Origin of the sequence: Fibrobacter sp. UWS1, from assembly GCF_002300445.1 — a bacterium.
Lineage (GTDB): Bacteria > Fibrobacterota > Fibrobacteria > Fibrobacterales > Fibrobacteraceae > Hallerella > Hallerella intestinalis.
Window position 1 is genome coordinate 286,778 of the sequence record NZ_NSGW01000002.1, and the last position, 115,343, is coordinate 402,120.

Below are 115,343 nucleotides of genomic sequence, written 5' to 3' on the forward strand. Positions count from 1 at the left end.
CTTTCTCCTTTCAGAGGCGCTCCTTTGGGGCGCCTTTGTTGTTGTATAAACCGAAAACCACCAGCTAGGCTGGTTGTTCCCAAGAAGCCTTTTGGCGGTGATGGAAAATATAAGAACAATGGCTCATACGAGCTGGAACTGCAAATACCACATAGTGTTCGCGCCAAAATTCAGGCGGAAGGTGTTTTACGGAGAGAGACGGCTGGAAATCCCGTCCAAGTATGCCGTGTCCAGCGGGGCGGGCTTCTTGAAGGGAAAAAGCAGCCTGCAGTTGTACGAACGCTTTTCCGAGTTGAAGTTCAAATACAGGAACAGGGAATTTTGGTGTCGCTGCTACTATGTTGACACGGCAGGCAAAAATGTGATCAAGATAGCGAACTATATCAAGCATCAGCTGGATGAAGATTATTTGGGGAACAGTTGACCGTGATGGGTAAACTATAGCCCGTTTACGGGCAGCCAGTAGGGATCGAACGCCAGTGTCAGAACCGTCAACGCGTGCTACGCGTTGCTAGTATCCTAGGGCTATGCCGTCGGGAATCTTTTTTGGAACTATGAATGACAGGCGGCTTGATTTTGCGAAATGAATGCGGTTTGGAAATTTCTATTTTTTGGAAAAAATGCCTTTAGGATGAATGCGAGGAGGTCGGAAAATGCTGGTTTCTGTGATTTTGGTTGCTATAGCGATGATGGCGATGGTTGTCGTCTATTTTCGGACGCAGCTTCGCCTTGCGGAAGAGCGTTTTTATGCGCAAAAACAGCTTTCGGAAAATGCGTTGTCGGAACAGCAGAAGCGTTTTGACGAAACAATGGAAAAAGTGATGGCGCAAATGAAAATCGCCACGGATGAAATGCTCAAAACCAAGCAATCGGAATTTTCTAAAACCAATGCGGAATGCATGGGGAGCATTGTGAATCCGCTAAAAGAAACGATGGAAAAAATGAAACAGGCCATGGATGCTTCGTGTATGCAACAAAGCAATTTAAGCGGTGCTTTGAAAACGCAGATTGAAAATGCGATGAAAATGAGCGAAGCGGCGAAATTAAGCGCGGAAGAACTTTCAAAGGTTTTTAAGCACCAAAGCAAAGTGCAGGGCGATTGGGGAGAGACGATATTGAATGAGCTTTTGCAATCGCAGGGACTGACGGAAGGCGTACATTATGATGTGCAGGCGACTCTTCGCGATGCAAATGGAAACGCGGTGCGAACGGATGGCGGTTCCACACTTCGGCCCGATGTGATTCTGCATTTGGATAAGCAGCGGGAAGTGGTGATTGATTCCAAAGTTTCTCTGTCGGCGTATATGGAATATGTGAACGCCGAAAATGAAGTGGACAGGCAAAGATTTTTGAATGCCCACATTGACAGCCTGTTGAACCACGTGAAAGAACTTTCCAAAAAGAACTATGCCGAGTACATCAAACCGCCACGGGTAAAAATGGATTATGTTATCATGTTTGTCCCGCATACGGCAGCACTTTGGACGGCAATTAACGTTAGACCGAACTTATGGCGCGAAGCGATGGACAGGAACGTCTATATCGCCGACGAACAGACACTTTATGCGGCATTGCGAATCATCAATCTCACGTGGACGCAGATTGTGCAAAAGGAAAATCATGAAAAGGTCTATGAATTGGCGAATGAACTGATGGAACGCGTTGGGATTTTTATGGAGCGTTACCGTAGAATCGGCTCGGAACTCGATTCCGCACAAACCGCTTATGAAGAAGGGAAAAAATATCTTTTGCCGAATGGGAAGAGTATTTTGCAGACTTGCTCGAAACTTCAAAAACTCGGTGCCCGGCAAAACGCCCGCCATCCGATTCCGGAACTTGAAAGTTAGCGCTTTTTGCTTTCGTGCTTGCGGAAATAGGCGCGATTACGCCTGTCCATTTTGATTTGTTCCCGTTCTTTCGCCCGTTCCTTGCTGGGTTCGTAGGTGCGGCCTTCTTTGTAAGAAGTTCGGGAAAGGAGCAGTCTGGAAACCTTTCCCATTTTTAATCGCTCTAACGTTTTTTGAATCCAAATGCGATTTTCGGGAATATACCAAAAGAAGAAACGCTTTTGATTGTTTTTTTGTTCGGCGGTTTTGGCGACGTAGAGCGGTTTTCCATCGGGATAGGTTTCTGCGTAATACATTTCGGTCGCGATGGTCATGGGTGTGGGCGTAAAGTCTTGGACCTGTTCGAGCCGAAATCCCAACTGCTTGGTTTCGAGGGCAAGTTCTGCCATGTCCTTTTCGGTGCAGCCCGGATGACTGGAAATAAAGTAGGGGATGATTTGCTGTCTCTTTTCGACCGCCGCGCTTTCTTTGTCGAAAAATTCCTTGAATTTGTAAAAGAGGGCGAAAGAAGGTTTGCGGATTAGGCTGAGAACGCTGTCCGAGGTGTGCTCCGGTGCGACTTTTAATCTGCCGCTGACATGGTTCCGGATGAGTTCTTTTGCATAGTCGAGGTGATCGGCCAGAAGGGTTTTGTCCGTCGTTTCTTGTAAAATAAGATCGTATCGGACGCCGCTGCCAATAAACAGGTGCTTGATTTTTGGATGTTTGGAAATTTCCCGATAAAGTTCGGTCAGTTCCTGGTGGCGGGTGTTCATATTGTCGCAAATACGGGGAAATACGCAACTGGGTCGTGCGCATTTTTCGCAACGGCTGCGATCTTTTCCTCGCATTTTGTACATATTGGCGCTGGGGCCTCCGAGGTCGCTGATCGTTCCGGCGAATCCCGGCATTTGCGTGAGCAATTCCACTTCTCGCAAGATGCTTTCCTTGGAACGGCTGGCGACGAATTTTCCCTGGTGCGCATTGATCGCGCAAAAACTGCAACCGCCAAAACAGCCGCGATGCGAGGTGATGGAAAATTTGATCATTTCGAAAGCGGGAACGGGCCCGCGTTTTTTGTAGCGGGGATGCGGTGCTCGCATATACGGGTATTCAAAACTTTCGTCCAACTCGCCGTATTCGAGTGGAGGATAGGGCGGATTGATGACGACTGTGGTTTCTCCGACGTCTTGCAAAATGCGTTTGGCGTGGATTTTATTGGATTCGATTTCTGTTTTTCGAAAAGCTTCAAATTGCGTCTTTTTGCTTTGCAGACAATCTTCGTAGCTGGGGAGTTTTAAATCTTCAAACTCTTTGTTTTTGGGAACGCGTCCTTTGGGGACAAGATATGCCGTCTGCGGGATGGAATTGAGGTTTGAAAAGGGAACGCCTTTTTTGAGCAGGTGCAGCAATTCTTTCATCGGCTTTTCGCCCATACCGTAAATCAGCAGGTCGGCATTCGTTGTGGCGAGAATCGGTGGAAAAATCTTGTCGTCCCAGTAGTCGTAGTGGCTAATGCGACGAAGGCTGGATTCCAAACCGCCGATAACGATGGGAACGTCGGGGTAGAGCTGTTTTAAAATTTTTGCATAGACGGTCGTCGCGCGGTCGGGCCGAAAACCCGCTTTTCCTCCGGCGGTAAAAGCGTCGTCGCTGCGCAGGCGTTTCCCGGCGGTATAGTGATTTACCATGCTGTCCATGCCGCTGGAGATGGCGAAAAATAAGCGGGGCTTTCCCAATTTTTTGAAATCGCGAAGGTCGTCGCGCCAGTTGGGTTGCGGAAGAACGGCGACTCGGTACCCTTCGTGTTCAATCAAGCGCGCAATGACAGCGTGCCCAAAGGAAGGATGGTCCACATAAGCGTCCGCAGAAATGACGACGACATCAACAAAATCCCAGCCCCGTTTTTCCAAGTCTTCTTTGGAAATCGGTAAAAAATCGAGAGTTTCCATAAGCGTAAAAATAAAAATTATCTTTAACGAAAATGATGGCGGTTCAATGTCTTACAAAATTTTGGTAGGAGCGATTGTTTCTTTTTTGAGGCATCATCAATATGTGTGGTAGCATTTAGGCAGCCTTGCTAGATGATTCTCTCGATACCGATTCCCATTCGTAGGCTATCTTTACATCTACATAGGAACAGCTCAACATTATCAGCGACAGCATGTTGTTCATGTTCCTGAAGCCATAGGCAGTCCGTATCAGTAGCTTTATCTTGTTGTTCGTCGCCTCGATCCTTGCGTTTGACACGCCCAGCCTGATTGTGTTGAGGATTCCGTCGTAGTTGCGCTTGATCTTTGCGTACAGATCCTTTACTGAGCCGATGCGTGAGTGGCTTGCACGCCACAGCCACCTGTCCAGATTTTCCCTGGCATCGTCATAGCCCATCTTCAGGATGATGCGCAGTTCCTCCTTGAGCTGGTATGCCCTGTAGAGACGCGGATAGCGGCTTGCTATGAGTTCTATTTTTCTCTGCTGGCTTTCGTTAAGGTTCTCTGGAGCCTTGCCCAGAGCGTACCTGGAGTTCTTTATCCCCTCCGCGGTGCGGTCCTTCGGGACGCTATCCTTCGTGGGCCTGCCTCGGCCCCGTTTCTGATTGCGGTTTTCCTTGCGGGCCTCCTTCCAGGCTTCCACACGGACCTTGTCCAGGGCTTCTGTCGCCCACTGTACGACATGGAAGCTGTCCACGCACCGTTCGGCATTGGGCAGGAACTCCTCGATGCTTGACCTTATCCACTTGGCTCCGTCACAAGTCACAAGCTCCACGCCCTTGCGCTGCTCTTCGCTGAGTTCCCTCATGAAGAGGTCCAGCACCTCCTTCCCGTAGCCCTCGTGGACCCAGATCACGCAGCGCCTGTCGTGATCCACTACCACCGTTATGTACTTGTGCCCTTTCTTGTAGCTGGTCTCGTCGATGCCTATGCGCCTGAAGATGCAGCCTGCCTTGATCGGCCTTGTGTCCAGGCGATCCCATACGCGGTCGGCAATTTCCCCCACGGTATTCCAGGCGATGCGTAGCTGCTTTGCGACAGCCTTTTTCGACATGCTGCATACGGCCCATGCGACCTGCTGCTCGAAGGCGTCGGTGAAGCCTGACCTGTGGCTTGCCCACGGCACCTTCACCGTTTTTACGCCGCATTTCTTGCACTTCACCCTGTAGGTGTCCATCCTGATGAAGCCCATCTTCGTGCCGAGATCGAGCGTCCGCCATACCCTCTGTTCCCGGCCGTTGTCGTAGAGCTTCCCTTTTCGCCCACAACAGCCGCACCTGCTGGCGTTGCCCTTGGTGAGTCTTACCGTGATGGTGACCGTGGTGTCGGTTTGCTCCTGCTTGACGACTGAACAGCCGTTGACATTGAAGATGGATTTGTATAATTTTGACATGGGCTTTTTCTTCTGTTTTTTTTGGCGATTAAATTTTAGAAAATAGCCCATTTTTTTTGTTTGATTTAGGCGAAAGTCAACAAAAAAAGGGGGGCGAAGCCACCCACACATGTTGATGAAGAGCCTCTTTTTTTGTGGTTTGATGCTTGCCTGTGGAAACGACGACTCTTCTTCTGCGCAAGAAGAACTTTTGTTCAGTGATTCTTTGAATGAATCCTCATCGAGTACTGAAGCTAGCAGTTCTTCCCGTATTTATGCTGGCTGCGAAGTGCCGCCTCTTTTGGAAAGCGGTTGGCCAAATTTTAGCGATGAGATTTCAGCGCTTTCGGAGTTCTTTTCGTATGGAAGCGATGTTGGGTGCGATTCCTATCGAAATGGAACCGACGGAATATGCGGGGAATTTCCTATACAAGGCGAATTTGGAAAGTTTGGACAATCCTCAGTTGCTCGATGGCATGTACAAAGCGGTTTGATATGATAGATTCTCAATTTGTAGCGGGAATGCTGACGGAGGATTTTGCATACATCCCGTCTGTCAAATACGATTGCAAGTTATACAAGTGCGTTACGACGGCATATTTGAATCCCGACGTGGAATATGGGGAACTTTTGGATGAAAGGGACAATCAGGTTTATAGAACGGTCAAAATTGGCGAACAGGAATGGATGGCGCAAAATTTGAATTTCCTTACGATACCATCTGCCGATTTAGCAGTCAAGATACCATTCAGTCGATAGGGAGAATCCGAGGAGGATGCCCTGAAGGTTGGCACGTTGAAGATTTCTGGATTGCGGAAAATGGCAGGACCGATAACCCGAATTTCAAAATTTACTCGTCTTCCTATTCAACGAGCGTGAATTTGGAGTTTTATGGCACAAGGGACGACTTTGGAAGATTTGGTCTGAATGATAAAGGTGAAGGGCTTTCTGTCCGCAGCCTAAAGGATTGATGTTGAAAATTTTCTAAATTGGGGCTTGATATATATCCCGCACTTGCGGAAAGGATTACTCTATGTCGAAACTGACGGAATCTCATGAATGGAAAGCTCTCGCTGCGAAAGCGACGGAAGCGAAGACCTGGAATATGCGCAAGATGTTTGCAGAAGACCCGAAGCGTGCCGAAAAGTTCAGCGCCGAGGCCTGCGGAATTTTCTTGGACTATTCCAAGAACCTGATCGACGAAGACGTGATGGCGAAGCTTCGCGCTCTTTTGCCTGCTGCCGGATTTGATGCGATGCGCCAGAAATTTTTCTCTGGAGAAAAGATCAATACCACGGAAAAGCGCGCAGTGCTCCACACCGCTCTCCGTTACAAGGGCAATGAGCCGATTTGCGTTGACGGTAAAGATGTGATGCCGGAAGTTCGCGCTGTTCTCGAACACATGAAATCTTTCACGCATTTGGTTCGTTCGGGCAAGTGGCTTGGATTTACGGGCAAGAAAATCCGTTATGTGGTGAACATCGGCATCGGCGGTTCCGATCTTGGTCCGGTGATGGTCACCGAAGCGTTGAAGCCTTATGCAGACAAACCCGCTGACGGCGAATATTCTCCCGAAGTCTATTTTGTTTCCAATATCGACGGCACTCACATGGCCGAAACCCTCAAGAAAGTGAACATTGAAGAAACGCTCTTTATCGTGGCTTCTAAAACGTTTACGACTTTGGAAACGATGACGAATGCGGAAACGGCAAAGGCCGCTGTTCTCAAAGCGTTTAACGGTGATGAAAAGTCCATTGCAAAACATTTTGTGGCTCTTTCCACCAATACCGAAGCGGTTGCCGCATTTGGCATTGACACCGCCAACATGTTTGAATTCTGGAATTGGGTCGGCGGTCGCTACTCTCTTTGGTCGGCTATCGGTCTTTCGATCGCGCTCCGTATTGGCTTTGACAATTACATGAAATTGCACCAGGGCGCTTATGAAATGGACGAACATTTCAAGAATGCTCCTGTGGAAAAGAATCTCCCGGTGATTCTCGCCCTTATCGGCGTGTGGTACAACAATTTCTTTGACGCTTCGAGCTACGCCATGCTCCCGTACGACCAGTACCTGCATCGCCTCGCCGCCTACTTCCAGCAGGCGGACATGGAAAGCAACGGCAAGACCGTCGATCGCAATTCCAAACGTGTGGATTACCAGACGGGTCCCATTCTTTGGGGCGAACCGGGAACGAATGGTCAGCACGCCTTCTATCAGCTGATTCACCAGGGAACGAAAATGATTCCTTGCGACTTTATCGCTCCGGCGAATAGCCACAATAAGGTCGGCGACCACCACCAGAAACTGCTTTCCAATTTCTTTGCGCAGCCGGAAGCGCTGATGAACGGAAAGACTTTGGATGAAGCTGCGGAAGAACTTCGTGCGGCGGGAAAAACGGAAGAGGAAATCGCATTCCTCGCTCCGCATAAGGTTTTTGAAGGCAATAAGCCGACGAATTCCATTATGATGGATTATGTTTCCCCGGAAACTCTCGGTGCTCTTATCGCCATGTATGAACATAAGATTTTTGTACAAGGCGTGATTTGGAACATCAACAGTTACGACCAGTGGGGCGTTGAACTCGGCAAGCAGCTCGCCAAGAAGATCCTTCCGGAACTTGCAAAGGCTGACGCTGAACTGAACCACGACAGCTCCACCAACGGGCTCATCAAGTGGTTCAAGAAGCACCAGAAGTAAGCCGGTGCCGCAGGGTAAACCACCCCGCACCTAAAAATTAAAAAGGCCGCGACAATCAAGTCGCGGTCTTTTAGCATTAGCACAAAAAAATATATATATATTATCTGTTATACAAAGGATTTATAAGTCTATATGGAACTTTATCACGGTAGTAACATAGTGGTTTCCGTTCCCGAAATCAGAACTCCGTCTCACCGACTTGATTTCGGCACAGGATTTTACACAACCACGAGTTTTGACCAAGCCAAGCGCTGGTCGATTAGTAAAGCGAAGTTAGAAAAGAAAGGCTCTGCAACGGTTTCTGTTTTCACTGTTCCTGACGATTTTCTTCAAAACAAAAATCTAGATATTCTTGATTTCAAAAAAGCTGATGAGCAATGGCTTGACTTTGTTATCGCGAACAGGACGGACAAAGACTTCATTTATGAGCACGACATCGTGAAAGGAGCCGTTGCAAACGATAGGGTTTTTGCCAGTCTTAACGCTTTTGAATCCGGCTTCATGGACAAGCCCACCTTACTAAAAGAACTTTGCACCTGGGTCTATGTGGACCAAATCCTGTTTCATACAGAAAAGGCTCTTCAAATTCTTAAATTCTCGAGGGCAGAACAGGTATGATTCCCGAAATTACACAAAAAAATGTCCGACTTTTTATTCCGTATAAAGTCGCAAAAATCTGCGACGAATTATGTCGGCAAGACCACTTGACTGCTTCAGAGGCTATTCTTAAATTCTACAAAAGCAACTTAAGTCGCCTACTCGGTCAAGAAGATACAAAACTTTGGCAGCTAGGTTGGGTTGCTTTATTTGACATGTATAAGGAAGAAGCGCATGAACACTGAGGACTTGGCATTTTGGCTCTCTTGGTGCATTGAAGAATACGCATCTAACAAAGGCAAACAAGCCTCTGACATCGCCCAGTTTTTTGAAAAAACTGGTACACTTCAATACCTTTCCGAAAATGCAGAAATTCTGCACACACAAGGAAAGTCTTTTATATTTGACTGCATAGAAAAATTTTTGCAGAACAATCATTAAATTCTAAAATTTATACCCCAACGCAGCATATCCCTTCTTGCGCTTGGCGAGCATACGCATGAGTACAGGAACATCAACATCTGCGTAGTCATATACCCGAACTTCGGTTTTGCTCGCGGCCATGCGGTGTAATCGACCTACATATTGAGCCAATGTACCCTTCCATGAAATTGGAAATGGCAAGAACAGCGTGTCTAGTTCCGGCAAGTCGAAGCCTTCGCCGATATAACGCCCTGTGGCAAGAATCACAATGTTCCCGTTTTCCTTAGCCTTATTGATGTCTTCGAAAATTTGTTTCAATTGTTTTTTACCGAAGCCGCCTTTTAGAACAAATAAAGCCGGAATATCATCTTTCATTTTCTCGTAGAACAATTGGATATGCTCCGTACGTTCCGTCAACAGCAAAATTTGCCGACCATTGCGGTAAGTGTTGATTACTTCGTCTATAACCATAGCATTGCGGGCTTCATTGTTCCATAATTCTCGGAAAACATCCTGTATCGGTAATTTCGGGTCATCGCTTTGCGGTTTGAATGTTTGCATTGACCGCATAGCGCACCGGGCCAAGATTCATCAGGACAATCGGATGTTGCCCATCTTTACGGGCGAGCGTTGCTGACAGGCCCACCTTGAATTTTGCCCGGCTTTCTCGTACAGCCTTCTCGAAAGAGAATGCAGATATGTGATGGCATTCATCTACGATGATTTGACCATAATCGTTCACCCATTCTTCTACGCCCCCTTGCCTGCTCACGCTCGTAATAAGGGCTACATCAATTTTCCCAAAGCGCTTTTTCTTTGTGCCACTAATCTGTCCGATTTCTTTTTTCGGAATGCCTAAAAATTCCGTAATGCGTTCAACCCATTGTTCCATCAACTGCGCACGATGAACCAAAATTAGAGTATTGATCTTTCTTTGAGCAATCAGCCAAAGTGCGACAACCGTTTTTCCGAAAGCCGTTGTTGCAGAAAGAACGCCAAAATCATCCTTAAGCAAGGCTTCCGCGGCAAGCATCTGTTCTGGATAAAGAGTCCCAAGGAATTCTGCTTCTATGGATGCACCGACATTTCGCTCATCTTTGATAATCGGCGTTATTTTGTAATGCGCCAGCAACTCTGCGAGTTTGTCCAGACATCCTATTGGAAGCCCGATATATTTCGCCTGAATATCATAGCAATATAAAATTCGGGGTTTACCCCAAACTGGCAAACGCAACGCCTGTGCTTGATAGAATTCCGGATTCTGGAACGATGCCAGTCGCAAAATGCGGTTTCTCAAAATTGCAGGCAAACCTGTATAGTCGATGAATATTTGGTTGGATAGAACTATATCTATCTTGCTTGGAAGAGGAACTTCTATTTTGGGGAAATCTGCTCGCCTAGATTGCCAAGGAACATCTTCATCGCTGGTCTCGTTTTCATAGGCCGGCAGAATCTCGTGATGTAATCCAGCCAAGGAAACCTTTTGCTCTACAAACGCATTGGCGTTTTTCTTCATAGAGGCAAGAAACGCCCACTGGTCTTCGTATGCGTTTGACGTCGTTGGATCGATGAAAACGGAATGATTCTTTTCGCGAGCCTTCTTTTGTAATGGGAGTGCAATTAGATTGCCCAAGCCACCTTTCGGCATATAATCCTGATTCGGGAAGAACCTGTCAAAAGAAGCCAACTTGATTTCAGGGCGGGCATCCAGTGTTTTTGTCAGCAGGAGTGTTCCCAAATCACGAGCCACTTTCGCTTTTATCTTATCTTCAAAGAAAATCCAGACATGGCCTCCATCCCCTGAGCGGGACCGTTCCAGATACGCAAAAATATTTTCCTTTTCACAAGTTGCTATAAACGCTCTCGCATCGTCAAGCCAAGTCTGCTCGTCAAAATCAACAGCAAGGAAGTTACAACAGTCATCATTCAATAGTGGGTAAATCCCGGCGACAAACGGTCGTGAAAAACTGCTAGATTGCTCAACCCCACGCAAATGTTTTTCAATGACGGAATCTCCATATGGCACAAATTTGCGATGCGAGCAAAATGCGCATTTTACCTTCGGCTTTTCACAGACTCCAGCCTTCCATTCGTTTTCGCAAACAGGCTGATAGCCCGATTTACCGGTTTTTGCACTTTCGAACTGCCTTGCGAAAACATCCTGTCGCCCCTGAAACAGGTTTTTGAACAACTTGATTTTTTCTTCGACAGGAGAATACTTATTCACCCCTTTCAATTCGGGAATCTCCGCATTCTGCCGAACAGGCGATTTACGTTCTGCCCGCATCCCTTCAAGAATATGTTCTATCTCTTTCAGGCGGTCTAACAATTGCAAACGCTCTTGCTCCAAAGCCTCTTCAGATATCGGTTTTAAATCCAGTTCCTTCCCTATTCTCTAATTCATCCCTTGGAATATACAATCATTCCTGATAGGGCATGCCTAAATTTACCATAAAAAGGTGATTTATCCCCTGTTCCCGGTCGAAAATCCCATTCTTGTCGGATGGCCTAGCCCCGTCGACACCTTTTGACAACGGAATAATCTATATTTATCCCTGAAAATAGAGTTTTTGCTCTTGTTCTCCATCTGGAAACTAGACACTTTCATGAATACGGAGAATGAGGCGAACGCTCACGTCTGCGACCGGCTTAGGCCTGCCGCATCGTTTTGGTACATGCATATTTGATAAATCTGCCTGTAGGCAAGCGGCCATTATGGGGCGTGAGTTGTTTGCGCTTGTTGTATTCGGGCAGTCTAGGCCTCCAGATGATAGGTGCATTCAACTCCACGCCTTTTTTGTTTCCAGAAAATGCTTGGAAGAGTCTGCAAGAACGAGGGTGAACGCTCGTTGAGTATCGCTCTTGTTCTTCATCTGGAAACTAGACACTTTCACGAATACGAGAATAAGACAATGACTCGCCGTCGCCCGTGGGTTGCATGGGCGTAGTGTACCTTGGGCGTACTGTATCCGCTCGGGATTGTTTTGCAACGTCATTGCGAACCCTGAAAGGGTGAAGCAATCCATTGCAAGATTGTGCGGGTGTATTGTTTTCTTTTGAAAATGTCGCGCTTTTAGGCGAGGAGTGAGTCGGCTCCCCGCCGTTTCTTTTTGCCCGTACCCCGGTCAAGCGAATCGGCCAGAACCGCTCCCGCGAGAGTGAACTCGTTCACCTCGGAACGGAGCAGAAATGGCAACAGGAAAAAACAAGGCAAAATACTTCAAATCAATTGAACTGTTTGCCGGAGCCGGTGGTTTAGCGATTGGTCTTGAAAAAGCCGGATTTGATCATATCGGCCTAGTTGAATTCAACAAGGCTGCTGCAGAAACTCTAAAAATCAATCGGCCCGATTGGAACGTATTGTGTGAGGATGTTGCCAAAGTTGCTCAACGTGATTTGACAAGGGAATTTAAAATCAAGCGAAACGAACTTGATTTGCTATCCGGTGGTGCACCTTGTCAAAGTTTCAGTTATGCAGGAAAAAGGCTCGGACTTGAGGATGTTCGTGGAACAATGTTCTATCACTATGCAACGTTCTTGCATAAACTGCAACCCAAGATGTTCCTCTTTGAAAACGTAAAGGGACTTTTATCCCATGACAAAGGGAAAACATACCAAACAATTTTGGGCATTTTTGAGGATGAGGGATATGAGACATTTCACCAAGTGTTGAACGCTTGGGATTATAACAATCCTCAGAAAAGAGAACGCCTGATTACAATCGGAATTCGCAAGGATTTAGCCTCAAGGGTAAAATTTGAATTTCCAAAACCCCATAAATACAAGCCCGTTTTAAAAGATGTCAAACTCGATGTCAATCCCGATAAAGACCATTGCGCCAGATACTCCGAAGCTAAAGAAAAAGTTTTCGCATTAGTTCCTCCCGGCGGATACTGGCGGGACATAGATCCTGACATTGCAAAAGAATACATGAAAACCTGCTGGGAAATGGAAGGCGGAAGAACCGGTATTCTACGTAGAATAAGTCTTGAAGAACCTTCGCTGGCTGTGCTTACCAATCCCGGAATGAAGCAAACCGACAGATGTCATCCTTTAGAAGTGCGCCCGTTTAGCGTTCGTGAAAACGCCCGTTTCCAATCATTCCCCGAAAACTGGAAATTTGCAGGAAAATTGATGGAACAATACAAACAAGTCGGCAATGCCGTTCCTGTCAATTTGGCAAAAGACATCGGTGTTCAAATCGCAAAAGTTCTGAAAGAGGTTTAATTATGTGGGATTTAGACTTTATTTCAGAAAGTGATTTTGAAAATCATGTGCGTAAGACCATTGAGAATTATAGGGAATCGTTAAAAACGATGACCTTGAAGGACTTTAACAAGAACATCATTGACCCTGTAAAATTCGCATTCGACAAGGCTTTATATGGCATTTCCTGGCAGGAATTAATCAACAATGAAATAACTCGACAAAGGGACAAGACAAACAACAATTACATTGGCTATTTTCATCAGCATATATTCAAATACATAGACAAATGCTCTGTTCCACCAAATGGGAAAGACGGTGGCTGGGACGTCATTTTCAGGAATCCTGACGGCTTATATTTCGCTCCCAATGACGAAAGCAATGAACTAGTGCATACGATTTATGTGGAAATGAAAAATAAGCACAATACAATGAATAGTTCAAGTGCTGAACGAACGTATAAAAAGATGCAACAGCAGTTGTGCGATGACGATGATTGTGCTTGTTATCTTGTGGAGGCAATTGCCAACGAATCGCAGAACGTTATTTGGGAAACATCCGTAGAAAAGAAAAAAGTACACCACAAAAGAATCCGCCGAGTAAGCATAGATCAATTCTACAACATTGTCACAGGGCAATCTGACGCATTCTACAAAGTCTGTATGAAATTGCCCGAAGTTATTGCGAAAGTTGCCCCGTCAATGCACACCAATGAAAACTTTGATGACACAGTGTATTCCGAATTAAAGAACGAAGCGAAACAATACAAGGCTGGAGACGAAGATGTTAATTTGACTTTAGCAATGTATATGCTTGGATTCAGTTCGTATCTTGGATTTAACGGTATGAACTAGCCCACATTAGCGTTAGGGATAGTGACCCCTTGGGGCGGCACTGTGGTGCCGTTGCAAGAGCGGTGCGGGTGTGCCGCAGGTACGCACGGAACGCCTTGCAATATAGCCCGACCCGGCCCACCCTTCGACAAACTCAGGGAACTTGGGCCGGGGAACGTCCAAAGATGTCTCTCCATCGCTCTTCGCATCGGCTTCGAGAACTACATGAAGCTCCACCAGGGCACCAAGATGATTCCGTGCGACTTCATCGCCCCGGCTAACAGCCACAACAAGGTCGGTGATCATCACCAGAAGCTCCTCTCGAACTTCTTTGCTCAGCCGGAAGCTTTGATGAACGGTAAGACTCTCGCCGAAGCAACGGAAGAACTCCGCAAGGACGGCAAGTCCGAAGAAGAAATCGCATTCCTCGCTCCGCATAAGGTGTTCGAAGGCAACATCACCCGCCAAGGCGAGTGTCGCGGACAAGCTTGTTTGTCCATGACCGAGCCTCAAGGGGGAGGGCGAAGCCCAACCCGACGAATTCCATTATGATGGATTATGTTTCCCCGGAAACTCTCGGTGCTCTTATCGCCATGTATGAACATAAGATTTTTGTACAAGGCGTGATTTGGAACATCAACAGTTACGACCAGTGGGGCGTTGAACTCGGCAAGCAGCTGGCAAAGAAAATCCTCCCGGAACTTGCCAAGGACGATGTGGAATTGCATCATGACTCTTCTACGAATGCTTTGATTCGCTGGTACAAAAAGCATCGCGCTTAATAATTAAAAGCGAAAATTTCAAAAGGCTGTAATTGGATTGCGGCCTTTTTGTTTTTAACGGCGGATTTTTGTTGTGGAAAAGTCGATGAGATTTTCAAAAATTTTTGAAGGAAAAAGTGAAAAGGAAACTCGGATAATCCTAAAATGAAAAAGTCCCGAAGGCGATGGGAGCTTTCGGAACTTTTGAAAAAGTGAATTTTGGAATTAGTAATTTTCGGCGTTCACTTCAAAGAAGGACTGCGGATGGTTGCAGGTGGGGCAGACTTCGGGAGCCTTGGTGCCGATAACAATGTGCCCGCAGTTGCGGCATTCCCAAACCTTGACTTCGCTCTTTTCAAAAACAGCCGCGGTTTCCACGTTTTTAAGAAGTGCACGGTAGCGTTCCTCGTGGCGCTTTTCAATGGCTGCGACCAACCGGAATTTTTTGGCGAGGTCCTTGAATCCCTCCGCTTCGGCGGTTTTGGCAAATTCGGCGTACATATCTGTCCACTCGTAATTTTCGCCTTCGGCAGCCGCTTTCAAGTTTTCTGCCGTGTCGCCAATGCCGTTCAATTCCTTGAACCACAACTTGGCGTGTTCCTTTTCGTTTTCGGCGGTCTTCAAAAAGAGAGCCGCGATTTGTTCAAAGCCGTCCTTTTTGGCGCGGCTGGCAAAGTAGGTGTACTTGTTGCGGGCTTGGGATTCGCCGGCGAATGCCGCCTGCAAATTCTTTTCGGTTTGTGTACCTGCGTATTTGTTGGCCATTTTGAATCTCCTTAAAAGAGGTTGAGATAGCTTTAATATAAAAAGATGAAGGCTTTGGGGATTCTTTTCGCGGATAAATTTTGATGCAAAAATCGATTTGTGCAAGGAAGTCGTATTCAAAGAATTTCTTGGGAGGAGAGTTTTTTATATTGCTGGAAATGGAAAAAGTTGTAGCGATTATTCGGGATTGTGCACCGGCTCTTGTGGATAATTTGCCGGTCTTTCAGGAATTGATGACGTTTTTTGGAAAAGAGGCTTTAATCGCGCCTGGCTTGCGGGACCTGCGGGATTTTTTGGAATCGGGACGGCGGTTTCAGGTGGTCAAAATTTCGGAAACATCGCTAATGAAATGCGCCTATGCGCTGGTGGACAATTTTCCGGAATGCTTGGCGGCTCGGGGAATGCTCCGCTATTATCGAGTGCCTGGAGCGATGTTCTGGCAAGATGTGGAAAAAGCGGAAAATATCATAGCGAATTCACTGACGATGGATGTCTATGGTTGGAATCCCGACGCTTTTACCGGTTTTGAAAAAAGTGGCAGCGATAAATTTGAACTGACGGCGATTCTTTCGGTGTAGGCTTATAGAAATTCAAACAAAATGATTCCCGGACATTTTCCGGTTCCCAACCAGGAGTTTAAATATTCCAGAAGTTCGTGGTCGAGAACTTTTTTGAACTTGTAGGACGCATCCCGCAGGACAGGTTTTTTCCCTTTGTCCAGAATCAGAAATCCCGTGTGAAAGGTGTCAAGGGTGTTCCGGCTGCTAATGAAACCGATGCCGCGGACGGTACTTTCTCCCTGCCAAGGAGAATCGGCAAATTCAATCGCCTTGTCCAGAGGAAGATAACGCAAATAGAGCTTGGGATCCAATTCCTGATAGTCGATTTTTTTGGATTTGAAAAAATCTTTTTTGGGAATGGTTCGGATGACCGAAGTGTCGTTCGGCAAAAAAATCTGTTTGGCAAATTTGCCTTCTCCCAGCCAGTCGGCCACAAAATAATGCTTGCGAAATGAGTAAGCGGTTTGGCCGTTGATATAGCGGATTTTTTGCAGGGTGCTGAACAGGCTGTCTTCGCTGCTGCTTTTTGCCAGCGCAAGAACGTGCTCTAGATAAGTGACGCAATCCAAGGAGTCCGTGTTGATCATGCGTTTGGGTTCTGTCGGATCCAAATAGCCTTCGCCGGTGGGACCTCCCATACCATAAGGTTTGCCGAGGAACTTTTCGGAAAAGAACCGGATGCGATTGGAAAGTCCGGTGATGTGTCCGCCTTGCTGAAATAAGTCTTTCATGGTCAAGAGGGAGGAGTAGCCGTTATTGGCTGCCCTGTAAATGCAGGACCAGACGGAATCCAGAGCGTTGCGGCTGATGTTGTCGGGATTTTTTCCGGTATTGTTTAAAAAGGAGGCGATCAAGAGCGTATCGCCATCGATTGTCGGCATAAAACCGACAAGTCCATGCGTCTCGTTGATGAATCCGGTTTTAAAGCGGATGCGCCATGCAAATTCCAGATTTTGCATACGCTTGCTGCCGCTTCCGACTCCAGGACCGGCAAAGCTGTTTATATAGTATTTGCCTTTGGGATGCCTAGCCATTGTAGCGAGCAGCTTTGTTTCGGACGAAGGCTTGATCTTGTTTTTGGGAGAAAGCCCGCAGCCATCAAACAGCACAAAGTCTTCGGGATTTAATTTCCATTTCCTTAAAAATTCCTGAACGCCTTTGATGCCGTTTTCCACATTGCCGACTTGGTATTTGGCGGCGGCGAAATTCCGGAACAGGGCTTCGGCGTGTAAGTTCTGACTGCGCTGATTGATTTCATCCAAAAAACTGAGAAGCGGAGTTCCCTCGATGGAAATCGAATGCAGTTCCAGTCCGCTGCGGGCAAGAGTATCTAGGACTAAGACTAGCCCGCGATCTTGAAGGGCTTGCAAAAAGGCTCTTTCAAAGTAAAAGTTCGGATTGCGCACAGGAATGACGATGGCTGCGTTTTGCACATTTTTTCCGATGCTTCCCGAAATTGTGATAACGGGATCATCTGGGTCTAACGCATACCGCCATTTGCGACGATTGCCTTTGTCTGTAATCAGGGAATTGTTTACTCGAACGTAACCGACATCGGGTTCCACAACGACCTTTGCCGTATCGCCTTCTTTTTCGCTGGGATAGAGATGGATGAGTGCGCAATTATCGTTGAATATCAAAGGGGTGACTTCGGCGCCATACCAAGAGAGAAAATAATTGGAACGCCAGTGCTTCGGCTTTCTAGGGCCCGAAAAATACGAAGAATCCAATTCGGTCCGGACAATCAGAGTGTCGATGTTTTTGGAACGGATGGAATCCGCAAGGCTGTGCAAAATGAAAAAAGGTTCTGCGTAAAATCGCGCAGAGATATTAGGGTCGCCTTCTCCGCGCAATCGGATGACTCCGCGGAAAGTCTTTCCCGAAATGCTTCCGGCAAGCTGAATCGACGTTTTGGCTTGATAGTGGAGCGGTAAAAAATCAAGTGCCGCTGCGGTAGTGACGGTTTTCAGAGTGCTGGCGGGCGTAAAAAAGGAATCGGCTCGGATGGCGGCGATTTGCTTTCCGCTGCGCAAGGAACGGATGGAAAGTCCGAATTGGGAGCCGGGAAGCATGGAGTCGATAATAGTCTGGTAGTCGGCGGGAAAAAGATACGGCTTGGGAATAAACGGTGCGGAATCGGCTGTCGATTTGTCGGCAAAAACAAAGGCGGCAAATAGCAAAAAGAATAAAAGAATGCGGCTCATTATTTTATTAGAACTGAATGTTTGCACCCGAAAGGGCTTGCAAATCCTTCCAGTATTCGGGATAGGTTTTTTGGACGCACTGCGGATTTAAAATGCGAATTTTCTGGTCGGCAGAGATGCCGAATGCGGTAAGGCTCATGCACATCGCCATACGGTGATCGTTGTAGGTTTCAAAGGTTGCTTCTGAAAATGCCTCTGGCGGTGAGATGGTCATTGAATTTTCTGTCGTGGAAACGGATGCGCCGACTTTCCGGAGTTCGTTTGCCATAGCGGTCAGACGATCGGTTTCTTTGACTTTCCAACTGCCAATCCCGCGAATGGTGCTTTGGCCTTTGGCGAAAAGGCAAAGGACGGCTACCGTCATGGCCGCATCGGGAATTGCCGAAAGATCCTTGTCGAGAGCCCGAAGTGGAAATTCTCCGCGACGGCATTCGATAAATCCATTTCCGTAATGTATTTCGGCTCCCATTTCTTTCAGGACTTCGGCAAAGTAAATGTCACCTTGAATGCTGTTTTTGTCGATGCCGAATAGACGGACGGGACCATTGGAAATCGCTGCCGCGGCAAGGGGGTAGCTCGCACTGGAGGCGTCGCCTTCAATGGTATAATCGCCCGGGGACACGTATCCCGAATTGGGGATGAAAAATTTTTGGAAGCCTTCATTTTTTACGTGGGCACCGAATTGCTTCATCATGCGCAGTGTCATTTCGACATAAGGCTTGGAAATGAGTTCGCCATCGACGCAAATGGTCAGCGGCGACTTCATGCAGGGGGCGGCTAAAAGAACCGCCGTCAGATACTGGCTGGAAATGTTGCCCTTGATATGCAGAGTCCCGCCATTCAATCCGTTGGCGTGCAAAATAATCGGCGGAAAACCGTTCTTTTCGGCGTAATCGATGGAGGCTCCGATTTGCGACAAGGCATCGACAAGGTCTCGAATGGGGCGTTCTTTCATCCGTTCTATGCCGGTAAATAAAAATTTTCCTTTGCCGAGCGACGCCGCTGCGGTCAAAAAACGGATGGACGTTCCAGAATTGCCCACGAAAATTTCGGCATGGTTCTGGGGGAAATGCCCGTTTTGCCCGACGACGGTCACTTCCCTAAAATCCGAAGAAAATTCCATTTTTTGCACGCCGAGCTTTTGCAATGCCTCGGCCATATATCGGGTGTCGTCGCTCCACAGAAGGTTGTGCAGGCGGGTTTCGCCTTGGGCCATTGCCGCCAGCAGGAGGGCCCTGTTCGTAATGCTTTTGGAACCGGGCAGCCGGAGTTCCCCTTGGAAAGTTTTCAAACTGGGAATTCCTAAAAAATCCGAATTTAATTGATGTGGAACCATATTTGCAAATTTAGATTATTTTAAAATGGCTAAAAGAGGTGATGAATGAAACAGACAAAGGGTAGTTTGGAAATCCTTCAAAAGTTGTTAGAGTTTGATATGTTTCATCCGCTTCGGTTAGAACAGCTGGCCGATATGGAAAAAATGGTTTCCCGCATCGAATTGAATGCGGGCGAAATTCTAATGGAAGAAGGCATGGTCAGCGGTTGCTTCTATCTGGTGGAAAAGGGAAATGTCGAAGTCTATTTTTCGGTTCCCGGCCAAAAAGATTATTTGGAAGCGTGCCGTTTAAAAATCGGTTCTCCGGTCGGTGAAATGGCTTTGCTTGAAGATGACGTTCACTCTGCTCGGGTGGTGGCGAAAAAATCTTCGAGTCTGATTAAAATTGAAAATGAGGCGTTTTTGAATTTTTGCCGCTTGCATCCCGATGTGGGGTTTGAAGTCATGCGCTATCTGGCAAAGCTGCTCAGTAATCGGCTGCGCTATACCGATCAATTTGTGCGGCACGTTGTCTCCAAAGACTAGTTTTAATTCAGAATGAAAAAGGGTAAAGATGGAAAAAGAAATTGACGATTATATTTTCCCGATTCGATTTTCGGATTGCGATTCTCGGAGCCGCTTGCGGGTTTCTGCGTTTTTTGATTTTATGGAAGAAACGGCGATTCTGGATGCCGAAAAAAACGGCTGCGGAATATGGAAGCTTTTGCAGAGCGGTTATACTTCGGTCATTTCACGGATGAAATTGCGGATCAATCATTTTCCGCACTGGGGTGAAAAACTGCACGTTTCTACGTGGTCTAAATCGGTTGTGGGAAACAAGGTCCTTCTGCGGGATTACTCCATTCTTGATGAGCGGGAAAATGTGATAGCCGAAGCGACATCGTCTTGGTTGATTGTCAATATCCGGACGGGACTTTCCGAAGATTTGGAACGCTTGCCTTTTTTGCCGCAGTTTTATCCGGAAAAAAATGCGCTTTCCGAAAATCTGGAACTTTTGGAACCTCGTGAAAATCCTCGGGTGGTTTTGCAGAAAACGGCGTATGATTCGGATATCGATATGAATCGCCACGTGAATAATTGTCGGTATGCGGACTGGGTTTTTGATGCGATCGCTTTGGACCCGCTGCTGAAACATCGGGAAGTGCGCTCTGTCCAGTTTAATTATCTGGCGGGGATTTTGCCTGGGGAAACGATTGATTTGGTGCGTTTTGAAAATTCAAATCATCATGTCTATATTTTTGGCGTGAATGCGCAGGATGCGCAGAAGGTGCATTTTCAGGCTCGCATAGGAATTAGCGGATGACGGCAAAAATTTTTGGCACGAGATTGTTATTTTTGACGTATCCATTTTTTTGTCGCATCTATGAACTACTGTTTTTTGCACTGCGGCAGGGAGGAACAAAGTGAAAGGAATCGTACTTGCTGGTGGTTCTGGAACGAGGCTTTATCCACTGACGATGGTAACGAGCAAGCAGCTTTTACCCGTTTATGACAAGCCGATGATTTTTTATCCGCTATCCATGTTAATGCTTGCAGGCATTCGCGATGTCCTCATCATTTCTACACCGATGGACTTGCCGAATTTTGAACGTCTTTTGGGCGATGGTTCCTCGATGGGGCTTCGCCTTTCTTACAAGGTGCAGCCGAGTCCCGATGGGCTTGCGCAGGCATTTATTTTGGGCGAGGATTTTATTGGCGACGACTGTTGCGCGATGGTTTTAGGCGACAATATCTTTTATGGCAACGGCTTTGGCCCTCTGTTGAAATCCGCTGCGAAAAACGCCGAAGAAAATGGGCGTGCGAGCGTTTTCGGTTATTATGTGGAAGATCCGGAGCGTTTTGGCGTCGTGGAATTTAACGAAAATGGCAGGGTGATTTCGGTGGAGGAAAAACCGAAAAATCCGAAGAGCAATTATGCGATTACGGGACTCTATTTTTATGACAACCGCGTTGTGCAATTTGCAAAAAAGCAAAAGCCGAGTGCTCGCGGGGAACTCGAAATTACCGATTTGAACCAGATGTATTTGGATAGGGGAGAATTGGATGTAAAGCTGCTCGGGCGCGGATTCGCTTGGCTCGATACGGGGACAATGGATAGCCTGATTGATGCGGGCAATTTTGTAAAAATGATCGAAAACCGTCAGGGCATCCAGATTAGTGCCGTCGAGGAAATCGCTTTTATCAACGGTTGGATTTCTCGGGAAAAACTCTTGGAAAATGCGACAAAATATGGCAAGTCGCCGTATGGAATGCATTTGAAAAAAGTCGCTGAAGGAAAAATTCGGTATTGAAAAAACGGGAATTGTACAATTTTCTATTAAATAGTCTTAGTTAAAATTTGGGAATTATATACAATTCTCCACTAAAACTCGCCATTAAAGGATTCCTCTAAAGTGGGGACTTCCTTTCGCAAGGTGAATTTTTCTCGCAGACAGCGAGATGCTCGCTTGCGCAGCGGGCGGAAGGGATAAGGGGGCTTCCAAGTTGCAAAGGCCAACCCCCTTTTCCCTTCACCCTATCCCCCGCCACGCTCCTAGGAAGCCTTGGGAGAGGCGAAATTCCAAGACTTGCGAGTCTTGCGGTTCGGCGTCATGATTCCTTGCGTTTTAGGCAGGGAATTCTTTTGCTTGCCGCCAAACGTCGGCTGGCGAAGCGATTACGAGAAAATTGGGTGGAGTATTGTATATAATTCCCCCAAAAAAGGCAAAATGTGGATGGTTAAAAGAAAGTTCCCTCAAATTCGGCTTCTTTGACCGTCCTGATATTTCTGGTGTCTTGCCGCGCCGCTATGCGGATCGCCATAACGAAATATCTCACTTTCCCTTTCCAAATTTTAACTTCACACTAACCACTATTCGCATTTCCCTCCCATGGTTGGTGAGCTTCGACAGGTTTGGTAATTATCTGTCGAAGAGCCGGTCATTTCGACAGGCTCAATGACCGGTTGGTCCCCTTCGATAAATTCATTCAGGAACCGCTTATCAAATTAGCCGAACCATTTTTTTCATTGTGAACGTTGCCCCCTTTCCTTTTGTCTTCACCACGCTCTTTGGGAAAAGCGAAGAACTCTGGCATTTGTGGATAAATCGGGAGAATCAGGCACTGGCAGGAACGTCGAAGAGCCGCCGGAAAGCTCGTTTTGAATCGCATCAGAACGAAGCTTTGAATTGTAAGAAACAAATAAAGTATTTTCTGGAAAAATCGATGGGTAAAAGCTGATATAAGGTATGGAAAGGCGAAAAAAATGTCGCCAGTCCAGCAATCTGCTATGCAAGGGATGAATTTGCCTTGCGCGGCGACAGACTGCCCGGATTCAAGACGTTTTGCAAATGAAGCGGTGTTTGCTATATTTGCAAGGACATTTTGGATTTGAGTAGAATCTTGTTCCTGTATTGAAAAGTCTGGTAAACTTGAAGTTAGCAGGGAACAGGACATCGCTCGCACCCCTACGGGTGCGGGTCGTCTGTCGCTTATTGTTAACGGGTTTACCAGAGCCTTCAATACATAAGCTTCGCGACTCGCACTTTTTGTTTTTAAATCGTGCCGGTCTGCAGGGGCAAAGTTCAGGAATCTCTCGTTGTGGAGAAAGGCACGTTATATGAAAAACGAAAATAAGGATGTCGCTTTGCAGGCGACCAGAGATGCGGTGGATGGGGCTATATTGCAGCTTACGACTCATGTTTTCGGCGTCTGGTTCGTTGGAAAGTTGAGTTGTTTATATCGCGGGCAATAAAAGGAGTGTCGGATGAAAAAGGAAATATCTGCTGTTGTCGTGGCTTTGCTGGCTTTTGCTTTGGTCGGCTGCGGGAATCGCTATTTAAAAAATTTTAGGGGAGAAGCATTTGCAAAAACCGACCGCTGTGAGGTTGTCAATGTTGAATGGCTGTCGGTGAAAAATAACGAAACCCTGACGATGATGGATTTGAAAAAATCATACGAGGACAAGGGCTATGCATTGATAGGATTAAGCAATAAAAACAAGGTTCCTTTGAATGGGAGACACCAGGACGCTCTCAATAAAGCTTGTCGGAAAATGGGCGGACATATTGCTTTATATGGGGATTATAGTTCAGATATATTTTTCTTTAGGAAGGACATAGATGTTTTTTCCGAAGAAGGACTTGGGGATGATTAAATCGGGGATATTCATTTTAAGCGTATTGATGCTGCTCGCTTCGAACGCATTCGCTGCGCGTTTGCATTTTACGTTAAATTTCCAAGAGCATTTAGTGTGTGCATACGATCAAAAAGCGCAGGATTATTGCAAAAGCGATGAACCTGCGGATAGCAGCGGAGGCGTACTTTCGGCAGTTGTTACTGAAGATTCCGTTGCCACATTTATTTGGGGACCTTACGAGTATCAATTCATTGTCGATAGCATCGAAAATGCAATCGGTAGAGATGGAAAAGCTTTTCTTGTCATTAGCGGTTTCACCCAGAACAGTGTATTTAAATTTATCATGAGTTCTAAATATGCTACCCTAATAAATGAGGGAAAATGGCTGACGATTTTTAGTGCAGGAAATAAGCAGGGCGGCAACTCTTATTTTTTGGACTATCGCGTGAATTCTTGCGCAAAATGTATGTATGACAGTGTTCTTCAAAAATATGAAAAATGTGATTTTGATGACTACTCTCAAACATATATGAGTTCCATAAAATTCCAGTTTCGGCGAGATAGCCTATACGTTAAATACTGGCCAAATTTACCGGAAGTAAAGGTGTCGAATGTCTATGACAATAATCCCGAAATAATTGTCGGGAAAAACTTGAGGGGAGAACGGGTGAGTATCGTCATTGGAGGCGATTATTTTAATGTTATTTTGCCGGAAAAGATAAAGTATAGCTATGGCGAGCCATACGGCGATGAAAATGCTGGATTTTCAGTTGTCGGAAGTGCTGTAGCGGTTTCTAAAAACATCTTGATTACCAATGCCCACGTTGTGAATCTCGTATCTCGATTGAGACTGTATTTGGATGGAAAACGTCTGGAAACAAGTTCGGTTGATGTTGTTGCAGTATTTCCAACGAGCCTTCTGGATTTGGCGATTATCCGCGTTGAGGGCGTCCATTTAAATGCCTGTCCAATTGCGACAAATGAACCGAATCTGGGCTCGGATGTTCTTGTTTATGGATACCCGATGATAGATGTTCAAGGGGAAGATTTAAAGGTGACGAAGGGCATTGTTTCTGGAAAGAACGGCTATCGCGGAGATAGGGCTACCTTCCAAATTGACGCTGCTGTTCAAGAAGGCAACTCCGGAGGCCCCATTGTCTCTAATGGCAAGATTATAGGCCTTGCAACAAGCACTCTGAATTTTGACGGAGTACAGAATGTGAACTTTGGCATTAAAGCGAATAAAATTATTCACTTGCTGAAGTTTGAAGACGTGACGCCGAAATCGACGACAAATGACTTTAGCAAGTGCACCTATATGCTTGTCGGTCAATAGGGATTCAAGGAGAAAAAGGATCGCGAATTTTCACCGTCAATGCGACTGATATAGGTTGAATCGGGAAGAAAAAAAGTTCCCTAGGGCTAGCCCCTGGGGAACCTGGCCGAAACTTTTCTACCTTGCCGATTCTACCAAAAAAGGACATGGCGGTGAGTCTCAACCAAGCACAAAGATACGAAATACGAGCGCTCAATGCGGCAAAGATCCCCCGAAAAACATAGCCTTGCAGCTGAAGGTCCACAAATCCACAATCTACAGGGAACTAAACAGGGGCGGCGGCCGCCAGCATTACGACCCGGTCAAGTCGCAGGAACGGGCAGACCTCCTTGCCGCGACAAGTCACCTGCATTACGACTACGACGAGGACGACTGGAAAATCGTGGACGGGAAAATCAAGGAAGACTACTCTCCCGAACAGGTGAACGGACGCGCGAAACTCGATGGGATGGGTGTCCCTAGCGTCGCCACGATATACAGGCATGTGAACAAGGACGAGGACCTGAAGAAGCACTTGCGGCACGGCAAGAAACCATACCGTAAGCGCGGGGAGAAGAAGGACAAGAGAGGCCAGATTGTAGGCCGCGTGCCCATCGAGGAACGTCCGGCAATCGTGGACGAGAAATCACGCGTAGGCGACATCGAGATAGACCTGATAAACAGCGCGGACCATGACGCGAACCTGCTCACGATCAACGACAGGATGACGAATTACAGCCTGATAAGGTATCTTCCGACGAAGAACGCGAAAGACCTGAAGAGAACGCTTGTGAGGGCGCTGAAGGACTTTGAGAAAACGTTCGAAGTCAAGATTCTCACAATCACTTCGGACAACGGGAAGGAGTTCGCCTGTCACGCAGAAATAGCGAAAGCTATGAAGGCGGATTACTACTTTGCGAACCCGTACCACTCCTGGGAGCGCGGTGCCAACGAGAACATGAACGGTCTAATACGCCAATATCTTCCCAAGAAGGAGTCGTTCAAGGGAATCTCTCCCCGGAAAGTTCGCTGGATACAGGATAAACTGAACAACAGGCCTCGAAAAAGGCTTGACTTTATGACCCCTTTAGAGTATATTTATACGCAAGTTAAACTACAAACCTAAGTCGCGTTAGCGACGAAAATCCGCCGATGAAAACGCTTGTTTTGATGGTTTTATTGCTCTCCGTCGCAGTATCTCGGCAGCCACATTCGTGCTATTCGAAGGCAACGTGGAATTTGAAAGCAAAAGATTCTGAAGGAAATGAATAAAATGGTCAAAAAATTAAAACTTATCGCTCTAATAAGCCTTGTCCATTTGGCTTTCGTTTTTGCAGACAATTCAATATGTTCCAATACCGACGAATCTTTAATTGGCAGCGCGAAGTGTCTTTCTTTTGAAGAGGAGTTTGTTCAGACAAGTGAAGAATGGCCTAAATATGGCAATGGGGAAAAATTCCCAGAAGAGGGAACGGCTTGTTTTGGCGATAACAATAACATATACGATTTTGAAAAAGGGAATAAATTTTTTTCTAGAAGCGGAATTCGTTATGTGATTGTATCGCCACAGAGATACTGCTGTAATTTCGAAGTTTTTCCAACAACAGAAACGCGGTGGGGTATCGATTTTTCTTCTGGTGGGAATTATGGCACCTTCTATTTCGGTTGCGACTTTCAAGAAGACCTAACAAAGGATACTATTTTTGACGCAACTTCCAAATGTTCCAATACAGATGAAGCCTTAATCGGTAGTGAGAAGTGTCTTTCTTCTGGAGACAAGTTCGTTCAGACAAGCGAAGGATGGCCGAAATATGGCGATGGGAAAAAAAAGCCAAAAGAGGGGACGACTTGTTTTGGCGACATATACTATCCTGAAAAAGAATTCACTAGAAATGGGATTCGCTATGCGATAGTATCGTTAAAGCAATTTTGTTGCAAACATCAAGTTTTTCAAACAGAGAAAACTATGTATGGAATTGATTTTTCTCCCGGTGGAAAATACGGTACACTCTATTTCGGTTGCGACTTTCAAGATGCCGAGACAATGGACACCGTTTTTGCTATAACACCTGTGTGTTCCAACACAGACGAATCTTTAATTGGCAGCGAGATGTGTTATTCTTTTGGAAATGAATTCGTTCTGACAAAAGAAAAATGGCCAAAATACAGCGATGGAGAAGAAATGCAAGAAGAGGGAGGTGCTTGTTGGGATGATGACTATATATACAATCTAAAAAAAGGAAAGAAATTTTCTAGAAATGGAATTCGCTATGCGATTGTATCGCCAAAGCGATATTGTTGCCAATATAAAGTTTTTCAAACTGCGGAAACTACGTATGGGGATGTTGATTTTTCTCCCGGCGGGAATTATGGCATATTTTATTCTGATTGCTACTTTCAAGATGCTGAAAAAAAGGACACTGTTTTTGATATAAACTCACTACAGCAACCTTTAGATGAATTGGATGTTATTAACATGCTTGGAAACTTTAGTGAATCATTCGGCAATGAAGCTAGTGCCTTAGTGAAATTAGCGGGGGCGCAAGCGATGATGAGTAGCATGGGGGGTGAAACTCCTTTTAAAATCTATCGGAAAAATAAAACGCTTAAATATATAGGTGGAGTTAATATGGGTATCTGTTTTAGCAAAAACGGCAAGAAGATTTTGGATTTTGTACGAGGACCACAATATTGCAAGTAGGTGTAAATATGAAAAAAAGCATTTTCCTTCTGTTTTTGATAATCTTATGCGCATTTGACAATGCGAATGCATACAACTTTAAATGCCGTTCGCGCAATGGCTGGGCACCAGGAAATGGGCGGTATAGCTATGAAGGCGAATGGATTGACTACTTTGGCGTCTATGCGAGAGCGGGGGAATTTGTACTTTTCTATTACCCCAGAGGCGGTCATGGTTATTGGTTTTACAGCAGCGACTGCTATAAAATTTGATAAATTGAAATTAAAATTCACAAACAAGCGAGGAACGTTATGGAATACAAGTTTGAAATTGGTAATCAAGTTATGGATATTTATGAGGGAGATCGAGGATTTATTTCTGACCGAAAAGAGAATGGCGGTAGTCGGAGCTATAAGGTGTTTTTTTCTCAAACAAAACAGCCGTGGATTAAAGAAGATGAATTAAAACTTGTAGAAGACAAAGGGCTTTTGAATCGTTTTGCGGATGGGGAGTTTTGTGGTGTTGAAGAATTAAAAAGAATTCTTTCCTTTGTAAAAATCAAAGGGGAACTTACAAATATCTACTATAGTATGAACAATGGAAGTACCGAGTTTTTCCCTCATCAGTTCAAGCCTGTTTTAAAGTTTATAGAATCCACTTCAGGGCGTTTGCTTATTGCGGACGAGGTTGGACTTGGTAAAACTATTGAAGCCATGTATATCTGGCAAGAATTGGTGGCTCGTGAAAATAGTCATCGTTTGCTTGTTATTTGCCCATCAACGCTGCGAGAAAAGTGGAAAAATGATATGTACAAATTCTTTTCTATAGATGCAAAAATTGTTAGTGCGCAAGAATTATTAAACGAGTTGAAAGATGCTGATGATAAACCTGGGCAGAAGCATTTTAATTTGATAGTCAGTTTAGAAGGTATTCGCTATAAGGATAAAAAAGAGGATGGAGGAAAGAAATCTCCACAAGAAAAATTGAATGATTTTTTAGAAAAACGTTCAGGAAAAGACTTGTCTCCGATTTTAGATATGGTTGTTGTAGATGAAGCGCATAATTTAAGGAATTCGGCTACGGCAAATCACAAAACGGTTTCTTTGATTCGAGATAATGCTAAAAATGTTGTTCTCTTGTCGGCGACACCAATTCAAACCGAAGAAACTAATCTGTATAGTATTCTGAATATTTTGAACCCAGAAGTTTTTTTTAACAAGAAAACTTTTGAATGTCAGCTACAGGAAGGACAAAATTACATCAAGATCTCTAATTTGTTAAGATCAAAGGCATCTGCATCGGATATTTCCGCTGTTTTACCTGCAATAAAATCTGGTTCAATGTATCAGTATGATTCTTCTTTTATCGATAATTTTGAAAAAAATTTGGACATGATTCTTTCTGATGACCACAAGCGACTTGATTATTTTGAACGGTTTGCGCAAAAAGTCTTTTACGCCAACTATTTTACGCGGACACGAAAGTGTGACGCCTTTATGGAACAGCCTAAACGCAACCCCTGTCAATATTCTTTCAAATTAAACGAATATGAGAAGAAACTCTATGAAAAAGTTTCTAAAACTCTGAAATTTCGTTCTGATTATGTAGATCGATTTGGGGCATTTCAACTAATTACCCGTCAACGCCAAATGGCTAGCAGTTTGTTCGCTGCTTTTGAAAGCTGGCTGGGCAAATCAAATTCTGATGATGAATCTGAATTTGATTTTGACGAAAATGACATTGATGAAAAATTCAATATTCTTACCAAGGAAAAGCTGAATATTTCTGAATTGATGCCGCTTTTTGATGTGAAGTTGGACGAGCTGGAAAAAAATGACTCCAAGTATAATAAGGTTTTGGAGTGCATTCAAAATCAGTTCAAGGAATATCCCAATTCCAAGATAGTACTGTTCTCATTTTATCGAAATACTATTAAATATTTGACTCGCCGCTTAAATGACGATGGGATTAAATGTATTAGCATGATGGGCGGTGTGGATTCGGATAAAAATCAGATTATGAAGGATTTTCGTGAGGATGCTACTATTCGCATACTCCTTTCCACTGAAGTTGGTTCCGAAGGTCTTGATTTGCAGTTCTGCGATACGGAAATCAATTATGATTTGCCCTGGAATCCTATGCGGTTAGAGCAGCGTATTGGCCGTATTGACCGAATCGGTCAAAAAGCTGAAAAATTGAACATTATTAATTTGGCTTGTGATGACAGCATTGAAGACAGGGTTCTTCTCAAACTTTATGATCGAATTGAAATTTTTAAATGTTCTATTGGGGATATTGATGAAATCCTTGGTAAGACAGTCAATGGCATTGCTTACGTACTTCTCGATAAGGAGCTTTCTGATGAAGAACGTGAAAAAAGAGCGGATGAATTAATTGATACCGCATATATAAAGCAAAATCGTCAAAAAGAATTGGAAAGTAAGGCTGCGAATTTCCAGGCTTTTCAAGATTACATTATTCAAAATGTTGATGAGGTCAAGAAGACGCAACGTTTTGTTCGATCGGTAGATTTGATGTTTTATGTTAAGGATTATCTAACGAAGGAATGGCAAGGTTGTAAAATTGAAGAATATCAACAACTGCGAGATGCTTTGCTTATTCGTTTGTCTCATGATGCGGCACGAAGTTTTTCAAATTTTTTGCAAAAACAGGGTACAACAAGCCAGCTTCGATTAGATACTCAAGATGTATTATGTCTCTTTGATTCCTCCCAACGAGAAATCATTCGGAAAAAATTTTTTGAAATTATCACTTACTCCCATCCTTTGGTAAAATGGATTACAGAGGAACGATTAAAGAAGCCTACATCGAGTTATGGATGTTCTTCTATCTTATTTAAGTGCGATAAAAGTACATTACCTACTAGTGGAAAAGGAATGTACGCTTATTTTATTCAACAATGGGAGGCGAAAGGGTTTAAGAAAAAGAAGGAACTAAAATACTATCTCTGTCATATAGAAACTCAAGAAGTTGTTTGTCCTTTGTTGGCGGAAGAGATTCTTTCGAAAACCTTTGTATCCGGAAAATCGAATTTACGGTGGCAGAATGCTCTAGAAAATGAAAATGTGAATATTGATGATGCGTATGACGCCCTTGATTTATTAAAGAATGTAGCGCTTAACCGCAACTTGGAAAAAATTGAGGAAGCTAATAAGGTGTATATTTCCAACCAAGGAGCCACCTTATGGCAGAAGAAAATAAACCTGAAAAACAGAAACGTCGCCGCCTGAGTGCGGAGGACAAAGTCAAAATCCTGAGCGAAATTCTCCTCAAGGGCAGGGGCTTATCTGAACTTGCGGACGAGTACAAGATACATCCGAACAAAATTCTCGAATGGAGGAAGGTACTTTTCGAATCCGCTACGGGGATTTTCGAGCAGAAACGCCCCGACATAACCGAAAAGGCGCAACAGCGTAAAATAGACGCTCTCGAGAAAACCCTGGCCGACAAGGATGCCGTCATCGCCGACATCGCTCAGGAGAACCTGGCCCTCAAAAAAAAATTAACTGGCCGTCCCTAGGAAAGAAGAAAATGAGCCTCTCCGAACGGACCGCCATCATTGCGGAAATCGACGCCATTTACGCAAGGACGGGAATCGCCCCGTCCAGGCTGGTATCCTTTTTGGGAATCCCGCAAAGTACATGGAACAACTGGGTTTCGCGGAGGAAGGCGGAAACGCGGCATAACCACGATACGCCGAAGTCCAACTGGATGACCCCGGAAGAGACTCGCGCCATCGTCGACTTCTGCAAACAGTACAAGGACCATCTGCATGGATACCGCTACCTGGCCTGGCTTATGGTAGACAGGGATATCGCATACGCCCGTCCATCGACGGTTTACAACATACTGAAGAGGAACAACCTTTTCGGCAAATGGGCTTTTCCTGCGGAAGCGCGGAAAAAGGGGTTCGACCAGCCGACACGTCCGAATGAACAGTGGCATACGGATTATTCCTACGTCAGAGTTTGCGGAGTGTTCTTCTACTTCGCCTGCGTCCTGGACGGGTTCAGCCGCAAGGTTCTCGTCTGGGACCTTTTCTCCACGATGGAAGGCTTGAACGTTGAAATTCTCGTGACCAGGGCGAAGGAACTCCATCCCGATGCGCATGCCCGCATAATCCACGATAACGGGAAGCAGTTCGCCTCGAAGGATTTCCTCGATCTGGTTTCGAAACTTGAACTCAGGGAGACCTCTACATCTCCCTTCCATCCGCAAAGCAACGGGAAAGTGGAACGTTTTCACAAGACCCTCAAGGCGGAGGAAGTCCGTCGTGACGCTTACCAGGACTATTCCGATGCAAAGAGGAAAATGTCGGACTGGATCAATTACTACAACTCGGAACGGCTACATTCCGCAATCGGATTCCTGACTCCTGACGAGGTTTTCGCAGGAAAGATGGAGGAACGACTTGCAGAACGAAGAACAAAATTGTATAATGCGACAAGAGAACGTGAGGACTATTGGGCTAACCAACCGACCTGACGGAATCCCTTATTAGCTTTGTTAAAATTTTCCAAGTTCAACTTGGGCGGGACAGATGTTGAAATACCATCTTTTGGTAAAGGCAATCCGCTTCAAGAAAGAGAGCATATACTAGGACAGAAATTTAGAGAAGTTTTTTTCCGTGGAGTGACTGCTGTTAAGGAGAAAGATCCTAACTTGATGCAATCGATATGGGATAAAGATTGTAAAGAATTGCCCTATTATTCGTATGGAGGTGGTGCCGACTTCAATTGGTATCACTCAATTATATCGCACAATAATCCTTCTATGTCAGGTATGCACATTCCTTCTTTGGCAAAGAAAACCGCTAATGTCGGGAATCTCCCTAGTCATCGACTGGTTATTGCGCAACAGTTGGCTAGACCTTATTTTCCTGAAATAGATGGTTTTCCATGGAATTTTAAAGAACAAAAATCGCAAAGTTTTAAAGATGACTGGGGTGCAATGCCTGACTATTTGATAATTGATACGTAGAGGATGTTTCTAGCCATAGATTTTTCTGTAGCGACTGCTATGAAATTTGACAAAGGATAAAATGAAGAACTTCACGAGGATTGCAATTTTTATTTTTGTGCAAATGTATGTGTTTGCAAAATGTCCAGTGAGTAGTGATGAAAGTCGATTAAGGTATGATTATGGACCATCTGTTTGGCTGATTTGCGACTATCAAAATGGTCGTTTGATTTCAAGGTTTTTGCATCAATTTTATGAAGTAACCACTGTAGATTATTACTCCAATGGTTTGCCCAAAGAATATAATTTACGTTCCATTAATGGTAGGGGGAGCTGTATTTTGAAAATAAAAAATATAATCCTCGGGGAATGTTGATAAGTAGTGAATGGTATAGTGGGGAACCGAAGTGGATATGCTCTTATTTTAAAGGTTATAGATTAAAATGTTATGATTATAGCTATGACCTAGTATATGAAGATCCTGTTGAATATGTCACTGAATATGAGTTTAACGATTAAAAGTTAAAACTAGATATTTGTTGTCTTGGTTTTTGAAAAAGCCGAAAATTGGTAGTTCTTTAAACTAAAACAAAAATCTCGTATCGTTTTTCATATATGATTCGAACGGCATTTTAAATTTATTTATCTTTCTTCCCATGAAGAAAACCATTGTCATTACCGGTGGCGCCGGTTTTATTGGAAGCCATGTTGTCCGTCTTTTTGTGAACAAATATCCCGAATACAGGATTATCAACTTGGACAAGCTGACCTATGCGGGGAACCTTGCAAATTTGAAGGATGTCGAGGACAAGCCGAATTACCGGTTTGTGAAAATGGACATCTGCGATTTCGACGCTTTTTACAAATTGATGCAAGAAGAAAAAGTGGATGGGATTATCCATTTGGCGGCGGAAAGCCACGTGGACCGCTCCATCAAGGATCCGTTCACCTTTGCCCGCACCAACGTGATGGGGACGCTATCCCTTTTGCAGGCGGCTAAATTGTATTGGGAATCGCTGCCGGAAAAGTTCGAAGGCAAACGCTTTTACCATATTTCGACGGACGAAGTTTACGGTGCCCTTTCGATGACGCATCCGGAAGGCGTGAATCCTCCTTTCACGACAACGGCTTCGAGTTCGGAACATCATAAGGCTTATGGCGAGGATTTCTTTTACGAGACGACCAAATACAATCCGCATTCTCCTTATTCCGCTTCCAAGGCGGGTTCCGATCATTTTGTGCGGGCTTTCCACGATACCTACGGGCTTCCGACGATTGTCACGAATTGCAGCAATAACTACGGCCCTTACCAGTTTCCGGAAAAATTGATTCCGCTATTTATCAACAATATCCGTCATAAGAAGCCGCTCCCGGTTTACGGCAAAGGCGAGAATGTGCGCGACTGGCTTTTTGTCGAAGACCATGCCCGCGCCATCGATTTGATTTTCCACAAGGGAAAGGTGGCGGAAACGTACAACATCGGTGGCTTCAACGAGTGGAAAAATATCGATATCGTGAAAGTCGTCATTAAAACGGTCGATAGGCTTCTCGGGCGTGCGGACGGCGAGGATTTGAATCTGATTACCTATGTGACGGATCGTTTGGGTCATGACGCCCGCTACGCGATTGACAGTACCAAGCTGCAAAGGGAACTGGGCTGGGAACCGTCGCTCCAGTTTGAAGAGGGAATCGAAAAAACGGTGCAGTGGTATTTGAATCATCAGGAATGGCTCGACAGCATTACGAGCGGCGATTACGAAAAGTATTACGAGAATATGTATTCGGGTCGTTGAAATTTTTTGTATGAAGCAGATTGCGTTTATAGACTTGTTCGCCGGAATAGGAGGTATTCGTCTTCCGTTCGATGAGTTGGGCTATAAATGCGTTTTCAGTTCGGAATGGGATGCCGCAGCGGCGAAAACCTATGAAGAAAATTTTGGTGAAAAACCTTACGGAGACATCACTAAAATTTCTTCCAAGTCGATACCTCGCCATGATTTGCTTTTAGCCGGTTTCCCCTGTCAGGCTTTTTCCATTATGGGAAAAATGGAAGGATTTGCTGATACTCGAGGAACAATGTTTTTTGAAATTCAGCGGATTTTGGAATACCACAGGCCGCAAGCAATTCTTCTGGAAAATGTCAAACAGCTGGTTTCTCACAACGGTGGAAAAACGTTTTCGACAATTTTATCCATATTGGAGCATCTTGGTTATCACGTCAAGTATAAAGTATTGAACGCTCTGGATTTTGGCGTTCCGCAAAAAAGGGAGCGCATTATTATCGTTGGATTTAGAAACCTTAGCAAGGCAAAAAAATTCAGTTTTGATTTTACTCCGATTCCTTATAGTTTGTCGCAAATCCTGGAACGGGATGAGGATGTGGATAAAAGTTTGTTCGCTTCAGAAATCATCCGAAAAAAACGATTGGCTCGTGTGCAGGATAAAGAAATTTTCTATCCATCAATATGGCACGAAAACAAATCCAAGAATATCTCGGTTTTGCCCTACAGTTGCGCTTTGCGTACAGGTGCTTCCTATAATTATCTTCTAGTGAATGGTGTTCGTCGTTTATCCAGTCGCGAACTGTTGAGACTACAGGGTTTTCCCGACAGTTTTAAAATTGTGGTTTCCCATAGCGAAGTCAGGCGACAGACGGGAAATTCGGTTTGTGTGCCTATGATAAGAGTCATTGCCCAAAAAATCAAGGAATTGCTATGAATAATTTGCCCGAACCAAAATTACGAGATGGAAATAAACTGCACAAAAACGAAGTCTTTCGTGAAGGGGAATTCGGCGATGATGTCGTTAAAAAAATTGGAGCACGCATTGTTTATTTGATATACACAGGGCGAAATGATCTTAGTGGGGATGATTGGGCGGATATTTTTGCTGCCAGTGTCGGGGGGCAGTCGTTTAATTCTCCGATAGGAATCGCGGATGTTGCTTTAAATAAATGCGCATGGTCTATGAAAACGGTCAAAAATTCCAGTCCGTTTAGTGCTACTGCGGTAAGGCTTATTTCTGGTCGTTGTTCTCCGGACTATAGTTATGGAATTGAAAATCCCCATGATGATGTTCAAAAAACGGGAAATGCGGTTCTTGCCATTTATAATAGTCGAGTCCAGATTTCCTATGTGGATTACAATCCTGTTCGAACTTGTGTGCTGGTTCGGAACCCTTTGCTTTCAGAATTTGTGTTGTTTGAGCATCGGTTGGAAAGTTATGCGATAGCAGATTACCGATGGACAGAAAACGCCAAAGGAAATTTTGAAGGAATTCGAAAAGCGGATGACCAGCATTGTTTTACATGGCAGCCCCATGGAAGTCAGTTCACTATTGTGGAGCGAGTGCCTGATACAGCGGTTAAATTTCGCTTGCGAATTCCGGAACGATTGCCGCTAGAAGTCGCTTTGCAGAATATGAATTTTGATGATTCCTGGGTAAGCATAATAAAATAATTCTAATTTTTTACCATTAATAGAGAGTGGTTATGTCTAAATTCAATTTTATTTCTACAGATATTGAAGATGTGAAGATTATTGAACCGACCGTTTTCGGCGACGCCCGTGGCTATTTTATGGAAACTTACAGCGAAAAAGAGTTTTCGGAAAACGGCATCGCGGTTCAGTTTGTGCAGGATAATGAATCCCGCTCCCGAAAGGGCGTCCTTCGCGGTTTGCATTTTCAAAAGCGGAATCCGCAGGGGAAACTTGTCCGCGTCATCGAGGGCGAAGTTTTTGATGTGGCTGTCGATTTGCGCAAAAGCAGCGCAACCTTTGGCAAGTGGGTCGGCGTCACGTTGTCGGCGGAAAACAAAAAGCAGTTCTACATTCCGGAAGGATTTGCTCACGGTTTTGTGGTGTTGAGCGAAACGGCGGCTTTTGTGTATAAATGCACTCGGCTGTATGCCCCCGGGGACGAAGGCGGTCTGATGTGGAATGATCCTCAAATTGGAATCGAATGGCCGGTTGGAAAAGATTTTGTTCCGATTTTGAGTGAAAAAGACATGAAGAATCCGTCGCTGGAACAGCTGGACTGGACTTTTTGATTTTCAAAATTTTATTTTTCCGCGTAATGAAGAATATCTTAGTCCTTTGTACCGGTAACGTCTGTCGCAGTCCGACTGCTGCTTTTTTGCTTCGGAGGGAACTCGCTGGCGTTGACTGCTCGATTCGCAGCGCGGGCATCGCGGCTGTTTTGAACTCTTCTGCGGAAGAGTTGGCGCAAAAAGTCGCTCTGGAACATGGACTCGATATATCTTCCCATCGCTCTTGCCAAGTAACGATGAATATGCTCCAGTGGGCGGATCTTGTTCTGGTCATGGAAAAAATGCAGAAGATGAGTCTGCTTTCCCGTTATCCGTGGCTTCAGGGAAAAATTTTCCGTTACGGGGAACCGCAGCAGGTCGATGTTCCGGATCCCCACGGGCATTCCGAACATTCATTTCGCATGTCCTGGAATTTCATCGAAAAAATGACTCCGTATTGGGTGGAAAAAATTGCCCATCCCGAAGGAAATAATTTATGCCGGTAGAAAAGAAACGCGCCAATCAGACTAATCCTTGGGATGATCTTTTTCGCGACATTTTAAACAATAAGCTGACGGTGATTCTGTTTGTCGTCGCTTCGGCGATTGCGGGTGTGCTTGTTGCGCAATATACGCGTCCGGTTTATGAAGCCAACGCGTTGATTCAAGTGAAAACCAGGTCGAATTCCGTTGCGGCAATGCTCGGGGATATCGGTTCGTTTTTGGGAATGGGCGGGGGGTCTGCGGAAACGGAAATCCAGTTGATGCAGAGTCGCCGTATTTTAGAAGAAGTGGTGGATTCGTTGGGACTTCAGAATAACGCGGAACCTTTGGGAATCGTGGACCGTTTTTTGCACCGGGAAGGCCGTGTGGATATTCGCTATCTGTATTTTCCGGATACGTCGGTGATGCCCAGCGATCGTCGCGGAGAGCCATGGACTTTGGTGGTGGACGATTCTGCGAAATTTTCTTTTTATGACGACTTGGATCAGAAGGTGCTGACTTGCGAATTGGGAAGGCTTTGTGCTGTTCCTTATCAGGGGGATTCCGTTAAAATTCAAGTGTCATTGATGAACGTTCGCCCTGGACAGAAATTTGAAGTGACGCAGACTTTGCTGATTCGGGCGATAAATGCGGTTATTGGGAATTTGACAATTTCCGAGCAGGGCAAAAAAACGGGAATTCTTTCTGTCGCTTATCAAGATTATCACTTGGAGAGGGCGAAATGGGTGGTGGACACTCTGACGGCGATTTATTTGCGGGTGAACGAGGAATTTGCTTCGACGGATATGAAAAATTCGTTGCAGCTGTTGGAAGACCAGCTGCCGGAAGCTCGGCGCGTTTTGGACAGTCTTATGGACGCTTTGAGTGCTTACCGGGAGTCGAAAGGTTCCGCGGACATTGAAACGGAAACGAAAATCGCTTTGGAGTCCCGTTTGCGTTTGCAGCAGAAGGTCATAGAATTGGAACAGCTGCGGGAAGAAAAAGCACGTCTTTTTGATCGCTCGCATCCTTTTATTGTGACGACGGATAAGCAGATCTCGGCACTGAAAAAGGAGATTGCACGCAGCGATGATGAAACGAAAAAATTGCCGGAAGCCCAGCGGAAAATTTTAACGATGACTGCTGAAGCGCAGTTTGCCCAGAATATTTATGCCGACTTGCTGAAGCGTATCGAACAGATGCGGCTTTTGGTCGCTGGCGTTTCGGAATCCGCTCAAATCATTGACGCTCCCGATGGAAATCCGAAACCGGTAAAGCCGAAAAAGAAGATGATTGTTGCCGTATTCCTATTTATGGGATTGTGCGGTGCTCTTGCTTTTATTTCCGTGCGAAAAAAGTGGCGAGGGGTTACAGATCCAGTGGCCCTTTCCAAGGAGACGGGAGCTCGGGTATATGCTTGGATTTTGAATGGGGAACAAAAAGCGCAGGACGGGTTGGACATGCTGCGGCTGTCTTTGGATTTGGACGCTGCTGGAACAAGCCGAGTCATCTGTTTTACCGGCTTGTTGCCTGGTGTCGGGAACTCGTTTGTGGCACGGCGCACGGCGGAACTCTTTGCCAAGGAAGGCAAAAAGGTTCTTTTGATCGACGCCGATTTGCAGCAGGGCGGACTCAGCAAATTTTTCAAAACGGAACAGAATTCCGGGCTGGTCGATGTTTTGGCGGGGACCTCTTCGCTTCAGGCGGCTGTTTGCCATACGGCGATTTCGGGACTGGATTTGCTTCCGTCGGGGCGTTTGCTGCTGTGTGCCGAAAGCGTGTTTGATACCGAAAAGTTCAAAAATTTCCTGTTGCTGGCTAGGGATGGCTACGATGTGGTGATAGTCGATTCGCAGTCTTTGCAAAATTCGATGGATGCTTCCGTTCTCGGCCAGAATGCCGACGAGATAGTTTTGGTCTTGGAATACGGTCGTCATAAAATCAACGACGTACAAGAGAGTTTGTCTTTACTTTCCAAGGCGACGCGCCCGCTTAAAGTGATGGCGTTTAACAAGTGTGAAAAACCAATCTATATAAATAAAACTGGGAGTAACAAATGATAAATTTGATTCTTTGCGGCGGCTGCGGAACGCGCCTTTGGCCTGTAAGTCGCTCCCTGATGCCGAAACAGTTTGCCAAGTTGTTTGATGGATTCTCCCTTTTTCAGGGAACGGTGGTCTCCAATTCAATCGCATGCGAATCTCAGTATGTTATTAGCAATGCGGATCAGTATTTTTTGGCGAAGGATCAGCTTTCCGAACTTTCGGAGAGCGGGCACCATCCGCGTTTTATGCTGGAACCTGTCGGGCGGAATACGGCACCGGCGATAGCCCTTGCTTGCCTTTCTTTGGATCCGAATGCGATCGTTCTCGTTTCCCCGTCCGATCATGTCATTCGCAAAAAAGAGGAATACTTAAAAGTTCTGGCAAAGGCGGAAAAATTGGCGGAAGCGGGGCATCTTGTCACTTTCGGCATTTCGCCGACGGGTCCCGAAACCGGTTATGGCTACATTGAAGCCGACGGTGAAAATGTCAAACGTTTTGTCGAAAAACCGAATCTGGAAAAAGCGAAGGAATATCTGGCCAACGGAAACTTCTTCTGGAACAGCGGCATTTTTTGCTTCAAGGTTTCGACATTCCTCGGCGAATTGGAAAAGTACGCTCCCGATATGTTTGTCGCCTGCAAGTCGGCATTCGTCAAAGCGAAAAGGGAAAATGAACTTCTCCGGGTGCAATACGAAGACATGGTGGAAATTCCGGCGAATTCCATCGACTACGCGGTGATGGAAAAATCGAATAAGGTCAAAGTTGTTCCGTCGGATATCGGCTGGTCGGATCTCGGTTCCTTTGATGCGCTTTACGGTGAATTCCCGCATGATGAAGCGGGCAATAACGTGAACCCGAAACACTTGCCTTTGGGCACGACCAATTCTATGGTGATAGGGCAGCAGCGTCTTGTTGCGACCATTGATTTGGATCAAATGCTGGTGGTGGATACGCCGGACGCTCTTCTGGTGGCTCCTCTTTCTTCCAGCCAGAAGGTGAAAGCGGTTGTCGAAAAACTGAAGCAGCGGCGTTCTCCTTTGACGGATGTTCCGCAAACGGTTTCGCGTCCGTGGGGAACGTATTCTGTTTTGGATGACAACGAGCGTTATAAAATCAAACGTATCGTTGTTAAACCGGGCAAGCGCCTTTCTCTGCAAAAACATTTGCACCGCTCGGAACATTGGGTCGTCGTGAGCGGCACGGCAACGTGTACGGTGGGCGATAAGACTTTCTATGTGCGCTCCAACGAATCGACTTACATTCCGATGGGCGAATTGCACCGTTTGCAAAACGAAGGAAAATTGCCGCTGGTCATTGTCGAAGTCCAAGTCGGAGAATATACGGGAGAAGACGATATCATCCGTTTGCAGGACGATTTCAAGCGCTCTTAGTTTTTGAAAATGGGCGGCGTGTAGCTTGTACGCCGCTCATGCTTTTTATGCAAGAGCGATTCTTTTTCCGAAGCTTCTATTAAAAAGAAAAATGTTCATTTAGGAGAAACGGCATCTTGCCGTTTTTTTTTGTGTGAATTTTAACAACCTCATTTCCGAAAAGGGATTTTTGGGGAAAATGAATTTTAGTCGCCTCCTTAAAAACAAAAGGAATGCAACCGCATCCCTTGTTCGCACTTTGGATTAAGCAGGAGATCAGTTTTCTTCCGGTCCCATGTATTCGACGACGAAAATCAGCGTGGCATTACCGGGAATGGGTCCGCCTCCGCGGTTTCCGTAGCCCAACGCTGGCGGAATGACGAGAACGCGCTTTTCTCCGGGGAGCATTCCTTCGACACCGAGATCCCATCCGCGGATGACGCTGCCCTTGCCGAGCGGAAAATTGAAAATCTGTCCGCGCTCGCGGGAACTGTCGAACTTTTTGCCGTCCGAAAGGAATCCCGTGTAGTGAACACGAACGTTTTCTCCGGTTTTTGCCCCTTCTCCGAGGCCTTCACGGACAATCGCGTATCGCAATCCTTCGGGGCCGTCCTGCAAATTCAACTGGGTCGTGTCCGGGAAAAAGTCCATCGTCTCGGCCAAGAGTTCGTCCTTTTCGACTTGGAGCATTTCCACGCGGAAAATCAGGGTGGAGTTCGGGGGAATCGCGCTGTAGGTTTTGGCACCGTATCCCATGGAAGGACTGATTTTCAGCCAGCGAATGGTTCCGGGAGAAACGCCGTCCAATCCGACTTCCCAGCCGTTGATCAGGCGTCCGCCCCCAAGAACGGTCGTCAGCGGTTTCCCGTAGTCTTTGGAACTCGAAAACTTGCGTCCCGAAGAAATCCAGCCGGTGTAATGGGTTTGAATTCGGGTCCCTTGAGCCGCAGCAACTCCTGAACCGACTTTTTCGTCCCAGAATTGTACGCCGTTGCCCAATTTTTGCCATTTCGCTTTTTTGCTGTCGGCGAAATTGTCCGGTTTCAGGGGCGGATCCGCAGAAACCAGCTCCACTTCAAAATACAAGTCGGAACGGGCGGGGATCGGACCGATTTCCCGGTCGCCATAGGCAAGCTGGTATGGAATGGACAGCTTTCGGATTTCGCCGATTTTCATCCCCAAGAGTCCGCGTTCCCATCCGGGAATGACTTGGCCTGTGCCCAGCGCAAATTCCAAGGGTTCTCCGCGGTCGTAGGAATTGTCGAACATGGTCATTGCGGAATCGGCCAGATAGCTTTTGTAATGGACCCGAATAAGTTGTCCGTTTTGAATGGGCTCGCCTTCGCCCTCTTTCACCGTGACGACTTCGTAGGGAATGGCCCAAAGATAAGCGGAAAAAAGAAGCAGGAGGCAAAAAAATCTGTTTATACGCATGTGATCACCTGCGCTCCAAAATAGAAAATGCTAGTTTTTTTGGACACAGGCAGGTTGAATAACATGGATTTGACAATCATTTTCATTCTGATAGCCATCGTGCTGCTCTCTTTGGTGCTTGCCGGTTTGGGAGCTTATGTGGTCATTCACAATTCGGATGAAAAGGAAAAGGAATCGGCCTCTCCGGTCATCGATGTCTCTGGCCAGTATGCGGTGATTGTTCGCCCGGCTCGTGAATCGATCGAAAAGGTAAAACCTTCTTTGGAAGACCTGGCGAAATGGCTTTCTACCACGGGCACTAGTCCAGAGGAGCAGGCTCGCTTGATCGAGTCCTGGAAAAAAAGTATCGACGATGTGGTCAAGGTGGTCGATGAGGGCGATAGGAATGGAACGGTGACTTACCGCATTGTGATTGGTCCAAGGAGCCGTCCGTTTTGTAATTTCTTGAGCGACGACAACTATGTGACCCGGGAACAGATTCGGAACCACGCAGAAATTTTGCCTCCGTATGTTCTGGGCTGCGATTGCCGTCTTGTACCCAAGCTCCCTTGGGAAAATCCGGGAAAGGCTGGCTGGAAAGCCCTTGTTCCGGAAAATGGAGCTTACAGCGTTCCCGATTGGAGACACATTGCGTAAAATTCTTCTTTTGTCTTTCCTCTGTTCGGCGGCATCTTTTGCGGCGAACTCGGCGATTATTACTTTGGAAATGCCCGTTGGTACGCGTCAGCTGGGTATGGGCGAAACCGGAGTCGCTATTGCGGACGACGCTTCGGCTTTGTATTACAACCCCGCAGGTCTCGCTTTTGGACCTTTGGCGAACGAGTGGGAAGTTTCTCTGGAGCAGAAATCGGATAAAGTCCCGGCGATAACCAAATTGGCTGCAAAAGGTCGCGCCGGCTTTTTTGAAAAAAGCGAAATTTGGGCGGGAACGAACAACGGCATTCGCCATTATGACGGCGAGCACTGGTCCGATTATTTTGTGGTCACGCTGGAAGGGCAAGAGAAAATTCGCGATGCGGTTCGTGTCTTTGCGGGAACGGAATCGGGTTTGGACGAATACACCCGGAAAGTGAAAAAATTTAACGACGTGCAGAATGACGTGGACGAATCCTATGTGCGAGATGTGAAAATCCCTTGGAATCTGGTGGTCGGCGATACCGTGACGGCTCTTTTATATGACGCGCGAACCGAAAAATTGTGGGTGGGCACGCCGAAAGGACTTTTCCGTTTTGACGGCAAGACCTGGAAAAATTATGAATCCGAATTGGGAACTCCGCGTGTGACCGCTCTCGCAAGTCAGGGGGCGACGCTTTGGATTGGAACGGACAACGGACTTTTTTCTTATAGAAATGGCGTTGTGGAACAAAAGGGAAAAGTGCTTCCCAGTCAAAAAATCAACGCGATTGCCTGGTCCGAATTCAAAGGGGAACTTTATGTGGCTGCGGATGGAGCGGGCATCGCTCGCCTTGTTCCCAAAAAAGGTTCCAATACCAAAGACCGCTGGAGCCTGTTCAACGAAGAAGATGGCTTGATGGATTTGCATTCGACGGCTCTCGTGGTGGATTCTTCGGGGCACGTCTGGTCGGCGCACAACGGTGGACTTTCGCATTTTAATTTGCGCAAGTGGGAGCAGGTCCGTTTTGAAAGCAACGTGGTCAATGATCTGGCTGTTGCCAAAGACGGCGCGGTTTGGATTGCGACGAATAAGGGCGTGTGGCGTCATTTACCGGATTATGCGACCTCTTCTGGAAAAAAAGCCGAATTGGAACGCAAACCGGAGGAACGGGGAAATCAGCAGTCCGAAGACGAGTGGGAGCATTTCCATTCGGGCAACGGGCTTTCTTCGAATCATGTCTGGGCGGTTCTTCCGCAGGCGAATGACGTCTGGTTCAGCACGAGCACGGGCATAGAACGTTACAAAGACGCGGATTATCAGCTCACCTTTTTCTACGAAAAATTGTTGCCGGTTTTGAATATCCCGGATTTGTATCATCTGTTTGCGGGTTTGACCATTCCCCTTGCCGAATGGGGAACTCTGGGCGTCTCCGTGAATTTTGTGTCGTTTGGCGAAACGGTCGTTTCGACGGATGACGAAAGCTCCACGAATTCCAATAGCTCGGAAGTTGTCGGGGCCATCAGCTACGGAACGAAGCTTTCGCAAAAATCTTCTATCGGCTTGTCGATTAAATTTTTCTATTCGGACTTGAGTTCCGGGGCATCGTCTAGCGGCGATGAAGCGACGACTTTCAGCTACGCCTTTGACGTGGGCTTTTTGCGCCGGGACTTTTTGATTCGGGATTTGAGCGCGGCGATTGTGCTTGCCAATATCGGCCCGAGCGTTTATTACACCGACAAGTCGGATCAGGACCCGATTCCTTTGACTTGGCGTCTGGGGCTTTCCTACGAAATTTTGAATACTCTCGACCATCGTTTGCTGATAGCCGCCGATTATAACCGCACTGTCGTTTATGACGATGATAAAGGCGACCCGGAACCGTTCTATACGGCGATGTGGAAAAGCCTGATTCATCCGGAACTCGGCGGGCATGGCGCGACGCGTTTCAAAAATTCCTTGCTTCAGGGCATTTTCAATGTCGGCGCGGAATACACCTATTCCAATACGGTCGCTGTGCGAATCGGTTATCTTTACGACAAGACCGGCAAGCGCAACGAAGTGGATTTGGGCTTGGGCGTGATGCTCTCGGACGTGCTGGAATTTGATATTGCGACCATCAAGGATGTGGGCGACAACGACGGCGTTCGCGATGGGCAAATGCGCTTTGGAATGATTTTCAAATTCTAATGCAACCTCCTATCAACTATCAGAAACTGCTCGACAATTTGCTGTGCCGCTTGGAGAAAAGCGGGGAAGTGCCGACCCTGCTGTTGCATTGTTGCTGCGCTCCGTGTTCAAGCTACGTTCTGGAATATCTTTCGAATTATTTTCGGATTACGACGTTTTATTACAACCCGAATATTTACCCTGCCGAAGAGTATGCGCATCGCGTGTCGGAACTCAAGCGTTTCGTTTCGGAATTTCGGACGAAATTCCCTGTCCGGTTTTTGGAAGGAAATTATGATCCAGAACGTTATTATGCGGCGGTCAAGGGTTTGGAAAAGGAGCGCGAAGGCGGGGCGCGTTGCGTCAAGTGCTTTGAACTGCGCTTGGGCGAAGCGGCGCAACTGGCTAAAGAATTGGGCATGGATTATTTCACGACGACGCTTTCGATAAGCCCGATGAAGGATGCGACCCTGCTGAATGAAATCGGCGAAGCGATGGCGCAAAAATTTGGAGTGAAACATCTGCCGTCCAATTTTAAACGCAAAGGCGGCTATAAGCGTTCCATTGAACTCTCCCGCGAATATAACCTGTATCGCCAGAATTTTTGCGGCTGCGTGTATTCCAAACTCGAAAGGGAAAAGGCGGAAGCAGAGAAAAATTTGTGATGAATTAGAAAATTCTCTGGCCTGGAATTTTTGATCAGTTCTTTCCCTCGTTTTCTTTGGAGCTGCCTTTTGTTGGCAACATATTCTACTTCATTAAAATTGATTTTGTACAAATGACGAATGCTTGTGAAATTTATTCTTCGTTTTTTTCGCTAGATTCTTTGTTAGAAAAATTTGACAGACACTTCTAAAAATATTTTGATAAAGAAAAAGAGTAAGATTGAGCAATGCCGGGAACGAGAAAAATCTCCGCGTTGTCGCCACCCCGAAATGCGAAATGAGGGAGCAATCTTCGACAAACCTGACGCCCTGTTTAAAGATTGCTTCACTACGTTCGCAAAAACGTGGAGCGCAATGCGTCGCAATCCATTTTTGAAGATGAACTTTTAGAGGATGCCTAAGATGAATTATTCCGCATTGAGGTGACCGTTTTTATTCTCCATACAAACTTTTTGATTTGAACGGGAAATTGCTTCGTTCTGGAGTTCTCCGCGGTAGAACTCTCTCCACGCCGCCTTCGCCTGCAGTTCTCGAAATTGGCGGGAAAAGGAAATTCTGAAATAAAAACAGAAAATATTTTTTTTTGACTATATTTGTTCTGTATAGATGCGGGAGAATATAAATGTTCTATCGTTTTCTCATCTTGTTGCTGTTTTTTATCTGTTCTGCATCGGCCATCACGGTGGAAAGCCGTGACGAACAGCTTTCGAACGTCTCTCAAACATCCCTCCGTATTCGTCTTTTTAACGATTCTGGCGATTCGCTCAAAAACGTGGAATTGCGCTATTTTCTCTCGAAGAAGAAATTGCCGGTTCATGTAGAAAAGTATTATCCGGCAAATTTGCTTGCAGAAATGGTGTCCCCGGATTCTGGCTCGCCATTTTTGAAAATATCAATCCCCACAATTGCTCCCGGCGTTTTCCCGGACAGTGGGGCATTTCGCTGGGGTTGCATTTTGCCGATTGGAGCGACTTCGAAAAGGAGAAAGATTTCAGTTATCCTTCGTCGGAAAATTTCATTGCCACGGGGAAAATTGCGGTTTACATGAATGGGGAATTTGTACAAGGCGTTCTTCCGGGAAGCCTTTCGGAGGCGAATCCGTTTTCGCTACAGTCGGGTTCTGGAGTTTCTCTTTCTCCCGGAGAAAAGGTGCATTTCGCTTGGCGAGAAGTCGATGGGGCGAACAGCTACCGTTTGAACATTTTATCTGCGACGGATTCCGCGGTTGTTTTGCGACAGGAAACGGAAGCGACCAAGGTTGACGTGGCTTTGGATTCCGGGGAGTATTTGTGGAATGTGGAGGCTTCCGAATATGGTCTGGGGAGTGCCGCATGGAATTGGGACGTGAAGCCCTTGGACGACCTGTTTTGGCAACGGATTTCGGTTTTTACCGATACTGCCTGGATTCTTGAAAATAAGCTGGATGTGACACCGCTTGCCGCTCGCAAGGACACTCGGCTTTTGGATGTCAAATGGGGCGAAATGGCAGTGGCGCGGGAATGGGACAAGCCGCATTTGGGACACGGGCATTACGACGAGGAGGAAAGTTACCGCTGTTGGGCTGTCGGGGCGCAGGTTTTGAATCATTATTACGGTGGAAATATCACTCAGGACGAGATAAAGTTGAAGTTTAAAGGTTATCCGGGTCTAGCCGTTTTTTCGGATTCCGTTAAGGCAAAAATTCTTGGGGCGTTTTTGCATTATTATCAAGGAGGACTTGATACTATATATTTTTCTTCTTTGTTGCTTTGGGTATTGAATGATTATGCTTCTCTAATTCGCAAAGATTCTCTTCCATCGGAAAATGATGTAAAAACTTGGATTGATGCTGGCGTTCCTCTTTATGTTTGGACTGAACGCCATGTGATGATTCTGGATGCGTATCGGGTTTCGCTTTCGGGGCGCATGGATGTGCGCCTGTTGAATACGGACAACGACGGGACGGTGGAATGGCGGGTTTTGAAATCCTCCGCGCTGGAAGGCTTTATTGCGGCGACCGTGAACGGTCCCGTCCGGATGACCGACGCACGAATCCACACAGATGGCGACGATGACGGTATGATGGATTACGATGAAATCGAACGCTTTGGAACGAATCCGGGAAATTCGGATTCCGACGGCGATGGCATTGACGACAAAACGGAAGTGCTTTCTTATACGATACGAGATACTCTTCCTAATGATACAATGGGTCTAAGACGCGGTTTAAATCAATTGACTTTTGCGGATATAGATGAAGACGGACTTCGTGCAGAATTGGACTTTGATTCGGACGGTGGCGGTAAAGCTGACGGGGAGGAAGATAAAAATAAAAATGGATTGAAAGACGGTGACGAATCCGATGTATATGATGCCGGCGATGATTTGAAATTGGTAGAAATTGATTTGGATGTTCCTGATTCGATAACTCTTTATGCGTTAGGACGTTTGTCTGTGAACGATGGAGTGAAATGTCGTCAGAACTCAAAAAATTGTGACATTGCTTCGGAATCAAAAGATTCGGCTTATGCGGTAAATATAGGACGCAGTGCTTATGTTCGTCGGATTGATGCAAAAGGAGGCGTTTTGTTGAGAGATTATGCAACGGTTACTGGAAATATCCGAATTCATTCTTTGCCATTGCGCAATCTTTCTCTAACCTTGCAAAATAATGCGAATTTTAGTAGGACCTCTTTTTCTCAACTAGAAGCTCTTTGGCCCTATCGTGTTGCCGAACTGCCTGAAATGCAAAATGTGGGGCTGGCGACAAAAGAAATTTTCTATAACGAAAGTTATACTTTAAAAGACGGAGATAGGTTTAAAACGTTGAAGGTGCATCCCGGCGGAACGCTTTTGATTGAATCCGGCGAAATGTACGTCGGCAATATTCAATTGGAATCTGGCAGTAAGGTGCTTTTTGTGAATCCGGGAAAGCGAACCATTTTGCATCTGGACGGCAGCGTGATTTGGCGTTCTAGAGCTTTAAACGATGATTTGGAAAAAGTCGGTAAGGGTTTCAAAGTCATTCAGTATGGCACAGAAACAATGATCGTCGAAGGAATGTGGGCGGGGACGATTTTTGCGCCGAATGCAGATTTGATTTTAGGTCAATCCAATAAAAAACTTTACGGACGTTTTTTAGGCAAGAACGTAACCGTTCACCAATACGCGCAAGTTTATAGTGTTCGTTTTAATCCAGAAACAAACTCTGTTATCGCCAGGAGGAAATGATGAAAAGACTTGGGATGATTTTTTTAGTGCTTTACATGTTTGATTTCTCTCATGGATTCTCTCCTTTTTTCGGAGATTTTTGGTTGGACTTTATACAGATTGATACATCAAAAGTTCAGGAAAATATTTGTGAAGTTTATGCGGATGCTTTTGTTGATAGTACTAAAAAAGAAGATTTCCTTGGACGTGAAAATTGTTTTTATGGGGGAGGCACTTTGGGTATTTTATCTCAGTTAGATACTACTGTTGCATTCTATATTAACGATATTAAGCTCGGACCTTATTTTTATATAACAAGGCGGATTTTCGTCGCTAACGCGACTTAGGTTTGTAGTTTAACTTGCGTATAAATATACTCTAAAGGGGTCATAAAGTCAAGCCTTTTTCGAGGCCTGTTGTTCAGTTTATCCTGTATCCAGCGAACTTTCCGGGGAGAGATTCCCTTGAACGACTCCTTCTTGGGAAGATATTGGCGTATTAGACCGTTCATGTTCTCGTTGGCACCGCGCTCCCAGGAGTGGTACGGGTTCGCAAAGTAGTAATCCGCCTTCATAGCTTTCGCTATTTCTGCGTGACAGGCGAACTCCTTCCCGTTGTCCGAAGTGATTGTGAGAATCTTGACTTCGAACGTTTTCTCAAAGTCCTTCAGCGCCCTCACAAGCGTTCTCTTCAGGTCTTTCGCGTTCTTCGTCGGAAGATACCTTATCAGGCTGTAATTCGTCATCCTGTCGTTGATCGTGAGCAGGTTCGCGTCATGGTCCGCGCTGTTTATCAGGTCTATCTCGATGTCGCCTACGCGTGATTTCTCGTCCACGATTGCCGGACGTTCCTCGATGGGCACGCGGCCTACAATCTGGCCTCTCTTGTCCTTCTTCTCCCCGCGCTTACGGTATGGTTTCTTGCCGTGCCGCAAGTGCTTCTTCAGGTCCTCGTCCTTGTTCACATGCCTGTATATCGTGGCGACGCTAGGGACACCCATCCCATCGAGTTTCGCGCGTCCGTTCACCTGTTCGGGAGAGTAGTCTTCCTTGATTTTCCCGTCCACGATTTTCCAGTCGTCCTCGTCGTAGTCGTAATGCAGGTGACTTGTCGCGGCAAGGAGGTCTGCCCGTTCCTGCGACTTGACCGGGTCGTAATGCTGGCGGCCGCCGCCCCTGTTTAGTTCCCTGTAGATTGTGGATTTGTGGACCTTCAGCTGCAAGGCTATGTTTTTCGGGGGATCTTTGCCGCATTGAGCGCTCGTATTTCGTATCTTTGTGCTTGGTTGAGACTCACCGCCATGTCCTTTTTTGGTAGAATCGGCAAGGTAGAAAAGTTTCGGCCAGGTTCCCCAGGGGCTAGCCCTAGGGAACTTTTTTTCTTCCCGATTCAACCTATATCAGTCGCATTGACGGTGAAAATTCGCGCAAGAAATCAACAAGCCTGTGAGGGCGAATCTTTGGCGTGGTTAGAAACAGTAGGAACTCCGGGGACTCATCAATTTAGTGAAGTTTTGATTTTTGAACTTTTGCGTTTTCAAGAACTGGGCGTAATCACAAATGAACGAGATAGTTTTGAAATTCAATTAAAAGATACTTTGGCCTCAATGATTGCAAGAAAAGATTACTGCCCAGATTTGGAATCCACAGATGGCATGATCGGACCGAACTGCTGCTCTCTCGTGGAAAGCCCTTCGGCAATTCCTATGCGTTTTTTTGTGCAAAATACTTTTCGGGTGTCAAAAATTTCTCAAGGCAAATTCCATATCGACGGCGTAGCTCTCGGTTCTCCGTACAAACTTTTTGACCTGAATGGGAAACTGCTCCGTTCTGGAGTTCTCCGCGGTAGAACTATCGCCGCGCCACTCTCGCCTGCAGTTCTCGAAATTGGCGGGAAAAAGTTCTTATTGCGCTAAAGGGGTTTTGCTCCCGAAAAATGTTATTCGTCAAAAGTCCCTTCAAAGACGAATTCCGCAGGTCCTGTCATCATCACGTGCGAATTGTCTTCGCGCCACTCGATGTGGAGGGTTCCGCCCAAAAGTTCCAGATTGATTTCCCTTTCTGTTTTGCCGTTGAGAACGCAAGCGACGAGAGTTGCGCACGAACCCGTGCCACAGGCGAGGGTTTCTCCAGTTCCGCGTTCCCAGACCCGCATTTTGGCGTGAGTCGGGGAGAGCACTTCTACAAATTCGATATTCGCTTTTCTCGGAAACGCTTTGTCCATTTCGTAGGCGGGACCTTTGGTGAGGACGGGAGCTGTTTGGACGCTATCGACAAAAGTTACCGCGTGCGGGTTGCCCATTGATACGCAAGTGAATTCCCGCCCGTCAATTCGGATGCGGTTTGTCGGCGCGGCAACAGGAATTTGTTCGGGTTCCAAAATGGGAGCACCCATGTCAATCGTTGCGGATTGAAAATTTTTGCCGTTATGGTGAATGACGATGTGCTTAATCCCCGCTCCGGTTTCCAAATCGAATTCGTCCTTTTCTTTTTGAAAAAAACGTTCCCATGCAAAACGCGCCACGCAGCGGCTCGCATTCCCGCACATCTCCGATTCGCTGCCGTCTGGATTGAACATTCTCATGCGGATGTCCGCTTTGTCGGATGAGCAAATGAGGACAAGCCCATCGGAGCCGACGCCAAAGTGCCTGTCGGAAATTTTTGGGGAAAGTTCTGCGGGATTTTTGACGACTTCGTTTCGGTTGTCGATGTAGATGTAGTCGTTTCCCGCACCTTGCATTTTGGTAAAAGCAATCATTGGAAATCCTCGGTAAAAGATTGGTCGATAATCGCGCTGGCAAGAACGGCGTCATTCCGATAAAGGGCGACGATTTGTCCTGGCGTTACGGCCATTTGCGGCTCGTCAAAGGTGACGTATAAATTGTCGTCTTGAATGTGGAATTTGGCCGGAACCAGATTTTTTCCGTGTCGGATTTTGGCGAGGGCAATGCCTTCGTTTTCCGTATCGCCTAAAAGAAGTCGGTTGATGCTGTGCGCCTTCAAGGATTTGGCGAAAAGCTCGTTTTTGGTGCCGAGCACGACTTGATTTTTATGCGGATCCAAGCGAATGACGAAGAGCGGTTCTTTCAATCCGCCGATTCCAAGACCTTTGCGCTGGCCAATCGTGTAATAGATAATGCCGTTGTGCTTGCCTAGAACGTTGCCGTTTATATCGACGAAATCCCCAGGCCGAATGTCTTTTTTGTCGAAGAGGACGGAATAATCGTCGCTTTCGATAAAGTCTTGGCTTTCGGGCTTTTGGGCGAGATCTTCAAAGCCGGATTCTGACGCCAGTTTTTTCACTTCCTGTTTGGTGAGTTCGCCAAGGGGAAAAGTGACGCGAGAAAGCTGAGCGGGAGAAAGCCGGGACAGAAAATAGGTCTGGTCTTTGGTCGGATCTAAAGCCCGTCGCAAAAGTCTGCCGCTTTCGGAAATTCGCGCGTAATGCCCGGTCGCAAACATATCGAAGTCGAACAGTTCGTTGGCTGCGTCAATCAAAAATCCGAATTTCATTTTTCGGTTGCATTCTACACAGGGATTCGGCGTGCGGCCCGCTTTGTATTCAGCGCGGAAATAGTCCAGGACGTTTTTTTTGTATTGCTCGGCGAGAGGGATTACTTCGTATGGAATTCCCAGGCGCTTTGCAATTTCTTCGGTTTCCTGTAATTCGTGAGTTTCTCCGGGACCAAAACATCCGCCTTGCCCGCGGTCGGGAATGGGGATGGAGCCGTCCCAAAGGCTCATGGTGACGCCGATAACTTCGTGTCCTTGTTTTTTGAGAAGATAGGCGGCCATCGTGGAATCGACACCGCCGGAAAGTCCGACTGCGATTTTCATGCTGAAAAATATAGAAATCAGATGGCTTCCTTATGCGGGAAATCGCGCTTTATCGTTTCGAGGGAAATGGGAACAGCGGATATAAACGTTCGTTTGGATGCAGAGCGGTTTCTTTTGGACTTTATTTTCTACTTTTTCCCTATGGACATTGAGAACTGGCGAAAAAAAATTGATGAATTGGAAAATACGCTTATCGGGCTTTTGAATAGGCGCGCGGAATACGCGGTGGAAATCGGGAAAATCAAAAAGTGTCAAGGGCTTCCCGTATTGGATGCTTCGCGGGAACAGGAAATTCTTTCCCGGGTAGCGCAGAAAGCGGAAGTGCAGAAGGGTCCGCTTTCGCCGGAATCCATGCGGCGTATTTTTCAGGTAATTATGGCGGAAACCCGTCAGGTGGAAAAATAGATGTTTTCTTTTCAACGGATTACATTTGTCGGTTTTGGCCTTTTGGCGAGTTCCCTTGCCGCCGCGATAAAGCAGGCAAAGTCCAAGGTCATTATTCGAGCGGTCAGTTCGCCCAAAACGCTTGAGCGCGCAAAGGAATTGCAAATCGCCGACGAGACTTTTGGCTACGATGAAATGGAAAGTTGGGTGGAAGGCTCCGATGTGATTCTGCTTTGCACGCCCATTTCGGTCATCCTTTCGTTCTTGAAAAAGCTTTCGCAGATGAAGCCTTCTAGTCCGATTCTCGTTTCGGATATCGGCAGCACTAAGGCCGAAATTTGCCGGGCCGGGGAATCTCTTCCCGCGCCTTTTCGTTTTGTGGGCAGCCATCCGATGGCCGGTTCAGAAAAACATTCGCTGGAATTTAACGACCCGTCGCTTTTTGAAAATGCTTACTGGTTTATTTGCCCGCCTTCGGGAATGGACGCGTCGGAGTATCGTTATCTTTCGGAAATCATCGCCTTTGTGGGTTCCACTCCAGTGGTGTTTCCGCCGGAACATCACGATCAGACGGTCGCTTGGGTCAGTCACATGCCCCAGATGGCCAGCACAAGTCTGGCGGCGAATATCCCTGCTCGGCTTTTGGACAATGGTTATCAGCATTTTGCGGGGCGCGCTTTTCGGGACATGACCCGTATTGCGGCGTCCAGTTGGGCGATGTGGAAAGATATCGCCGAAACCAACAAGCCGGAAATTCTGCATGCGTTGGACGAGTATATCGCGGGATTGAAAGCGACCCGGGATGCGATTTCGAATATCCCCGCCGAAGAAGAAACTTTGCATCGAATCTTTTTGCAAGGCAACGAGGGGCGGGCTTCGCTTTTTGCGCCCGGAAAAAATTCCAGCAACAGCTTTTTCCAGTTGACGGTGCAGCTCAAAGACGAACCGGGATCGATTCTTTCCGTGCTGAAGCCATTGGCGGAAGCCAAGCTGAACATTCGGGATGTGGAATTGATGAAAGTCCGGGAAAATATCGCGGGCACGTTGCTCCTCGCTTTTAAGAAAGAAGAGCAGGCGAATGCCGCCCGGGTTATTTTGCAGTCTTTGGGTTTTGTGGTTACGGAACGTTAGCGCATGGAAGAGATTGTTGTAAATCCGGATCGGGAACTTTCGGAATACGCTTTGGTGCTCGGACTTCTGGTTTCGGGCCGCACCACTTTGGACGATTTTGTGTTCACCGAACGCAGCCGGGCTTTTGCGAAAATCCTTCAGGAATTCGGACTGGTCATCGAAGAAAAAGGGAATAGTACGATTTTGACGGGAACCGGATTTGCTTATAAAGTCCCCGTACTTTTGCGCTTGCCGGAAAGCGAAAACGCTATGGTTCTCCTTTTGGCGTTGGCGTCCAAAGATTGCGAAACGCTGTTTACGGCGACGGGATCGGAAGCGACGCTTGCTTATGCGAAACGATTTTTGCAAAGCGTTTTTGGCGCTGTTTTAGAAAGCGAATCGGAAGAGAATTTTGTTTTTCGTTTTGTCCAGGATTTGCCGCTTCTTAAAGAAACCCGCGAAGGTTGCATTCCGTATTTATCCAAAAATGCCGTCCTTTTAAATGCGCTGGTCTGCGGGAAAAATTTGGAATTTGAAGAACGCAGTCAGGTGCGCTCCGGCTTTGTGGATATGCTTGGGTATTTCGGGGCGAACATTCAAGTGCAAACGACGGGCGGGCAAGAGATGACCGAAATGGAACGCCGGATTGCCAAGGCCCGCGGCATAAAAACGGAACGACGGATTAAAACTTCCATCCAGGAAACGAAGATCTTGACTAGCCGGGATTATTTTGTTCCGGGCGATCCGACGGAAGCTTGCGCATTTGTCTCGCTGGCGGTTCTTTCTCCGGTTTTCAAAGGGAAAAAAGTCACTGTCAAAAATGTTTTGATTTCTTTGGATCGGGCCGGTGTTTTTTCGGCTTTAAAACGGATGGGTGCAAAAATCGATATGGGCTCTCGGCACGAGCGTTATGGTTCAGCCTATGCCGATATTGTTGCCGTATATGAAAAAAGGCTTTCTTCACGGCGTCTAGGCGAAGACATCCTCTGCACTTGTCTGGAAGAGTATCCGTTCATCGCGCTTTCAGCGAGCACTGCCGATGGAGAAAGCATCTTGCGGATTCCCGACAGCCTTTCTAAGGAACTCCGCCCGCTGTGCGAAAATCTTTCCCGGAATTTAAAACAGACGGGAGCTTCTATCGGTGTTTATGAAGAGGGGCTGGTTATTCGCGGTCGTGAAGAACTGGATGCGGGACGTTTTGATGCCGAAGGCAATCCGGTTTTGGGACTGATGTTCCACGTTTTAAAACTGTTTTCACAGGGCGAAACGCATATTGAAAACGCCGAAAGCCTTGAGTCCGTGTTTCCCGGAATCGTAAACAAATTAACCCAACTCGCTCAATCATGAAGTTCTCTAAAATTGGAATTGTCGGATATAAAGAACAATCTCCGGAGCTGCTCAAGGCGATGGAAAAAATTTCCGCCTTTGCGGTGCTGCATCCAGCGATTTCTTTTTATGCGGTTGAATCTTTAAAAGGAATGGCGCTTTCAAAAATCCGGATGGTTTCGGAACGTTTTCTGCGGCAATGCGATTTGTTGATTGCCATTGGCGGCGATGGGACTTTTTTGAGTACGGCGCGTATTGCGCTTGGCGTTCGCATTCCCATTTTAGGGGTGAATGCGGGGCGGATTGGATTTTTGACGGAAACGCCTGTGGAAAACTTGTCCGAGGTTTTAGAATCCGTTTTGGCTGGCGATTTTACAACTCGCAACCGCATTATGATCGATTCTAAAATTTATCAGGGGAAAAAAATGGTCGCCTCGGAAACCGTATTGAATGAAGTCCATATCCGGGCGCACGCTCCAGAGCGCATGGTGAACATCAAGGTGGAATACAAAAATCGTCCGCTGACGGAATATTGGGCGGATTCGCTATTGGTATCGACGCCGACGGGAAGCACGGCATACAATCTTTCGGCTGGCGGTCCCATTATCTATCCTTCGACGGATGCTTTTGTGCTGACTCCGGTGGCTCCGAGCAGCCTTTCTGTGCGTCCGTTGATTATTCCAACGGATGCGACTTGTCGCGTGACTTCTGTATTGAACGCCCCTTTAGATCTTGTTTTTGATGGACGCATTACTCGGGTTTTGGAACCGGGAAATTCGCTGGTTTTAACCAAGAGCAAAGACGTGACGACTTTTATCCGCATGAAGAATACGGGCTTTGTCAATGCGCTTCAAGGCAAATTGGGCTGGACGGGAAAACCGAAATTGGCCCAGAAATAATCGGCTCGGTTAAAATATTTTTGTGAAGAGTATCACGGGGAATATGATTTTTCTCACATAGAGAACAAGGTGGGAACAAAAAGAACCATTTGTAAATGCCATTTTACGGTGCTTGCTGTGGGGAAAGATATTTTAAAGGGGATTTTTCTTTGTGAGGTCTTATGAAATTTTGCGTTCTTTTGGCAGGAATTGCTGTCGCGGCAACTTTTAGCTTTGGACGAGTCGGTCCTGTGAGCCAATATGGGCAACTTCAGGCGGGTAAAAATACGAATGGCGCGGGAAGAATTTACGGTTCCTGTCCCGCTTATTCCACTTCGGGAAATGAAGTTCAAGTTCAGGGCATGAGCCTTTTTTGGAGCATAGCTGCCGATGTGGGCACTCCGTTTTGGACGTCGGATATTGTATCTGGGCTTGTCGAAAAACAGAACATCCAGTTAATTCGCGCGCCGATGGGTGTCGATGAAGACTGGGGGGGCTCCGGAAATTACTTTACAGATTCATCTTATTATCAGGGGCTAATGAATACGGTGGTGCAGGCGGCCATCAGTAACGATATTTATGTGATTATCGACTACCATTCTCACAAGGCGAATGAAAATGTGGAAAATGCCAAGACGTTTTTCAAATACATGGCGGAAAAATGGGGAAAATACGACAATGTGATTTTTGAAGTTTTTAATGAACCCAAAGAACAAAGCTGGGGAACGATCAAGAGTTATGCCGACCAGGTGATTTCCGTTATCCGTCAGTATTCCGACAACTTGATTATCGTGGGAAGCCGTAATTGGGACCAGTATCCCAATGAAGCGATTTCTAATCCGATTTCGGATAAAAACGTCGCCTATACGTTCCACTATTATGCGGGAAGTCATTATACAAATAAGGAAGGTGCGAATGCGGTTACGGCGATGAACGCAGGCCTTTCCGTTTTTGTCTCGGAGTGGGGAACGGTTGACGCTTCGGGCAATGACGGTTTTAATAGCGGCAATAGCGCCACTTGGCTGAACTGGATGAACAATAATAAACTCTCTGGCGCAAACTGGTCCGTTTCCAATAAAGATGAAAGTGCTTCGTATTTTAATGGTTCGGCGTGGAATTATTCGGAAAGTGGTAATTGGGTGAATACGAATGTTTTCAGCAAATTGCCGACTTCCTACAAAGCGTGTTCGGGCGTTTCGGTGAGCTCTAGTTCAACGGCTTCCAGTTCTTCGTCGATCCCGGCGGGCTATACGGATTATATTGACGATTTTGAAGATGGGGACTCTTTGGCGTTTACCGGAGGTGTCTGGTATGCTTATACAGATAAGGGCGATGCAGGGCAGTCTTCGATTTCGAACACCCCGAATGTGGACAAAGATGGCGTTGCTGGCTATGATGTTGTTTTTTCTGCTGACAACGGCACTCAAAATATGGCGGGGCTAAAAAAAATCGTTCTTTCGCAAGGCGGGAATAAATACGAACCTTATGTCGCGTTGGGAGTCAAGCTGAATCCGGATGAATCGGCTTATGATTTGTCCAAGTGCACGACCATTAGCTACAAGTATAAAGGTGCAGCACACAATTTTAAAACGGAAGATTTGAATGTCGCTGATTACGGATACCATCAAATTTCAAAATTGGCTTCAAATTCTTGGACTACAGCCAATATTAGTTGGTCGCAATTAAATCAGCCTGCGTGGGCCGATGAGGTAACTCTTTCGCAAAAGCGCATCAATAAGTTCACTTGGGAAGTGAAGGGCGATTTGAAAGGAACGCAGCCGACCTACAATTACTTGTACATCGATGATGTGCGCTGCAATGGAATGGCCATTAAGCCGGTCGTTCCGGCTTCCAGCAGTTCGGGGAAATCTAGTTCTTCAGCGGCATCTTCATCGAGTGTCAAGCCTTCTAGTTCTTCAGCGGCATCTTCATCGAGTGTCAAGCCTTCTAGTTCTTCAGCGGCATCTTCATCGAGTGTCAAGCCTTCTAGTTCTTCAGCGGCATCTTCATCGAGTGTCAAGCCTTCTAGTTCTTCAGCGGCATCTTCATCGAGTGTCAAGCCTTCTAGCTCTTCAGCGATTTCCTCGTCGAGCGTCAAACCATCCAGTTCTTCAGCGATTTCTTCTTCTAGCGCAATCCAGTCGAGTTCTTCGGCAGTTTCTTCTTCAAGTGCGCAATCCTCTTCCAGTTCCAGCATTCCTTCCTCCTTTGTTGTTGCGGGGAATCTGTCGCAAACCGTTGCCAAGGGAAGTTTGATGGAAACGGTCACCATTTCGAATGTGAACTCTTTCTCCCGTCTTTCTTGGAATTTGAGCAGTTATGGAAGCTTGAATGTGGAGAATTCCGGAACAACGGTGACAATTTCCGGAAAAGTTGAAACTTGGGCTTCCGTCGGCAAAGTCACTGAAACTTTGGTGATTAATGGAGACACGGTGTATTTCAACATGAGCATTGTGGAAGAAGGAACGGAAATTTCGAGTTCCTCGGCGGAAAACAGCTCCAGCAGCTCGGACGGTTCAACGGAGATAGTCATGCTTCCTTCCATGTCCTCTCTTTCTGTTGCGCTTGTCGGGCGCTCTTTGGAAATAGCGAGTGCGAATCCCGTAAACGTGGAAATCTTCGATATGCAGGGACGTCTTTTGAAGAGAATCCCGCAGGTGAACGGCTTGGTTTCGTTGGCATCCTTGCGGCAGGGTTCCTATATCGTTCGGGTACGTTCGCTTTCGTCGAATTGGACAAGACGAATTTCGATTCGTTGATTTTTCCCACAAAGAGAGAAAGGTCTCCGCTTCGGCGGAGGCTTTTTGAATTTATAGGAATGCGGCATCTAGCTGCTTTTTGTAAAACAATTCTGGCTTTGGGAATTTATTTTGTGGCTTGCATCTCGGGAACGAGCTTTTGCACGAATTCCATTCCCCGGTGCAAATTCTCTTCGGCGGTTTTCAGCCAGCTTTCGCGGGCTTCGGAGTTGCTTTTGGATTTTTCCGATTGAATCCATTTTTGGTATAGGGAAATTTCCTGGTCAAATAAATTCGGCCTTTGGGAAGAAATCAAATCGTATTTTCGTCCGTAAATAAAATCGACCATTTCGGATAAAGTATAAAGTCGGTTAAAGTAGGCGATGTTGGGCCCGGGGCAAATGGCCTGCGGAGCGATTTCCTCTCGTTCGATTCCCAAAGAAATCAGGGCGGAGTTGCCGAGTTCGTGGCAAATGCAGCTTTTTTCTTGGACTCTGCGGATCTGTTCGCGCTTTTGCAAATCCGGAATGTCCTTCGACAAAATTTCGGCGATTTTTTTCTTTTGATATTCCTTGCTGGCGGTGCAAATCAACCGTTCAGAAAATTCGGAGTTGTTTTGCAGAAATCCTTTGGGACAATTGGAACCGAAAATGCCCATGTCGATTTTTCGAATGCGGTTTTGTTCGGAACCGCTGGATTTGAGATTGCTAAAGGGAACGTCCAATGGGGACGCGTTGCTCATCCAGATGTCGTTTTCATTCGCTTCGGCGAGTTTTTTTCGAGTGCTGGCATCGACAAGGGTCGCTTCGGGAACCAGTAAAAACGGAGTGCCCCAGCCGCAACGGTCAAAGCCAAAACGGCGCATGAGAAATTCCGCTTCTTGGGCGTTGCCAATGCCTCCTTGGACAGAAAACAGCGGAGTGCATGGCTTGTCAAGACGGCTAGAATCCAGATGGTGCGCTGCATAGTATTTTTGCAAAGCGGGCTTTAATGATGAACAAAGCAATTCTTTTTTTCCTTGCATTTCTTGCAAGATGACGGGCAGCAATTCGCCTTGGGAAGGAAACAGATGCCCTCCGCAATTCAACCCGGATTCTACGCGGTATTCGCTGACTTCAAGGCCTTTTCGAGCGAGGGTTTTCCCTTGGATGAGCGCTGAACGAAAATCCGAAACCTTAAGCGAAATTTTTTTGTCGAATTGCCCACTGGCGTTTCGGTAGAAACAGGGAAATTTTTCCATTTCCGAAAACAACGCTTGATTGATTCCCGCACTTAAAATCAAACGGGTATTTCCGTTCAGGGTGGATTCCGCATAGCCCCGAAGCGCTTCCCGAGCATCTTCGAAATCGGGTCTGTCCAATTTGACCATGATATTGACATCAATGGATCCGGGCTGCATCTTTTGAGTCAGTTCTTTTTCCGTTTTTATGCGCTCGTCGCCTGCGGGCATTTCGCGCATTTGCAGATATTGAATGCGCAAAGGGTCTTGAGTCGGCAGCAGCAAAAAGTAGCGGTCCTTGTTGGAATTGCCGGTGAAAGGTTCGGCAACTGTTCTTTCAAATTTTTTTTGAGCAAGGATGTGAATTAAATTCAAGTAGCGACGAATCCGCTCGGCTCGGGAGTGCTTTTCCGAGCTGGCGACCTTTTCGTAGGGAATGGCGAATTTTTGGGCGTAATATAAACCGATGCGTTCTAAAAGTTTATCATCGACCAACGATATGGCGGAATCGATTCCTAAATGGGAAACTCGAATGGGAGTGTCGGCGGTAAATCCGGTCCCCATTACGGGAATATAAAAATGATGCGGCATAGGGCTAAACTAGTATTTTTCAATCCACAGGGCCTTATTGATTTTCCATTTAATGGAGAAGGAGCCCAGAAGGTCTGTACGCAAAATGTGGGAAGAATCCGGGATGAATAAGGATAATTTTTGAAGGGTGCTTGCTGCGGGGTGTCCATAAGGATTTTGTTTTCCCGCGGAAATGGCTGCAATCGCAGGGGATACCTGTTCCAAAAAAGCAATGGAAGAACTGGTTTTGGAACCGTGATGGCCGACTTGCAACAGGTCTGCGTGCAGATCCCTGGAAATATCCAGCAGATATTGTTCAAATTCGCTTTCTAAATCGCCGGTGAACAGGGTGCGCCTTTTTCCATCTGCCATTTGCAGCACGACACTGGCGTTGTTGCCTTCTAAACGCAAAAAATCTGGAGGCCATAAAATTTTGCAATCCCATCCGGCGCAAGGCAATTTGCTTCCTCGGATTACAGGAACGACTGGGGTCCCGAATTTTTTCGCCAGTTTAAAAACGCTATCTCGAAGCCAGCTTCCGCCCGTATCGCTTCCGTAGAACAGCGTATCGATTTTCCAGTCGGCAGTCCATTCCAAAAGCCCGCCGGCATGGTCTCTGTGCCAGTGGCTGACGAGCACCCAGTTCAAGTGTTCGATGTGTCGGTTTTTGAGGGTGTCCCCGAAACCGTTTGAGTCGTTTCCGGTGTCATAAAGCGCATTCCAGTTTTCATTTTCCGCCGAAAAAAGTATGGCAAGTCCTTGCCCCACATCTAAAAAATCAATCGAACCCATTCCGCAATCGGCGGTTTCTGCCGAAATATCCGCTTGGCTACAGCCGGTGAAGACGGCTAAGATGGCGATGAACGTCCAAAAATATTTTCCTGTTTTTTGCATAAAGCCTCTCCAAGATGAAATTCTACGAAATAAGACGTTCCACATGCCGGAAAAAGGAAAAAAATTGAAAAACAAACAGATTTTTAGTAAATTTACAGCGCTATGCAGTTACCGAAGTACAAGAAAAAGAAACGCGTTAAGCTCAAGATTTGTCAAGAGCCTGGTTGCGGAGCGGAATTTTGGGGACATCCCATTGCCAAGTATTGCGAAAAGCATCGGGATATCAAAAATCGTCAAAAGCAGAAAAAAGACGTGGAAAATATCGATGCGAAGAACATTGTTTTTCGTCATAATTATACCGATATTTTGGATCTCAAGTTCCGCTGCTGTCTGGAAGGCTGTGGCAATTTATTTGAAATCAAGGTGTTTCCGAAGCAATTTATCTATCCGAGGTTCTGCAACGAACACCGCAATGATTTTAAACGGGCTAATTTTATCCGTTTGATGCGTCGCAAGAATCAAAGTGAAGAATAATTCGGGGAAAACCCTTTGAATTTTCGGAAGCTTTGCTATATTTGAGGCGCTCACTAATGGTGGGTGTAGCTCAGATTGGTTAGAGTCCCAGATTGTGATTCTGGTTGTCGTCGGTTCGAGTCCGATTACCCACCCTTGTAAACCCCTGCACATTGTGCAGGGGTTTCGTGTTTTTTTTCGGAATAGAAATTTTAAAATGGGGAAATGCCCTTGACAAAAAATGGAGATTTTTTAAATATGAAAATATGAATAAGTGTTCATACATAGAGAAAAGCTCGGAAATTTCGATGGATGTCCTTTTTGAACTCTCGGAATTTTTCAAATTTTTTGGCGATACGACTCGAATCCGCATCATCCAGATTCTTTTGGGCAAAGAAGAATCGGTCTGTGAAATTGCGGAACAATTGAATTTGGAACAGTCCGTGGTAAGCCATCAGCTTCGAATTTTGCGTACGGCAAATTTGGTGAAACCTCGTCGGGAAGGGCGAAAAATATTCTATTCCCTTGACGATGAACATATCGGATTGATTTTCAATACGGGATTGGCTCATATTTTGCACAAGAAAGGAGAGTAAAATGTTTGTGCAGGAAGCGATTTTTGAAAAGTTTTTGCCGCAACTAGGCGTGTTGTTTGCAGAGATGGCTCCCTTTTTGTTGTTGGGCTTTTTGCTAGCGGGAATCATTCACGTTTGGATTCCTAATCGGCTCTACATTCCTAAAATAGCGAAGCCGAATTTAAAATCGGTCGTGTGGGCGGCTTTATTTGGCGTGCCTCTTCCGATTTGCAGCTGCGGTGTCATTCCTACGGCGATAGCGCTTCGGCGCGAGGGCGCAAGCAAGGGGGCGAGTGTCAGCTTTTTGATTTCAACGCCGGCTACGGGACTGGATTCCATTTTGGCGACATATTCTTTGCTGGGCGGGCCTTTTGCCTTGTTGCGCCCGATAGCGGCATTTGCTACAGCGATTTTCGGCGGCGTATTGACGAATTTTGCCACTCGAAAAGAAAAAGAAATCCCTATTGCTCTGGCCCAAGCGCAGGAATGTAAAACGGAAAAAACAAAAACTTTTGCGCAAAAAATGGCAGAAACCGCGAAATACGGTTTTGTGGAAATGGTCGGAAATGTGAGCAAGTGGCTGTGTATCGGCCTTGTTCTGGGTGCGCTGATTGCCGCCTTTGTCCCGAATGATTTTTTCCTTGTCTTGCGAGAGCATTCTTTGCTTTGCATGCTTGCCGTGCTTCTGCTGGCCATGCCGATGTACACTTGCGCAACGGGTTCTATTCCTTTGGCTTTGGCGCTTGTGGCTAAGGGAATCACGCCGGGAGCGGCTCTTGTGCTTTTAATGGCTGGGCCGGCCACAAGTATTGCGAGTATGCTTGTCGTGGGAAAAAATTTTGGGAGACGGGCATTGGTTGCCTATTTGGTTTCGATTGCTTTTGGCGCTATGGCGTTTGGCTTTATTGTCGATACGTTCTTTATGGATTTGTTTTTGGGAAATATGATTCCGCAGGGATCTGCAGAATTTTCGGGGCATCATTTGGGACTCGTCAATTATATCGGAGCCGTTTTGCTGTTGGCGTTGATGATTTTTTCAAAATGGCGAGGAAAATTTATGAAACACGGCGATTGTTGCCATCGCTCGCAGAAAGGTTGCGACTGCGAAATGCAAATGGTCAAATTTTATCGAGTGGAGGGAATGCGTTGCAATCATTGTAAAATGAGTGTGGAAAACGCTTTGAAAAATTTGAATGGAGTAGAAAGTGTTGCAGTCGATCTTTCGAAAAAAAGCGTGGCAGTAAAAGGAAAAATCGACGAGGCGGTTTTAAAATCGGCGATTGAAAAAGCGGGCTTTGAATTTGCCGGAGAAATGAAATAAGCGAAGGCTCCCTTGTCGGAGCCTTTAGTTAGATAAAGAAAACGTGTTTCAAGTCGCTGGCTTCGTTTTTTGCCCCTTTTTTATCGCTGCGCGTTGACGCTTCTGTAGTTCTGTAATTTTCGTTTCGACTAAACTGTATTTGGTAATGATTGTTTTGGGCCTGTTTCCGTTCTAGCTGAAAAAACTGCAAAGCGTCCTTTGTGTTTTTCCAATCGTCTTTGTTGGCGGCTGTCAAAATGGAATCGCGGTGCTTTTCGTATTTTTGAATTTCTGACGTGTATTTTTGGGTTAGGGTTTTTAGAACATCTATCGGACGGGATTTTTTGCAGGCTGATTTTTCGCCCTCATGATTTTTGATGTATTCTTTTGCCGCCATAAGCAAGTTCAATAAAGTTTCATTTTCAAAGTATTCTTCTAAAAGAATTGGGATAGAAATTGTCTTTGTGCTGTTTTTATGTGTTTCTTGCTTGGAATTTAATTGGTGTTTGAGAACTGAAATTTTAGTTTCAAGGTCTTTGTTTGTTGTAGATAGAGAATGTAGTTCTTTTTCCAAATGCTTGATTTTTACGAACTGATCTTTCAAGGACTTTTTCATCGAGTGAATTTTGTGCAGAATGTTATCGATTCGATTTTTTAATTTGTTGTCGGTCATTATTCATATCCTCGATTAAATAAGACGAAGAGATGTCTTAAAAAATATTTAAAATTCTGAAATGTCATTGTTTATGGAAAAATGTTCCCGCCTTTGGCGGGACACAAGGTCTTGTTGGATAATTGGCTCTTGTTTTTTATAAAGTATTCCGATTTTTTCTTATCTGAAGATTTTCCCTCAATTCCTTTTAGTAGCTCATTCAGAGTTGACTCACAGACTTTTCCATGAAATCCTTTAGTATCGGCAAAAATATTGCCGTCTTCATCAATTTCAACTTCAATGTTAAATTCTTTCATTTTGTATGTCCTTTATCATTTTTATAAAATCACTGTTAGGAAAACCACTTAAACTGGCATTGCCATTGATGTCAAGGTCAATTTCGATATCTGAATTATTAAATTGCCAGTTGTCATTTCCATTGGGATTGTACCAAATCTTTTGATTGTTTTGTGGCTTAGTTGAGTCAAAACGACCGTAAATTAAAGTGTCTATGTATTGTAACAATTCCTTTTGAGAACTTTCGATGATTTCGTCAAGTTCAAAACCAGTGAAAGACTGTATTGTGAGATTCGTATGTGTTTTTATTTCTTTAGCTAATTCTGCGAGTTCTTTTGCTTGAAGGAACGGCTCTCCTCCGCTGAATGTGATCCCCTCAAGCAACGGTTCGTTTATAATCATATTGAACAAATCTTGGACTGAATACAGATTCTTTTCTGTAAAAGACCATGTGTCAGGATTTCCGCAATTTTTGCAGTGAAAATGGCAGCCCTGAAACCAGATGACAAGACGTTTGCCTGTTCCGTTTACATAGTTGCCGGTTTCAATGTGATTTATGTTTAGCATTAAAAATCTCTTCGCTGGAGAATCAGTTTGACCTTGTTGTTTTCTGTGATACGCTTCTTCACGATGAACCCCTTCTTTTGGGCGTTGGCGATAATTTGGGCTTCGCGTTCGTTGCGATACTTTTCCTTATCCTGCAAGACCTTTTTTTCTTCTTGTTCGCGTTGATAGATTTCCGATTCGTTATAGATGCTATTTTGTTTATTTTGACGAAGTCTTTCTTCCAGCTCTATAAGTTGATTTAGAAATTCCTTTTGATTTTCAATGATGCGTTTTTCCTCTTCAAGTTTTTTGCGTTCTTCTTCTAGTCTTTTTCTTTCTTCCTCTTGCTTATGTTGCTTTTCTAAAAGCATTTCCCGATATGTCGCTTCAACCTTGTACAGCTCTTCGATATTAGAAGAGTATTCGTCTATGGTTACTAAAGAGAATAGGTTGTTTGTGATTTTTATGGAGGGAAAATTTTTTATTGCCTCGTTGGCAACTTGAAAATCTGTGATGAATATTTTTCCTTGAATTGTTCTTGTTATGCTCATATTAAACCTTTGCCACAACTTTGTACTCTTTGCTCGTATAACGTTTTTTTAGTTCATTTGCTTGAGCTAGATCTTCTGTGTCTGTAATTTCAAGGAAGAAAGTGTGCTTGGTTTCAAAAAGTTCGCCAACTTCAGGAAGAATAAAGTCTGGCTCCTTAATGACGGGTGAAAAATCTCTTTTGATGTCTTTCATCTGGTCGTCAATCGTCGGCACGTTGAATTTTTTGTTCTCTTCATTTTCCAAATCTTTCTTTCTACCGCTTAAAATGTTGTTTTTCTTTTGGATGGAATTTTGCTTACTGGAAATATCACTGTCTATAGATTTCAATAATTTTGAGTCATTTGAAATTTCTTTTTTTATCGTTTCTATATCCATTTCTTTGTTTTCTAAAGTTTTTTCTCCTTGTTCATTAGGGGGCGCTATTTTTGCGTTGTTATCTTTTATTCTTGTTTCAATCGCTGTTTTTTCTTTTGCGAGCTTGTCTATTTTGGACTGAATCTCGTCAATCTCCGTTTCTAAATTTCTGATTTCCCTACGGAAAGATTCAATTCGATTTTGCTTTTCAATATTATATTTTTCCTCTTTGGCTTTTTTTCTCAATTCAATCAAGTCTTTTACATAAAATCCATTTTCATCAAGATTCCATTTTTGGATAAAATCTTGGAGATCGCTGTAGCGCATTGTTCTGATATCCTGCGGTTCATCTTGGGCGATTTTATTTTGAATTTCTTTTATAAAATGAGAAAGCCCTGCATCTTTCTTGACTTCGTCTTTACCGCTTAAGTCGTCTAAGGCCCTTTTCAGTCTCTTAAATTTTTCTGCGATATTTTTTGAAGCATCTTCAAATTGTTTATAGATGTCTGCTAGCTTTGCATCTTTGGGCTTGGATGGAGGTAATACTTCGTATTTGAATATTGTTTTTTCTGCATAGGGATCTGGAGAACTTTCTAGGGGCTCTGTGTTGTCCATATCTTCTATGGACAGGGCGGTGATGGGTTGGGAAATGATTTTTTCTTTAGTTTCTTGTTTTTCTATGATGTTCCAATCATTGCTGTCGTAATCAATGAATTGTTCGGGCAGATTGCGCAATGAGTTTCTATCATCTTTCCAAATGTCTTGAGGGCCTTTAAAGTTGTTGGTGTCAAGAAAAAATTCCCCAACTTTCCAAAGCGTTTCGTTTTTGGAAATGGCAATGGTTAAATCTCTGGAAATAAAATTTTCTCCATTTGAATTATTTTCCATTTCTTTCTTGAAATTGGTGTTGCAAGGATAGAAGAAAACTTTAGCAACAAATGGTTCATTAAGGGTGGACTCTAAATTAATATGCTCCCTACGATCAGCTGAGACGGAGTATGGTGCTGGTTTGCAACTGTCAACCTTTTTGAAAAGACGTTCTTTTTCGTTATTTTCGGTATTCCAGAAATAATAGCAAAACCAGTAAAAAAGATCATTGCATTTTTCATCCTTTAACAAGATGCAAGGGTTGTCCTGCAATTTATTCAATGGATTAATAAACAAGAAGGCTGTTTTATTGTCAATGATGATGAAGTTGTTTTTTAGGCTTTTATTACTTCTGCAAAGGGCTGGAAAATGTTCATCAAACCAGGGAATCGTTGATGCACCTTTTTTGAAATCGTCAAATAAGACATAGACACGGATTCGATTTTTTATGGCATTCAAAATGCTCTCTTTTATTTTTTGGTCCAGATTTGATGTGGACGCTATGCAAATGGTTTTCGTTGCCCCTCGATTTCCTCGATCAGTTCATTCGTTTGGTCTATAACTTTTTTGTCTTGTATTTGTTTGATAAAGTGAATTTCCTTTTGGGAATTATCAACAGTTTTTGTTCTTGCAATTTTTTCAATTTGAGACATTTTTAGACCTCAATTCATTAATGATTTTTGTAACGATTTTGGGGAGCTTTTCGTCATTTATGCTGAAGATGTTTATTTGATCCTTGATATGAATATTGTCTTTACGAACCCAGATGGTGTTGGGGCTTATTCCGACAGTAAATGCTTCCTCATCAAGAATCCAATAGCGGTCATGGGGCAATTGGGGTTTTTCCTTTAGAATGAATTCAACATTGTGCTTTGATTGGAATGATGAAATAAATTCCTGCCGATTCCTATTAACATCTTCTTCATCATGATTAGCGGATGCGACAATAGTGATTTTTTCTGCAGGGATAGATTTTTTATTGAACAGCTCGTCTAGCGTTTGGATGGAATGGTATGTATTGGCATATTGATCTATAATGAGGATTCTTCTGGCTGAATTTAGAGATCGCCATTCATTTAGAATATCATTTATTTGCGCATTTTCTTTGGCGGGAATGCAAATATGATTTGTTAAATCCTTTGATGTTTGGTCTTTAGACGTTTGTTTATAAGGGTACAAATCGGTTGCGGCTTGTAAAAGCCAGTATTCTTCTTTGTTTGTAGGATATCGCTCAATTAGCTTTTCGTAGTCAAATGGCTCGATTTGATTTTTGTATTCATCCCGTTGTAAAGTAGGACTGTCTCGCAGGATTTCTTCCCAATCGAATCTTAAGTCGGCTTGTGATTTGTATCCATTGATTTTTAATGTGCGATCAAAAATTTCCTTGTACCAAGATTGAACTTCGTCCTTGCGAGGAATAATTTTAACATTTTTATAATCGGCTTTGAATTCACCCCATTCGTTTTTAATTAATTCGCTAAAGGAACAGTTGAACGATTTAAGAGCTTCGAGTCCTTGTCCTTTAGCTTTTTCTAGAGGACATCGTAGGAAATAGGAATTGTTTTCTTTGATAAGTTCATCTTTGAAAAGATTCTTGAAAGATATTTGTTTTTCTTTTGGAATACGGAATTGGTTGTCCTTAGTTCGTAATATCCATTCCGCTTTTTCGGAGTCAATATCGATATTGATTCGTTCTTTGTCCCAAATAAATTTTGTTTTGGGGGAGTCTATTTTATGGATGATTCCTACGGCTTTACTTGCGACAAGTTTTTGAGAAGCTCTGAATAGATTGCGCAAATCTTCGGGTTCTTGATGCTCGTCATTAGAATTTGCTTCCTGAAGATTTCGCTCCAGTTTTATAGGGAGTCCTCTGTAAGGAGTGTCTTTTTCTGAATATAGAAAATCAATCTTGTAGTTCCCATATTCTCCAATAAGGGGTTGCTCTGGAATATTGCCATGTTCATCTATAACGTGTAATTTTTTTAATGTTTTACAGAATTCGTTGATGGGGGCTGCTTCTAAATTTTGCCGTTCTAGATGTCTTCTTAAGTCGAACTCCGTCTTGGCATTTTTAAAAATGTCTTGATAGATTTTAAATTTTTCCTCATCTCGATAAGAAACCTCTCCAATAAATGCGAATGAGCATTTGTCAACGTCTTGAGTTAATTCTATCTGCATAAATTATCTGCCTCTGTTAAATATCTGGCTTTCCCTGGCTAACATTTTAAGTTCTTCTGAAAAGTGTTGTTTGGAAAAATGATCGTAATCTCCGACAATCACTCGCTGGTATTTGGCGCGAGTAAGAGCCACATTCATTCGGTTGGTGTTGTCCATAAATCCAACGCCTTTATTGCGGCACATACTGATGAAAACGATATCGGCTTCACGGCCTTGAAACTTATCAACGGTGTGGAGTTGAATTTCAACTTCATCTTTTTGGAAAAGAGAAAAGTGGTTTGCCTGTCCGGTATATTTTTGAAGCATATCCCGAAGCACAGTTTCTTGTGGGCGGTAGTAAGTTAATACGGCTGCTGTCCATTTTTCATTTTGACGGGGATGATTTTTGGCCCAGAGAATGAATTTTTCAAGTTCATGCTGAATAGCCATTTTTTCAGAAATGTTTTTGTTCTGTTTGTTATTTTTGTCATATTTGTCGTCCCTTTTTACATTTATCCAAATGGCGTGTGATGGGTATCGGTCATATTCCCATTCGCGTTTAATTTCTTTACCGTCTTGTAGTGCGGGGATGCCCCGTTCTTCTCCATAAAAATGTTCTCTGGAAAATTTTGAAATTTCTGGGTGCATTCGGTGTTGATAGTCAAGTCGTTCAAACCGATTGACAAAAGCTGTAGAATCAATTTGATTGAAGCCTTTAGTCAATGTGGTTTCGAATTTTTGCTTCTCTTTGTTTCCCTTTTGTAATAATTCTAAGATCGATGGAAAAAAGATGTGCTCAATATCTTCGATGGTATCTTTTATTTTTTCGTCGTTTTCGGGTATTAGGTTTGTTAGTTGCTTTTCGTAGTAGGACTCTTTAAGATTTCGTCTTTCAAATTTGCGAATGAGTCTCCAGGAAACTTCACTAGCCCATTCTTTGTTGAGGAATTTTTTTAGGTCTTCCTGAGTAACTAAACGATTTTCATATTTGCTCTTTTTATCATAAAGGGATTGGCGTCGTTTGAAAGATTCCTTAATTTCGGTTCCAATCATGGAGATAATGTTGTATGTTTCAGGTATAAAATTAATGGCGCGTTTTAGAGAGTGTGCTTCGAGTAATAATAATGGTTTAGTATACAATTGCAGGCATGAAATTTCTTTCATGGAAGTGATGTCGAAGAATCGATCTCCCTTGGCATAGGCGATATTGGAGGGAATAGACTCAAAACAGTTTCTTTTTGAATATTTTTTAAAATCTTCTTCGGTACATCCGTCGGGAAGTTCGATAGCTAGCGGGTATGGCTTATCATCGGGATATTTGAAATCGCGTTTTCGCATTCTTGGATTAAATAAATCGTTTAATAGATATGCCAGTACACTCATTTGCTGGGTTTTAGTCCCGGTACATTGCGTTAAGTGGGCTTTCAGGTATTCTGTTTCTGAATAGGGCGCCAATTGCTGAATGTCTCCTACAATAATCCATTTCTTGGCATAGAGTGCAGGAACGATGAACTCCTGAAAGGTGGTTTTACTTGCTTCGTCAATAATCATGACATCATAAATGGGAACAACGATTTTGCCGTTTTTTTTCCAACGGAAATCGGGATGGTTTTGTATTCCCATGGTGGTTCCACAGACAAGATTAGAAGAATCAAGTAGGAATCGTTCCGCAGCCTCCTCATTCCATCCGTTTTGAGTCAATGTTTTAACTTTATTGTCAATTAGATATTCTTTTACGGATTCTCCAATGGAACCTTCGCGGCCTAGCCGTAAAGGTACAACTTCCGGATGTTTTTTTATTTTATCAAGGATGTTGTCAATGGCTACATGGGTAGATGCGGAAAGTAGGATTCTCTTATCTTTGGCAATAAGTTGCAGAATTAATTCTAGAATGGCTGTTGTTTTACCGCTTCCTGGCGGGCCTTCCAAAAGCATAAAGTCATTGGAACCCATGCTTTTGCGGACAAACTCTCGCTGGGAATCCACTCCATTGTACTTGTCGTCATTCAAGATGTTCCAATTTTGAATGGATGCATTGCTATTTTGGGGCCACCGGACAGATTCCTTTCTTTCGAAAAGTTGAATGAGCTTACGATGTTCTTTTACGGGAGAATTCAGAAGTGTGCGTATGGCGTATGTTTGTCTTTTTAGGTTATTTGTGTCAATAACCATTTTGATGGGCAGAGAGGGATCGAGTTCATTATTGTCGTTTGATTTATCTACGATAAGTTGGCGTTCATCAGTCTTGATTTTTTGAACCTTGAAGGTGTTCTTTTTATCTCCCTGATAGATTTCTTGAAGCATTTCGTTTTCAACAAAATGGTCACTGGCTGTTTTTTCGCCTTCGTTGATGTCGTCGGGATCTAAAAGCTGGAGAATTGCTCGATTCTTGCCGCGTTTACTATTTTCATATGGCCTAAGTCTATAAAGATATCCTGCGCCATCTTTGAGCTTCATGGATTGAGGTTTTTCTTCAGAAGTATATTCGTCATCTTCTTTCTGGAATTCCCATTCCTTGTTTGTTTCGTTGAAATACAGTTTTTCCGGTTTAGGAATGATTGGCTTGATGTTTAGCGAATTACTGTTGAGCAGAATAGGGTCTTTGGTTTTGACAAAGCCTTTTTTAGGCTGTTCGATTTCAAAAATGATGTCGTCATCATTGTTCAGGATTTCTTTTATGGTGTAGTTGACATCGTTTTGAGAGAAAGTAGTTCCCTTTTCTAAATCTATCTTTGTGAGCGAAAAGTCAATTTCTTTTCCATTCAAGGTTACTTTATCGCCATTATCAATTCTGGAAATTTGATCGTTCCAATCGGAATCGTTGGCTATAGATAAAAGCTTTTTGTAGTCTTTAGACAAAATGGCCTGGTTTTGTGAGAAGGTTATCATTTTGTCGGTATCTTCAAAGATGAACCTGTTTTTTTCTTCCTTGAGTTCTATGTTTTCAATATTAAATGCGATTTTGGGAATCAGCTGATTCTTGCTAATGGAATAGCGGGGGAATTCCCATTCCAGCTTGTAGGAATCATGGCTTTTTAGAATTTTAAAATTACATTCATAGTCCGTTTTCTTTTCTTCGCTTTTTATGGCGTTTGACAAGAAATCAAGGTAGGGCTTAAGAGAACTGTATGTTGCTTTAAACAGGGCGTTTTTTCTTCCTTCAAGTCTATTGGGATCGTTGCTTTCGGAGTGAACTAGGGCCTCATAGAAAAAATCTCGATTCCGACTCAAGTTATTTGATTGGTGATTATTTTGAGGATTCATCGCCATAGAAATCAGTCTCCGAAAATATTGCGCCTTTCTTGGGACAGCTTGGGTATGTTCTCATCTTCTTTAATGGATTCCGTATTCGGGTCGGATGCTAGTTTCGTGCGCGCTTGAGCCCATTTGCGAAGTTTTGTGATGCTTTCTTGCATTGTTCTAGATAGGGGCCAGGTTTCCGAGAGCGCTTTCTTTATGTCTGCTTGGCTTAATTCACGATTGTCGTTGTAAGCGATAAATAGGGCTTCGTTGACGGCTTCTGCGATTTCTGCGCCAGAAAATCCAACGCTTGCCTCTGCTAGGTCGTGAAGATTGAAAGATTTGATATCACGATGCTTTTTATGGATGTGAATCTTGAAAATGTCTTTTCGTTCCTCCATGTTTGGTAGGTCTACGAAAAATATTTCGTCAAAGCGCCCTTTGCGCAAAAGTTCAACGGGAATTTGTTCAATGTTGTTTGCTGTAGCGATGACAAAGACCTCGCTCTTTTTTTCTTGCATCCAGGTAAGGAGGGTTCCAAAAACGCGGGAACTGGTTCCGCTGTCTCCGTAGCTTCCGATGCCACTTAATCCTTTTTCTATCTCATCAATCCATAGGATAGAAGGAGCTATAGCCTCGGCCAACGACAATGCTTTTCGAATATTAGATTCGCTTTCTCCAACGACTCCGGCGAAAACTTTGCCGAGGTCAAATTTCAAAAGAGGCAGGTTCCATTCGTTTGCGATGGTTTTGGCGGTCAAGCTTTTGCCGCAACCCGGAATACCAAGAAGTAAGACTCCTTTTGGAGTGGGAAGCCCATATTTTTTTGCATCCGAAGAGAATGCCTTGCCTCGATTTTGTAGCCAGTTTTTAAGATGATTCAAGCCCCCGATATTTTCCAAATCGGAGTCTGGATGGAAATATTCCAAAATCCCACTTTTTTTGATGATGGATTCCTTGGCTTCGACAATTTTTTTAATTTCGGTATTGAGAAGGCGTCCTTTTTCTGCTATGATTTTTCGGTAAGTCCATTCTGCTTCCGTACAACTTAATCCAATGCTTGCATTGATGATTTCGTCTCTTTCCTTCGAATCGACTCTTGGCCTGTTATCATAGTCAAGGCCTTCAACAACTACGTCGAGAATTTTTCCAAGGTCATCTGCGTTGGGAAGAGGGAGTTCGAGAATGGGAACTTCTTTTTCTAAATCTTTAGGCGAATAAAAGGAGAGTGTTTGGATAACCAGTGTTTTTTTTAAATCGGAGTTAATTCGTGTACATTCGCGGATGCGGCGAAGAATGGTGGCGTTTCCCGATTCTTCATTTAGATATGGATGAAAATCTTCAAGAAGAAGAATCAATTCAGATTGGTCTTCACTTTTAAACCAATCCAAAATATCGGCTGGATCGCAGTTTCCATCGAGACTTTCGAATTTTTTGTCTTCAAAGTTCCACTTTTTTGCCCCTCCAATAGAGGTCCAGACTATAAAGCTTTTTTTCTCCGCCTTGGCTGTGCTTATGCATATATGGTGAAGACGTTCCCATTCATAGGTACAAATTTGGAAAACGGGAATGTTTGCCTTGATGTTGATTTTGAATTCTTCTTCGAATGACATTTCGCTTATCCTTCCGGTAAAAAGTGGATGGTGGTTAAACATTCTTGCAAAAGATTGGGCAAGTTGTAACAAAAAGAAGGTGACGAACTACAGTCGTTTTTGACATTGACGGAAATGGGATATTCAGAATTTTTGTACATCAGCGGATACTGGTTGGCGAAAGCGGTATAGATATCTTCTTTGATTATATAGACGGATGCGGACAGGGAATGGATGGTGCTCTGGGTATAAATGTCGTTGTAAATGCTGTCATAAAGTTCCGGGTAAATGGAGTCGTAAGCGGCTGTTTTCAGACTGTCCAAAAAAGCCTGCTTGGAAGAATCCAAATCGCTGTAAACTTCTGGATAGATGGAGTCGTAGGCGGCAATTTTCAAACTGTCCAAAAGAGAATTCAACTGCTCTTCGCTCAAGTTTTGATTGGTGATGTTGTCGCTGCAACCCCAAATAAGAAGAGGCATGACTAAAAAAGCCAGTTTTTTCATAGAGCTCCTTGGTGCAACACATAGGTTTTGGAGAACTTTGAACCGGCCTTTTAAAAACAGAAAAGGCGTGGTGTTCGTTCTTCGCTTGCTTGCAAACCGAGGTTCGGCAAAACCTTTACGCACAAACAAGCAACAACGACCCACGCCCCGAAAGGGACGTGAGCGTTCGCCATCCTATTCTCTGCGTGGAAATTTTGCCGATTTCGGTTTTGAGAATAAGAAGCAAAAGCTCAAAAACTAATGTCGCGATTTCTCGCTATGTAAGTTAAATTTAACCGCATTAAATAAAAATGTCAATCTTTGGGCAAAAAAAATGTGAAAAAGCGCAACCTGAGCGATTCATGCGTAAGGGAAATTGCCGATTTCGGTTTTGAATGGACTGGCTGCGCCATTTGGGGCGTGGGACGAATGCGTTAGCGACCGCAGCCCGGATGGGTTCGGACTCGCTTATGATTGCATAGGCGAGGCTGAACGGACGCCGCACTTTTGGTGCGGTGATAACGCCAGGGAGCGGCCTGCCGTAGGCAGGAAACGCCCAAGTTATTTCTTGCCTCCTTGGTAGAGTGAGTTGTTGGGATTGAGTTGATTTGTGCGGTTGTCGCGGGCGGCTTTATGCTGCGCATTTTCGCCAGAGGTGCCTTTGTTGGCGTTCAGCTGGTTGGCGTGATTGTCGATGGGTTTCATAAAGAATCTCCTATGAGTTGGTTGAAGAACATTCCTCAACGTTTATAAGGTAGATTCTGTGGTGGGGACATTTGGGGACAAGGGTGAATCAAAAATTTTCGCCGTCCGAATCTTGGATTTCTTGATAGATTTTCTTGGATGCTTTTTTCATGGCTTCGCAGATGGGGTCGTTTTCGACCAGATTCAGCAAGGGCTGGGGATGGACGATGTCTTGACCTAAAAGATATTCGTATAATTTTTTAAGCCACTGGTAGGCGAGATTTTCTTTTTTGGTATGTATTCGGGTGCGAAATTTCTTGAATTTTTCCACCCATTTTTCTTCGTCGGAGTATTTCCTTTGCTCGTTGATTTTTCGGTTTAAAGTTTTTGGTTCGTCGATGGCATCGTAGAGATTGTGATCTACGCAGTAGCCGTGGTATTTCTTGACGGCATTGTTGAAAGTTATTCCCTGCTTTTTTAGAAGAACGTCGATTTTTTGCACAAGAGGATGTTTTGGCTGTTTTTTTGAAATGGATTTCGTCGGTTTGGTGTCGCTTTTTTTAGTCATTGCAAGAGATTCGGATGTTTGTCAAATCGTTGTTGGGATATTGCTTTTGCAGTTTTTTGAGGTGCTTGATGCAGCACTTGACCTGCCCGTTGAATTTGTAGGAGTACATGGTTTCGCCGTGAGCGTTGACGCAGTTGTGGATTGCCTGAAATTCGTTTTCGATGGGGGCGCGATTTTTGTATTCGTCGTTCAGGTCTTGGATTGCTTTGACATAATTTTTATTTAGAGTTTCTAGGCTGTCGATTTGATTGTCCCGGATGCGAACTTCGTTTTCTTCATTTTGATAGTCGGTTAAAATTTGGTTGTATTTTTGGACAAAATCCTGCAGCTCCTCGTCTATTTTTTGAACTTCTTGTTTTTGCTCTTCATAGGCTTTGACATAAGGTTCAAGTCGATAGATGTAACGTTCCAGGGAATCGATTTGAAGATTTTTCTGATGGAGGGTTGTTTGGTAGTTCTTTTTGATTTCCAACCATTCTTCTTGTTTTTGAGCGGCCTCTTGCAACAACTGCTCTGCCATTTCGTAGGGTCTTTCCGTTAGATTCAGCTTGTCGTTTTCATCGATTTTGTCGCCGCAAATGTATCCACCCATGGCGCAAATCACGCCGGTTGTCGCCAAAAGTTTAGCTTTCCCGCTGAATTTGAACTCTTCCGGTTCGGGCTTGTTGGGTTCGGGATTTTCTTCTGCCATTGTTACCTCGATAATTTCCAAAAATTTAATAATAATCGTTTGTCCACGATAAAATTCGGCGCTGGCTGGTTGTGAAAAAACAGAGGCCTTTCAAATCGCCGTAGGGGAGATGTCTATTTTCTTGCGAACTACGTCTTTGTGCTTTATTCGATTTTGTAGAGAGCTAGTTGTCAGTTGTTAGTCTGCTTCGAATGGTTCAGCAGCCGTCTGGCGTTTATCAATAAACTCAGGGAGCGTGGGTTGGTGCCCTTCGACAGGCTCTGGGACCGTAGGTTGGTGGACTCGTCGAACCACGCTTGCTGAGCTTGTCGAAGCATTACCAAAGCGATTTTTAGATTTCGCAAAATGAATCGCTAAATGGAAAAAATTTTATTTTGGAAAATAAAGTCGGGCACTGTTGCGTTATTTGATGAAAAATGGAAAAGCGCACGGGATATTCCCGTGCGCCCTGCTTCCCCTCCCCCGAGAATCTCGGGAAAGCTCATGAAAAATTCATTTTTAGGCCTTGTTCCTTTTCCTTTTATAATATAACATCGCTTTTTGTCAGCTTTTGTCAAAAACAACATTTTGCGAAATTTTTGCTTGGAGAACTCGATTTGTTGTAAAACTTTACAATAAAAAAAAGGAAACAAAGCTTGGTATATGGACAGGAATAGGTAAGTTTGAAGTCAATCGCATTGAGTTCGGCGATAAAGGAGATGTATGCTCAACCCATTTGGTAAGATAGCGCAGCGCGTTTTTTTGTTCGCTTGGGGCTTTTGCTTTTCGGGCGCATTTGCGATAGACGCTTGCAAAGATGAAATGGGGCATGTCGGGAGTGCCCATACGGTTTCGGGAAATCAAACGGGTTCCATCAGCGGAACGGCCTGGGGATTTGAACAGTGGTATCAGGGCGGCAACAATTCCATGACCTATTACGACAACGGGACTTTTAAGGCAAATTGGAGCGGAAGCAGCGATTATTTGGCGCGCGTCGGTTTTCGTTATGGAGATAATGGCCCGGGTGTGGATCATACGACAAAGCAATATACGGTAGATTATCGTTACACGAAAAGCGGTTCTGCATCTTATGGCTATATAGGCGTTTATGGGTGGACAGTCAATCCGCAGGTGGAGTATTATATTGTGGACGATTGGTATAGCAAACCGAGTGAAAATTATGTTGGAGAAAAGTTTGGGGAAATCACGGTGGATGGAGCTACTTACACGATCCACGCCTATTTGCGCCAGCAGGAACCTTCCAAATCGGGCACTTCCACTTTCGTGCAGATTTTCAGCATCCGGAAAACACCGCGGCAATGCGGGCATATCGACATTTCTGCGCATTTTAAAAAATGGGACGAGCTTTTTACCGGGCAGACGGCACAGCTGAAGGGTTCAAAGGGCGGCGGCTCGGCGACATTGAAATTTGGCAAGGTGACCGAGGTAATGCTCATGAACGAAGCGGGGGGCAATGCTTCGGGAACGGTGGACTACACCTATTTCAACATGACGGATAATGGGACGGGTTCGGTTGTGATTCCGGAGGATTCGACTGCGGAAATTGAACGGCGTCCATTTAACGGAGTCAAAGCCAAAATTCCGGGAACTATAGAAGCGGAAAATTTTGACGAAGGCAATAACGGCGTTTCATATAGCGATAACAGCGAAACTCTTGAAGAAGGCGTGATGACGGAGTACCGCGGCGAAGATTATTTTGCCGATGTGGTGGGAACGGGAAGCGGGTATGCGATTGGCTATACGGCTCAAGGGGAATGGTTGGAATACACAGTGGATGTGGAAGCCGATGCGGAATATACGGTAGAAGCCCTGGTTTCAAACGGTTCTGGGGACGGATCGATTTCTTTGTCCATCGGGGAGGCGACGGGAAAGATTGACTTTTCGGCAACGGAGGATTGGAATACCTACCAAACGGCTTCGACGAAGATGTATTTGAAAAAAGGCGAACACATTTTGCGTGTCACTTTTGATACGGACAATACCAATTTGGATAATTTAACATTCACTGCGGATGGTCAAACCGGAATGGCTGCTCCGTTAAAATGGAAACCGGTTTCGGGAACATTCTTCGTTTTCGATATGCAGGGACGACTCTTGGGGAAAGTTTGGGGTATGGAGGGCTCTTCTTTGGATAATGCTTTGCGCTCTCGCTTCCAAAATATGGGAACATATCTTGTGAAGCAGGGAAATTGGGTAAAGATTATCCGAGTAGAATAGTTTTCTCCTTGGTTGGTTCCTGAAAAACCAGGCCGTCTTCGGATGGCTTGGTTTTTTGTATGAAGAAGACTTTGGAAATTCCATTTGCAAAAAAAGCCCGCACCGAAATGCGGGCTTTTCCAAGGAGAATGAAAACATTTACGCCTTGATGACGGTGTCTTTGGCCAGCACGACAATGCCCGAAGGGGTTACATGGAACATTTTTCTATCCCGTTCCAGGTTGTAGCCGATTTCAAAACCGGCAGGAATATGCAATCCTTTTTCGATAATCGCTCTGCGGACTTTGGCTCCGGGACCGATTGTCACATCGGGAAAGAGAATGGATTCTTCGACAAGGGCGTCTTTTTGGATGGAAACTGCTGGGGAAAGTACGCTTTTGATAACGCGTCCGCCACCGATGACGCAGCCTGCGGAAACGACGGAATCGATAGCCGCTCCCGGATGTTCGGAATCGCCCGCGCTGAAGAAACGGGCTGGTGGTTGGTTCCAATTAAATGTGCGGATTGGCCAGTAATTGTTGTACAGGTCGAAAGGCGGATTCTCTGCGCAAATATCCATGTTTGCTTCAAAGAATGCGTCAAGAGTTCCCACGTCCGCCAATATCCTTTGGTCTCTGCCCGTTCGCCTCGTACGATGTTGGTGTTGAAATCGTAAACATAGACGGGATAATTCGGATACAGGGCGGGGATGATGTCCTTGCCAAAGTCCGTTGCGCCGTTGCTGGAATGTTTGAGTAGTTCCCGTACAAGGAATTTGCTGGTGAAAACGTAATTGCCCATGCTGGCGAGGCACCAGCCGGGACGACCGGGCATTTGCTTGGCCTGCTTCGGTTTTTCTTCAAAGCCTATCATGCGGTTGTCCTGATCCACTTCGATAATGCCAAATTCGCTGGCCTCTTCGACGGGAACGGGAATGGCTGCAATGGTCAAGAGCGCCGCGCGGGAAAGGTGAAAGTCGATCATCTGATTGACGTCCATCTTGTAAATATGGTCGCCGCCGAAAATGGCGACGATGTCGGGGCGTTCGTCCGTAATCAGGTTGATGTTCTGAAAAATGGCGTCTGCGGTTCCCCGGTACCATTCACTGCCGGTGCGCATCTGTGCAGGAACCAGATCCACGTATTGGTCTAGGCTAGCATTCAAATTCCACGCTGCGGAGATATGTTTGTTTAGGGAATCGCTTTTAAATTGCGTCAGGACTTTGATTTTGAAAATTCCCGAGTTGATGAAATTGTTGAGGACGAAGTCGATGATGCGATAAGTTCCGCCAAAATGCACCGCAGGCTTTGCGCGGTCACGCGTGAGAGGTTGCAGACGGCTGCCTTGACCCCCGGCCATAATCATGCAAAGGGTGTTTTTATTGTTTTCCCGATAGGACCAGTTCATAAAAACCTTCAAAAAAGAATGGATTGAATCTTCTGTGCTTAATCTATGAAAATTTATTCAAAAGTTCGCAAATTTTTACAGAAAAAGAATAGTGTTCCGCTTTAAAATTGGCTTTTGTAAAGAAAATCCGAAATTTATGCTAAATTTCTTCTCGCTTTTGGGGTAAACGAATGAAGAAATTTTTTTGCATTGTTTTTCTTTTGACCGGGATTCAGGCTTTTTCCGCTTGTGCGCTTGCCGAAGGTTCCGTGCAATTCCTTTCAACGAACGAACTTTCCGTGGCGTCGGCTCCGGATGTTCGCGGGGCCGGGTCATTTTTAAAGCGCGATTCGTTGATGTTTCGTCTTCGTGGAGGCTTTTCAAAAGGCGAGACCGGAAGCATGGGGCACAGGAAAGTCGAAAACAAGGCGGCTCCGACGGTTTGTGGAGATGTTGGAAAATGCTCGGCTTCGCAAAGGATGCAAATTCTGGAAGAAGCGAAAAATGTGGATGTCTCTTACCGCGTAGAGCGCGATCTTTTTTATGGGATGTTCGATTTGACAAAAAAGTTCCGCACGTTTTTTTTTAATGCGGCGGTCGGCTATGATGCAGGGCTGTTTCACTCCTTTGAACTGGGAGTGAACTATGAACATTTTGAAGCGGGAACTTTTGTTTTTATGCGTTTTGCAGGAATCGAAAGCCGATACGGAATCAAGCGGTATTCGTGTTATTGCGATGGCGGTTCAAATTGCCACTTTTCGGAAGACGTATCCTTGGATGAGGTCGATGACATTTCGCTTCAGCTCGGGTTCGGAGTCTCTGCTGCGGTTTACTTCGGGCGTTATTCTCTCGGCTATTCGCTGAGTTTTTACGAATTTTCGCATCCGGAATACAACGATGTCCGCACGAAGTTGGATTTGCCCTGGGTCGCGACGTCGCGTCTCGGGCTTGGAGTCTTGGTGGCGAGGCATCTTGAGTTGCGTACTGGCGTTGTGAATGTCGCTGCCGGTTTTGATGAAAGTTTGTGGGCCGGTTTTGCTGAACTCGGGCTTCGCATTTGAACTTTTGAAGAAATTTTGGGCTTTTTATCTTTTTTTGAGGGGCAAAAACGTTTTTGAATCCAAAAAGATAGGCTTTTGCACTTCAAATTTTTGCTATTTTCTAGCCGTTCGAACTTTTTCGAAACTTAACGTAAACAAATAGGAGTTACTCTATGAGTCTCACTCTCAATGACATCAAGCACGCCAAGATCAAAGCGTGGGTTGAAGAATGCATTAAAATGTGCGAACCGGACGACGTTGTTGTTGTCGATGGTTCCAAGGAAGAATACGACCGCCTGATGCAGAAGTGCGTCGATGCCGGTCTTGCTACCAAGCTCGCCAAGAAGGAAAACTGCTTCCTGTTCCGTTCTCTCCCGTCCGACGTGGCCCGTGTGGAATCCCGCACGTTCATCTCTTCCGTGAAGGAAGACGATGCCGGTCCGACCAACCACTGGATTGACCCGGTTGAACTCAAGAAGACCATGTCCGACCTTTACAAGGGTTGCATGCACGGTCGTACCATGTATGTGATTCCGTTCTGCATGGGTCCCCTTGGCTCTCCGATTTCCAAGAACGGTATCGAATTGACCGATTCCGAATACGTGGTGCTCAATATGGACATCATGACCCGCGCCGGCAAGAAGGTGCTGGACATTTTCAATGCCGACCAGAATGCGGAATTCGTTCCCTGCCTCCACTCTGTGGGTAAGCCGCTCAACAACGGCGAAACCGATGGCGGTATTTGGCCCTGCGCCGACGTGGAACACAAGTATATTTCCCAGTTCCCGGAAGAACGCCTCATTTGGTCCTATGGTTCGGGCTACGGCGGAAACGCCCTCCTCGGCAAGAAGTGCTTTGCTCTCCGTATTGCCACCGTTCTCGCTCGCGATGAAGGCTGGCTGGCTGAACACATGCTCATCCTTAAGCTCACCAATCCGAAGGGCGAAGTCAAGTATGTGACGGGTGCATTCCCCTCTGCTTGCGGTAAGACCAACCTCGCTATGCTCATCCCGACGATTCCGGGCTGGAAGGTCGAAACCATCGGTGACGACATCGCTTGGATGAAGTTTGGCAAGGACGGACGTCTTTATGCCATTAACCCGGAAGCCGGCTTCTTCGGCGTTGCTCCGGGCACCTCTGCGGAATCCAACAAGAACGCTCTTGTTTCTGCGGAAAAGAACACCATTTACACCAACTGCGCCCTCACTGAAGACGGCGACGTGTGGTGGGAAGGCATCGGCTACCCGGCTAAGGGCAAGCTGGTTGACTGGAAGGGCAATACTCGTGACGCTCTCCCGAAGGACAAGGCTCCCAAGGGCGAAGAAATGGCTCACCCCAATGCCCGCTTTACCGCTCCGGCTTATCAGTGCCCCTGCATTGCCAAGGAATGGGAAGATCCTGCTGGCGTTCCTATTTCTGCCATCCTCTTCGGCGGTCGTCGTCCGTCCACCATTCCTCTGGTTCACCAGTCCCTCAGCTGGAACCACGGCGTGTTCCTGGGTTCCATCGTGGGTTCTGAAATCACCGCTGCTTCCACCATCAACGCTGCTGAAGTCGGTAAGATCCGTCGCGACCCGTTCGCAATCCTCCCGTTCTGCGGATACAACATGGGCGACTACTTCAAGCACTGGATTGAAGTGGGCAAGAAGTCCTCTGAAGACAAACTCCCGAAGATTTTCTACGTGAACTGGTTCCGCAAGGATGCCAACAACGAAAAGCTTCCGGGCGGCTTCATGTGGCCGGGTTACGGTGACAACTCTCGCGTTCTCGCCTGGATTTTCGACCGTTGCAATGGCGTGGACAATGCCGTTGAAACTCCTATCGGTTATATGCCGAAGGAAGGAGCCATCAATACCGATGGTCTCGCCGACTACTACAAGGAAACCTTGCCGGAAATCACCAAGGTGGATGTGGAAGGCTGGAAGAAGGAACTTGCCGACGTGAAGGAAAATCACTATCCGAAGTTTGGTAAGCACCTTCCGAAGGAACTGTCCGACATCATCGACATGATTCAGGCTCGTCTGAACAAGGCATAATTAGGCGAGTGTCGCAGCGCGACGCATTCCTAACGGAAATCCTTTAAAATCCCTGCTGCCGTTTTGGTGGCGGGGATTTTTTATGCACATGATTTTATCAAAAATTTTGCGTTGAAAAAATGGCGTCTATTTTAATCTGAAAATTCTTGACGGTATTCGCACGGTTAATTAAATTGTCCGTCGAAAGCAATGCGTTGCCTTTGTGAGGTGAAAAACGCCTGTTGCTTTTATAGGAAAAATGATGAGTGGAAAGGCTAAGTACACTTTCCTCATGCTCCTTTTAGGGATGCTTTCGGCCTTTGGGCCTTTTGTTACAGATCTTTATCTTCCGGCTCTCCCGAATTTGGCGGATTATTTTAAAGCGACTCCTTCGGCGTCTCAGTTGAGTTTGACGATGAGTATGCTGGGATTGAGCGTTGGGCAGCTGTTTGTAGGGCCTTTAAGCGACAAATATGGACGGAAACGCTTGCTTTTATTTTGTCTGGCCTTATTTGTTGTGGGAACGCTGGCCTGTATAATTTCTCCGAATATCGCCTTGTTTAACCTTTGCCGTTTGCTGCAAGGACTTGCTGCTTCTGGGGGAATCGTTATCGCGCGTTCTGTTGCTGCGGATTCTTATCGGGGAGCAGTTCTTACAAAATTTTTGGCGATGGTGAGCGCGGTAAACGGGGTTGCTCCGATTGCGGCTCCTGTGCTCGGTGGTCTTTTGCTGCATTATATGAGTTGGAAGGGAACTTTTGCGGTGCTTTTGCTTTACGGATTTGTATTGCTGCTGATGTCGGGAAAATTTCAGGAATCCCTTTCCGTGCGACATCGGAGCCAAAAATCGGTTTTTGCCAATTTCGGGCTTTATGCGATGGTTTTCAAAAATGGTGAATTTGTACGCTATTTTGCGATTTGTTCGGCTTCGATGATTGTGCTGTTTAGCTATATCGCATCGTCCCCTTTTATTTTCCAAAAATTGTATGGACTTTCGCCGATGGGATTTAGCTTGTGCTTCGCCCTTGTTTCTATTTGTACGGCGGTGGGCTGCGCCGTATCGGGGAAAATGAAAGATGGTCGGTTCGCTATCAAAATTGCGGGTCTCGGAATGTTTCTGTTTTCGATAGCTGTAGCAATCTGTCTTTTGATGCAGGTTCCGCTTCCGTTTTTGCAAGTGTGCTTTATGGGAATGACTTTTATGTTCGGGTTTATGCAGCCACCGGCAACCGCTTTAGCGATGAATGCGGAACGGAAAAATGCGGGGACCGCTTCGGCGTCTTTGGGAGCCGCGGGATTTTTGATGGGGGCGGTAACGAGCCCGATTGTCGGATTGGGAGATATTGCCGTGAGCGCTTCGGCAATGCTGGTAGGCGGTGCGCTTTGTACATGGATTGCGACGTTTTTTCTGCCGACGGATAAAAAACAGAAAAGCGTTTAGTGCCCGATAATTCTATCAAACGTCACACGCCAAAGGGTGTGGCCGCTTTCTATGAATTTTTTTTCAAAGGCGGAAATGGGTGCATTTGGAAGAAAATTTTCTTCGTGGATGTGCGCTTGCCATTTCTTTTGTTTGCAGGTAGTTTCTAAAGCAAAGCGAAATTCGTCGGCGTAAATTTTCCAATTCGTGCGCAGTTCCGTATGCGGGGAAATTTGAATCAGCGTTGGGAATATCGGATGGGCGTGAAAACGGTAACGGAGTTCGGATTGTTTCGGCCACGGATTGGGATAAAACAAGGCGTGAAATTGGACGTTCCATTTGGCGTTCAGGACGAGTCGCCAAAAATCCAGGAGTTCCGCGCGAACGTAAAAAACATTGTCTGGAATGGAAATGCCATTTTCGGAGCGGTTGTGTGCTTTTGCCAATCGGATTTCGGATTTGTCAATGCCGAGTACGGGATTTTCTGGAAATTGCTTTGCCAAAGCGATGGTTGAAAGTCCTGTGCCGCAGCCGGAATCGAGTACGACGGGAGTTTTAAATGCCGAAATAAAGAGAGCTGCTTTGTGAAAAGCGTCTATTGTATGTTCGGCGATCGGTCGGCGATATTCGTTTTGCAGATAACGCAAAACGAGTTCTTTTAAATCGCGATGGATTTCCGTCTGGTTGCTCTTGACTTCTTTTGTGTTGCCGGTCATTTGGAAAACCTTTTAGCGAAAGCGCATCGACGGCAAAACGGCTCTGTTAATTTGTGCTGAATAAATCCGTTTTTCATCTGCGAGGCCTTTGGGGACTGGAAAATGTCATCAAAAGAATTTTCTGGAATTTTTCCGAGAACGATATGACCTTTATAATCCAGGCAGCAGGGGACAACTCGACCGTCAGAAAGAATCGCGCATTGATCCAGAATGCCGTGGCAGGTTCCTTTTTCGCTGTCTTCGGCTTTTCCGTCTGGCCATTCAAAGCGGGAATCCCGGTGAAGATAGATGCGGCCTGTGATGGGCGTACTTTTATGTCGTACGGAAAAATTGGAAAGGTTCAGATTTGTCCCAAAATAGGATTGCAGCTTTTGCAAAACAATGTGATTCCACTCGTTGGATGCGGCGTCGGCCTGATCATTCCAAAGGCGAAAATTGACGTAAATTTCAGGATGAATGTGTGTTAATTTATCTGCGAACAAAATGGTTTGTTGTAAAATTTTTTCTCGATAATTTTCGGAAAGATAGGCGTAGGCGTGCGTGGAAAAATTGATTTGACGAATGGGGGAATTTTGCAAAAGCGTTTGCTCGTTTTGAACAATAAGGGAACCATTGGTCGTCAGATTCACAGGAAATCGAAAGTCTTGTGCGATTTGCAGAAAACGGGCAAATTTGGGATGCAACAAGGGTTCACCTAAAACATGAAAGAAAATTTCCTGCACATTTCCCTGCAAATTTTGTAATACGTTTGTAAACAACTCTTCGGACATTTCCACGCGAGGATCTGTGATTTGGGTGCTAGGACAAAATGGACATTGGAAATTGCATCGCTCGGTAATTTCAATATAGGCATATTTCATAGATAAAGCGAAAATTTTATTTTTTATCGTTCAACTTTTTCAAATCGATTTTAAGCAAGATGGCGGCAAGAATCGCGGAGATTGTATCGGAAATGGGAGCTGCGACAAAAACGCCGCGAAGTCCGAGGAAAAGCGGTATAATCAGCAAAAACGGAATGAGGATGATCAGCTGTCGGCACATATTCAAAATCATCGCTTTGCCCGGTTGTCCGGTTCCTTGAAAATAGTTGCCGCATATCATTCCGCAAGCGATCATCGGCATGGCAAAGAGGAAAGTCCGCAGTGCAATGCTGGACAATTCGTTAAGCTGCGCATTATTGGCGGAAAAGAATCCCACAAGCCATTCCGCTTGGAATTGCACGAGAATCCAGCATAAAATCATCCAGGCTATTCCGATGGAGAGCATGACTTTTAGCGTTTTCTTTACTCGATGGAAGAGCTTTGCTCCAAAATTGTACCCGATAAGGGGCTGCCCGCCTTGAACAAAACCAATCACGGGCATGACCATCAGCATGGCGATACTGTTTGCAATGCCGAATGCGGAAACGGCAAGGTCGCCTCCATAAGAAGAATTATTTCCGTAATGGACAAGGCTTTTATTCAGAATGACGTTCATCAGGCTATTGCTGATTTGCATGATGCTGGGAGGAAGTCCCATAATGTAAATGCGCCGCACATAAGGGAAGCGAAGTTTCATAAGGCGCGGGGAAATTTTTATCGGTGTGGATTTTTTAAAGAAGAAGGCCATGACGAAAATCGTCGTGATAGCTTGCGAAAGTACGGTCGCCCACGCCGCTCCTTCAATTCCCCAGTGAAATTGAAAAATGAAAAGCCAGTCGAAAAATGTATTGAGACCTGCTCCCAGCATATTGCGGAACATGGCGGTTTTGGGGTGTCCCAAGGAGCGGATAAAGTGGTTCATACCCGGCGTAACCGTTTGAAAAACGGCTCCGAACAGGATGATGCGCATATAAGTTGCAGCGTATGGAAGAGTTTCTGCGCTAGCTCCAAAAGCTTTTAAAAGCGGCTCCATAAAAATTTCGCCGAGAATGAGCGAAATTAAAGCCATGATGATTAAAAGAAAGAATGAATTGTTTAAAATCAGGGCGGCTTGCGTGTATTTTTTTTGTCCAAGACGAATGGCAAAAAGGGTGTTCCCGCCGACGCCGATAATCATGGAAAGCGCCATGATGAATAAATTGATAGGAAAACAAAGAGTGATTCCTGCGATTCCCAAGTATCCGACTCCGGCGGCAACAAAGTAGCGATCGATGACATTGTATAGGGATTCCACAATCATGCTGACGATTGCGGGAACGGAAAACGCAAGAATCAAGCGGGGAATGCTTGCTGTCCCAATGCTGTTCAGTTTTGAAGATCGAAGTTCTGGAGCCACGGCGCCCAAGATAGAAAATCTTTTGAAAGAAAAAATTCAGGCACTATTTCACGCAGCGTAAACTGGCTCCAAATTTCGGGTTGAATTTTTCAAAGCGGATTTCTGACGAGTTCTTTTGAAATACGGCTACGGAGCCTTCTTCCGTCCAGAAGAATGCTTTGTCTCCTGCTTCTTGAAAATTTCGCTTGTTTTCGGGAACATCCACCGGATTGAAGAGAACGCCGCTGGCGCGAACGGCAAAACTAAATTCGTCCGAGCCGTCTCCGTCGTCGTTCCAGCCAAAGGACGCTTTCAGTTTTCTTGCCGGATTTTTTCCAACGGTTTCTGCCAGTTTTTTCCAGTCGGCAATTCGGGGAATGCGGAAACTTGTCGGGCAAGCGTTTTTAGCGCTTTCTAAATTATAAAGCCGTCCCCAAACGTTGCATTGGATGCAAAGAGAGCCTTGAACCGGAGCGTATTTGGCATTTTCTGCAAGCCATACGGCTTCGCCGATTCGCACCCATTCATAACGTTGTCCGTCTCGTGGATCGTTGTAAACTCCTTGAATTTCGGGTTCTCCGCTGGAATCGTAGGTTTCGGGGAACGCAATTACCATTCCCTTTTCGTATAAAGTAACGGATTGGATTTTCCCATTTTCGTGATAACGGGTCGCTGTTCCTTGAATGGCTCCTTTTTCATAGGGAACGTTTGCTTTGACTGTTCCGGATTCATAGTATTCCGTCGCCATTCCTTGTTCTTTGCCATCAACAAAAGTTTTTTCGGATTTTTTGGCTCCAGATTCATAAAATTCGATTTGTTGCCCATTCTTTTTGTCGTTTACATATTGTGTTTGAATGCGAATTTTCCCGCTTGGATAGTTTTCCTGGCGAATGTCGTCGCAGGCGGCGAGTAGGGCGAATATCAGGGCTAGGGTAAAAATTTTAAGCATTTCCTTTCTCCGAAACCGGTTCCATGTGAATGTTGATTTGCGTATTTTGTCCGAATTTTTTTCGCAGGTTCTGTTCGATTTCTGTAGCGACATCGTGAGCTTCGACTAGAGAAATGTCGCGGTCGAGTTTGATGTGGACGTCGATGGCGCAAGAGTTTCCGATCTTACGGGTTTGCAGATTGTGAAAGAAACGGACTTTGTCTGTATGACGAATGATGTCGGCGATTTCTTTTTCAACGGAAGGGGGAAGCGACGCTTCTAAAAGTTCCTGGATGCTTGGAAATCCGATTTGGAAGGCGACTCGGGCAATAAAGAAGCTGACAACGACGGCGGCAATCGGATCGAGAACGGCAAATTTTCCGCCCAAGAGAAATGCTCCGCCGACTCCTATCAGAGTGCCAATACTGGAAAGCGCATCGGAACGGTGATGCCATGCGTTTGCTATCACTGCAGAACATTCGATGGATTTTCCGACATGAACCGTATAGTGATAAAGTATTTCTTTGGCGGCGATGGAAACGACTGCAGCAATTAGTGCGATTGGAGCGGGCACTTCGGGAATTTCCCCTTGGAATGCCGCGTAAATTTTTTGAATGCCGTTTACGAAAATGCCGACTGCAACAGCTGCGAGGGCGACGCTGATGAGAACAGATGCCAGCGTTTCAAATTTTCCATGGCCATAGGGGTGGTTTTCATCTCTCTCGTGGCTGGAAATGCGAATAAAGATGATGACGATAAGATCGGTTACAAAATCGGAAAGCGAGTGGATGCCGTCAGCAATCATGGCGGCGGAGTTCCCTAAAAATCCGGCGATAAGTTTTCCGATGGTCAGAAAGATATTGACGAAAAATCCAATCCAGGTGGCGCGCTGAGCGGCTTTTGAACGATCGACAGACATACGAAAAATTTAACAAAAGCAGCAAAGGGGAAAGTTTGCTCAATGAATTTATTGGGGCGCATTTTGCAGGATAAGTTTTGACCCTCTAAAATTTTGGAGGAAGAAAGGGGAATCGTTTCCGCTCGCTTTTTAGAATCGCTCTACTGGCGAAAATTTTGAATGATTGGCAAGAGCGTTTTGAAACGATTGCCGTATGAATTTCTATTTTACGGGTATGCGAAAGTTTCTCTTTGTCTTTTTTTACTTGGCGATATCTCTTTTTGCCGAAACCAATTCCAATTTTGTGGTCGCCGATTCTGCGAAAAATTCTTCATTTCTGTCGGATTCCCATGTTGCGGATAGTGCTGCTTTGAGCACTCCTCCCGATTCGCTCTTGGCGGTGTCGCTCTCTCCCGCAGAAAAATGCCCTTCGGATTCCATTCTTTCTGCCAATTACGCGAAATGCCAGCAGGCTCTCAAAATCGTCGTCAATTCGCAGCTGGACAAGCAAAATGCAAAGCGCGACCGTTCGATGGAGATGGCCGGCGCAGTGGGGTCGTTTGTCGGCGGGGCGTTGATTGGATTTCTGTTGGGCTGGTTGCTTTTATAAGGTGAAATTTTTTATTAAATTGCACTCCGTATGAATTTTTGTAAGGTTTCCTTTCATCTAGAAGGTTCGTCCAAGACGCGTTTTGTGCGCTTGCCCGAATTTTTGGGCCGAGTGTCCCGCATTGGAAAGGGAATCGTTTGCTTGGGCATTGCCCTGCTTGTCTTGCAATTCGGCATCCTCTTCTCTTATGATTTTCTGAAAGGCCATTTTATCGATTCTCGGGAATCTCTGCTTGAAAAGCTGGATGGGGAACGGAGCCGCTTGGATTTTCTCAATGCGGAAATGGAAGCCCGTTTTGAAAATGAAGATCTTCTGCATTACAAGTTCGGCTTGAATCCGACGGATCGATCTGCTCGAGAAATGGCTATCGGAGGACCTGAACCTGTAGATGTTCGTTTAAAGCGTTCAGCAAATCCGATTTTGGACTATTCGATTTATTTAAAGGAAAGAACGGAGCAATTCCGCGCAAAGGCTTTTGAAAATGAACGCAGTTGTCGCGAAGTGGCGGGTTTCGTGGGGCAGCAGTATGCCCATTGGAAGCACGTGCCTTCGATTTCCCCAACGACGGGACGCTATGCTTCCGCTTTTGGCAGCCGGATTCACCCGATTACGGGCGTTGGGCGCATGCACAACGGTGTTGATATTTCGAACAGCAAGTGGACGCCGATTTTTGCCACCGCAGACGGCGTAGTGACGATTTCCCGATTTAGTGAATCTTTTGGCAATTATGTCGTTGTGGACCATGGCAACGGTTTTGTGACGAAATATGCGCACATGCAGTCCAGCTCGGTAAAGCAGGGCCAGTTTGTCAAGCGTTATCAATTGTTAGGGTATATGGGTAACACAGGCCTTTCCGCCGGACCTCATTTGCATTACGAGGTTTGGTACAATGCCAAGGCAGAAAACCCGCTTCGCTATATTCTTCCTGGAGAATACGCGGTTCAGTAACCCCGTAAATTTTATTCATGAATTTGCTTGCTTTGGCGGCTTTTGCCGCTTTGGAAGCGTGTCCTTATTTTGCTGAAATACTTCCCGATCCGCAGACGGTAGAGGATTCCCGTGGGGAATTTGTCGAAATCCGTTTGCCCTATTCGCTTTCGCAGGATTCGCTTTCCATTTTGAATGAACAACAAAAAATCTGGAATGGAGTTCTTTCCGATTCGGTGAAACGGATTCTCCTTATTCGGGATACGTCACTTTGCCCGCGGGCAAAAGGCCTGCTTTGCGATAAGCTGACTGGTGCGGCGTTACCCAATTCTCGAGAATCGGTTTGGTCGCTTTGGGCGGGGACTTGTGCGGATTCAGCGAAGCTGCCTGTACCCAAGGCGGGAAAATCTTTTGTGCGGAATGGCGAAGCTTTTGACGCCTGGGAATATGCGAGCCCAACTCCGGGAATTCCCAACGCTTTTGAAAAAGGCGTTCAAGATTGCCGCTTGGAAATAGAAAATTTGACTTACTCCGCAAAGGGATGGAGTGGCAAATGGAAACTTTCGGGATGCGATTCCGCTTTTATTTCTGCCCATTTTTCTTCGCTTTTTTCTTTGGCGGATGAATCGTGGAATGGCACGCTTTGGCGGGATCGTCCGCAGTTTTTTGAAGTGCCCCTTCATGCAGAAGCATTTCATTTGCAAGTGCAGTGGCCAGAGGATGATGTTCCCGGAAATGACGGTTTGGATTCCCTTTTTGCGGATGCCGGTTCGCTGCCGGTTCGATTGACGGAAGTGCATCCCTGTCCGGATGAGGGAATTCCTGAATGGTTTGAAATTTATAACGGCGGGGTTCGGGAAATTTCGCTTTCTCAATGGAATTTGTGCAAAGAGAAAACGACGTTTCCGGCGGGCTCCTCTATTCGCAAGCACGAAAGCGTTGTGCTGACGAAAGACACAGCGGCGATGCGGAACTATGTCGGTAATGAAGAAGTGAAAATTCTCCTTGTGAATTTTGGCTATTTGAAAAATGCTGCGGACAGTCTGTTTTTGTGCTATGGCGATTCCAAAATCGATTCGGTTTTTTGGGGAAAGTCCGTTCGCATTAAAGCGCAATGCCCGGCTGGTTTTTCGGTGGTATCGGGTCGAAAGGAAGATAGTCCCGGATTTCAGACCCCGGGGAGTTTTTCCGCAGATACTTCTCTGCCGTTTCAGGTGAATTGGAATGCTCGCATTTTTTCCAAAAAGAATCGCGACAATCCGCTGATGGTCAGCGTCCAGAGTGAAGTCCCCGTAACGGTCGAGTTGATTTCGGGAAAGGGCGACCTTCTTTGGAAAAAGGAATGGCCGGCTGATGAATCGGGAAATGGATGGCGAGAAGTTCCCTTGTTGCAAAAAGGTTTTCCGGGAGCGAATTTTTTGCGTATTTCATCGGGGCGTTTTGAAAAACGCATCGGCATTATTCTGAGGCCTTGATGATGCGCAAAGTATGGATTTTGGCTCTTTTCATTTCCGCCGTTTTTGCGGAAGTTCGCATTCCAGAACCTTGGGCACCCGGCAGATGGGATTCTGCGAGAAATCCGGCGAGGATGCAAAACGGTTTTCGGCTGGGACTTTTGTGGACGGAACCGATGGAAAATTTGGACTATGAGGTTTTTGGCTTTGCCGCGGAATGGGGAACGGAGGCTTATCGGTTCAAAGCCGTATTTGCTTCTTCTTTTTTGGATTCGATATATCGCAGCGAAGATTTCGATTTGGAAGGTGCGTTTGCGGTGGGGAGATTCTCTTTGGGCTTTGGCGGTAATGCGGACGTTCAGATTGTCCCTGGACAGGAATCCTGGTGGGAGGTTTCTGGCAGAGTGGGTGCGTTCGTAAAATTGCCTGCTCATGTAGAATGGGGAGCATGGGGATTGTTTCTGCGCGAAACCGAATGGAATGTTTTTGGATCGGATTTTTTTTGGAAAGAAAGTCGGTATTTTCGAAGTGGTCTTTCATTAAGGTATCGCAGATGGGACGGCTTTGGAGTCGTTTTATTGCAGGAAATGCGCTTGGGGGCTTTGGAATTGCAGGGGGAAGTTCTTTTTCCCGGTCCTAAAGTGGGAGTAGGAATCGCATTCCGCTGGAATGGTTTGGGGGCGTCCTTTGGAATGCACCGGGATGCAGACTATATGAATTCAAAAATGGCGGGACTTTTTTATGATGTCCGGTAGGAGTTTCGCCTTTTGCCTCTCCTAAGGTGCGAGGGAAGTTTAGATTTGTCAATAGTGCTTCGGCAAGCGGTCCCTGCCCTTCGATAAACTCAGGAACCGCCGGTTAGTGTGGTTCGACAAGCTCACCAACCGCTTGTCGAACTAGTCGAAGGGCTACTGATAACTAATAACTGATAACTGACAACAAACAACTCCGAAGGGCCCCGCTAACTTGTTGATGCGCATTGGACTGCCCCCAAAGCCCGGTTTGGCACCGTTACATTTGTCGTTTCACCCGTGAAATGGGCTGTGTAATGATTGCATTTGTCGTTTCACCCGTGAAATGGGCTGTGTAATGATTGCATTTGTCGTTTTACTCGTGAAACGGGCTGTGTAATGATAACATTCGTCGTTTCACCCGTGAAACGGGCTGTGTAATGATAACATTCGTCGTTTCACCCGTGAAAGGAGCCGTGTAATGGTAACGATTGCCTCCCCGCACGAAAAATGGATTGTGGCACGGCAATTTTTGCGTGCTTGAAGATGGCTTCGCCGATTTTCTCCTTGCCATGCTCTTCGGCAAGCGGTCCCTGCCTTTCGATAAATTCAGGAACCGCCTGTCGAACCACGGTTAGTGCATCTCGGCAAGCTCGGTAACCGCTGGTTAGTGAGCTTGTCGAACTAGCCGAACTAGTCGAAGGGCTGGGACCGGTCGCTGAGCTTGTCGAAGCGTGATTTGTGATTGGTTGAAAGTAGGGAGCTAGGAAAAAGGGCTGTTTACCGTTTTACTTTAACGGATTTTCGGTAGAACCCTTGGCTTTTTAGGATAGAGCATTTTAGTCGTCAACAACACCTTTTGCCGGCGGAATATTTTATATTATCCGCTGAAAATAGAGAGTTTCCCTTATTCTCGATATGAAATCTCGACAATTTCAACCCAAGAGGATAAGACGGACGCTCACGTCTGTCGGCATGCAAGTGCCGGCAACGGTTCGCTATGCAGGCCGCATTCATGCGGTCCGTTTGTGCGTATCGGCCTTTACGGGGCGTGGGTTGTTTGTTCTTATTTGGGTAGGCTGTCGAGAGCCTCATATCGTAAGGACATTCAACCTCATGCCTTTTTTTTGTGCGGTAAAAATGTTAGAACAAGAGAAATTCTCATGAGTCGGCTCTTGTTCTCGATATGGAATCTCGACAATTTCAACTCAAAAGAATAAGAGGGTACTCAGAAATCCGGACGCATGCGCGCCCCGTTTTGGCATGGGCGTATATGCCTAGGGAATCGTGTATTCTCTTTTTTGATGTTGCCGTCCTCCATCCCCGAACGGGAGCGAAACAGAACGTTGCGCTTGAAGTTCGGGAGAATGGAATGAAAAACATTGCGGCTGACACGCCTGTTCGGCAAATCTTTGACGTGTATCGAGGAGCCGTACTCCCGATACTCCTAAAAGACAAGACCACGGGCAAGAACATCCTGTGGGCCACGGACGAATACGACGTCATTTCCCCGAAAAGCGAAATAGAATTTAAGGACATTACCGGCGGGAGCCTGATGCTTGTGCGTCCGCGAATCGCCAAGACCCTTGATGCACAAAGGGACCGCACCAAGAAGCGTGCCGAAGTTTTTACACCGTCGTGGATTTGCAACCAAATGAACAACGCCCTGGACGATGATTATTTGGGCTATACGGGAGCATTCAATACCGAAGGCGATAAGGCTTGGACTAGGAACCGTAAAAAAATCCAATTTAACGACGGAAAAACCTGGCAAGAGTACGTTGACCAGACAAGGCTTGAAATCACCTGCGGCGAAGCGCCCTTCGTGACGAGCCGCTACAACCCTACAGATGGAAATTTTATCGAGGTCAAGGATCGCATTGGTTTCTTGGACCGTAAACTCCGCGTGGTCGAAGAGAATGCGGATGGTGACGAATACAAGAAATGGTCCATGCGTTCTCTGGAAAGTTGCTACGGGTACGAGTACCAGGGGGACAATCTCTTGATTGCCCGTATTAACGTGTTCTTGTCTTGGACGGAACATTGGGAAAAGAAATTAGGTGAAAAACCGGACAGAACGACAGCGCGGAGTGCCGCTAACGTGATTGCGTGGAACTTTTGGCAGATGGATGGCCTTACGGGCAGGACTCCGCAAATCAAGGAAAAGAATTGCGGACAAATGACGCTTCCCGGATTCGAAGTGGAAAACGAAACCGGCGACTCCGATGCCACCGAGGAATGCTTGATTTATGACTGGCGAAGTCATTGCAAGCGAACCTACAACTCTTTAAAATCAAAGGAGAATGGAAAATGAAAAAATTCTTTGCCGTAATCGGAAACCCGCCGTATCAAGAAACTGTTGCAAAAATTGATACAAAAAATGGGCAAAAAAGAGTGAGCAGTATTTTCCAAGATTTCCAAACGGAAGTTGATAAAATAGCCGAAAACTCGGAACTAATTTATCCTGCTAAAAGATGGATACATCGCTCTGGTAAGGGAATGGCTCAATTTGGATTGTCTAATATAAATGACTCTCATTTGTCAAAACTTGTGGTGTATCCAAATGCAAAGGATGTTTTCCCGAATAATGCTGATATTTCGGATGGTATTTCAATAGTTTTAAAGCAACAATCCCATACGGGAAATACTTTCAAATATATAAATATAGAAAACAAGGAAAGTATTGAAACAGAGCTTGAATATCCAGGAGAATCCTTACTACCTATAAATCCAAGGGATCTTGCAATAACGAATAAGATTAAGAAATTTTGTCAAAAAAACAATTTGCCTTATTTAGCCGATTCAATTCTATCTCAAAAATTATTTGGCATTGAAAGTGATTTTGTCGAAAAGAATCCAAGAAAGGTGAGATTGTATAACGAAAATGACATCTTTGATAAAGAGAAAGAAATAAAATTATTGACAAACGATAAAGCAGGCAAGAGCGGACGAGCTCGTTGGTATATTGCGAACAGAAACGTTATTGAGTCGGGACGGGAGTATATTGACAAATGGAAAGTTGTCGTTTCTAGTGCTAACGCAGGTGGTCAAAAAAGAAGTAGCCAAATCTCGTTAATGGACAATTATAGCGCCTTCGGTCGTTCTCGTGTTGCATTAAAAACTTTCAAAACAAAAAAGGAAGCGGAGTTTTTCAAACGATACTGTGTTTCCTGCCTCATAAAATTTGCGTTTCTTCTTACAGATGAAGCGTTAACATCTTTAGCGAAACTTGTTCCTGATATTCAAGATTATACACAAAAAAATCAATTCATTGATTTTGATGATGATATTGACAACCAATTGTTCAAAATTTTCGGCTTAACTGATGCTGAAAAAAAGTATGTCATTGAACGTGCGAAAGAATACAAAGAGTAAGGAGATGGTCTAATGTCGAACGTTACCCAAATCAAGACGATGCGGCCCGTGAACCGCGCTATCTACGCATACACCACTCCAAATGACCGCACCCATGACGGGTGGATAAAAATCGGTGATACCGAAGTCAATTTTGGTGAGAACTTGAAAGATGCCGTAAAGGAACGCGTCCATCAGCAAACCCACACCTCCGACACCGAAGCCCCTATTGCGTGGAGCGGTAGGGCGGTTTTTGAAGATGATTTGACGCCTTTCCGTGATTACGATTTCCATAAATACTTGACAAACAAGGTGGATATCGAAAGGAAACCGAAAACGGAGTGGTTCAAGACTGATGCAAAGACATCTAAGAATCATTTCAATGATTTTAAAGAAAATCACGGAATCCTTACCGAAATGGAAGGCGTCGAAATCTACGAACTCCGTGATGAACAGGAAGATGCTGCCAGAAAGACCGCCGATTATTTTGATAACCACAAGCAGGTGAAAATCCTGAAAAACGACAAGGCTCCCGAATTCTTGTGGAATGCAAAACCCCGCTTTGGCAAGACCCTTACGGCATACGACTTTTGCAAGCGCGTTGGTGCAAGGAACGTGCTTATCTTGACTAACCGCCCTGCCATTGCCGATAGCTGGTACAATGATTACGCCCGTTTCGTCGGGACGGAAGGTGGCTACTATTTTGTAAGCCAGGTGGATGTTTTCAAAAAGAATCCGCAAAAATACAAGCATGTTTTGACAAGGGATGAATTCACTCGTGCCATTAGCAAGAACAGGCTTGGCTGCATTGAATTTATCTCCTTGCAAGACCTTAAAGGTGCAAAGGCTTTTGGCGGCGATTACGAAAAACTCCGCGAAGTTTCTGAACTTGATTGGGATGTGCTGATTCTTGACGAGGCGCACGAGGGCGTAGAAACCGATAAAACGGATGTTGCCTTGGAACGCATCAAACGCCGTTTTACGCTGAACCTTTCGGGCACTCCGTTCAAGATGCTTGCTTCCGACAAGTTCCCCGAAGAGGCTATATTCAACTGGACATACGCCGACGAACAGGAGCGTAAAAAGGAATTTGCCGAAAAGGGTGTAGAAAATCCTTACGAAGACTTGCCGAAGCTCAATCTGTTCACCTACCAGATGTCCGATATGATGGGAGCGAAGGCCGATGCCGGAACTCTCATTGATGACGAAGAAACGCAATATTACTTTGACTTGAATGAGTTCTTCAAGACGAATGCTTCGGGGTATTTTGAACATCTCGAAGATGTAAAGAAGTTCCTGGACGCTCTCACGGAGCAGAAAAAGTATCCATTCTCTACGGAAGAACTCAGGAATCAACTCAAGCATACGTTTTGGTTGTTGAATCGCGTAGATTCTGCCATTGCCTTGAAAAAGCTTTTGACACAGCACCCTGTATTCAAGGAATATACGGTTGTCCTTGCTGTAGGCAATGGCGACGAGGAACTGGAAAACCAGAAGGCGATTATGGCTGTTCGCGAGGCTATCAAGAACAACGAAAAGACTATTACCCTTTCTGTGGGGCAGCTTACGACGGGTGTGACCATTCCCGAATGGACCGCTGTTCTGATGCTTTGCTCCATGCGTTCTCCGGCGCTGTATATGCAGGCCGCATTCCGTGCTCAAAATCCATGCCTTTTCTTGGACAAGGATGGTAAAACGTACCGTAAAGATAATGCCTACGTTTTCGATTTTGACCCTGCCCGAACGCTTACCATTGTAGAGACTATTGCTAATGACCAGTATAAAGATACCGCAGGTGGTGCAGGCGATAGCGAAAAACGCAAGAAGCATGTTCTGGAACTCTTGAACTTCTTCCCTGTGGTAGGCGAAGACGACAATGGCGAAATGATAGAGCTGGATGCCGAAAAGGTGTTGTCCATCCCGAGGCATATCCACGCCAAGGAAGTCGTGAATCATGGCTTCATGAGCAATTTCTTGTTCCAGAATATTAGTGGCATCTTTGCGGCACCTTCGATTGTAAACGAAATCCTCAAGAAGGTGAATCCTGTCACCAAGGCAGAAGCGGACAAGAATATTGTCACCCCGGAACAGGCGAATGAACTTCCTCTTGATGGTAATGGAAACGTCGATGTTCCCTCGGAACAGGTGGTCGGGACAGCCGCAGATAAGTTCGGTGATCCGGTTTTTGCCCAGCAATCTAATGATTACGAAAAAGACGTGAATAGGTTACTGCGAGACCACAAGCCTTCGGAAATAGAAAATGTCGTTAAGGAATTGACCACTGTTTATGATGTATCTGTAAAGAAAGTAGCCGAAGAAGCCAAGGTCAAGTTTGGCCAAGACATGACCAAATCTCAGTCCAAGGAATTTGAACGCAAACTGCAAAATTACGGACAAAAGAAAATCAGTTCTGCCGCCGCCGATTTCAAGATAGAAGCCGGTACAGCGGAACATAAGCGCGACGAGGCGTTGAAAAACTGCAATTCCAAGGCTGAAGAAAAGCAAATTCAGCAAGAATTCGAAAAGGAAATAGATGCTGCTGAGAAAAAATTCAAAGAAACCGTTTCGGATACATCGGACATTTGGAAAAAGGCGACAGAGGAAACCGTCAAGGCTGTCGAAGAAAGCAAGATTGAAAAGAAGAAAAACGATATTGAAGAAAGGGTTCGCGACCATTTGCGAGGTTTCGCCCGCACGATTCCCTCTTTCTTGATGGCCTACGGAAATGACAATACGACTCTCGAAACATTTGAGCGAGACATTCCGGGCAACGTATTCCTTGAGGTAACGAGTATTACTGTTGACGAATTCAAATTCCTTCGCGACGGCGGCGATTACATCGACGAAAATGACGGCAAGAAAAAGCATTACGCTGGTCATCTCTTTGAATCCGTCGTCTTCAACGATTCCGTCCAAGAATTTATGCGCAAACGTTCGGAGCTCGCGGATTACTTCAAGGAAAATTTCAAAGGCGATATTTTCGATTACATTCCGCCGCAAAAGACAAACCAGATATTCACCCCGAAAAAAGTCGTCAAGGAGATGGTGGATATGCTGGAAAAGGAAACGCCGGGCTGTTTCGATGACCCGGAGCATACTTTCGCTGACCTGTACATGAAATCGGGACTCTATATCACCGAAATTATCAAGCGCCTTTATCGTTCAAAGAAGATGAAGAAAATCTTCCCTGACGACAAGAAAAGGTTAGAGCATATCGTCAAGAATCAAGTTTACGGGGCAGCTCCCACCGAAATCATTTACATGATCGCGATGCACTACATTCTCGGCTTCAACAACGAAATCGAAGGCAAGACCGCATCGGAAATCCAGGCGCTTTACCCGAATTTCAAGATGAAAGATACCGCCGAACTAGCCAAGGAAGGCAAACTCGCCGAATGGGTTGAAAAAGCGTTTTAGAAGGAATGCGTCTGGACATCGTTCCCATTTTGAAAAAGAATTCCCCTTGCGAGAACAAGTTCTCTCTTTGAAAAAATGGATTGCGATGTTTTGTGAAGGATTGTATGTAATTCTTTTTTCTTTGACGGATAAAGCTTTGCGAAAAATGGATTTTCATTTGCCGAGTTTTTTATAAATTGGCATTATGGCTATAGTTAAAAATCCATTTTCCAAAAATCAGTTGTGCTGCGTCGCATGGCTTCATTTCTTAAAGTGTTCAATACCGAATGTATTGACCGCTTTTCATTTCTGTTTCCCTTCGATTAGTTCGACAAACGGTTGGTGAGCTTGTCGAAGCATCCCCCAAAACCATTTTAGAAGAATCCTATGTTTGACAATTACCCTCTGATTCTCGCTCTATTGTTTTTTGTGGCGGTTATCTTTTTGCTGTTGCAAATCGTTTCTTTAAAAGACCGCTTGCAGCTGGTTCGCCAGATAGATCAGAAGACCAAAAGCCTTCTTGCCATTCTTTCCTTAAAAGACTTGCAATCGTTATCGGCATCGGCAGCGTTATTGCAGATTTTCGGCATTTCCGATGAAGAACTTAAAAAACATAACTTCAAGGAATTTATTCACCCGGACGATGCGAAACTATTAAATACAGTGATAACCAATTCTCTTGGCGACGAGAAAAAGTATGCGGGCAAAAGTATTGAAAATTTACGGATTCGTTTGCGCGATGCGCGATATGGATGGCAATGGTATGAACTTTTTGGATTTTTCACTTCGTTTCGGGCTAAAGAGATTTTTTGTTGTTCGTTCTTTCCGATAAATGAACAAATTCGAATCCATGAAGAATTGATTGAACACAAAAGGTTGATGAATATCTTGCTGAATAATTCGTGGGCAATCGTTTGGAAAATGGATTGTCTGTCTCGGCGACTGACTCTCTTGACGCCTGTTTCCAAAGAACGCTTTGGCATTGACGATTTTCCCGCTGGTCCGATTATTTCTAATGTAGATGTGTTTACGCCGGAATCCCTTTCTAAAATCCGGCAGGAATTGAATGAACGGATTGCGAGTCTTGCCGATAGTGGAAAGGAATGCGATTCTCCGCAGAGGTCTGTGATTACGGTGCAAAATAAAGACGGCTCCAGAGTCGATTTGGAAATTTGCAGTACGTTGGAAAAGAACGATATCGGATTTTACACTTTGTATGGCGTAAGCCAGTTGCTGTCGAAAAAATGAATTATCTGGAAAAGGCTTTTGAACAGGCATTGTTGGCGGTTGGCGTTTCGTTTCCGAATCCGGCAGTGGGCGCGGTTGTTGTAAAAGATGGAAAAATTGTTGGAGTGGGGCACACGCAAAGGATTCACGGCCCCCATGCCGAAGTGATGGCCTTGCGGGATGCGGGCGAGCGAGCGAATCAAGCGACTTTGTATGTAACGTTGGAACCCTGCTGTCATTTTGGCAGAACGCCGCCCTGCACGCAGGCGATTATCGCCGCAGGAATTCAGAAAGTTTTCTTTGCCCATCGAGATCCGAATCCGCAGGTTTTTGGAAAAAGCGAAAAAATTTTGGCTTCAGCGGGCATCGAATCGGTTTTTGTTTCTCCGCCTGACGATTTTTTGCATTTTTATGATGCTTATGATTTTTTTGTTCGGAACCGCCGTCCGTTTGTCGAATTGAAAATCGCCGAGTCGGCTGACGGATTTATTGCTGCGGCGGATCGTTCACCGGTTCGCATTTCGGGAATGGAAGCGAATGTCTGGACGGCGAAATGGCGAAGAACTGCGGAATGTATTTGCGTGGGCGGAGGAACGGTTCTTGCGGATAACCCGAAATTGACCGTTCGCGGAGTTGGCGGAAATCATCCCATTCGAATTGTTTTTGCCGGTTCTCGTTTGCTTTCGCGGCATCTGCATCTTTGGGAAACTCCTTTTGCACGATTGCCGATGGTTTACAGCCGGATTCCCCAAACAGAATTGGACGGACTTGCAGAAGTTCGCCTTTTAGAGGGAAAAACTTTTGCTGAAAATTGGTCGAAAATGGTGGACGACTTGAGTCAAATGGGCATTCATCGGCTAGCTGTGGAACCCGGGGCGACTTTGTGCCGTCAGATTTTGGCGAATAAAATGTGGAATCGTTTGTTTGTGTTACGCTCTACAAAGGAAATGTTCAATGGCCTTTCTTGGCGAAGCGGAGTAGAGCCGGAATTGCGACAAATCGCAAAACTGGGAAACGATTTTTTGCTGACCGCTGACCGCGACGAAAATCAATAGACGACAAGAAAGGGCTTCGCCTTGTTTTTGTTTCCCGCTCGGAAGTAGTATAATCCGGGGGCGAGTTTTTCTCGCAGCGTTTCCGCTTCCAGGCAAAGCTGTTCTCCCGAATATCTGAATTGGCCGACGAGCTTTCCGGTTCTTGTCCGAATTTCTATAAACGTCTTATCTTGGGGAAGATGGGCAAAGCAGAGGGGCGTTTCGCCACGCCACGGATTCGGGTAATTTCGCATTGGCAGGGAATCGACGATGGGTTTTTGGCTTGTCTGTTCACGAAGTCTGGAAAGAATTAAAACGGCATTTTCCGATTTTTCTATTTGGGGCAGGATATTGGCCAGCGTTATTGTATCTAGAGAATAAAAGATGGGCGTTTGTGTCTTGCCGTATAAAGCGATGCTGGCTTTTCCTTGGAATGCGTCTAAATGTGGAATGGAATCCGTGGTGATGCGATAGTAAGCGATGGCTGGCGGAGTCAGTGAAACGCTTTCCGTGGATGGCGAAAGAATTTTCGGTTGAAAGGGCCAACGGAAAGCGTCGTCCGTAATGAGCTTTGTGGAATCGGAAAATGATGCCCGAGGTCCAGAAAAAAGAAGCCGTTCGGCAAAATCGTTGAAAGAGGAATCCGGATCGATTTCCCGATATTGCATTTCTTCGGCGAAAATTTCTTCAAAGGATGCGTCTGGATTTTTGGCAAATCGTTCCCAAAAATGCTTTCCTATAGGATTGCCGTAGATACTTTCGTTATAAAGTTCCCACACGGCGAGGCCGTAGTCGCTGCTGAGTTCATGAAACGGTTTTTCTGTTGCATTGAAAAATAGCGGCAGCTGTGACCAGTAATCATTGACATCGGGAGCTCCGATTTCTTCTTGGGCGGTTGCGGAAGCTTCGTACCAGTAAGTGTCGCGCTTGTCCGTAGGAGGTAAGTAGATAAATTGAAGCGTGTGATAAAATTCGTGAAAGGCTGTCGCCCGAATGAGTTTGCCGAAATGAACGGTATAGTCGATTCCGGTGACTTCGTTTTGCATCGGGTTGTCCGCTTTGTAAAAGGTACAGTAAGAATCGGTTTCGTTTTTTTGCGGGCTGTTGATTCCGGCAAAGAAAAAATCATTTTCAATGATAATTTCCGATTCGTCCGGTTCGCTGGAAGGCGAAAAGGTGACGGCGATACATTCTCCGCAAAAACCGCCGAATAGGCTGGCGTTATCGCGAATGGAATTGATGTCGGCGATTTCAATGGGGAAGCGATTGGGAGCGGGTTCTTTGCGGTAATGCCAAGTGATGGGGGCGGCTTTCGGTTTTTTATAGCCGAGTTCTTGTATGTAAAAATTCCAGGCTTTTTCCAGTGCCGTCGCCAGGGAATCTACAAAAGCTTTTTTCGTGGCGTGAATGCCTTCAATGACATAATAAATGTGAAAATGTTGGGTAATGCGTTCTTGGACATCGCTTGTATCGTAATAAAATTCCGCATCGCAGTTTGTTGTGGATGAGGTTATCCATTTGGCGGAAGGCGTTCCGATGGAATGAACTTGTTGAGTACGGTTTTGCCAAAGGCGTTCACGCCCGCAGATGGGACTGGCCGAAATGCTGGCGATGAATAGACACAAAATGGCAAAGGCGATAGCCGATTTTTTCGTCATGGCTTTCTCTTTTGCGCTCGATGCAGAATTTCACGGGCAAGTTTTTCGATTTTGGGGTCGTCTTCAATGGGGCTTTGCATTTGTGATTTTAGGCGGGAGTCAATAATCAGAGGACTTTGACAAGTCCAGTGCTTATGGCGAAATTGCTCCTGAAAACCATAGATGTCAGAGGCCGGGTTGCTGCGGGTAAATGTCACCCACATCCAGTTTTCCAAATTTTTTGCGGTAAAATGGGAGTCGTCGGCGATAGTTATCAGCGGATAATTGTTTCGGTATGGAAAATTTTCCAGCGTTTGTACGAATTCGGAAATTTTTGCTGCGGTCGTCGCTTGTATGGCGAGAACTCCGGGAAAGACCAACTTGGGGTTGGAAAATCCAAAGGGCAAATGCAATAAGGACAAATCCGATTCCGAATGGCCGAGCTGACGAATTTTTTGCCCGGCGGTAGCAAAAACGACTTTGGATCCATGATTCAGAGAGCGTCCGGAGTAATCCAGCGTGTCTATCGTTGTTTCTGTTTGAAAATGAATATCCCGATCAAAGTGAATTTGTTCTAAAACGTGCGTGAAATAATCGACGTATTTTGTCGTGCGTAAATCCGGAGCGTCTTCTCGGGCGGTGATGAAAACATATTTGGAAAGAGAAACTTGATTGAATCCGAGAAGGGCGTTGGCTTCTTTTAAAAGCTCCATCGGTTCTCGGTCTTTGACATAGGGGCGGTAGCGTTCTTTTCCGATGGCAAGCAGCAGAGGATGCACGCCAGCGGCATCCACGGCGTTTATTTCATCTACTCCCGGAACGGATTGCGGCACCATCGGTTTCACTATTTCTGCGATGAACTCTCCAAAAATGGAATCTTCCTGAGGCGGCCTGCCGACGGTTGTAAACGGATAGATGGCATTTTTTTTGCAAAAAACTTTTTTGACGTTCAGGTAGGGAAAATCGTGCCTGTCGGAATAGTAGCCCAGATGGTCGCCAAAAGGGCCTTCGGGTTTTAGCGTAGGAGCTAGCTCGCCTAAAATGCAAAAATCCGCATCGGAAGAAATCGTATAACCGTCCAGATGCGTATAGCGAAAACCGCGACCGTTTAAAAGACCGGCAAAAATCAGTTCGGAAAGATTCGCAGGCATTGGCATAATGGCGGCCAACGTCTGGGCGGGAGGTCCTCCTAGCCAAATGCTGACTTTCAGCGGTTCGCCTTTTTGAATTGCCGCTTCATGGTGCCTGGCAATGCCCCGTTCGATTTGGTAATGGAGACCGCATTCTTGATTTTGCACATACTGGTTGCCGGATGTTTGAATGCGATACATTCCGAGATTGGATTTTAGCAGCTGCCGTTCTTCGGGCTGTTGCGAAAAGACTTGCGGGAGAGTTAAAAAAGTGCCGCCGTCTTTGGCGTGCAGACGAATTTGCGGCAAGTCGCTGAGACGGGTTGTTTCTTGCAGAACCGGAGAAGCAAAACTTTTGACGGGAAGAACGGAGCATCCTATAGAGGGAAGCGAAAACCAGTTTTGGGGCCGTTTTAAAACTTCGACGGGATTGGCGTGAAAATCAATAGCCGTTTTTGTACGTTGGAGGGTTTTGCGAAATAGAAAATGGATGCGTTCACGACTGCCAAAGATATTTGCCGCAGCACGGAATGGGGAATTCTGAACGCGTTCAAAAAGGAGAGCGGGCAGGTTTTCTTGAGTGGCGATTTCTGCCATTTTGGGCATGATTAAATCGGGAGAAACCTCTTCGGAAATGCGCAAAAGCATCCCGTGCTTTTCTAAATCTAAAAGCGCGCTTTCTAAGGATTTGTAGGGCATGGCTCTCCGTCAGCCCGCAGACAATCCGGCATTGAATGCTTTGAAGCTTTCGGTCTTGCGGTGGGATTCGTAAGAGTCTTGGGCTTGGAGCAAATCGGCTCGATCTTTAAATGCGTAAAGCAGTCTGGCATTCCGCATGGCGACCGCCAATTCGGGAGCTTCTCCGCCAAAATAAATTTCGTCTGTCAATTCCAACAAGTCGCCTGTTTTTTGTACGGAGTGCTTCACTTGAAAAAAGGAAAACGGGCCTTCCTGCAATTCCGCAGTCCAGTCGTTTTTTTGGACAGAAGTGATTTTCCCTTTCCAGTTCAAAATCCGGAAACCAGCGACAAGCCGATAAGAAACGCTCGTGCCAACGGCAAGTGGCGCATCCAGACGGAACAAAAGCGCAGGCGAATCGCCGACATTCAGAATCAATGGAAATACGTGAAGGAGTTTGTTCGCTTCATTGTCCTGAATTGAAAAACCGGAAGTTTGAATAATGTTTCCCATTATACCGATAAAGATAATAAAATTGCCCGCCGCCAGGCGAAGGCAAAGAACGCAAAATAGAGAATCCAGAAGAGAAAGTCCAAGGTTGTTCTTTTTTCTCCCCAGAGGAGACTTTTTTTCGACGGTAAAAAGCCAACGATGAGTCCTAATGCAAAACCATAAAAATGGGAAAGAATATCGGCGTTTTCGCCGATGCCCAGAAAAATGGCTAAGAGCGCGCTGGCGAAAAGCGGAGTGAAACGTCGCAGGACATTGCCCGTTTTCAAAGGCAGCAGGCGAAATTCAATGGTGCCGAGAGTACCGATTGCACAAAAGACAAAAGTGGAAAAACCGAGAGAACGAAAATCCTCTTGCACGGTGAGGGCGACAAAAAAATTGGCCACTGCGGATGCTACGGCGATGGGGAGAGCGATGCGGGCGAGAGGCAAGCGGAATGCCAGCAGGTTCAAAACAATATAGCCGGAAATCAGGTTGGAAGCCAGATGGTGTGCATTCCCGTGCAAAGTGAGAGCGGTAATGGGACGCCACCAATCTCCAGACAGAATTTTTTCTGCATCGGCGATTCCGGTGTGATACCAGCGGCTGCCATAGCGGGAAAATTGAAGAAGGGTCAGAACCGCAGGAAGGGAAAGAATGAGGAGCGGTGAAATTTTAAAGCGGAGCGCTAAAGGGGGATTTTCCGGTTGGGGAGGATTTTCTTGAATGTAAAGGGCGATTTGCTGGGATGCGGACTCTTGGTATTTACCCCATACGGAAAGTTTGTAAGGTCCCCGCTTATCCCGCAAAATTTGATGGGGAATCCTCTGGCTTGCTAGGACCAGACTGTATATCCGGATTTGTTTTAGGTTGCCGATGGCTATAGAACTCTCCGCTGGGACGACGTGCAGAATCTCGTCGATCTGTAGGCGCCTGAATCGAGTTCGCGTTCGCATAGCTTAATCGTCGCCGCTGAAATTCAAGTCCCGTCGGTAGGGAATAAATCCCGCATTTCGGATAAAGTCCTCGGCTTCGGCAATGCTGCGGATTCCTTGGGAAATCAAAACGTTTTCTTCTAGAACGATACTGTTGATATCGTCGGCTCCAGAAAGGAGTCCTAGTTCACCAATAGCTTTTCCCATTCCTAGAACGGAAACTTCAATGTGACGGATGTTGTCAAAGTAAAGTCGGCAAAGTCCAAGGACTTTTAGGTATTCCGCTGGAGATACATGGCGGATGGGGAATTTGTCCGTTTGCGGTTGAAATGTCCATGCGACAAAGCTTTTGATTCCGGAAGTTTCGTCTTGAAGGTTGCGTACCAGTTCCAGATGTTCAATAATATCTTGCGGCGATTCCTTGGATCCGATGACGATATTGGCACTGCCGGGAAGTCCATTTTTTTGACAGACCGCCAGCGTGTCTCGCCATTCTTTTGCTGTCAGTTTTTTCGGGCTGAGTTCCTTTCGGATTCTGTCGGAAAGGATTTCGGCTCCGGCTCCGGGAACGGACGAAAGTCCGGCATTTTTAAAAAGCCGAAGAAGTTCTTCTAGGGTTAATTGGTGCGCTTTGGCAATGTGTACCAGTTCAACGGGAGAAAAACCGCGAACGCTCATGCCGAGATCTTTTGAAAGCAGGGAAAGAATATCGGTGTAGTACTCCAGCGGCAGATCTTCATGGACTCCGCCTTGCAAAAAAATTTGGTCTGCGCCTAGGGTTTTGGCTTCCAGTGCTTTCTCCCGAATTTTTTCAAGGGAAAGCGTATAGGCACCTGCTTCGCCCGCTTTTCGGGAAAAAGCGCAAAAGTCGCAAAGGATGGAGCAGATATTGGTATAGTTGATGATCCGATAAACCGTATAGCCGACACGTTTTCCGGGGAGTCTGGCATTCCGAACGGCATTGGCGGCGTGGACGATTTCCGTCCAATCCGCATTCTGCAAAAGGAAAAGCGCTTCGTCGGGAGCGAGTCTCGATGTCGTCGCTTTATCCAGCAGAGCGGAAATGGAATTTTGCCTGTTCATCTTTTACATATTCCGCACGGGGAAAAGCCCTAGCAGGTTCAGAACGTCTTCCAGAACGATCTGCGTACATTTGACGAGGAAGAGCCTGGATTTTTCTTCCGGGCTTCCGAGGACGCGGTCGTCGTGAATGAATTTGTGTGCTGCGCCCGCGATGTCCAAGGAGTATTGCGCAAGCTCGCTCGGCTCGTCGGTTTCGCAGGCTTTGCGAATGCGGTCCGCTTTTTGGGCGAGCAGCTTGATCAGTTCGTAGGCGGCATCGTCTGTCAATTGTTCAAAATTCACGTCTTGTTGCTGAACGTCGTAGCCCGCTTTCCGCATAATGCTGCAAAGGCGAACGTGCGCATTTTGGACATAAGGTCCGGTCGCTCCATCAAAACTCAAAGCGGAATCCCAATCGAATTTGACATCCATCATCCGGTGATTTTTCAAATCGTTGAAAGTCAGCGCGCTAATGCCAATTTGCTGGGCAATCAATTCCTTGTTTTCCAAATCTGGATTTTTTTGATCGATAAATTCCAAGATTTTCTTTTGTGCCGCTTCGATGACATCCCGGAGAAGGCTGGCTGTTCCTGTGCGGGTCTTTCCTTTTTCCCACTTGCCGTCGATCAGGTTTAGAATGACGCCGAACGGAATGTGGACGAGGGCGTCAGACCAGTCGTAACCCATCTTTTTGAGAACGAGCTTGATCTGCTTGAAGTGCAGGGATTGCCCGAGATCCACCACATAAAGGCATTTGTCGAAGTTGTATTCTTTTTTGCGGTAAATCGCGGCGGCGAGATCGCGGGTGGCATACAACGTACTGCCGTCGCTTTTGCGGATGAGGCAAGGGTTCAGCTTGTACTCGTCGAGTTTTACGACGTCCCTTTCCTCGCTGCGTTCCAGCAGGTTCTTTTCGCGGAGGGCGTCAATGACGGCGGGCATTTTGTCTTCGTAGAACGATTCTCCCGTATAGTGGTCAAAGTCCACGCCCATCATTTTGTAGATGCGCATCAATTCTTTGAGGGTCGCCGCGCGGAAGGCCAACCATAATTTCCGGTAAAATTCGTCGCCTTTTTCCAATTTGGAAAAGGCGTCCCGGGCGGCGTTTTCCAACTCGGGTTCCGTTTTAGCGGCTTTGGAAAAACTGGCGTACAGAACGTTGAGTTCTTTAACCGTCAGGGAATCCAGCGTGGCTTGGTCGGTCGGAAGTTTTTTCCGCAGATACATCACGATGAGTTTGCCAAAAGCGGTTCCCCAGTCACCCAGGTGGTTGATGCGTTCTACCTTGTAGCCAAATGCCTTGTAAATGCGAGCAAGGCTGTTTCCTATCATCGTGGAACGCAGATGGTGAAAGGCGAGTTCCTTACCGATATTCGGCGAGCTGTAGTCGATGCAGACGACTTTTCCATTCGGGGCTGCGTGGCCGTATTCCAGTCCGCCTTGGGCAATGCTTTCCAAAATGGACTCGGCGAGGAATTTTCTGTCGATGAAAAAGTTCAAGTAGCCGGCGATGGCTTCTACTTTGGAAATTCCGGCGGGCAGCTGGATTTTGGCGGCCAGGTCTTCAGCGATTTGCTTGGGTGCTTTGTGCAGGGTCTTTGCCAGAGCAAAGCAGGGAAGGGAAAAGTTGCCGTGTTCCGTGTCGTTCGGAATCGTGATGAGTTTTTTGGCTTGATCCTGTTCAAACGCACCCGTTGCGGCGACGGCTTTGGCGATTTCTTCGTTAAATGAGGTCATCTTTAGCTTTGGCCTTTTTGGTTGTCTTCTGGATAAAGTTTTTTTCTTCGAGTTCAGTGATAGGAGCATCGCTGTAAAGTTTGTCCAAGGCGAGTTCGTCTCGTTTTCCTTCTTCAAAAAGTTGGACGATTAAATCGAACCCGGCGTCGAAAACCGCCCAGCGCATATTGATGCCGGGCTTGTACTCGGTGCGGTGCTGTAACTTTTGGTGTTTGAAATTTTTATCGAGTTCGGTCAGGATGGCTTGCATTTGGGCTTCGCTTTCGCAAGTCGCGAGCAGCATGAAGTCCGAGGTTTCCGAAATGCCGCGCAGATCGATGAGTTGCAACTTTTGCGCGCGCAATTCAAATAAAATTTTCGCCGCCGCTTGTACGGCTTCTGAATATGTTTTTTGGGATGAAACTTTTTTCGTTGTCTTTGCCGTCTTCTTGACGACTGTTTTCTTTTCGGCTTTCTTTACAGAGGCTTTTGCCGTCGTCTTTTTTTCAGTCGCTTTAGCCGCAGTTTTGGTAGCCGTTTTTTTTACAGTTGTTTTTTTGGTAACGGTTTTGGTTGCCGTTTTTTTTGCTGTTGTCATGGTGTTCCTGTTTGTGTGATTTTTTCAAAATCTTTTCCCACGAATACGGTTGCATCCACAAGTTTCTGCTTGTTTTTTAAAGGGATGACATTTGTCGTATGGAGGGCTTTGGCAAGGGCTTCGGCCCCTGCCCAGTGAGGATTTCGGATGGCGATGATGGTTTCTTCGTAATTCCAGAGGTTGTCGTTGCTCATTTCGATGACGTCGAAACCTTGTGAACGCAAATAGTCGCGCATTTTGACCGCAGCACCCGGGATGCCGCTGGAGTTCAGGACTTGTATGTCTCCCGGCGTTTCGCGGATTTCAGGTACGATTTGAACCTCTTCCTTGCAAGAACAAAGAAGAAAGGTCAAATAAAAAACGGGGATGATTGCTTTGAAAATGCGCACGCTGTAAATATAGCGATTTAGAGCGGCTTGTTTTGGGCGTTTACTTTTACAATGGTCGGTTTCCATGTCTTTGCTTCTTCCGGAGTCAAAGAAACATACGAAACGATAATGACCAGGTCGCCCTTTTGCACCATTCTGGCGGCGGCGCCATTTAAACAGATTGTGCCGGACTCGGCTTCCCCTTCGATGACATAGGTATCAAAACGAGCACCGTTATTGATGTCCAGAACGCCGACTTTTTCAAAGGGAAGAATTCCTGCGGCGTCCATCAAAGCTTTATCGATAGTGATGGAACCTTCATAATTTAAATTCGCATCGGTTACAGTTGCGCGATGGATTTTACATTTCAGAAAATCGGTTTGCATTTTAGAAGCGTATTTGAAGAACGCCCGCGACTCCGCGATTCAAACTAGGACCGACTCCCATGCTAAAGCGGTCGGCGTCGGGGTTGTTTGCCCACTGGGTATTGAAGAAGGCATCGGCAAAGGACCAAATATGAGCTCCAAGGACGGGAATCAACCAGTAAACCCAGGTATTGTCATATTCGTCGCTATTGACCGCAAAATAAGTCAGACCTGCTACGCCGACCACCCAAAGAGCATCCATCCAGATTGCTTTTACCGTTTCGTCGTGTTTCCACTGGTAAAGGGAAGGAACGAGAGCGGAAAGGTAGGCGATGTTTTGTTCTCCCGAATGATTGCGATAAGTACGGTCAATGTCGGAATCTTCCAAACCTTTGGCGCGGGAACTCAGCCAATCTTCTTCGGATACGCCGAGGCGTTTCCAAGGCTCTTGCAGATATTCTGACGGGCGAATGCCCAGTTCGGTCAATTGAGTCAGCTTATCGCGGCTGAGGTTATTTTCCTTGGCTTGTTGAAATTCCCACTGGGTCAGTCCGGCGCTTTCGTAGTCAAAGCCCGCCCATTCGCTGTCCGAGGAATTTGCGGAACCCGCGGAATAGGAATCCTCTACAGCTTCTTCTGTCGTGTCATCGGCTGCATAGTTGTCAAAATCGTCTTGCGCAAACGAAACGGAAACCGCGAAAAGAAAAGCACAGAAGATTTTGAATGTCGTTTTCATTGAACCTCAGCAGTTCGATATAGTGCCGGGGGAGGGAATCGAACCCTCACAGAGTTGCCTCTACTGGATTTTGAGTCCAGCGCGTCTACCAATTTCACCACCCCGGCTAGGGGCAAAGACAAATATAGAACTCTTTTTCAAATTTTGAATAGGAAAAATAAAGATTATGGTTTTTTTACGGGTTGATATTCCAAATGTTGGGGCAAAAGAACCTTTTCGCCGTATTCGACGGCCTGTTCTCGGGTTTCAAATTTTCCGGTCTGCACCAGAAAGAGCGTCCGGTCGTCAAAATGGGATTCTTCGATGCGTGCTTCGATTTTTTTGGACTGTAGCGAATTGACGAGCATTTCCGCATTGGAGCGGATGCCGAATGCGCCCAGTTGAAGCGACCAAAACTCGCTGGACTTTTCGTTGGTGGGCAAAGGAACGCTTTCTGAAGATGAAAGCGCAAAAGCGCTTGCCGAGGACAAAACGCTGGAATCGGGAGAGAAACTGGATGATGATGCCGCTCCGATCGTTTCGGAACTAGAAGATTCGGCAATCGGCAGAATGGAAGAGCTTGAACCGGCACCGCTGGAACTAGATGTTTCGGCGGGATTCGTTTTTCTTTTTTCAATTTCTGCGCACAAATTCAGAACAGAATCGTTTGGAGCCGCTTTGTAAAGGCTTTGGCAAACTTGGTAAATGACGGGAATCTGATGGGGCTGCGCTTTAGCGAAAGCGGTTTTGAGGCTTTTCTGGGAAAGGTCGCTGCGTTTTAAATACAATTCAAACTGGGCGCGCGTCATGTATAAATCCGAGATGACCGGAAGGGTGTCGGGAGTCGCGAAAATCAGGCTGTCCAGGCGTTTTTTCGCAATGGAAAAATCTTTGGAGTTGCCGATTTGCGAACGGGCGAGCACTCCCCACAAAGCGCATTCGGAACGCTTGGAGGCGTCGAGGGCAGGACATACGGATTCAAACGATTCGGCGGCGCTTTTCCAGTTTCCAGAAACGTAGGCTTTTTGGGCGTTTTCCAATGTTGCCGCTAAAATCGTTTCGGTGGCAAGAAAAAAAAGAATGAGAGTACGAAAAGATTTCATGGTGCTTCCTGTTTCTAGACGACGGTTCCTCGCAAAGTCCAACCGCGGATGTCGTCGATGTGGCATTGGACGTAATCGCCGGGCTTGACATTTTCCGAGGCGAAAACCACTTTTTTGAAACTGCCCGTTTTGCCAACCCATTCGTTGGGATTCTTGGAAGACGGCCCTTCGACAAGGATTTCTTCGGTCCGTCCGATCATTTGCTGATTGCGTTTCAATGTAATTGCGTTCTGCAGCTCCACGAGTCGCGCGAGCCGTTCCTGTTTTTGCTCTTCGGTTAAGCTTTCCGCTTCTTTGGCACTGTCGGTTCCTTCGCGGGGACTGTAGATGAACATGAATGCGGCGTCGAACTGGGCCTCTTGAAATGCGTCGAGAGTCGCTTTAAAATCTTCTTCGGTTTCTCCGACAAATCCTGCAATGACATCCGTTGTCAGTCCGTACAAGGGATTGTTCCCTCGGAATTTTTCAAGGATTCGCATAAATTCATCAACGGTGTAACGGCGTCGCATTTTTTGGAGCATTGTGTCGCTGCCGCTTTGGATGGGAATGTGGGCGTGCGGGCAGATTTGCGGAACGCTTTGCAGAACGTCGATGAGCTTTTCGGTGTAAAAGCGTGGGTGCGGACTCATAAAACGGATGCGGCGAATTCCTTGGATTTCGGAAATTTTGATAAGCAAATCGGCAAAATCCATTCCGTTTTCTCGGTAGGCGTTTACGGTTTGCCCTAGCAAGCAGATTTCGGAAATGCCGTTATCCCGGGCGGCTTCCACCTCGCGAATGACATCGCTTGCTGCACGGTATTTTTCTCGCCCGCGGACGAAGGGGACAATGCAGTAGCTGCACCGGAAATTGCATCCGCGCTGGATGGTCACATAAGAAGAAAATGGGTGGGACAATTTGGCGTATTCGCCCAGATAGTTTTCGGAATATTCAAAACCGGTAACGACCCGCCGAAGGAGTGTCTTTTTATTCACCGCCAGAGGACGCGGAAACAGGAGAGCCGGAATTTGATTGTACTTGTCCGGGCCAATTACATAATCGACGCAATCCACTTGTTCCATCAGCCGGACTCCCAAATGTTCCGCCATACAGCCGGTCACGATGAATTTTATCCAGGGACGGCGTTTTTTATAGAATTTCATTTTTGAAATTCGGGCTTTGGCGCTCTCTTCCGCTTTTTCGCGAACGGAACAGGTATTGAAAAAGAACAATTCGGCTTCTTCGGGATCTTCGGTCGGAACGCATCCGTTTTTTTCGAGCAAAGACGCGATGAGAGCCGAGTCGTACTCGTTCATTTGACAACCGTAAGTATCTATTAGGTAGTGGGTCGGCATATTTCAGAATTTTAAATTTTTGAGGTCGGCAAAATGAGGAATGGAATACGTCGGTTCTACGGGGGCGAAACTTTCGCGCTTGCCAAAACCGTTTTCGATGAATACGCTGTCAATGCCGGCGTTTCGGGCGCCAAGAATATCGGGGGCGTCGTCGCCGACCATTACGGCGTCTTGGGGAGCGGTGCGGGTAAGCTGTAAAATTTTTAAAAACGGCTCTGCAGAAGGTTTTCGCGCGGTTTCTTCGTCGCCAAATGCACAGGCTTCAAAGCAGGAATCGATGTCGAATAATTTGAGCAGTTCTTTTCCGGGAATGTGAGGCTTGTTTGTCACCAGCGCTTTTTTCGCGGGAAAGTTCTTTAGAAAATCGATAACTCCGGGATAGGGTTCCGTGTGTTCTCGGCAATGCTGGGCGTAAAATTCAGAATAGCACTTGTGCACAGCGTCAAGGGGAACTTGCGCGCCTTCCAAAGAACGCTCGATCAGTTTTAAAGAGCCGTTGCCGATGTAGCTTTTGATTTTTTCGGTGGAAAGTTTTTTCAGTCCGAATGCAGAGAGCGCGTAATTCACCGCAGCGCTTAAATCGCCGAGAGTATTGAACAGAGTTCCGTCCATATCAAAAATGTACAGCAATTTCTTTTTCATCGTTGCAAATTTAGCAATTCCCCGGAGAACATTTTTTATCTTGATTTTTATGGAACGACAATTTATTCTTTGCTACCATGACTTCTCGGTAAAAAATGCGGGCCTGGCCGCGCAACAAATCCGATGGATTGCTCAAATGGCAAAGAATCCGATAACGGTGGCGGTAATTCCCGATGTGGATGGAGCGTCCGCTGCGGAAGTGGATTTTTTTAAGCGGGAAATAGAAAAACTTTCTGCGGAAAATTTTGAATTGCTTTTGCACGGGGCCAGTCATTTGGCAAAGGATGATGGGGAAAGAACGTTTTGGGGGCGTCGGGCAATGCAGCTGACGCAAGGCGAAGCGGAATTTGCCGGCTTGGGCGAAGAAGATTCCTCACAGCTT

General features: G+C 45.7%; 107 protein-coding genes, 2 tRNA genes and 2 pseudogenes (1 of these 111 cut by a window edge). 62 read left to right on the forward strand and 49 right to left on the reverse strand.

The genetic code is table 11. The features are described 5' to 3' along the window. The first annotated feature begins 100 nt into the window (after nt 1-100). Together BGX14_RS11265 and BGX14_RS11270 are read left to right on the forward strand one after the other, a co-directional pair. A complete protein-coding gene (locus BGX14_RS11265) occupies nt 101-424 on the forward strand; it encodes a transposase (protein ID WP_095879938.1) in 324 nt (107 codons plus the stop codon). Nucleotides 425-653: 229 nt separating this feature from the next. Beyond that, entirely contained in the window at nt 654-1,847 is a 1,194-nt protein-coding gene (locus BGX14_RS11270; protein WP_198951206.1) for a DNA recombination protein RmuC, read from the forward strand. Here BGX14_RS11270 and BGX14_RS11275 read toward each other — a convergent pair. Beyond that, entirely contained in the window at nt 1,844-3,778 is a 1,935-nt protein-coding gene (locus tag BGX14_RS11275; RefSeq protein ID WP_078777227.1) for a YgiQ family radical SAM protein, read from the reverse strand. The two genes, BGX14_RS11270 and BGX14_RS11275, sit on opposite strands and share 4 nt — an antisense overlap. Nucleotides 3,779-3,893: 115 nt before the next feature. Beyond that, complete coding sequence (locus BGX14_RS11280) at nt 3,894-5,210, reverse strand: ISL3 family transposase (protein ID WP_158223236.1); 1,317 nt, start codon at nt 5,208-5,210, stop codon at nt 3,894-3,896. A 308-nt stretch (nt 5,211-5,518) separates the two neighbouring features. Between BGX14_RS11280 and BGX14_RS16180 the strand changes: the two genes are divergently transcribed. From BGX14_RS16180 to BGX14_RS11305, 6 genes are all read left to right on the forward strand, one after another. Continuing rightward, entirely contained in the window at nt 5,519-5,683 is a 165-nt protein-coding gene (locus BGX14_RS16180) for a hypothetical protein (protein WP_233126532.1), read from the forward strand. Nucleotide 5,684: 1 nt separating this feature from the next. After that, nucleotides 5,685-5,948 (forward strand): FISUMP domain-containing protein, encoded by a 264-nt coding sequence (locus BGX14_RS11285; protein WP_233126533.1) that lies wholly within the window; start codon nt 5,685-5,687, stop codon nt 5,946-5,948. A gap of 274 nt (nt 5,949-6,222) precedes the next feature. Further along, on the forward strand, nt 6,223-7,887 hold the full coding sequence (gene pgi / locus BGX14_RS11290; RefSeq protein WP_095879939.1) for a glucose-6-phosphate isomerase: 1,665 nt from the start codon (nt 6,223-6,225) through the stop codon (nt 7,885-7,887). 132 nt (nt 7,888-8,019) lie between these two features. Then, nucleotides 8,020-8,505: a DUF3990 domain-containing protein gene (locus tag BGX14_RS11295; RefSeq protein ID WP_073304591.1), complete on the forward strand. Its 486-nt coding sequence runs from the start codon at nt 8,020-8,022 to the stop codon at nt 8,503-8,505. Continuing rightward, nucleotides 8,502-8,729, forward strand: coding sequence for a hypothetical protein (locus BGX14_RS11300; protein ID WP_095879940.1), 228 nt, complete (start codon nt 8,502-8,504; stop codon nt 8,727-8,729). The genes BGX14_RS11295 and BGX14_RS11300 overlap by 4 nt, the downstream gene beginning before the upstream one ends. Next, nucleotides 8,719-8,925: a DUF3791 domain-containing protein gene (locus BGX14_RS11305; protein ID WP_095879941.1), complete on the forward strand. Its 207-nt coding sequence runs from the start codon at nt 8,719-8,721 to the stop codon at nt 8,923-8,925. The genes BGX14_RS11300 and BGX14_RS11305 overlap by 11 nt, the downstream gene beginning before the upstream one ends. 3 nt (nt 8,926-8,928) lie before the next feature. Here BGX14_RS11305 and BGX14_RS11310 read toward each other — a convergent pair whose 3' ends face one another. The 4 genes from BGX14_RS11310 to BGX14_RS16305 all read right to left on the reverse strand — a co-directional run bounded on the left by BGX14_RS11310 (nt 8,929) and on the right by BGX14_RS16305 (nt 12,103). After that, nucleotides 8,929-9,468, reverse strand: a complete 540-nt coding sequence (locus BGX14_RS11310; RefSeq protein WP_158223308.1) for a DEAD/DEAH box helicase — start codon at nt 9,466-9,468, stop codon at nt 8,929-8,931. Next, on the reverse strand, nt 9,440-11,257 hold the full coding sequence (locus BGX14_RS11315) for a DEAD/DEAH box helicase family protein (protein ID WP_143394227.1): 1,818 nt from the start codon (nt 11,255-11,257) through the stop codon (nt 9,440-9,442). The genes BGX14_RS11310 and BGX14_RS11315 overlap by 29 nt, the downstream gene beginning before the upstream one ends. Before the next feature lie 430 nt (nt 11,258-11,687). Beyond that, complete coding sequence (locus BGX14_RS11320) at nt 11,688-11,903, reverse strand: hypothetical protein (RefSeq protein ID WP_143394228.1); 216 nt, start codon at nt 11,901-11,903, stop codon at nt 11,688-11,690. A 77-nt stretch (nt 11,904-11,980) separates the two neighbouring features. Further along, nucleotides 11,981-12,103, reverse strand: a complete 123-nt coding sequence (locus BGX14_RS16305; RefSeq protein WP_255404519.1) for a hypothetical protein — start codon at nt 12,101-12,103, stop codon at nt 11,981-11,983. Here BGX14_RS16305 and BGX14_RS11325 point away from each other — a divergent pair. From BGX14_RS11325 to BGX14_RS16530, 3 genes and pseudogenes are all read left to right on the forward strand, one after another. Continuing rightward, nucleotides 12,097-13,134 (forward strand): DNA cytosine methyltransferase, encoded by a 1,038-nt coding sequence (locus BGX14_RS11325; RefSeq protein WP_073304581.1) that lies wholly within the window; start codon nt 12,097-12,099, stop codon nt 13,132-13,134. The two genes, BGX14_RS16305 and BGX14_RS11325, sit on opposite strands and share 7 nt — an antisense overlap. 2 nt (nt 13,135-13,136) lie before the next feature. After that, complete coding sequence (locus BGX14_RS11330; RefSeq protein ID WP_095879945.1) at nt 13,137-13,967, forward strand: Eco47II family restriction endonuclease; 831 nt, start codon at nt 13,137-13,139, stop codon at nt 13,965-13,967. 201 nt (nt 13,968-14,168) lie between these two features. Next, a pseudogene (locus tag BGX14_RS16530) lies at nt 14,169-14,728 on the forward strand (hypothetical protein); the annotation flags it as partial. 204 nt (nt 14,729-14,932) lie between these two features. Here the strand turns inward: BGX14_RS16530 and rbr are convergent. Next, a complete protein-coding gene (gene rbr / locus BGX14_RS11340) occupies nt 14,933-15,472 on the reverse strand; it encodes a rubrerythrin (RefSeq protein WP_073304577.1) in 540 nt (179 codons plus the stop codon). Nucleotides 15,473-15,630: 158 nt separating this feature from the next. On the opposite strand from rbr, the gene BGX14_RS11345 reads away from it, so the two are divergent. Continuing rightward, complete coding sequence (locus tag BGX14_RS11345) at nt 15,631-16,050, forward strand: hypothetical protein (RefSeq protein WP_143159410.1); 420 nt, start codon at nt 15,631-15,633, stop codon at nt 16,048-16,050. Nucleotides 16,051-16,052: 2 nt separating this feature from the next. On the opposite strand, the gene dacB is transcribed toward BGX14_RS11345, so the two are convergent. Further along, nucleotides 16,053-18,236: a D-alanyl-D-alanine carboxypeptidase/D-alanyl-D-alanine-endopeptidase gene (dacB, locus tag BGX14_RS11350; protein ID WP_095879946.1), complete on the reverse strand. Its 2,184-nt coding sequence runs from the start codon at nt 18,234-18,236 to the stop codon at nt 16,053-16,055. 7 nt (nt 18,237-18,243) lie between these two features. Then, complete coding sequence (gene aroA, locus BGX14_RS11355) at nt 18,244-19,572, reverse strand: 3-phosphoshikimate 1-carboxyvinyltransferase (protein ID WP_073304573.1); 1,329 nt, start codon at nt 19,570-19,572, stop codon at nt 18,244-18,246. Nucleotides 19,573-19,617: 45 nt separating this feature from the next. Between aroA and BGX14_RS11360 the strand changes: the two genes are divergently transcribed. The 3 genes from BGX14_RS11360 (at nt 19,618) to rfbA (ending at nt 21,863) form a co-directional block, all read left to right on the forward strand. Beyond that, on the forward strand, nt 19,618-20,097 hold the full coding sequence (locus BGX14_RS11360) for a Crp/Fnr family transcriptional regulator (RefSeq protein ID WP_073304571.1): 480 nt from the start codon (nt 19,618-19,620) through the stop codon (nt 20,095-20,097). 28 nt (nt 20,098-20,125) lie between these two features. Next, complete coding sequence (locus BGX14_RS11365; protein ID WP_095879947.1) at nt 20,126-20,875, forward strand: acyl-[acyl-carrier-protein] thioesterase; 750 nt, start codon at nt 20,126-20,128, stop codon at nt 20,873-20,875. A 100-nt stretch (nt 20,876-20,975) separates the two neighbouring features. Next, on the forward strand, nt 20,976-21,863 hold the full coding sequence (rfbA, locus tag BGX14_RS11370) for a glucose-1-phosphate thymidylyltransferase RfbA (RefSeq protein ID WP_078776828.1): 888 nt from the start codon (nt 20,976-20,978) through the stop codon (nt 21,861-21,863). A gap of 676 nt (nt 21,864-22,539) precedes the next feature. Here rfbA and BGX14_RS15340 read toward each other — a convergent pair. Next, complete coding sequence (locus tag BGX14_RS15340) at nt 22,540-23,007, reverse strand: hypothetical protein (RefSeq protein WP_143159409.1); 468 nt, start codon at nt 23,005-23,007, stop codon at nt 22,540-22,542. A gap of 163 nt (nt 23,008-23,170) precedes the next feature. On the opposite strand from BGX14_RS15340, the gene BGX14_RS16320 reads away from it, so the two are divergent. The 16 genes from BGX14_RS16320 (at nt 23,171) to BGX14_RS11455 (ending at nt 40,609) form a co-directional block, all read left to right on the forward strand. Then, complete coding sequence (locus BGX14_RS16320) at nt 23,171-23,305, forward strand: hypothetical protein (RefSeq protein ID WP_255404522.1); 135 nt, start codon at nt 23,171-23,173, stop codon at nt 23,303-23,305. Between the two features lie 12 nt (nt 23,306-23,317). Then, entirely contained in the window at nt 23,318-23,707 is a 390-nt protein-coding gene (locus BGX14_RS11380) for a hypothetical protein (protein WP_073304563.1), read from the forward strand. Further along, entirely contained in the window at nt 23,673-25,025 is a 1,353-nt protein-coding gene (locus BGX14_RS11385) for a S1C family serine protease (RefSeq protein ID WP_073304561.1), read from the forward strand. The genes BGX14_RS11380 and BGX14_RS11385 overlap by 35 nt, the downstream gene beginning before the upstream one ends. A 226-nt stretch (nt 25,026-25,251) precedes the next feature. After that, nucleotides 25,252-26,130, forward strand: a complete 879-nt coding sequence (locus BGX14_RS11390) for an IS30 family transposase (RefSeq protein ID WP_095879463.1) — start codon at nt 25,252-25,254, stop codon at nt 26,128-26,130. Between the two features lie 138 nt (nt 26,131-26,268). Continuing rightward, nucleotides 26,269-27,705 (forward strand): hypothetical protein, encoded by a 1,437-nt coding sequence (locus tag BGX14_RS11395; RefSeq protein WP_095879948.1) that lies wholly within the window; start codon nt 26,269-26,271, stop codon nt 27,703-27,705. Between the two features lie 290 nt (nt 27,706-27,995). Then, on the forward strand, nt 27,996-30,935 hold the full coding sequence (locus BGX14_RS11405) for a DEAD/DEAH box helicase (RefSeq protein ID WP_095879949.1): 2,940 nt from the start codon (nt 27,996-27,998) through the stop codon (nt 30,933-30,935). Then, the gene (locus BGX14_RS11410; protein WP_095878959.1) at nt 30,890-31,225 is read left to right on the forward strand and encodes a transposase; all 336 of its coding nucleotides are present in this window, start codon (nt 30,890-30,892) and stop codon (nt 31,223-31,225) included. The genes BGX14_RS11405 and BGX14_RS11410 overlap by 46 nt, the downstream gene beginning before the upstream one ends. 11 nt (nt 31,226-31,236) lie before the next feature. Next, complete coding sequence (locus BGX14_RS11415) at nt 31,237-32,190, forward strand: DDE-type integrase/transposase/recombinase (protein ID WP_095878958.1); 954 nt, start codon at nt 31,237-31,239, stop codon at nt 32,188-32,190. Nucleotides 32,191-32,232: 42 nt separating this feature from the next. Then, nucleotides 32,233-32,685 (forward strand): hypothetical protein, encoded by a 453-nt coding sequence (locus BGX14_RS11420; protein ID WP_095879950.1) that lies wholly within the window; start codon nt 32,233-32,235, stop codon nt 32,683-32,685. 635 nt (nt 32,686-33,320) lie between these two features. Further along, nucleotides 33,321-34,457, forward strand: coding sequence for a dTDP-glucose 4,6-dehydratase (gene rfbB, locus BGX14_RS11425; RefSeq protein WP_073304548.1), 1,137 nt, complete (start codon nt 33,321-33,323; stop codon nt 34,455-34,457). A gap of 10 nt (nt 34,458-34,467) precedes the next feature. Further along, on the forward strand, nt 34,468-35,382 hold the full coding sequence (locus BGX14_RS11430; protein WP_073304546.1) for a DNA cytosine methyltransferase: 915 nt from the start codon (nt 34,468-34,470) through the stop codon (nt 35,380-35,382). Further along, nucleotides 35,379-36,122, forward strand: coding sequence for a hypothetical protein (locus BGX14_RS11435; protein WP_198951207.1), 744 nt, complete (start codon nt 35,379-35,381; stop codon nt 36,120-36,122). Before BGX14_RS11430 ends, BGX14_RS11435 begins: the two co-directional genes overlap by 4 nt. A 32-nt stretch (nt 36,123-36,154) precedes the next feature. Then, nucleotides 36,155-36,712 (forward strand): dTDP-4-dehydrorhamnose 3,5-epimerase, encoded by a 558-nt coding sequence (gene rfbC / locus BGX14_RS11440; RefSeq protein WP_073304542.1) that lies wholly within the window; start codon nt 36,155-36,157, stop codon nt 36,710-36,712. Nucleotides 36,713-36,738: 26 nt separating this feature from the next. After that, on the forward strand, nt 36,739-37,197 hold the full coding sequence (locus BGX14_RS11445; RefSeq protein WP_073304540.1) for a protein tyrosine phosphatase: 459 nt from the start codon (nt 36,739-36,741) through the stop codon (nt 37,195-37,197). After that, nucleotides 37,188-39,233: a Wzz/FepE/Etk N-terminal domain-containing protein gene (locus BGX14_RS11450; RefSeq protein WP_095879951.1), complete on the forward strand. Its 2,046-nt coding sequence runs from the start codon at nt 37,188-37,190 to the stop codon at nt 39,231-39,233. The genes BGX14_RS11445 and BGX14_RS11450 overlap by 10 nt, the downstream gene beginning before the upstream one ends. Next, nucleotides 39,230-40,609, forward strand: a complete 1,380-nt coding sequence (locus tag BGX14_RS11455) for a mannose-1-phosphate guanylyltransferase/mannose-6-phosphate isomerase (RefSeq protein ID WP_095879952.1) — start codon at nt 39,230-39,232, stop codon at nt 40,607-40,609. Before BGX14_RS11450 ends, BGX14_RS11455 begins: the two co-directional genes overlap by 4 nt. A gap of 255 nt (nt 40,610-40,864) precedes the next feature. Here the strand turns inward: BGX14_RS11455 and BGX14_RS11460 are convergent, their stop codons facing one another. Further along, the gene (locus BGX14_RS11460) at nt 40,865-42,022 is read right to left on the reverse strand and encodes an FKBP-type peptidyl-prolyl cis-trans isomerase (protein WP_073304534.1); all 1,158 of its coding nucleotides are present in this window, start codon (nt 42,020-42,022) and stop codon (nt 40,865-40,867) included. Nucleotides 42,023-42,076: 54 nt separating this feature from the next. Between BGX14_RS11460 and BGX14_RS11465 the strand changes: the two genes are divergently transcribed. From BGX14_RS11465 to BGX14_RS11490, 6 genes are all read left to right on the forward strand, one after another. Continuing rightward, complete coding sequence (locus BGX14_RS11465; RefSeq protein WP_158223309.1) at nt 42,077-42,658, forward strand: hypothetical protein; 582 nt, start codon at nt 42,077-42,079, stop codon at nt 42,656-42,658. After that, on the forward strand, nt 42,651-44,825 hold the full coding sequence (locus tag BGX14_RS11470; RefSeq protein WP_233126534.1) for a PorV/PorQ family protein: 2,175 nt from the start codon (nt 42,651-42,653) through the stop codon (nt 44,823-44,825). Before BGX14_RS11465 ends, BGX14_RS11470 begins: the two co-directional genes overlap by 8 nt. Further along, the gene (locus BGX14_RS11475) at nt 44,825-45,469 is read left to right on the forward strand and encodes an epoxyqueuosine reductase QueH (protein WP_095879954.1); all 645 of its coding nucleotides are present in this window, start codon (nt 44,825-44,827) and stop codon (nt 45,467-45,469) included. Before BGX14_RS11470 ends, BGX14_RS11475 begins: the two co-directional genes overlap by 1 nt. A 622-nt stretch (nt 45,470-46,091) precedes the next feature. After that, nucleotides 46,092-46,517 (forward strand): hypothetical protein, encoded by a 426-nt coding sequence (locus BGX14_RS11480; protein ID WP_095879955.1) that lies wholly within the window; start codon nt 46,092-46,094, stop codon nt 46,515-46,517. Continuing rightward, nucleotides 46,514-48,679, forward strand: coding sequence for a hypothetical protein (locus BGX14_RS11485; protein ID WP_095879956.1), 2,166 nt, complete (start codon nt 46,514-46,516; stop codon nt 48,677-48,679). The genes BGX14_RS11480 and BGX14_RS11485 overlap by 4 nt, the downstream gene beginning before the upstream one ends. After that, nucleotides 48,676-49,005: a hypothetical protein gene (locus BGX14_RS11490; protein WP_095879957.1), complete on the forward strand. Its 330-nt coding sequence runs from the start codon at nt 48,676-48,678 to the stop codon at nt 49,003-49,005. The genes BGX14_RS11485 and BGX14_RS11490 overlap by 4 nt, the downstream gene beginning before the upstream one ends. On the opposite strand, the gene BGX14_RS11495 is transcribed toward BGX14_RS11490, so the two are convergent. After that, a complete protein-coding gene (locus tag BGX14_RS11495; protein ID WP_095879463.1) occupies nt 49,002-49,880 on the reverse strand; it encodes an IS30 family transposase in 879 nt (292 codons plus the stop codon). The two genes, BGX14_RS11490 and BGX14_RS11495, sit on opposite strands and share 4 nt — an antisense overlap. 30 nt (nt 49,881-49,910) lie before the next feature. Between BGX14_RS11495 and BGX14_RS15615 the strand changes: the two genes are divergently transcribed. Further along, nucleotides 49,911-50,573 (forward strand): hypothetical protein, encoded by a 663-nt coding sequence (locus BGX14_RS15615; protein ID WP_158223310.1) that lies wholly within the window; start codon nt 49,911-49,913, stop codon nt 50,571-50,573. Nucleotides 50,574-50,596: 23 nt separating this feature from the next. Here BGX14_RS15615 and dapF read toward each other — a convergent pair whose 3' ends face one another. Next, nucleotides 50,597-51,412 (reverse strand): diaminopimelate epimerase, encoded by an 816-nt coding sequence (gene dapF, locus BGX14_RS11505; protein ID WP_095880361.1) that lies wholly within the window; start codon nt 51,410-51,412, stop codon nt 50,597-50,599. Continuing rightward, on the reverse strand, nt 51,412-52,494 hold the full coding sequence (mnmA, locus tag BGX14_RS11510) for a tRNA 2-thiouridine(34) synthase MnmA (protein WP_095879959.1): 1,083 nt from the start codon (nt 52,492-52,494) through the stop codon (nt 51,412-51,414). The genes dapF and mnmA overlap by 1 nt, the downstream gene beginning before the upstream one ends. A 141-nt stretch (nt 52,495-52,635) precedes the next feature. Between mnmA and BGX14_RS11515 the strand changes: the two genes are divergently transcribed. From BGX14_RS11515 to BGX14_RS11535, 5 genes are all read left to right on the forward strand, one after another. Beyond that, nucleotides 52,636-52,899 carry a chorismate mutase gene (locus BGX14_RS11515; protein WP_073304595.1) on the forward strand — a complete coding sequence of 88 codons (264 nt, stop codon included), beginning with the start codon at nt 52,636-52,638 and terminating at the stop codon, nt 52,897-52,899. After that, on the forward strand, nt 52,900-54,009 hold the full coding sequence (locus BGX14_RS11520; protein WP_095879960.1) for a prephenate dehydrogenase/arogenate dehydrogenase family protein: 1,110 nt from the start codon (nt 52,900-52,902) through the stop codon (nt 54,007-54,009). A gap of 3 nt (nt 54,010-54,012) precedes the next feature. Then, a complete protein-coding gene (locus tag BGX14_RS11525; protein ID WP_095879961.1) occupies nt 54,013-55,335 on the forward strand; it encodes a 3-phosphoshikimate 1-carboxyvinyltransferase in 1,323 nt (440 codons plus the stop codon). After that, on the forward strand, nt 55,332-56,213 hold the full coding sequence (locus BGX14_RS11530; RefSeq protein WP_073304517.1) for an NAD(+)/NADH kinase: 882 nt from the start codon (nt 55,332-55,334) through the stop codon (nt 56,211-56,213). The genes BGX14_RS11525 and BGX14_RS11530 overlap by 4 nt, the downstream gene beginning before the upstream one ends. 161 nt (nt 56,214-56,374) lie before the next feature. Further along, nucleotides 56,375-58,951: a cellulase family glycosylhydrolase gene (locus tag BGX14_RS11535; RefSeq protein ID WP_095879962.1), complete on the forward strand. Its 2,577-nt coding sequence runs from the start codon at nt 56,375-56,377 to the stop codon at nt 58,949-58,951. 106 nt (nt 58,952-59,057) lie between these two features. On the opposite strand, the gene BGX14_RS11540 is transcribed toward BGX14_RS11535, so the two are convergent. Together BGX14_RS11540 and BGX14_RS11545 are read right to left on the reverse strand one after the other, a co-directional pair. Beyond that, complete coding sequence (locus BGX14_RS11540) at nt 59,058-60,740, reverse strand: hypothetical protein (protein ID WP_143394230.1); 1,683 nt, start codon at nt 60,738-60,740, stop codon at nt 59,058-59,060. A 9-nt stretch (nt 60,741-60,749) separates the two neighbouring features. Continuing rightward, nucleotides 60,750-61,613, reverse strand: a complete 864-nt coding sequence (locus tag BGX14_RS11545; protein ID WP_158222197.1) for a ComEC/Rec2 family competence protein — start codon at nt 61,611-61,613, stop codon at nt 60,750-60,752. A gap of 102 nt (nt 61,614-61,715) precedes the next feature. On the opposite strand from BGX14_RS11545, the gene BGX14_RS11550 reads away from it, so the two are divergent. The 4 genes from BGX14_RS11550 (at nt 61,716) to BGX14_RS11565 (ending at nt 63,962) form a co-directional block, all read left to right on the forward strand. Next, nucleotides 61,716-62,087 carry a hypothetical protein gene (locus BGX14_RS11550; protein ID WP_073304505.1) on the forward strand — a complete coding sequence of 124 codons (372 nt, stop codon included), beginning with the start codon at nt 61,716-61,718 and terminating at the stop codon, nt 62,085-62,087. A gap of 59 nt (nt 62,088-62,146) precedes the next feature. After that, nucleotides 62,147-62,221, forward strand: a tRNA-His gene (locus tag BGX14_RS11555). Between the two features lie 111 nt (nt 62,222-62,332). Next, entirely contained in the window at nt 62,333-62,662 is a 330-nt protein-coding gene (locus BGX14_RS11560) for a helix-turn-helix transcriptional regulator (RefSeq protein ID WP_078776775.1), read from the forward strand. Nucleotide 62,663: 1 nt separating this feature from the next. Further along, on the forward strand, nt 62,664-63,962 hold the full coding sequence (locus tag BGX14_RS11565; protein WP_095879964.1) for a permease: 1,299 nt from the start codon (nt 62,664-62,666) through the stop codon (nt 63,960-63,962). Between the two features lie 28 nt (nt 63,963-63,990). Here BGX14_RS11565 and BGX14_RS11570 read toward each other — a convergent pair whose 3' ends face one another. The 10 genes from BGX14_RS11570 to BGX14_RS11610 form a co-directional block, all read right to left on the reverse strand. Then, nucleotides 63,991-64,614: a hypothetical protein gene (locus BGX14_RS11570; RefSeq protein WP_095879965.1), complete on the reverse strand. Its 624-nt coding sequence runs from the start codon at nt 64,612-64,614 to the stop codon at nt 63,991-63,993. 71 nt (nt 64,615-64,685) lie between these two features. Beyond that, nucleotides 64,686-64,910 (reverse strand): DUF2997 domain-containing protein, encoded by a 225-nt coding sequence (locus tag BGX14_RS11575; protein WP_095879966.1) that lies wholly within the window; start codon nt 64,908-64,910, stop codon nt 64,686-64,688. Continuing rightward, on the reverse strand, nt 64,897-65,457 hold the full coding sequence (locus BGX14_RS11580; protein WP_095879967.1) for a 4Fe-4S single cluster domain-containing protein: 561 nt from the start codon (nt 65,455-65,457) through the stop codon (nt 64,897-64,899). The genes BGX14_RS11575 and BGX14_RS11580 overlap by 14 nt, the downstream gene beginning before the upstream one ends. Continuing rightward, nucleotides 65,457-65,987 carry a hypothetical protein gene (locus tag BGX14_RS11585; protein ID WP_073304493.1) on the reverse strand — a complete coding sequence of 177 codons (531 nt, stop codon included), beginning with the start codon at nt 65,985-65,987 and terminating at the stop codon, nt 65,457-65,459. The genes BGX14_RS11580 and BGX14_RS11585 overlap by 1 nt, the downstream gene beginning before the upstream one ends. Nucleotide 65,988: 1 nt before the next feature. Beyond that, nucleotides 65,989-67,668, reverse strand: a complete 1,680-nt coding sequence (locus BGX14_RS11590) for a hypothetical protein (protein WP_095879968.1) — start codon at nt 67,666-67,668, stop codon at nt 65,989-65,991. A 41-nt stretch (nt 67,669-67,709) separates the two neighbouring features. Beyond that, the gene (locus BGX14_RS15620; protein WP_158223311.1) at nt 67,710-67,862 is read right to left on the reverse strand and encodes a hypothetical protein; all 153 of its coding nucleotides are present in this window, start codon (nt 67,860-67,862) and stop codon (nt 67,710-67,712) included. Further along, nucleotides 67,849-69,387: a hypothetical protein gene (locus tag BGX14_RS11595; RefSeq protein WP_095879969.1), complete on the reverse strand. Its 1,539-nt coding sequence runs from the start codon at nt 69,385-69,387 to the stop codon at nt 67,849-67,851. The genes BGX14_RS15620 and BGX14_RS11595 overlap by 14 nt, the downstream gene beginning before the upstream one ends. A gap of 3 nt (nt 69,388-69,390) precedes the next feature. Beyond that, nucleotides 69,391-72,636, reverse strand: coding sequence for an AAA domain-containing protein (locus BGX14_RS11600; RefSeq protein WP_083545818.1), 3,246 nt, complete (start codon nt 72,634-72,636; stop codon nt 69,391-69,393). A 5-nt stretch (nt 72,637-72,641) separates the two neighbouring features. Then, nucleotides 72,642-74,219, reverse strand: a complete 1,578-nt coding sequence (locus BGX14_RS11605; protein WP_073303118.1) for an AAA family ATPase — start codon at nt 74,217-74,219, stop codon at nt 72,642-72,644. A gap of 5 nt (nt 74,220-74,224) precedes the next feature. Beyond that, nucleotides 74,225-74,677, reverse strand: coding sequence for a hypothetical protein (locus BGX14_RS11610; protein ID WP_143394232.1), 453 nt, complete (start codon nt 74,675-74,677; stop codon nt 74,225-74,227). Between BGX14_RS11610 and BGX14_RS15350 the strand changes: the two genes are divergently transcribed. Further along, on the forward strand, nt 74,676-74,942 hold the full coding sequence (locus BGX14_RS15350; RefSeq protein ID WP_143394233.1) for a hypothetical protein: 267 nt from the start codon (nt 74,676-74,678) through the stop codon (nt 74,940-74,942). The genes BGX14_RS11610 and BGX14_RS15350 overlap by 2 nt on opposite strands. Nucleotides 74,943-75,241: 299 nt before the next feature. Here the strand turns inward: BGX14_RS15350 and BGX14_RS11615 are convergent, their stop codons facing one another. The 3 genes from BGX14_RS11615 to BGX14_RS11625 all read right to left on the reverse strand — a co-directional run bounded on the left by BGX14_RS11615 (nt 75,242) and on the right by BGX14_RS11625 (nt 76,623). Continuing rightward, nucleotides 75,242-75,385, reverse strand: coding sequence for an alpha-amylase (locus tag BGX14_RS11615; RefSeq protein WP_073303115.1), 144 nt, complete (start codon nt 75,383-75,385; stop codon nt 75,242-75,244). Nucleotides 75,386-75,473: 88 nt separating this feature from the next. After that, a complete protein-coding gene (locus BGX14_RS11620) occupies nt 75,474-75,932 on the reverse strand; it encodes a hypothetical protein (RefSeq protein WP_095879970.1) in 459 nt (152 codons plus the stop codon). Next, nucleotides 75,925-76,623 carry a hypothetical protein gene (locus tag BGX14_RS11625; RefSeq protein WP_073303111.1) on the reverse strand — a complete coding sequence of 233 codons (699 nt, stop codon included), beginning with the start codon at nt 76,621-76,623 and terminating at the stop codon, nt 75,925-75,927. Before BGX14_RS11625 ends, BGX14_RS11620 begins: the two co-directional genes overlap by 8 nt. Nucleotides 76,624-77,325: 702 nt before the next feature. On the opposite strand from BGX14_RS11625, the gene BGX14_RS11635 reads away from it, so the two are divergent. Then, nucleotides 77,326-78,840, forward strand: coding sequence for a glycoside hydrolase family 11 protein (locus BGX14_RS11635; protein WP_083545687.1), 1,515 nt, complete (start codon nt 77,326-77,328; stop codon nt 78,838-78,840). A gap of 138 nt (nt 78,841-78,978) precedes the next feature. On the opposite strand, the pseudogene glgC reads toward BGX14_RS11635, so the two are convergent. Next, a pseudogene (gene glgC / locus BGX14_RS11640) lies at nt 78,979-80,225 on the reverse strand (glucose-1-phosphate adenylyltransferase). 170 nt (nt 80,226-80,395) lie between these two features. Between glgC and BGX14_RS11645 the strand changes: the two are divergent. The 3 genes from BGX14_RS11645 (at nt 80,396) to BGX14_RS11655 (ending at nt 84,700) form a co-directional block, all read left to right on the forward strand. Beyond that, complete coding sequence (locus BGX14_RS11645; protein ID WP_095879972.1) at nt 80,396-81,265, forward strand: hypothetical protein; 870 nt, start codon at nt 80,396-80,398, stop codon at nt 81,263-81,265. 152 nt (nt 81,266-81,417) lie between these two features. Then, nucleotides 81,418-83,280: a phosphoenolpyruvate carboxykinase (GTP) gene (locus BGX14_RS11650; protein WP_095879973.1), complete on the forward strand. Its 1,863-nt coding sequence runs from the start codon at nt 81,418-81,420 to the stop codon at nt 83,278-83,280. Between the two features lie 238 nt (nt 83,281-83,518). Next, nucleotides 83,519-84,700 carry a multidrug effflux MFS transporter gene (locus BGX14_RS11655; protein WP_095879974.1) on the forward strand — a complete coding sequence of 394 codons (1,182 nt, stop codon included), beginning with the start codon at nt 83,519-83,521 and terminating at the stop codon, nt 84,698-84,700. Here BGX14_RS11655 and BGX14_RS11660 read toward each other — a convergent pair. Genes BGX14_RS11660 through BGX14_RS11680 form a run of 5 tightly spaced genes read right to left on the reverse strand, consistent with a single transcriptional unit; the run spans nt 84,697 to nt 89,477 of the window. Next, nucleotides 84,697-85,395 carry a tRNA (guanosine(46)-N(7))-methyltransferase TrmB gene (locus BGX14_RS11660; RefSeq protein ID WP_073303098.1) on the reverse strand — a complete coding sequence of 233 codons (699 nt, stop codon included), beginning with the start codon at nt 85,393-85,395 and terminating at the stop codon, nt 84,697-84,699. The two genes, BGX14_RS11655 and BGX14_RS11660, sit on opposite strands and share 4 nt — an antisense overlap. Beyond that, complete coding sequence (locus BGX14_RS11665) at nt 85,392-86,255, reverse strand: radical SAM/SPASM domain-containing protein (RefSeq protein ID WP_095879975.1); 864 nt, start codon at nt 86,253-86,255, stop codon at nt 85,392-85,394. The genes BGX14_RS11660 and BGX14_RS11665 overlap by 4 nt, the downstream gene beginning before the upstream one ends. Before the next feature lie 16 nt (nt 86,256-86,271). Next, entirely contained in the window at nt 86,272-87,651 is a 1,380-nt protein-coding gene (locus tag BGX14_RS11670; protein ID WP_233126537.1) for an MATE family efflux transporter, read from the reverse strand. A 43-nt stretch (nt 87,652-87,694) separates the two neighbouring features. Beyond that, a complete protein-coding gene (locus BGX14_RS11675; RefSeq protein WP_158223312.1) occupies nt 87,695-88,579 on the reverse strand; it encodes an FISUMP domain-containing protein in 885 nt (294 codons plus the stop codon). Further along, on the reverse strand, nt 88,572-89,477 hold the full coding sequence (locus tag BGX14_RS11680; RefSeq protein ID WP_073303093.1) for a cation diffusion facilitator family transporter: 906 nt from the start codon (nt 89,475-89,477) through the stop codon (nt 88,572-88,574). Before BGX14_RS11680 ends, BGX14_RS11675 begins: the two co-directional genes overlap by 8 nt. A 244-nt stretch (nt 89,478-89,721) precedes the next feature. Between BGX14_RS11680 and BGX14_RS11685 the strand changes: the two genes are divergently transcribed. From BGX14_RS11685 to ribD, 9 genes are all read left to right on the forward strand, one after another. Continuing rightward, entirely contained in the window at nt 89,722-90,066 is a 345-nt protein-coding gene (locus tag BGX14_RS11685; protein WP_143394234.1) for a hypothetical protein, read from the forward strand. A 30-nt stretch (nt 90,067-90,096) separates the two neighbouring features. Beyond that, a complete protein-coding gene (locus tag BGX14_RS11690) occupies nt 90,097-91,014 on the forward strand; it encodes a M23 family metallopeptidase (protein ID WP_095879978.1) in 918 nt (305 codons plus the stop codon). Between the two features lie 17 nt (nt 91,015-91,031). Next, nucleotides 91,032-92,468 (forward strand): lamin tail domain-containing protein, encoded by a 1,437-nt coding sequence (locus BGX14_RS11695; RefSeq protein ID WP_095879979.1) that lies wholly within the window; start codon nt 91,032-91,034, stop codon nt 92,466-92,468. Beyond that, nucleotides 92,468-93,202, forward strand: coding sequence for a hypothetical protein (locus BGX14_RS11700; protein WP_095879980.1), 735 nt, complete (start codon nt 92,468-92,470; stop codon nt 93,200-93,202). The genes BGX14_RS11695 and BGX14_RS11700 overlap by 1 nt, the downstream gene beginning before the upstream one ends. Nucleotides 93,203-94,550: 1,348 nt before the next feature. Then, nucleotides 94,551-95,492, forward strand: coding sequence for a hypothetical protein (locus BGX14_RS11705; RefSeq protein WP_198951209.1), 942 nt, complete (start codon nt 94,551-94,553; stop codon nt 95,490-95,492). Then, nucleotides 95,489-96,553: an Eco57I restriction-modification methylase domain-containing protein gene (locus BGX14_RS11710; protein ID WP_095879981.1), complete on the forward strand. Its 1,065-nt coding sequence runs from the start codon at nt 95,489-95,491 to the stop codon at nt 96,551-96,553. Before BGX14_RS11705 ends, BGX14_RS11710 begins: the two co-directional genes overlap by 4 nt. A gap of 12 nt (nt 96,554-96,565) precedes the next feature. Then, entirely contained in the window at nt 96,566-99,949 is a 3,384-nt protein-coding gene (locus BGX14_RS11715) for a DEAD/DEAH box helicase (RefSeq protein WP_095879982.1), read from the forward strand. Between the two features lie 366 nt (nt 99,950-100,315). Next, entirely contained in the window at nt 100,316-101,176 is an 861-nt protein-coding gene (locus BGX14_RS11720; protein WP_095879983.1) for a PAS domain-containing protein, read from the forward strand. After that, entirely contained in the window at nt 101,173-102,210 is a 1,038-nt protein-coding gene (gene ribD, locus BGX14_RS11725; RefSeq protein WP_095879984.1) for a bifunctional diaminohydroxyphosphoribosylaminopyrimidine deaminase/5-amino-6-(5-phosphoribosylamino)uracil reductase RibD, read from the forward strand. Before BGX14_RS11720 ends, ribD begins: the two co-directional genes overlap by 4 nt. Here ribD and BGX14_RS11730 read toward each other — a convergent pair. The 14 genes from BGX14_RS11730 to BGX14_RS11795 form a co-directional block, all read right to left on the reverse strand. Next, the gene (locus BGX14_RS11730; RefSeq protein WP_095879985.1) at nt 102,204-103,847 is read right to left on the reverse strand and encodes a hypothetical protein; all 1,644 of its coding nucleotides are present in this window, start codon (nt 103,845-103,847) and stop codon (nt 102,204-102,206) included. The genes ribD and BGX14_RS11730 overlap by 7 nt on opposite strands. Beyond that, nucleotides 103,844-105,655, reverse strand: a complete 1,812-nt coding sequence (locus BGX14_RS11735; RefSeq protein ID WP_095879986.1) for a UbiD family decarboxylase — start codon at nt 105,653-105,655, stop codon at nt 103,844-103,846. The genes BGX14_RS11730 and BGX14_RS11735 overlap by 4 nt, the downstream gene beginning before the upstream one ends. Before the next feature lie 9 nt (nt 105,656-105,664). Then, the gene (locus tag BGX14_RS11740) at nt 105,665-106,147 is read right to left on the reverse strand and encodes a hypothetical protein (RefSeq protein WP_073303070.1); all 483 of its coding nucleotides are present in this window, start codon (nt 106,145-106,147) and stop codon (nt 105,665-105,667) included. Then, nucleotides 106,147-107,079, reverse strand: a complete 933-nt coding sequence (locus tag BGX14_RS11745) for a rhomboid family intramembrane serine protease (RefSeq protein WP_095879987.1) — start codon at nt 107,077-107,079, stop codon at nt 106,147-106,149. Before BGX14_RS11745 ends, BGX14_RS11740 begins: the two co-directional genes overlap by 1 nt. 3 nt (nt 107,080-107,082) lie before the next feature. Further along, a complete protein-coding gene (locus BGX14_RS11750; RefSeq protein WP_095879988.1) occupies nt 107,083-108,141 on the reverse strand; it encodes a CofH family radical SAM protein in 1,059 nt (352 codons plus the stop codon). 3 nt (nt 108,142-108,144) lie between these two features. Next, on the reverse strand, nt 108,145-109,857 hold the full coding sequence (argS, locus tag BGX14_RS11755; protein ID WP_095879989.1) for an arginine--tRNA ligase: 1,713 nt from the start codon (nt 109,855-109,857) through the stop codon (nt 108,145-108,147). Next, a complete protein-coding gene (gene rsfS / locus BGX14_RS15870; protein WP_078776741.1) occupies nt 109,844-110,434 on the reverse strand; it encodes a ribosome silencing factor in 591 nt (196 codons plus the stop codon). Before rsfS ends, argS begins: the two co-directional genes overlap by 14 nt. Further along, a complete protein-coding gene (locus tag BGX14_RS11765) occupies nt 110,431-110,787 on the reverse strand; it encodes a LytR C-terminal domain-containing protein (protein ID WP_158223313.1) in 357 nt (118 codons plus the stop codon). Before BGX14_RS11765 ends, rsfS begins: the two co-directional genes overlap by 4 nt. Before the next feature lie 53 nt (nt 110,788-110,840). Continuing rightward, nucleotides 110,841-111,188 carry an aspartate 1-decarboxylase gene (gene panD, locus BGX14_RS11770; RefSeq protein ID WP_073303060.1) on the reverse strand — a complete coding sequence of 116 codons (348 nt, stop codon included), beginning with the start codon at nt 111,186-111,188 and terminating at the stop codon, nt 110,841-110,843. Between the two features lies 1 nt (nt 111,189). Further along, on the reverse strand, nt 111,190-111,903 hold the full coding sequence (locus tag BGX14_RS11775; RefSeq protein WP_095879990.1) for a hypothetical protein: 714 nt from the start codon (nt 111,901-111,903) through the stop codon (nt 111,190-111,192). A 23-nt stretch (nt 111,904-111,926) separates the two neighbouring features. Then, nucleotides 111,927-112,010, reverse strand: a tRNA-Leu gene (locus BGX14_RS11780). A gap of 57 nt (nt 112,011-112,067) precedes the next feature. Continuing rightward, nucleotides 112,068-112,985: an SPOR domain-containing protein gene (locus BGX14_RS11785; RefSeq protein WP_158223314.1), complete on the reverse strand. Its 918-nt coding sequence runs from the start codon at nt 112,983-112,985 to the stop codon at nt 112,068-112,070. A gap of 14 nt (nt 112,986-112,999) precedes the next feature. Further along, entirely contained in the window at nt 113,000-114,319 is a 1,320-nt protein-coding gene (gene miaB, locus BGX14_RS11790; RefSeq protein ID WP_073303054.1) for a tRNA (N6-isopentenyl adenosine(37)-C2)-methylthiotransferase MiaB, read from the reverse strand. A 3-nt stretch (nt 114,320-114,322) separates the two neighbouring features. Then, nucleotides 114,323-114,961 carry an HAD family hydrolase gene (locus BGX14_RS11795; protein ID WP_073303052.1) on the reverse strand — a complete coding sequence of 213 codons (639 nt, stop codon included), beginning with the start codon at nt 114,959-114,961 and terminating at the stop codon, nt 114,323-114,325. Nucleotides 114,962-115,010: 49 nt separating this feature from the next. On the opposite strand from BGX14_RS11795, the gene BGX14_RS11800 reads away from it, so the two are divergent. Next, a protein-coding gene (locus BGX14_RS11800; protein ID WP_158223315.1) for a DUF2334 domain-containing protein crosses the window boundary here: on the forward strand, nt 115,011-115,343 show its start. The gene runs 375 nt beyond the window's last position; only the first 333 of its 708 coding nucleotides appear in the window; the start codon lies at nt 115,011-115,013; its stop codon lies off the right edge, out of view.

Excerpts from the sequence above, each read along its gene's own strand:
- BGX14_RS11265 (WP_095879938.1), top strand. The coding sequence starts at position 101 with ATGGAAAATATAAGAACAATGGCTCATACGAGCTGGAACTGCAAATAC.
- BGX14_RS11270 (WP_198951206.1), top strand. The coding sequence starts at position 654 with ATGCTGGTTTCTGTGATTTTGGTTGCTATAGCGATGATGGCGATGGTT.
- BGX14_RS11275 (WP_078777227.1), bottom strand. The coding sequence starts at position 3,778 with ATGGAAACTCTCGATTTTTTACCGATTTCCAAAGAAGACTTGGAAAAA.
- BGX14_RS11280 (WP_158223236.1), bottom strand. The coding sequence starts at position 5,210 with ATGTCAAAATTATACAAATCCATCTTCAATGTCAACGGCTGTTCAGTC.
- BGX14_RS16180 (WP_233126532.1), top strand. The coding sequence starts at position 5,519 with ATGAGATTTCAGCGCTTTCGGAGTTCTTTTCGTATGGAAGCGATGTTG.
- BGX14_RS11285 (WP_233126533.1), top strand. The coding sequence starts at position 5,685 with ATGATAGATTCTCAATTTGTAGCGGGAATGCTGACGGAGGATTTTGCA.
- pgi (WP_095879939.1), top strand. The coding sequence starts at position 6,223 with ATGTCGAAACTGACGGAATCTCATGAATGGAAAGCTCTCGCTGCGAAA.
- BGX14_RS11295 (WP_073304591.1), top strand. The coding sequence starts at position 8,020 with ATGGAACTTTATCACGGTAGTAACATAGTGGTTTCCGTTCCCGAAATC.
- BGX14_RS11300 (WP_095879940.1), top strand. The coding sequence starts at position 8,502 with ATGATTCCCGAAATTACACAAAAAAATGTCCGACTTTTTATTCCGTAT.
- BGX14_RS11305 (WP_095879941.1), top strand. The coding sequence starts at position 8,719 with ATGAACACTGAGGACTTGGCATTTTGGCTCTCTTGGTGCATTGAAGAA.
- BGX14_RS11310 (WP_158223308.1), bottom strand. The coding sequence starts at position 9,468 with ATGCAAACATTCAAACCGCAAAGCGATGACCCGAAATTACCGATACAG.
- BGX14_RS11320 (WP_143394228.1), bottom strand. The coding sequence starts at position 11,903 with ATGACGTTGCAAAACAATCCCGAGCGGATACAGTACGCCCAAGGTACA.
- BGX14_RS11325 (WP_073304581.1), top strand. The coding sequence starts at position 12,097 with ATGGCAACAGGAAAAAACAAGGCAAAATACTTCAAATCAATTGAACTG.
- BGX14_RS11330 (WP_095879945.1), top strand. The coding sequence starts at position 13,137 with ATGTGGGATTTAGACTTTATTTCAGAAAGTGATTTTGAAAATCATGTG.
- rbr (WP_073304577.1), bottom strand. The coding sequence starts at position 15,472 with ATGGCCAACAAATACGCAGGTACACAAACCGAAAAGAATTTGCAGGCG.
- BGX14_RS11345 (WP_143159410.1), top strand. The coding sequence starts at position 15,631 with ATGGAAAAAGTTGTAGCGATTATTCGGGATTGTGCACCGGCTCTTGTG.
- dacB (WP_095879946.1), bottom strand. The coding sequence starts at position 18,236 with ATGAGCCGCATTCTTTTATTCTTTTTGCTATTTGCCGCCTTTGTTTTT.
- aroA (WP_073304573.1), bottom strand. The coding sequence starts at position 19,572 with ATGGTTCCACATCAATTAAATTCGGATTTTTTAGGAATTCCCAGTTTG.
- BGX14_RS11360 (WP_073304571.1), top strand. The coding sequence starts at position 19,618 with ATGAAACAGACAAAGGGTAGTTTGGAAATCCTTCAAAAGTTGTTAGAG.
- BGX14_RS11365 (WP_095879947.1), top strand. The coding sequence starts at position 20,126 with ATGGAAAAAGAAATTGACGATTATATTTTCCCGATTCGATTTTCGGAT.
- BGX14_RS15340 (WP_143159409.1), bottom strand. The coding sequence starts at position 23,007 with ATGTCCTGTTCCCTGCTAACTTCAAGTTTACCAGACTTTTCAATACAG.
- BGX14_RS16320 (WP_255404522.1), top strand. The coding sequence starts at position 23,171 with ATGAAAAACGAAAATAAGGATGTCGCTTTGCAGGCGACCAGAGATGCG.
- BGX14_RS11380 (WP_073304563.1), top strand. The coding sequence starts at position 23,318 with ATGAAAAAGGAAATATCTGCTGTTGTCGTGGCTTTGCTGGCTTTTGCT.
- BGX14_RS11385 (WP_073304561.1), top strand. The coding sequence starts at position 23,673 with ATGTTTTTTCCGAAGAAGGACTTGGGGATGATTAAATCGGGGATATTC.
- BGX14_RS11395 (WP_095879948.1), top strand. The coding sequence starts at position 26,269 with ATGAATAAAATGGTCAAAAAATTAAAACTTATCGCTCTAATAAGCCTT.
- BGX14_RS11405 (WP_095879949.1), top strand. The coding sequence starts at position 27,996 with ATGGAATACAAGTTTGAAATTGGTAATCAAGTTATGGATATTTATGAG.
- BGX14_RS11410 (WP_095878959.1), top strand. The coding sequence starts at position 30,890 with ATGGCAGAAGAAAATAAACCTGAAAAACAGAAACGTCGCCGCCTGAGT.
- BGX14_RS11415 (WP_095878958.1), top strand. The coding sequence starts at position 31,237 with ATGAGCCTCTCCGAACGGACCGCCATCATTGCGGAAATCGACGCCATT.
- rfbB (WP_073304548.1), top strand. The coding sequence starts at position 33,321 with ATGAAGAAAACCATTGTCATTACCGGTGGCGCCGGTTTTATTGGAAGC.
- BGX14_RS11430 (WP_073304546.1), top strand. The coding sequence starts at position 34,468 with ATGAAGCAGATTGCGTTTATAGACTTGTTCGCCGGAATAGGAGGTATT.
- BGX14_RS11435 (WP_198951207.1), top strand. The coding sequence starts at position 35,379 with ATGAATAATTTGCCCGAACCAAAATTACGAGATGGAAATAAACTGCAC.
- rfbC (WP_073304542.1), top strand. The coding sequence starts at position 36,155 with ATGTCTAAATTCAATTTTATTTCTACAGATATTGAAGATGTGAAGATT.
- BGX14_RS11445 (WP_073304540.1), top strand. The coding sequence starts at position 36,739 with ATGAAGAATATCTTAGTCCTTTGTACCGGTAACGTCTGTCGCAGTCCG.
- BGX14_RS11450 (WP_095879951.1), top strand. The coding sequence starts at position 37,188 with ATGCCGGTAGAAAAGAAACGCGCCAATCAGACTAATCCTTGGGATGAT.
- BGX14_RS11455 (WP_095879952.1), top strand. The coding sequence starts at position 39,230 with ATGATAAATTTGATTCTTTGCGGCGGCTGCGGAACGCGCCTTTGGCCT.
- BGX14_RS11460 (WP_073304534.1), bottom strand. The coding sequence starts at position 42,022 with ATGCGTATAAACAGATTTTTTTGCCTCCTGCTTCTTTTTTCCGCTTAT.
- BGX14_RS11475 (WP_095879954.1), top strand. The coding sequence starts at position 44,825 with ATGCAACCTCCTATCAACTATCAGAAACTGCTCGACAATTTGCTGTGC.
- BGX14_RS11480 (WP_095879955.1), top strand. The coding sequence starts at position 46,092 with ATGTTCTATCGTTTTCTCATCTTGTTGCTGTTTTTTATCTGTTCTGCA.
- BGX14_RS11485 (WP_095879956.1), top strand. The coding sequence starts at position 46,514 with ATGAATGGGGAATTTGTACAAGGCGTTCTTCCGGGAAGCCTTTCGGAG.
- BGX14_RS11490 (WP_095879957.1), top strand. The coding sequence starts at position 48,676 with ATGATGAAAAGACTTGGGATGATTTTTTTAGTGCTTTACATGTTTGAT.
- mnmA (WP_095879959.1), bottom strand. The coding sequence starts at position 52,494 with ATGAAAATCGCAGTCGGACTTTCCGGCGGTGTCGATTCCACGATGGCC.
- BGX14_RS11515 (WP_073304595.1), top strand. The coding sequence starts at position 52,636 with ATGGACATTGAGAACTGGCGAAAAAAAATTGATGAATTGGAAAATACG.
- BGX14_RS11520 (WP_095879960.1), top strand. The coding sequence starts at position 52,900 with ATGTTTTCTTTTCAACGGATTACATTTGTCGGTTTTGGCCTTTTGGCG.
- BGX14_RS11525 (WP_095879961.1), top strand. The coding sequence starts at position 54,013 with ATGGAAGAGATTGTTGTAAATCCGGATCGGGAACTTTCGGAATACGCT.
- BGX14_RS11530 (WP_073304517.1), top strand. The coding sequence starts at position 55,332 with ATGAAGTTCTCTAAAATTGGAATTGTCGGATATAAAGAACAATCTCCG.
- BGX14_RS11535 (WP_095879962.1), top strand. The coding sequence starts at position 56,375 with ATGAAATTTTGCGTTCTTTTGGCAGGAATTGCTGTCGCGGCAACTTTT.
- BGX14_RS11540 (WP_143394230.1), bottom strand. The coding sequence starts at position 60,740 with ATGCCGCATCATTTTTATATTCCCGTAATGGGGACCGGATTTACCGCC.
- BGX14_RS11545 (WP_158222197.1), bottom strand. The coding sequence starts at position 61,613 with ATGCAAAAAACAGGAAAATATTTTTGGACGTTCATCGCCATCTTAGCC.
- BGX14_RS11550 (WP_073304505.1), top strand. The coding sequence starts at position 61,716 with ATGCAGTTACCGAAGTACAAGAAAAAGAAACGCGTTAAGCTCAAGATT.
- BGX14_RS11560 (WP_078776775.1), top strand. The coding sequence starts at position 62,333 with ATGAATAAGTGTTCATACATAGAGAAAAGCTCGGAAATTTCGATGGAT.
- BGX14_RS11565 (WP_095879964.1), top strand. The coding sequence starts at position 62,664 with ATGTTTGTGCAGGAAGCGATTTTTGAAAAGTTTTTGCCGCAACTAGGC.
- BGX14_RS11570 (WP_095879965.1), bottom strand. The coding sequence starts at position 64,614 with ATGACCGACAACAAATTAAAAAATCGAATCGATAACATTCTGCACAAA.
- BGX14_RS11575 (WP_095879966.1), bottom strand. The coding sequence starts at position 64,910 with ATGAAAGAATTTAACATTGAAGTTGAAATTGATGAAGACGGCAATATT.
- BGX14_RS11580 (WP_095879967.1), bottom strand. The coding sequence starts at position 65,457 with ATGCTAAACATAAATCACATTGAAACCGGCAACTATGTAAACGGAACA.
- BGX14_RS11585 (WP_073304493.1), bottom strand. The coding sequence starts at position 65,987 with ATGAGCATAACAAGAACAATTCAAGGAAAAATATTCATCACAGATTTT.
- BGX14_RS15620 (WP_158223311.1), bottom strand. The coding sequence starts at position 67,862 with ATGTCTCAAATTGAAAAAATTGCAAGAACAAAAACTGTTGATAATTCC.
- BGX14_RS11595 (WP_095879969.1), bottom strand. The coding sequence starts at position 69,387 with ATGCAGATAGAATTAACTCAAGACGTTGACAAATGCTCATTCGCATTT.
- BGX14_RS11600 (WP_083545818.1), bottom strand. The coding sequence starts at position 72,636 with ATGGCGATGAATCCTCAAAATAATCACCAATCAAATAACTTGAGTCGG.
- BGX14_RS11605 (WP_073303118.1), bottom strand. The coding sequence starts at position 74,219 with ATGTCATTCGAAGAAGAATTCAAAATCAACATCAAGGCAAACATTCCC.
- BGX14_RS15350 (WP_143394233.1), top strand. The coding sequence starts at position 74,676 with ATGACTAAAAAAGCCAGTTTTTTCATAGAGCTCCTTGGTGCAACACAT.
- BGX14_RS11610 (WP_143394232.1), bottom strand. The coding sequence starts at position 74,677 with ATGCCTCTTCTTATTTGGGGTTGCAGCGACAACATCACCAATCAAAAC.
- BGX14_RS11615 (WP_073303115.1), bottom strand. The coding sequence starts at position 75,385 with ATGAAACCCATCGACAATCACGCCAACCAGCTGAACGCCAACAAAGGC.
- BGX14_RS11620 (WP_095879970.1), bottom strand. The coding sequence starts at position 75,932 with ATGACTAAAAAAAGCGACACCAAACCGACGAAATCCATTTCAAAAAAA.
- BGX14_RS11625 (WP_073303111.1), bottom strand. The coding sequence starts at position 76,623 with ATGGCAGAAGAAAATCCCGAACCCAACAAGCCCGAACCGGAAGAGTTC.
- BGX14_RS11635 (WP_083545687.1), top strand. The coding sequence starts at position 77,326 with ATGCTCAACCCATTTGGTAAGATAGCGCAGCGCGTTTTTTTGTTCGCT.
- BGX14_RS11645 (WP_095879972.1), top strand. The coding sequence starts at position 80,396 with ATGAAGAAATTTTTTTGCATTGTTTTTCTTTTGACCGGGATTCAGGCT.
- BGX14_RS11650 (WP_095879973.1), top strand. The coding sequence starts at position 81,418 with ATGAGTCTCACTCTCAATGACATCAAGCACGCCAAGATCAAAGCGTGG.
- BGX14_RS11655 (WP_095879974.1), top strand. The coding sequence starts at position 83,519 with ATGATGAGTGGAAAGGCTAAGTACACTTTCCTCATGCTCCTTTTAGGG.
- BGX14_RS11660 (WP_073303098.1), bottom strand. The coding sequence starts at position 85,395 with ATGACCGGCAACACAAAAGAAGTCAAGAGCAACCAGACGGAAATCCAT.
- BGX14_RS11665 (WP_095879975.1), bottom strand. The coding sequence starts at position 86,255 with ATGAAATATGCCTATATTGAAATTACCGAGCGATGCAATTTCCAATGT.
- BGX14_RS11675 (WP_158223312.1), bottom strand. The coding sequence starts at position 88,579 with ATGCTTAAAATTTTTACCCTAGCCCTGATATTCGCCCTACTCGCCGCC.
- BGX14_RS11680 (WP_073303093.1), bottom strand. The coding sequence starts at position 89,477 with ATGTCTGTCGATCGTTCAAAAGCCGCTCAGCGCGCCACCTGGATTGGA.
- BGX14_RS11690 (WP_095879978.1), top strand. The coding sequence starts at position 90,097 with ATGAATTTTTGTAAGGTTTCCTTTCATCTAGAAGGTTCGTCCAAGACG.
- BGX14_RS11695 (WP_095879979.1), top strand. The coding sequence starts at position 91,032 with ATGAATTTGCTTGCTTTGGCGGCTTTTGCCGCTTTGGAAGCGTGTCCT.
- BGX14_RS11700 (WP_095879980.1), top strand. The coding sequence starts at position 92,468 with ATGATGCGCAAAGTATGGATTTTGGCTCTTTTCATTTCCGCCGTTTTT.
- BGX14_RS11705 (WP_198951209.1), top strand. The coding sequence starts at position 94,551 with ATGAAAAACATTGCGGCTGACACGCCTGTTCGGCAAATCTTTGACGTG.
- BGX14_RS11710 (WP_095879981.1), top strand. The coding sequence starts at position 95,489 with ATGAAAAAATTCTTTGCCGTAATCGGAAACCCGCCGTATCAAGAAACT.
- BGX14_RS11715 (WP_095879982.1), top strand. The coding sequence starts at position 96,566 with ATGTCGAACGTTACCCAAATCAAGACGATGCGGCCCGTGAACCGCGCT.
- BGX14_RS11720 (WP_095879983.1), top strand. The coding sequence starts at position 100,316 with ATGTTTGACAATTACCCTCTGATTCTCGCTCTATTGTTTTTTGTGGCG.
- ribD (WP_095879984.1), top strand. The coding sequence starts at position 101,173 with ATGAATTATCTGGAAAAGGCTTTTGAACAGGCATTGTTGGCGGTTGGC.
- BGX14_RS11730 (WP_095879985.1), bottom strand. The coding sequence starts at position 103,847 with ATGACGAAAAAATCGGCTATCGCCTTTGCCATTTTGTGTCTATTCATC.
- BGX14_RS11735 (WP_095879986.1), bottom strand. The coding sequence starts at position 105,655 with ATGCCCTACAAATCCTTAGAAAGCGCGCTTTTAGATTTAGAAAAGCAC.
- BGX14_RS11740 (WP_073303070.1), bottom strand. The coding sequence starts at position 106,147 with ATGGGAAACATTATTCAAACTTCCGGTTTTTCAATTCAGGACAATGAA.
- BGX14_RS11745 (WP_095879987.1), bottom strand. The coding sequence starts at position 107,079 with ATGCGAACGCGAACTCGATTCAGGCGCCTACAGATCGACGAGATTCTG.
- BGX14_RS11750 (WP_095879988.1), bottom strand. The coding sequence starts at position 108,141 with ATGAACAGGCAAAATTCCATTTCCGCTCTGCTGGATAAAGCGACGACA.
- argS (WP_095879989.1), bottom strand. The coding sequence starts at position 109,857 with ATGACCTCATTTAACGAAGAAATCGCCAAAGCCGTCGCCGCAACGGGT.
- rsfS (WP_078776741.1), bottom strand. The coding sequence starts at position 110,434 with ATGACAACAGCAAAAAAAACGGCAACCAAAACCGTTACCAAAAAAACA.
- panD (WP_073303060.1), bottom strand. The coding sequence starts at position 111,188 with ATGCAAACCGATTTTCTGAAATGTAAAATCCATCGCGCAACTGTAACC.
- BGX14_RS11775 (WP_095879990.1), bottom strand. The coding sequence starts at position 111,903 with ATGAAAACGACATTCAAAATCTTCTGTGCTTTTCTTTTCGCGGTTTCC.
- BGX14_RS11785 (WP_158223314.1), bottom strand. The coding sequence starts at position 112,985 with ATGAAATCTTTTCGTACTCTCATTCTTTTTTTTCTTGCCACCGAAACG.
- miaB (WP_073303054.1), bottom strand. The coding sequence starts at position 114,319 with ATGCCGACCCACTACCTAATAGATACTTACGGTTGTCAAATGAACGAG.
- BGX14_RS11795 (WP_073303052.1), bottom strand. The coding sequence starts at position 114,961 with ATGAAAAAGAAATTGCTGTACATTTTTGATATGGACGGAACTCTGTTC.